85 protein-coding genes are annotated in these 86,128 nt (G+C 72.0%); 29 read left to right on the forward strand and 56 right to left on the reverse strand.

What is annotated here, in order from left to right; translation table 11 throughout:
* Together GE115_RS15955 and GE115_RS15960 are read right to left on the reverse strand one after the other, a co-directional pair.
* The coding region (locus GE115_RS15955; protein ID WP_153685766.1) for an acetyl-CoA carboxylase biotin carboxylase subunit at positions 1-1,637 on the reverse strand (1,637 nt) is incomplete at its 3' end.
* 5 nt (positions 1,638-1,642) lie between these two features.
* Positions 1,643-3,250, reverse strand: coding sequence for a carboxyl transferase domain-containing protein (locus tag GE115_RS15960; RefSeq protein WP_153685767.1), 1,608 nt, complete (start codon positions 3,248-3,250; stop codon positions 1,643-1,645).
* Positions 3,251-3,366: 116 nt separating this feature from the next.
* Between GE115_RS15960 and GE115_RS15965 the strand changes: the two genes are divergently transcribed.
* Both GE115_RS15965 and GE115_RS15970 read left to right on the forward strand, forming a co-directional pair.
* Complete coding sequence (locus tag GE115_RS15965; protein ID WP_153685768.1) at positions 3,367-3,975, forward strand: SACE_7040 family transcriptional regulator; 609 nt, start codon at positions 3,367-3,369, stop codon at positions 3,973-3,975.
* Entirely contained in the window at positions 3,972-4,337 is a 366-nt protein-coding gene (locus GE115_RS15970; protein WP_153685769.1) for a GNAT family N-acetyltransferase, read from the forward strand. The genes GE115_RS15965 and GE115_RS15970 overlap by 4 nt, the downstream gene beginning before the upstream one ends.
* A gap of 15 nt (positions 4,338-4,352) precedes the next feature.
* On the opposite strand, the gene GE115_RS15975 is transcribed toward GE115_RS15970, so the two are convergent.
* From GE115_RS15975 to pdhA, 4 genes are read right to left on the reverse strand one after another with little or no spacing between them, the layout of a single operon-like run.
* Complete coding sequence (locus GE115_RS15975; protein ID WP_153685770.1) at positions 4,353-4,643, reverse strand: 4a-hydroxytetrahydrobiopterin dehydratase; 291 nt, start codon at positions 4,641-4,643, stop codon at positions 4,353-4,355.
* Positions 4,644-4,665: 22 nt separating this feature from the next.
* Positions 4,666-6,111 (reverse strand): dihydrolipoamide acetyltransferase family protein, encoded by a 1,446-nt coding sequence (locus GE115_RS15980; RefSeq protein WP_153685771.1) that lies wholly within the window; start codon positions 6,109-6,111, stop codon positions 4,666-4,668.
* A 2-nt stretch (positions 6,112-6,113) separates the two neighbouring features.
* Positions 6,114-7,151: an alpha-ketoacid dehydrogenase subunit beta gene (locus tag GE115_RS15985; protein ID WP_153685772.1), complete on the reverse strand. Its 1,038-nt coding sequence runs from the start codon at positions 7,149-7,151 to the stop codon at positions 6,114-6,116.
* Entirely contained in the window at positions 7,148-8,263 is a 1,116-nt protein-coding gene (gene pdhA, locus GE115_RS15990) for a pyruvate dehydrogenase (acetyl-transferring) E1 component subunit alpha (protein WP_153685773.1), read from the reverse strand. Before pdhA ends, GE115_RS15985 begins: the two co-directional genes overlap by 4 nt.
* A gap of 165 nt (positions 8,264-8,428) precedes the next feature.
* On the opposite strand from pdhA, the gene GE115_RS15995 reads away from it, so the two are divergent.
* The 3 genes from GE115_RS15995 to GE115_RS16005 are packed head-to-tail and all read left to right on the forward strand — an operon-like array spanning position 8,429 to position 9,914.
* Complete coding sequence (locus GE115_RS15995; RefSeq protein WP_153685774.1) at positions 8,429-8,887, forward strand: Lrp/AsnC family transcriptional regulator; 459 nt, start codon at positions 8,429-8,431, stop codon at positions 8,885-8,887.
* Positions 8,888-8,940: 53 nt separating this feature from the next.
* Positions 8,941-9,705: an ArsR/SmtB family transcription factor gene (locus GE115_RS16000; RefSeq protein ID WP_153685775.1), complete on the forward strand. Its 765-nt coding sequence runs from the start codon at positions 8,941-8,943 to the stop codon at positions 9,703-9,705.
* Complete coding sequence (locus GE115_RS16005) at positions 9,702-9,914, forward strand: hypothetical protein (protein ID WP_153685776.1); 213 nt, start codon at positions 9,702-9,704, stop codon at positions 9,912-9,914. Before GE115_RS16000 ends, GE115_RS16005 begins: the two co-directional genes overlap by 4 nt.
* Positions 9,915-9,986: 72 nt before the next feature.
* Here GE115_RS16005 and GE115_RS16010 read toward each other — a convergent pair whose 3' ends face one another.
* Positions 9,987-12,269, reverse strand: a complete 2,283-nt coding sequence (locus GE115_RS16010; RefSeq protein ID WP_153685777.1) for a polyribonucleotide nucleotidyltransferase — start codon at positions 12,267-12,269, stop codon at positions 9,987-9,989.
* Positions 12,270-12,609: 340 nt separating this feature from the next.
* On the opposite strand from GE115_RS16010, the gene GE115_RS16015 reads away from it, so the two are divergent.
* Positions 12,610-12,828 (forward strand): DUF5302 domain-containing protein, encoded by a 219-nt coding sequence (locus GE115_RS16015; RefSeq protein WP_153685778.1) that lies wholly within the window; start codon positions 12,610-12,612, stop codon positions 12,826-12,828.
* A 92-nt stretch (positions 12,829-12,920) separates the two neighbouring features.
* Positions 12,921-13,124, forward strand: a complete 204-nt coding sequence (locus GE115_RS16020; protein WP_153685779.1) for a dodecin family protein — start codon at positions 12,921-12,923, stop codon at positions 13,122-13,124.
* 43 nt (positions 13,125-13,167) lie between these two features.
* Here the strand turns inward: GE115_RS16020 and GE115_RS19290 are convergent, their stop codons facing one another.
* Positions 13,168-15,282, reverse strand: coding sequence for a glycosyltransferase (locus GE115_RS19290; RefSeq protein WP_312855264.1), 2,115 nt, complete (start codon positions 15,280-15,282; stop codon positions 13,168-13,170).
* A 152-nt stretch (positions 15,283-15,434) separates the two neighbouring features.
* Between GE115_RS19290 and GE115_RS16030 the strand changes: the two genes are divergently transcribed.
* Entirely contained in the window at positions 15,435-16,064 is a 630-nt protein-coding gene (locus GE115_RS16030; RefSeq protein ID WP_312855265.1) for a DedA family protein, read from the forward strand.
* A gap of 31 nt (positions 16,065-16,095) precedes the next feature.
* Here the strand turns inward: GE115_RS16030 and GE115_RS16035 are convergent, their stop codons facing one another.
* The 3 genes from GE115_RS16035 to GE115_RS16045 form a co-directional block, all read right to left on the reverse strand.
* Positions 16,096-16,722 carry an FMN reductase gene (locus GE115_RS16035; protein ID WP_153685781.1) on the reverse strand — a complete coding sequence of 209 codons (627 nt, stop codon included), beginning with the start codon at positions 16,720-16,722 and terminating at the stop codon, positions 16,096-16,098.
* A 10-nt stretch (positions 16,723-16,732) separates the two neighbouring features.
* Positions 16,733-17,971 carry an LLM class flavin-dependent oxidoreductase gene (locus GE115_RS16040; RefSeq protein WP_153685782.1) on the reverse strand — a complete coding sequence of 413 codons (1,239 nt, stop codon included), beginning with the start codon at positions 17,969-17,971 and terminating at the stop codon, positions 16,733-16,735.
* Between the two features lie 168 nt (positions 17,972-18,139).
* Positions 18,140-19,753 carry a M28 family metallopeptidase gene (locus GE115_RS16045; RefSeq protein ID WP_153685783.1) on the reverse strand — a complete coding sequence of 538 codons (1,614 nt, stop codon included), beginning with the start codon at positions 19,751-19,753 and terminating at the stop codon, positions 18,140-18,142.
* 152 nt (positions 19,754-19,905) lie between these two features.
* On the opposite strand from GE115_RS16045, the gene GE115_RS16050 reads away from it, so the two are divergent.
* A complete protein-coding gene (locus GE115_RS16050; protein WP_153685784.1) occupies positions 19,906-20,718 on the forward strand; it encodes a glycosyltransferase family 2 protein in 813 nt (270 codons plus the stop codon).
* Positions 20,719-20,768: 50 nt separating this feature from the next.
* On the opposite strand, the gene GE115_RS16055 is transcribed toward GE115_RS16050, so the two are convergent.
* Positions 20,769-21,740, reverse strand: coding sequence for an alpha/beta fold hydrolase (locus GE115_RS16055; protein WP_153685785.1), 972 nt, complete (start codon positions 21,738-21,740; stop codon positions 20,769-20,771).
* A gap of 57 nt (positions 21,741-21,797) precedes the next feature.
* Between GE115_RS16055 and GE115_RS16060 the strand changes: the two genes are divergently transcribed.
* Entirely contained in the window at positions 21,798-22,199 is a 402-nt protein-coding gene (locus GE115_RS16060; protein ID WP_153685786.1) for a thioredoxin family protein, read from the forward strand.
* A gap of 3 nt (positions 22,200-22,202) precedes the next feature.
* On the opposite strand, the gene GE115_RS16065 is transcribed toward GE115_RS16060, so the two are convergent.
* Genes GE115_RS16065 through GE115_RS16075 form a run of 3 tightly spaced genes read right to left on the reverse strand, consistent with a single transcriptional unit; the run spans position 22,203 to position 24,680 of the window.
* The gene (locus GE115_RS16065; protein WP_153685787.1) at positions 22,203-22,808 is read right to left on the reverse strand and encodes a hypothetical protein; all 606 of its coding nucleotides are present in this window, start codon (positions 22,806-22,808) and stop codon (positions 22,203-22,205) included.
* Positions 22,809-22,817: 9 nt separating this feature from the next.
* Positions 22,818-23,714 carry an LLM class flavin-dependent oxidoreductase gene (locus tag GE115_RS16070; protein ID WP_153685788.1) on the reverse strand — a complete coding sequence of 299 codons (897 nt, stop codon included), beginning with the start codon at positions 23,712-23,714 and terminating at the stop codon, positions 22,818-22,820.
* A 9-nt stretch (positions 23,715-23,723) separates the two neighbouring features.
* The gene (locus GE115_RS16075; RefSeq protein WP_153685789.1) at positions 23,724-24,680 is read right to left on the reverse strand and encodes an EamA family transporter; all 957 of its coding nucleotides are present in this window, start codon (positions 24,678-24,680) and stop codon (positions 23,724-23,726) included.
* A 114-nt stretch (positions 24,681-24,794) separates the two neighbouring features.
* Here GE115_RS16075 and GE115_RS16080 point away from each other — a divergent pair, with 114 nt between their 5' ends.
* Positions 24,795-25,328: a CGNR zinc finger domain-containing protein gene (locus GE115_RS16080; RefSeq protein ID WP_376765727.1), complete on the forward strand. Its 534-nt coding sequence runs from the start codon at positions 24,795-24,797 to the stop codon at positions 25,326-25,328.
* Between the two features lie 39 nt (positions 25,329-25,367).
* Here the strand turns inward: GE115_RS16080 and GE115_RS16085 are convergent, their stop codons facing one another.
* The gene (locus GE115_RS16085; RefSeq protein WP_153685791.1) at positions 25,368-26,123 is read right to left on the reverse strand and encodes an HNH endonuclease family protein; all 756 of its coding nucleotides are present in this window, start codon (positions 26,121-26,123) and stop codon (positions 25,368-25,370) included.
* 46 nt (positions 26,124-26,169) lie between these two features.
* Positions 26,170-26,817 (reverse strand): uracil-DNA glycosylase family protein, encoded by a 648-nt coding sequence (locus GE115_RS16090; RefSeq protein WP_312855266.1) that lies wholly within the window; start codon positions 26,815-26,817, stop codon positions 26,170-26,172.
* A gap of 30 nt (positions 26,818-26,847) precedes the next feature.
* On the opposite strand from GE115_RS16090, the gene GE115_RS16095 reads away from it, so the two are divergent.
* Positions 26,848-29,847 (forward strand): DUF2207 domain-containing protein, encoded by a 3,000-nt coding sequence (locus tag GE115_RS16095; RefSeq protein ID WP_153685792.1) that lies wholly within the window; start codon positions 26,848-26,850, stop codon positions 29,845-29,847.
* Positions 29,848-30,135: 288 nt separating this feature from the next.
* On the opposite strand, the gene rpsO is transcribed toward GE115_RS16095, so the two are convergent.
* Complete coding sequence (gene rpsO / locus GE115_RS16100; RefSeq protein ID WP_153685793.1) at positions 30,136-30,405, reverse strand: 30S ribosomal protein S15; 270 nt, start codon at positions 30,403-30,405, stop codon at positions 30,136-30,138.
* 140 nt (positions 30,406-30,545) lie between these two features.
* Here rpsO and GE115_RS16105 point away from each other — a divergent pair, with 140 nt between their 5' ends.
* A complete protein-coding gene (locus tag GE115_RS16105) occupies positions 30,546-30,929 on the forward strand; it encodes a DUF488 domain-containing protein (protein ID WP_153685794.1) in 384 nt (127 codons plus the stop codon).
* 159 nt (positions 30,930-31,088) lie between these two features.
* On the opposite strand, the gene GE115_RS19295 is transcribed toward GE115_RS16105, so the two are convergent.
* Positions 31,089-31,574 carry a peptidoglycan-binding domain-containing protein gene (locus GE115_RS19295; RefSeq protein WP_216648851.1) on the reverse strand — a complete coding sequence of 162 codons (486 nt, stop codon included), beginning with the start codon at positions 31,572-31,574 and terminating at the stop codon, positions 31,089-31,091.
* A gap of 260 nt (positions 31,575-31,834) precedes the next feature.
* Between GE115_RS19295 and GE115_RS19155 the strand changes: the two genes are divergently transcribed.
* Both GE115_RS19155 and GE115_RS19160 read left to right on the forward strand, forming a co-directional pair.
* Positions 31,835-32,671 carry a DUF222 domain-containing protein gene (locus tag GE115_RS19155; protein WP_172979980.1) on the forward strand — a complete coding sequence of 279 codons (837 nt, stop codon included), beginning with the start codon at positions 31,835-31,837 and terminating at the stop codon, positions 32,669-32,671.
* A gap of 11 nt (positions 32,672-32,682) precedes the next feature.
* Positions 32,683-33,288 carry an HNH endonuclease signature motif containing protein gene (locus tag GE115_RS19160; RefSeq protein ID WP_281350892.1) on the forward strand — a complete coding sequence of 202 codons (606 nt, stop codon included), beginning with the start codon at positions 32,683-32,685 and terminating at the stop codon, positions 33,286-33,288.
* 91 nt (positions 33,289-33,379) lie between these two features.
* Here GE115_RS19160 and GE115_RS16125 read toward each other — a convergent pair whose 3' ends face one another.
* The 3 genes from GE115_RS16125 to GE115_RS16135 form a co-directional block, all read right to left on the reverse strand.
* The gene (locus GE115_RS16125) at positions 33,380-34,450 is read right to left on the reverse strand and encodes a CPBP family intramembrane glutamic endopeptidase (protein ID WP_246190847.1); all 1,071 of its coding nucleotides are present in this window, start codon (positions 34,448-34,450) and stop codon (positions 33,380-33,382) included.
* Between the two features lie 240 nt (positions 34,451-34,690).
* On the reverse strand, positions 34,691-35,533 hold the full coding sequence (locus tag GE115_RS16130; RefSeq protein ID WP_153685834.1) for a CPBP family glutamic-type intramembrane protease: 843 nt from the start codon (positions 35,531-35,533) through the stop codon (positions 34,691-34,693).
* 35 nt (positions 35,534-35,568) lie between these two features.
* On the reverse strand, positions 35,569-36,456 hold the full coding sequence (locus tag GE115_RS16135) for a Cof-type HAD-IIB family hydrolase (protein WP_376765729.1): 888 nt from the start codon (positions 36,454-36,456) through the stop codon (positions 35,569-35,571).
* A gap of 83 nt (positions 36,457-36,539) precedes the next feature.
* On the opposite strand from GE115_RS16135, the gene GE115_RS16140 reads away from it, so the two are divergent.
* Genes GE115_RS16140 through GE115_RS16150 form a run of 3 tightly spaced genes read left to right on the forward strand, consistent with a single transcriptional unit; the run spans position 36,540 to position 39,023 of the window.
* On the forward strand, positions 36,540-37,607 hold the full coding sequence (locus tag GE115_RS16140; RefSeq protein WP_153685836.1) for a M4 family metallopeptidase: 1,068 nt from the start codon (positions 36,540-36,542) through the stop codon (positions 37,605-37,607).
* 1 nt (position 37,608) lies between these two features.
* Complete coding sequence (locus GE115_RS16145) at positions 37,609-38,697, forward strand: hypothetical protein (protein ID WP_153685796.1); 1,089 nt, start codon at positions 37,609-37,611, stop codon at positions 38,695-38,697.
* 26 nt (positions 38,698-38,723) lie between these two features.
* On the forward strand, positions 38,724-39,023 hold the full coding sequence (locus tag GE115_RS16150; RefSeq protein ID WP_153685797.1) for a protealysin inhibitor emfourin: 300 nt from the start codon (positions 38,724-38,726) through the stop codon (positions 39,021-39,023).
* Here the strand turns inward: GE115_RS16150 and GE115_RS16155 are convergent.
* The 4 genes from GE115_RS16155 to GE115_RS16170 all read right to left on the reverse strand — a co-directional run bounded on the left by GE115_RS16155 (position 38,935) and on the right by GE115_RS16170 (position 43,093).
* Positions 38,935-39,663, reverse strand: a complete 729-nt coding sequence (locus GE115_RS16155; protein ID WP_153685798.1) for a lysoplasmalogenase — start codon at positions 39,661-39,663, stop codon at positions 38,935-38,937. The two genes, GE115_RS16150 and GE115_RS16155, sit on opposite strands and share 89 nt — an antisense overlap.
* A gap of 107 nt (positions 39,664-39,770) precedes the next feature.
* A complete protein-coding gene (locus GE115_RS16160; protein WP_153685799.1) occupies positions 39,771-40,142 on the reverse strand; it encodes an FKBP-type peptidyl-prolyl cis-trans isomerase in 372 nt (123 codons plus the stop codon).
* A gap of 235 nt (positions 40,143-40,377) precedes the next feature.
* On the reverse strand, positions 40,378-41,568 hold the full coding sequence (locus GE115_RS16165) for a PrsW family intramembrane metalloprotease (RefSeq protein ID WP_312855268.1): 1,191 nt from the start codon (positions 41,566-41,568) through the stop codon (positions 40,378-40,380).
* Between the two features lie 10 nt (positions 41,569-41,578).
* Positions 41,579-43,093, reverse strand: a complete 1,515-nt coding sequence (locus GE115_RS16170) for an FAD-binding oxidoreductase (RefSeq protein WP_153685801.1) — start codon at positions 43,091-43,093, stop codon at positions 41,579-41,581.
* Between the two features lie 74 nt (positions 43,094-43,167).
* Between GE115_RS16170 and GE115_RS16175 the strand changes: the two genes are divergently transcribed.
* Both GE115_RS16175 and GE115_RS16180 read left to right on the forward strand, forming a co-directional pair.
* Positions 43,168-44,778: an AlkA N-terminal domain-containing protein gene (locus tag GE115_RS16175; protein WP_153685802.1), complete on the forward strand. Its 1,611-nt coding sequence runs from the start codon at positions 43,168-43,170 to the stop codon at positions 44,776-44,778.
* 69 nt (positions 44,779-44,847) lie between these two features.
* Entirely contained in the window at positions 44,848-45,519 is a 672-nt protein-coding gene (locus GE115_RS16180) for a FadR/GntR family transcriptional regulator (protein WP_153685803.1), read from the forward strand.
* A 68-nt stretch (positions 45,520-45,587) separates the two neighbouring features.
* On the opposite strand, the gene GE115_RS16185 is transcribed toward GE115_RS16180, so the two are convergent.
* The 7 genes from GE115_RS16185 to GE115_RS16215 form a co-directional block, all read right to left on the reverse strand.
* A complete protein-coding gene (locus tag GE115_RS16185; protein WP_153685804.1) occupies positions 45,588-46,577 on the reverse strand; it encodes an ABC transporter substrate-binding protein in 990 nt (329 codons plus the stop codon).
* 143 nt (positions 46,578-46,720) lie between these two features.
* The gene (locus GE115_RS16190) at positions 46,721-47,764 is read right to left on the reverse strand and encodes an ABC transporter permease (RefSeq protein WP_153685805.1); all 1,044 of its coding nucleotides are present in this window, start codon (positions 47,762-47,764) and stop codon (positions 46,721-46,723) included.
* Positions 47,761-49,329 (reverse strand): sugar ABC transporter ATP-binding protein, encoded by a 1,569-nt coding sequence (locus GE115_RS16195; protein ID WP_153685806.1) that lies wholly within the window; start codon positions 49,327-49,329, stop codon positions 47,761-47,763. Before GE115_RS16195 ends, GE115_RS16190 begins: the two co-directional genes overlap by 4 nt.
* Entirely contained in the window at positions 49,326-49,790 is a 465-nt protein-coding gene (locus GE115_RS16200; protein WP_153685807.1) for an RbsD/FucU family protein, read from the reverse strand. The genes GE115_RS16195 and GE115_RS16200 overlap by 4 nt, the downstream gene beginning before the upstream one ends.
* A gap of 71 nt (positions 49,791-49,861) precedes the next feature.
* A complete protein-coding gene (locus GE115_RS16205; protein WP_216648852.1) occupies positions 49,862-50,740 on the reverse strand; it encodes an amidohydrolase family protein in 879 nt (292 codons plus the stop codon).
* Positions 50,737-51,684, reverse strand: a complete 948-nt coding sequence (locus GE115_RS16210) for an aldo/keto reductase (protein ID WP_153685808.1) — start codon at positions 51,682-51,684, stop codon at positions 50,737-50,739. The genes GE115_RS16205 and GE115_RS16210 overlap by 4 nt, the downstream gene beginning before the upstream one ends.
* Positions 51,681-52,982: an enolase C-terminal domain-like protein gene (locus GE115_RS16215; RefSeq protein ID WP_153685809.1), complete on the reverse strand. Its 1,302-nt coding sequence runs from the start codon at positions 52,980-52,982 to the stop codon at positions 51,681-51,683. Before GE115_RS16215 ends, GE115_RS16210 begins: the two co-directional genes overlap by 4 nt.
* 181 nt (positions 52,983-53,163) lie before the next feature.
* Here GE115_RS16215 and GE115_RS16220 point away from each other — a divergent pair, with 181 nt between their 5' ends.
* The 3 genes from GE115_RS16220 (at position 53,164) to GE115_RS16230 (ending at position 55,825) form a co-directional block, all read left to right on the forward strand.
* On the forward strand, positions 53,164-54,012 hold the full coding sequence (locus GE115_RS16220) for a fumarylacetoacetate hydrolase family protein (protein WP_153685810.1): 849 nt from the start codon (positions 53,164-53,166) through the stop codon (positions 54,010-54,012).
* A gap of 61 nt (positions 54,013-54,073) precedes the next feature.
* Positions 54,074-54,826 (forward strand): SDR family NAD(P)-dependent oxidoreductase, encoded by a 753-nt coding sequence (locus GE115_RS16225; RefSeq protein WP_153685811.1) that lies wholly within the window; start codon positions 54,074-54,076, stop codon positions 54,824-54,826.
* 123 nt (positions 54,827-54,949) lie between these two features.
* Positions 54,950-55,825, forward strand: a complete 876-nt coding sequence (locus GE115_RS16230) for a fumarylacetoacetate hydrolase family protein (RefSeq protein ID WP_312855269.1) — start codon at positions 54,950-54,952, stop codon at positions 55,823-55,825.
* Between the two features lie 10 nt (positions 55,826-55,835).
* On the opposite strand, the gene GE115_RS16235 is transcribed toward GE115_RS16230, so the two are convergent.
* From GE115_RS16235 to GE115_RS16270, 8 genes are all read right to left on the reverse strand, one after another.
* On the reverse strand, positions 55,836-57,299 hold the full coding sequence (locus GE115_RS16235) for an aspartate ammonia-lyase (protein WP_153685839.1): 1,464 nt from the start codon (positions 57,297-57,299) through the stop codon (positions 55,836-55,838).
* A gap of 248 nt (positions 57,300-57,547) precedes the next feature.
* Positions 57,548-57,901 (reverse strand): DUF4190 domain-containing protein, encoded by a 354-nt coding sequence (locus GE115_RS16240; protein ID WP_216648853.1) that lies wholly within the window; start codon positions 57,899-57,901, stop codon positions 57,548-57,550.
* Positions 57,902-57,991: 90 nt separating this feature from the next.
* A complete protein-coding gene (locus GE115_RS16245) occupies positions 57,992-59,485 on the reverse strand; it encodes an NCS2 family permease (protein ID WP_153685812.1) in 1,494 nt (497 codons plus the stop codon).
* Positions 59,486-59,674: 189 nt separating this feature from the next.
* On the reverse strand, positions 59,675-60,013 hold the full coding sequence (locus GE115_RS16250) for a peptidase (protein ID WP_312855270.1): 339 nt from the start codon (positions 60,011-60,013) through the stop codon (positions 59,675-59,677).
* Positions 60,010-61,188 (reverse strand): inorganic phosphate transporter, encoded by a 1,179-nt coding sequence (locus tag GE115_RS16255; protein WP_312855271.1) that lies wholly within the window; start codon positions 61,186-61,188, stop codon positions 60,010-60,012. The genes GE115_RS16250 and GE115_RS16255 overlap by 4 nt, the downstream gene beginning before the upstream one ends.
* A gap of 103 nt (positions 61,189-61,291) precedes the next feature.
* The gene (locus GE115_RS16260) at positions 61,292-61,789 is read right to left on the reverse strand and encodes an 8-oxo-dGTP diphosphatase (RefSeq protein WP_153685813.1); all 498 of its coding nucleotides are present in this window, start codon (positions 61,787-61,789) and stop codon (positions 61,292-61,294) included.
* Positions 61,790-61,815: 26 nt separating this feature from the next.
* Positions 61,816-62,847, reverse strand: coding sequence for a 6-phosphofructokinase (locus GE115_RS16265; protein ID WP_153685814.1), 1,032 nt, complete (start codon positions 62,845-62,847; stop codon positions 61,816-61,818).
* 107 nt (positions 62,848-62,954) lie between these two features.
* Positions 62,955-65,090, reverse strand: coding sequence for a DEAD/DEAH box helicase (locus GE115_RS16270; protein ID WP_153685815.1), 2,136 nt, complete (start codon positions 65,088-65,090; stop codon positions 62,955-62,957).
* Positions 65,091-65,324: 234 nt separating this feature from the next.
* On the opposite strand from GE115_RS16270, the gene GE115_RS16275 reads away from it, so the two are divergent.
* Together GE115_RS16275 and GE115_RS16280 are read left to right on the forward strand one after the other, a co-directional pair.
* On the forward strand, positions 65,325-65,540 hold the full coding sequence (locus GE115_RS16275; RefSeq protein WP_153685816.1) for a hypothetical protein: 216 nt from the start codon (positions 65,325-65,327) through the stop codon (positions 65,538-65,540).
* Between the two features lie 54 nt (positions 65,541-65,594).
* Positions 65,595-65,873: a metal-sensitive transcriptional regulator gene (locus tag GE115_RS16280; protein WP_312855272.1), complete on the forward strand. Its 279-nt coding sequence runs from the start codon at positions 65,595-65,597 to the stop codon at positions 65,871-65,873.
* 46 nt (positions 65,874-65,919) lie between these two features.
* On the opposite strand, the gene GE115_RS16285 is transcribed toward GE115_RS16280, so the two are convergent.
* The 6 genes from GE115_RS16285 to GE115_RS16310 all read right to left on the reverse strand — a co-directional run bounded on the left by GE115_RS16285 (position 65,920) and on the right by GE115_RS16310 (position 71,619).
* Complete coding sequence (locus GE115_RS16285) at positions 65,920-66,801, reverse strand: glycerophosphodiester phosphodiesterase (RefSeq protein WP_153685817.1); 882 nt, start codon at positions 66,799-66,801, stop codon at positions 65,920-65,922.
* 77 nt (positions 66,802-66,878) lie between these two features.
* Complete coding sequence (locus GE115_RS16290; RefSeq protein WP_312855273.1) at positions 66,879-67,148, reverse strand: hypothetical protein; 270 nt, start codon at positions 67,146-67,148, stop codon at positions 66,879-66,881.
* Positions 67,149-67,150: 2 nt separating this feature from the next.
* On the reverse strand, positions 67,151-68,011 hold the full coding sequence (locus tag GE115_RS16295) for an aldehyde dehydrogenase family protein (protein ID WP_312855274.1): 861 nt from the start codon (positions 68,009-68,011) through the stop codon (positions 67,151-67,153).
* Positions 68,008-69,543 carry an aldehyde dehydrogenase family protein gene (locus tag GE115_RS16300; protein WP_153685818.1) on the reverse strand — a complete coding sequence of 512 codons (1,536 nt, stop codon included), beginning with the start codon at positions 69,541-69,543 and terminating at the stop codon, positions 68,008-68,010. The genes GE115_RS16295 and GE115_RS16300 overlap by 4 nt, the downstream gene beginning before the upstream one ends.
* A gap of 79 nt (positions 69,544-69,622) precedes the next feature.
* Positions 69,623-70,630: a deoxyribose-phosphate aldolase gene (gene deoC, locus GE115_RS16305; RefSeq protein ID WP_153685819.1), complete on the reverse strand. Its 1,008-nt coding sequence runs from the start codon at positions 70,628-70,630 to the stop codon at positions 69,623-69,625.
* Between the two features lie 44 nt (positions 70,631-70,674).
* Positions 70,675-71,619 (reverse strand): sugar-binding transcriptional regulator, encoded by a 945-nt coding sequence (locus tag GE115_RS16310; RefSeq protein WP_153685820.1) that lies wholly within the window; start codon positions 71,617-71,619, stop codon positions 70,675-70,677.
* 116 nt (positions 71,620-71,735) lie between these two features.
* Here GE115_RS16310 and GE115_RS16315 point away from each other — a divergent pair, with 116 nt between their 5' ends.
* Positions 71,736-72,701, forward strand: coding sequence for an ROK family protein (locus GE115_RS16315; protein WP_153685821.1), 966 nt, complete (start codon positions 71,736-71,738; stop codon positions 72,699-72,701).
* Positions 72,702-72,710: 9 nt separating this feature from the next.
* Here the strand turns inward: GE115_RS16315 and GE115_RS16320 are convergent, their stop codons facing one another.
* The 5 genes from GE115_RS16320 to truB are packed head-to-tail and all read right to left on the reverse strand — an operon-like array spanning position 72,711 to position 76,612.
* A complete protein-coding gene (locus GE115_RS16320; RefSeq protein ID WP_153685822.1) occupies positions 72,711-73,940 on the reverse strand; it encodes an MFS transporter in 1,230 nt (409 codons plus the stop codon).
* Positions 73,937-74,866, reverse strand: coding sequence for a bifunctional riboflavin kinase/FAD synthetase (locus GE115_RS16325; RefSeq protein WP_172979976.1), 930 nt, complete (start codon positions 74,864-74,866; stop codon positions 73,937-73,939). Before GE115_RS16325 ends, GE115_RS16320 begins: the two co-directional genes overlap by 4 nt.
* Positions 74,863-75,315: a hypothetical protein gene (locus GE115_RS16330; protein WP_153685823.1), complete on the reverse strand. Its 453-nt coding sequence runs from the start codon at positions 75,313-75,315 to the stop codon at positions 74,863-74,865. The genes GE115_RS16325 and GE115_RS16330 overlap by 4 nt, the downstream gene beginning before the upstream one ends.
* Before the next feature lie 26 nt (positions 75,316-75,341).
* On the reverse strand, positions 75,342-75,710 hold the full coding sequence (locus tag GE115_RS16335) for a hypothetical protein (RefSeq protein ID WP_312855275.1): 369 nt from the start codon (positions 75,708-75,710) through the stop codon (positions 75,342-75,344).
* Positions 75,707-76,612 (reverse strand): tRNA pseudouridine(55) synthase TruB, encoded by a 906-nt coding sequence (truB, locus tag GE115_RS18615; protein ID WP_376765728.1) that lies wholly within the window; start codon positions 76,610-76,612, stop codon positions 75,707-75,709. Before truB ends, GE115_RS16335 begins: the two co-directional genes overlap by 4 nt.
* Positions 76,613-76,696: 84 nt before the next feature.
* On the opposite strand from truB, the gene GE115_RS18620 reads away from it, so the two are divergent.
* The gene (locus tag GE115_RS18620) at positions 76,697-77,689 is read left to right on the forward strand and encodes a ketopantoate reductase family protein (RefSeq protein ID WP_216648854.1); all 993 of its coding nucleotides are present in this window, start codon (positions 76,697-76,699) and stop codon (positions 77,687-77,689) included.
* Positions 77,690-77,754: 65 nt separating this feature from the next.
* Here the strand turns inward: GE115_RS18620 and GE115_RS18625 are convergent, their stop codons facing one another.
* Together GE115_RS18625 and GE115_RS16355 are read right to left on the reverse strand one after the other, a co-directional pair.
* The gene (locus GE115_RS18625) at positions 77,755-80,661 is read right to left on the reverse strand and encodes a hypothetical protein (protein ID WP_216648855.1); all 2,907 of its coding nucleotides are present in this window, start codon (positions 80,659-80,661) and stop codon (positions 77,755-77,757) included.
* A gap of 271 nt (positions 80,662-80,932) precedes the next feature.
* Complete coding sequence (locus GE115_RS16355; RefSeq protein ID WP_153685826.1) at positions 80,933-81,529, reverse strand: nucleoside/nucleotide kinase family protein; 597 nt, start codon at positions 81,527-81,529, stop codon at positions 80,933-80,935.
* A 48-nt stretch (positions 81,530-81,577) separates the two neighbouring features.
* On the opposite strand from GE115_RS16355, the gene GE115_RS16360 reads away from it, so the two are divergent.
* Together GE115_RS16360 and GE115_RS16365 are read left to right on the forward strand one after the other, a co-directional pair.
* Complete coding sequence (locus GE115_RS16360; RefSeq protein ID WP_153685827.1) at positions 81,578-82,465, forward strand: iron-sulfur binding domain-containing protein; 888 nt, start codon at positions 81,578-81,580, stop codon at positions 82,463-82,465.
* Between the two features lie 29 nt (positions 82,466-82,494).
* A complete protein-coding gene (locus tag GE115_RS16365) occupies positions 82,495-83,409 on the forward strand; it encodes a LysR family transcriptional regulator (protein WP_153685828.1) in 915 nt (304 codons plus the stop codon).
* Positions 83,410-83,498: 89 nt separating this feature from the next.
* On the opposite strand, the gene rbfA is transcribed toward GE115_RS16365, so the two are convergent.
* Entirely contained in the window at positions 83,499-84,008 is a 510-nt protein-coding gene (gene rbfA / locus GE115_RS16370) for a 30S ribosome-binding factor RbfA (protein ID WP_312855277.1), read from the reverse strand.
* Between the two features lie 72 nt (positions 84,009-84,080).
* The coding region (infB, locus tag GE115_RS16375; RefSeq protein WP_153685829.1) for a translation initiation factor IF-2 at positions 84,081-86,128 on the reverse strand (2,048 nt) is incomplete at its 5' end.

Below are 86,128 nucleotides of genomic sequence, written 5' to 3' on the forward strand. Positions count from 1 at the left end.
GGCGCGTCGGCGGCTGGTCGGTCGGCGCCGGCGCGCACCACCTCGACGGCGGATGCCTCGCCGCCGGCGCCTGCGACCGGCTCCAGCTCGACGCGTTCGGCGCGGCGACCGCCGATGCGCCAGCCGGTCTCTCGCTGCCAGGCGCGTGCATGGTCGCCCTGCGCCTGGTGGCCGGCACCCGACGACGCCCGCGCCTCGGCGAGCGCGGCCGCCGCCGCATCGAGCAGTTCGGGTGAGGCCGGCTCGGCCGCGGCCTCGGGCAGCGCGTCGATGAGGCCCGTGGTCAGCTCGCCCCGCCGCACGGCGGGGTCGGCGACGAGCCGTCGGAGGAACCCGAGGTTCGTCTCGACGCCGAGCGCCACCGTGCCGGCGAGCGCGGCGTCGAGGCGGTCGAGCGCCTCGGCGCGCGTGGGCGCCCACGCGATCACCTTGGCCAGCATCGGATCGTAGAAGGCGGTGACCGCCTGGCCCGTGCGCACGCCGGCGTCGACGCGCACGCCGTCGCCCGTGGGCTCGCGCCACGTCAGCAGGTCGCCCGTCGAGGGAAGGAAGCCGCGCTCGGGGCTCTCGGCGTACACGCGCGCCTCGACGGCGTGGCCGGTGAGCGTCACGTCGCGTTGCGCGAAGGGCAGCGGCGCCCCCGCGGCGATCCGGAGCTGCTGCTCGACGAGGTCGACCCCGGTGACCAGCTCGGTGACCGGATGCTCCACCTGGAGCCTGGTGTTCATCTCGATGAAGAAGAACTCGTCGGGCGAGGCATCCGAAACCAGGAACTCGACCGTGCCCGCGCCGAGGTAGGCGACGCTCTCGGCGGCGCGGCAGGCGGCCTCGCCGATGCGGGCGCGCGTCGCCTCGTCGATCAGCGGCGACGGCGCCTCCTCGATGACCTTCTGGTGCCGGCGCTGCAGCGAGCACTCGCGCTCGCCGAGATGCACGACCGAGCCGTGCGCGTCGGCGAGCACCTGCACCTCGATGTGGCGCGGTCGCTCGATGAACCGCTCCACGAGCAGCGTGTCGTCGCCGAACGCGGCACGCGCGATGCGTCGGGCCGCGGGGATCGCCTCGGCGAGCTCGGCCGCGTCGCGCGCGAGCTGCATGCCCTTGCCGCCGCCGCCGGCCGACGGCTTGACGAGCACCGGGAATCCGACGCGCGAGGCCGCCTCGACGAGTTCGGCATCGCCGAGCGGTGAGCCGTCGTCGCCGACGCCCGAGACGCCGGGCACCACGGGAACCCCGGATGCCTCGACGTGCGCCTTCGCGCGGATCTTGTCGCCCATCACCTCGAGCGCGCGTTCACCGGGGCCGACGAACACGAGGCCGGCCTCGGCGCACGCGCGGGCGAAGCCGGCGTGTTCGGAGAGGAACCCGTAGCCGGGGTGCACCGCCTGCGCGCCGGTCTCGTTCGCAGCGGCGACCAGGCGCGCCGGGTCGAGGTAGCTCTCGCTCGCCGGCGCCGGGCCCAGGCGCACGGCGGTGTCGGCGAGCGCGACGTGCGGGGCATCCGCGTCGGCATCGGAGTACACCGCGATCGCGTGGATGCCGAGCCGGCGCAGCGTGCGGATGACGCGCACGGCGATCTCGCCGCGGTTCGCGACGAGCACGCGATCGAAGGGTCGGGAGGCTGTGGTCTCTGGCATCGTCGTCACATCCGGAAGAGGCCGAAGCGGGGTTCGGGAAGCGGGGTGCGGCTCGCGAGTTCGAGCGCGAAGGCGAGCACGGTGCGGGTGTCGGCGGGGTCGATGATGCCGTCGTCCCACAGCCGGGCGGTGGAATGGTAAGGGCTGCCCTGGAGCTCGTACTGCTCGCGGATGGGCGCCCGGAACGCCTGTTCGTCATCGGCCGACCACTCCTCGCCGCGCACGGCGAGCTGGTCGCGACGCACCGTCGCCAGCACCGAGGCGGCCTGCTCGCCGCCCATGACCGAGATCCGGGCGTTGGGCCACATCCAGAGGAACCGCGGCGAGTACGCGCGGCCGCACATCGAGTAGTTGCCGGCACCGAACGAGCCGCCGATGACGACCGTGAACTTGGGCACACGAGTGGTGGCGACCGCGGTCACCATCTTCGCGCCGTGCTTGGCGATGCCGCCCGCCTCGGCGTCGCGGCCGACCATGAACCCGGAGATGTTCTGCAGGAACACGAGCGGGATGCCACGCTGGTCGCAGAGCTCGATGAAATGCGCGCCCTTCATGGCGGATTCGCTGAACAGCACGCCGTTGTTCGCGATGATGCCGACCGGATGGCCGTCGAGGTGCGCGAAGCCGGTGACGAGCGTGTCGCCGTACTCGGGCTTGAACTCGCTGAACTCGCTGCCGTCGACGAGCCGCGCGATGACCTCGCGCACGTCGTACGGCTGCTGCACGTCGACCGGGACGGCGGCCGTGAGGGTCGCGGGGTCGACGGCGGGCTCACGCGGCTCGCGCACCGTCCAGGCCCGCGGGGCCGGCGCCGGGAGCGTCGCGACCATGTCGCGGACGAGTTCGAGCGCGTGCTCGTCGTCTTCGGCGAGGTGATCGGCGACACCCGACACGCGCGCGTGCAGCTCGCCGCCGCCGAGCTCCTCGGGGGTGACGACCTCGCCGATCGCGGCCTTCACGAGCGGAGGCCCACCCAGGAAGATCGTGCCCTGGTCGCGCACGATCACGGTCTCGTCGCTCATCGCGGGCACGTACGCACCGCCCGCGGTGCAGGAGCCGAGCACGGCCGCCAGCTGCGGGATGCCCCGCGCCGAGAGGTTCGCCTGGTTGAAGAAGATCCGGCCGAAGTGCTCGCGGTCGGGGAAGACGTCGTCTTGGAGCGGCAGGAACGCGCCGCCCGAGTCGACCAGGTAGACGCACGGCAGCGCCTGCTCGCCCGCGACCTCCTGCGCCCGCAGGTGCTTCTTGACGGTCATCGGGTAGTAGGTGCCGCCCTTGGTCGTGGCGTCGTTGCAGACCACCATCACGGGTCGCCCGTGCACGAGCCCGATGCCCGTGATGAGGCCGGCGCCGGGCGAGTCGCCGCCGTACAGGCCGTCGGCCGCGAGCGGCGACAGCTCGAGGAACGGGCTGCCCTCGTCGAGCAGCCGGTCGACGCGATCGCGCGGCAACAGCTTGCCGCGGGCGACGTGCCGGTCGCGGGATGCCTCGGACCCGCCGAGTGCGGCCTCGGCGAGCTTGGATCGCAGCTGCGCCACGAGGGCCGCGTGATCGTCGCGGTTGCGCCGGGCCTCGGCGCTCGTGTCGTCGAGGCTGCTCGTGAGGATCGCCATGCCGCCTCTCCATCGTGGCGTCGGAGTCGGGAACGCCCGAACTCAGTGAGTGGTGATTAACCGAGTCTGATGTTAGCGTTCATTAACTGAAACGGCAAGGAAGCGGGAGGCGGAGCATGTCGGAAAAGACCAGCACCGTGCTCACCGACCGCGGCCGGGCCAAGGCCGACCGCCGCGAGGCCCTGCTCGCCGCCGCCGCGAGCCTGTTCGCCGAACGCGGCTACGCGGGCGTCACGCTCGAGGAACTCGGCAGCGCCGCCGGCGTGTCCGGGCCTGCGGTGTACCGGCACTTCCCCGGCAAGGGCGCCGTGCTCGCGGCCGTGCTCCTCGACGCCAGCGCGGGCCTGCTCGACGGCGGCCGCGCGACCGTCGACGCGGCATCCGATGCCGACCGGGCGCTGCGCGCCCTCATCCGATTCCACGTCGACTTCGCGATCGCGAACGCCGACGTCATCCGCGTGCAGGATCGCGACCTCGCGAGCCTGCCCGACGCCGACGCGCACGAGGTGCGTCGGCTCCAGCGCGAGTACGTCGAACTCTGGGTCGGCGTTCTCGGGCGACTGCGGCCTGACCGGGCCGACCCCGAGTTGCGGATCCGGGCCCACGCAGCCTTCGGACTCGTCAACTCCACCCCGCACAGCGCCCGTGACCACGGGCGGCGACCGGCGGACGAGGACGTCCGCCGAATCCTGGAGGACATGGCATGGGCGAGCCTCATGTCGTGACCCTGCGCGCGACCCGCGCGGGCGAACACGACGCACTGCTCCACATCCGACACCGCACCGGCAGCGACGCCGACACCGACCTGCGCACCATCCGGGTCGACGGCGAGATCATCGGTGCAGTCGCGCTGCGCCGCCGCGGCGGCCGCACCGACCTCGAGATCGGGCTCGCACCAGCCCACCGCGGTCGCGGCATCGAGGCGCGCGTGCTGCGCCTGCTCCTCGACACCTGCGCGCGACCCGTGCGCACGAGCGTCGCGCCGGGCGACGAGGCATCCCTCGCCGTCTTCATCGCACTCGGCTTCGCGGCCGTCGCCGAGGCAGCCGACGCTGCAGCCGATGAGGTCGTGCTCGAACTCGCCTGAGCACCGGCGTGCCGGTCAGACGGCCGCGAGCTCCTCGATGCGATGCGCGAGGCGCACGTCCCTCGCGGTGACCCCGCCGACGTCGTGCGAGCTCAGCTCGAAGGTGATGCGCCCGTACCCGAGCTTGACGTCGGGGTGGTGCTGCATGACCTCGGCGACCTCGGCGACGCGTTCGAGCAGGCGGACGGCGCCCAGGAAGTCACCCGTCTCGTAACTGCCCACCAGCCGGTCGCCATCCTGCCTGAACGCCGTCCCGACGAGCTCGGTGCTCGTCTCGTCCGCGTCGAGAATCCGCCTGTCGTCCATGGCCCCCGCCTTCCGACTCCCCTCAGCTCATCGTGAGGGCTCGCCCGGGTTCGCGCAAGATCGAGCCGATGTCGGCGAGGAACCGCGAGCCCTGTTCGCCGTCGACCAGGCGGTGGTCGAACGACAGGCTGAGCGTCATCACCTCGCGCAGCGCGACCTCGCCGCGGTACTCCCACGGGCGGCGGTTCACGGCGCCCATCGCGAGGATCGCCGCCTCGCCCGGGTTCAGGATCGGGGTGCCCGCGTCGACGCCGAACACGCCCACGTTCGTGATCGAGATGGTGCCGCCCGCGAGGTCGGCGGGCGCCGTGCGGCCGGACCTCGCCGTCGCGGTGAGCTCGGCGAGCGCGTCGGCGAGCTCGAGCAGCGTCATCCGGTCGGCGCCCTTCACATTGGGCACCACGAGCCCCCGCTCGGTGGCCGCGGCGATGCCGAGGTTCACGCCGTCGTACCGCACGATCTCCTGCGCCTCGTCGTCCCAGCGCGAGTTCACCTCGGGCGTGCGGCGCGCCGCGATGCAGAGGGCCTTCGCCACCACTGCGAGCGGCGTGACCCGGTGCGCCGACAGGGCGCGATCGTCGCGGATGCCCCGCAGCAGGTCCATCGTCGCGGTCACGTCGACCGTCAGGAACTCGGTGACGTGCGGCGCCGTGAAGGCGCTGCGCACCATCGCTGCCGCCGTGTGCTTGCGCACGCCCTTGATCGGGATCCGGGTCTCGCCCGGTGTGCTCGTGTCCCGTCCGCCTATCGCGCCGGTCGGCGCGGGTGCCGGGCGGCCGGCTGCGGATGCCTCGCCCGCGCCCTGCGCGGCGCGTTCGACGTCGGCGCGCGTGATGAGGCCGTCGTCGCCGGTGCCCTCGATCGCCTCGAGGTCGACGCCGAGGTCGCGCGCGAGCTTGCGCACGGGTGGCGTCGATCGCGGCCGCTCACGAGCCGGGGTGTCCGGCGCGGCGGGTTCGGCCGTCGCCGCATGCGTCTCCTGCGCCGGCACCTCGGGCACGAGGTCGTCGGCCGGCGCGCGACGCGGGCGGCGGCGGCGCGGCGCGCCATCGGCCACGGCGCCGTACCCCACGAGCGTGGGCTCGCGCGGGGCATCCGCGTCGGCGGTGGCATCCGCGTCGGCGGTGGCATCCGCACCGGCGGTGGCATCCGCACCGGCGGCAGCCTTCGGGGCGGAGGCATCAACCTGCGAAGCGGCATTCGACCCGCCCGGCGCGTCCGACGCCTCACCGGTGTCGCACGAGAACAGCGGCTCGCCGACGTTGACCGTCTCCCCCGGCTGCGCATGCAGCGCCGTGACGACGCCCGCATACGGCGACGGCAGTTCGACGACCGCCTTGGCGGTCTCGACGTCGGCGATGATCTGGTTCAGCTCGACGCGGTCGCCGACGGCGACGCGCCAGGCGACCACCTCGGACTCGGTGAGCCCCTCGCCCAGGTCGGGCAGCGCGAACTCGCGGATGCTCATGGTCACGCCTCCACACCGTCGCCGGTGGGGCGCACCGGATGCGCACTCAGCGAATTCGAGCGCCCGAGCGCACGGTCGACGCCGTCGAGGATCCGGTCGAGGTCGGGCAGGTGATGGCGCTCGAGCTTCGCGGGCGGGTACGGGATGTCGTGCCCGGTCACCCGCACGGGCGCCGACTCGAGGTACTCGAAGCAGGACTCGGTGACGCGCGCGACGATCTCGGCGCCGAGGCCGCCCTGCTCCCCCGCCTCGTGCACGACGACGAGTCGTCCGGTACGCCGCACCGACGCCTCGACCGTGGCGTGGTCGACCGGAGCCAGCGAGCGCAGGTCGATCACCTCGATCGAGACACCGTCCTCCTCCGCGGCGACCGCGGCGTCGAGAGCCGTCCGCACGAGGCCGCCGTAGGTCACGAGGGTCACGTCGCGTCCGGGAGCCGCGACCGTCGCGACGCCCATCGGGCGGGCATCGGCGAGGCTGGCATCGTCGGCCACGTCGGCCTTCACGTGGTAGCGGCGCTTGGGCTCGAAGAACAGCACCGGGTCGTCGCTCGCGATCGCCTGCTGGATCATCACGTACGCGTCGGCCGGGTTCGAGCACGCGACCACGCGCAGCCCCGCGGTGTGCGCGAAGTACGCCTCGGGCGACTCGGAGTGGTGCTCGGCCGCCCCGATGCCGCCGCCGAACGGCACGCGGATCGTGATCGGCATGCGCACCGTGCCTCGCGAGCGGTAGTGCAGCTTCGCGACCTGCGCCACGATCTGATCGAACGCCGGGTAGATGAAGCCGTCGAACTGGATCTCGACGACGGGGCGGAATCCCCGGTACGCCAGTCCGACCGCGGTGCCCAGGATGCCGGCCTCCGACAGGGGCGTGTCGACGACGCGGTGCGCGCCGAAGTCGGCCTTCAGTCCGTCGGTGACGCGGAATACGCCGCCGAGCGTGCCGATGTCCTCGCCCATGAGCACGACGCGATCGTCGGATTCGAGCGAGCGGCGCAGGCCTGCGTTGATCGCCTTGGCGAGCGTCAGGGCGGTCATCGCCCGGCCTCCTCTTCCCCGTACATCGCGAGGTAGCGGCCGTACCGGTCGCGCTGGCGCTCGAGATGGCTGTTCGGCTCGGCGTAGACGTGGTCGAACACGGTGAGGGGCTCGGGGTCGGGCAGCGTCGTGATCGCCGCGCGCAGGTCGGCCGCCGCCCGGTCTGCCGCGCTGCCGGCCTCGGTCTGGAGCGCTTCGACGTCGTGGCCGGCGGCCTCGAGCGCCGAGAGCACGCGCGCAAGCGGATCGCGCGACCGCCACGCTCCGAGCTCGTCATCGGTGCGGTAGCGGCTCGGGTCGTCGGCGGTCGTGTGCGGACCCATGCGGTAGGTGACGGCCTCGATCAGCGTCGGGCCGTCACCGCGCCGGGCCCGATCGAGCGCGAAGCGGGTCGCCGCCATGACGGCGAGCACGTCGTTGCCGTCGACGCGGACACCTGGCATGCCGAAGCCGTCGGCGCGGCGCGCGAGCGGCTGCTTCGACTGGAGCCCGACGGGCTCGGAGATGGCCCACTGGTTGTTCTGGCAGAAGAACACGACGGGGGCGTCGAAGCTCGCCGCGAAGACGAGCGCCTCGTTGACGTCGCCCTCGCTCGTGGCGCCGTCGCCGAAGTAGGCGATGGCCGCGGCATCCGAACCGTCCCAGGTCAGGCCCATGGCGTACCCGACGGCGTGCAGCGACTGGGCGCCGATGATGATCTGCGGCACCGCCAGGTGATGCTCGAACGGGTTCCACCCGCTCGCCTGGGTGCCCCGCCACACCGCGAGGAGTTCGGCGGGCTCGACGCCGCGCAGCCAGGCCAGCGCGTGCTCGCGGTAGCTCGTGAAGACGAAGTCGTCGTCGCGAAGCGCTCGCCCCGACCCGATCTGGGCCGCCTCCTGGCCGGCGAGCGGCGGCCACAGGCCCAGTTCGCCCTGACGCTGGAGCGCGGTCGCCTCGGTATCGATGCGGCGGATGACGGCCATGTCGCGGTAGAGGGCGGCGAGCTGATCGAGGTCGACGTCGGCGACCCACGGGTCGAACTCGGGGTCGGCCAGGCGTTCGCCGCGCTCGCCGATCAGCTGAAGCATCTGACGGGGCTTGGTCAGCACCGCCGGTTCGGGTGGGGTCATCGTCGATCCTCCGCATCGTGGGGCCACCTTGTGGGCTCGCCCGCACCCGGCTTCGTCACCGGATACCGCGAGCGTAGGTCGATCCAGCAGTGCGCTCAAGCATTGCGTGGACGATTGAGCATGTCGCCAAGTTTGCGACGGATGATCGATGCTAGATTGCGCGATATGGCCGCCTACGATGTCGTCGACCGCTCCCTCCTCGCCGCGCTCTCCGCCGACCCGCGCGCGACCGTGGTCGCGCTCGCCGAGCGCCTGCGACTCAGCCGCAACACCGTGCAGGCGCGGCTGGCTCGGCTCGAGGCATCCGGCGCCTTCCTCTCGTACGAGCGCAGTATCGACCCCGCCCCGCTCGGGTACCCGCTCGAGGCGTTCATCAGCGTGCACGTGCAGCAGAAGCTGCTGGGCGCGGCCGTCGACCGCATCGCGGCGATCCCCGAGGTGATCCAGGCGCACGGGCTCTCGGGAGCGGTCGACCTGCTCGTCCGGGTGGTCTGCCGCGACGCGCACGACCTGTTCCGCATCGACGGCGAGATCCTCGCGATCGATGGGGTCGAGCGCACCGAGACGTCGCTCGCGATGGGCGAGCTCATCCCCTACCGGTTGGGGCCGCTGCTCGAACGCTGACCAAATGCAAAGAAACTCTTGCAAAGCTTTCTTTGCAACGCTATCTTTGCATCATGACGCAAAGCGCAGATCCGGATGCCGCGGGCCACGACCCCGCAGCTCACGAACCTGCCGACCTCTCGGCCCAGCCGAGCAGCACCCGGCACCCCGGCATCGACCACGTCCTGCCGAGCGCGAGCCTGAAGTCGCTCGCGCACCCGCTGCGGGTCCGCATCTACGACGAGCTCTCGTCGTACGGTCCGCTCACCGCGAGCGGCCTCGCCGAGCGGCTCGGCGAGTCGAGCGGCGCCACGAGCTACCACCTGCGCCAGCTCGAGCGGGCCGGGCTCGTGCGTGAGGACACGACGCGGGGCAAGGGCCGCGAGCGCTGGTGGGAGCGCCCACCGGGTTCGGTCGCCCTCCCCGACCCTCGCGCGCTGCCGCCGGGCAGCGCCGAACGCCTGGCCACCGAGCTCGTCACCGACGAGTGGTACCGCTCGCGCGAGCAGAACTTCCGCGAGTTCGTCGCCGAGGGCGACCGGGTCTTCGGCTCCGAGTGGCTCGACATCGCGACGAGCGACACCATCAACCTGCGGCTCACGCCGGGCCAGTTGGCCGAGCTCGTCGCCGAGCTCGACGGTGTGTTCCTGAAGTTCATCGAGGCCTACAAGCGCACGCCGTCGCCCGGATCGCGCCCCGTGCAGATCCACCTCAACGCGTTCCCGCTGATGCGCGGCGAGGCGACGGAGGACGGCGAGGCCGCCGCGCCCACCGAAACCACCGAGCCCACCGAGACCGCCGAATCCGAAGCACCCACCCGTCCGAAGGAGGACCGATGACCACCGCCACCCTCTCCCCCACCGCCGGGCGCGTCGAGGGCTGGGCCATCCGCGCCGGCCTCAGCCTCGCGACCTGGGGGCTCGCGCGCGCCACCCGCCGCGCCGACCGCGACCGACAGGTCGCCCGGTTCGAGGCGCGCACCGCCGCGCAGTCCGCGCTGGCCGAGCGCGACGCCCTCCTGCGCAGCAGCATCCACCTGCTTTCCTGAGCGCCGCCCCAGACGACGGATGCCCCGCCCGGAACGAGTCCGGGCGGGGCATCCGCTTCGTGGCAGCCTGGGTCAGACCTCGGCGCCCTCGGCGGGGGCATCCGTGTGCTCGCCGGTCGCGGCGCGGCCGTCGGTGTCGGCCTCCTCCGCGACGACGGGAGCGAGCGAGAGCTTGCCGCGGTCGTCGATCTTCGTGATCTCGACGAGGATCTTCTGGCCGACGCCCAGCACGTCTTCGACGTTCTCGACGCGCTTGCCGCCGGCGAGCTTGCGCACCTCGGAGATGTGCAGCAGGCCGTCCTTGCCGGGCAGCAGCGAGACGAACGCGCCGAAGGTCGCGATCTTCACGACCGTGCCGAGGAACTGCTCGCCGACCTCGGGGTTGGTCGGGTTGGCGATCGCGTTCACCTGGGCACGGGCGGCCTCGGCCGAGGGGCCGTCGGTCGCGCCGATGTAGACGGTGCCGTCCTCTTCGATGGAGATGTCGGCGCCGGTCTCGTCCTGGATGGCGTTGATCGTCTTGCCCTTCGGGCCGATCAGCTCGCCGATCTTGTCGACCGGGATCTGGACCGAGATCACGCGGGGCGCGGTCGGGGCCATCTCGTCGGGGCCGTCGATCGCGGCGTTGAGCACCTGCAGGATCGTCGTGCGGGCGTCCTTCGCCTGCGTCAGCGCGCCGGCCAGCACCGAGGCGGGGATGCCGTCGAGCTTGGTGTCGAGCTGGATCGCGGTGACGAACTCGCTCGTGCCGGCGACCTTGAAGTCCATGTCGCCGAGCGCGTCTTCGGCACCGAGGATGTCGGTCAGCGCCGCGTAGCGGGTCTCACCGTCGACGGTATCGGAGATGAGGCCCATCGCGATGCCGGCGACGGGTGCGCGCAGCGGCACGCCCGCGTTCAGCAGCGACAGCGTGGACGCGCAGACCGAGCCCATCGAGGTCGAGCCGTTCGAGCCGAGCGCCTCGGACACCTGGCGGATCGCGTAGGGGAACTCCTCGCGCGTGGGCAGCACGGGCACGAGCGCCCGCTCGGCGAGCGCGCCGTGGCCGATCTCGCGGCGCTTGGGCGAACCGACACGACCCGTCTCACCCGTCGAGTACGGCGGGAAGTTGTAGTTGTGCATGTAGCGCTTCTTGGTGACCGGGCTCAGCGAGTCGATCTGCTGCTCGAGCTTCAGCATGTTCAGCGTGGTGACGCCCAGGATCTGGGTCTCGCCGCGCTGGAAGATGGCCGAGCCGTGCACGCGAGGCACGACCTGGACCTCGGCGTCGAGCGGGCGGATGTCGGCGAGGCCGCGGCCGTCGATGCGGACGCCCTCCTCGAGCACGCGCGAGCGCACGACGTGCTTGGTGACCGACTTGTACGCCGCCGAGACCTCGGCGTTGGCCGACTCGGGCAGCTCGCCACCTGCGACCTTCGCAGCGACGTGCTCCTTGACGCGGGCCTTCAGCGCGTCATCGGCGTCCTGGCGCTCGTGCTTGCCGGCGATCTGGTAGATGCCCTTCAGCTCCTCCAGCGCGTACGCCTCGACGACCTGCTTGGTGTCGGGGTGGTATGGCGGGAAGGTCGGGTAGTCGGCGGTCGGCTTGGCGGCGGTCTTCGCGACCTGCTCCTGCGCCTCGACGAGCTGCTTGATGAACGGCTTCGACGCCTCGATGCCCTGCGCGATGACGGTCTCGTCGGGCTTCACGGCGCCGGCCTGGATGAGGTTCCACGCGTGGTCGGTCGCCTCGGCCTCGATCATCATGATCGCGACGTCCTGCGAGCCGTCCTTCTCGGTCACGACACGGCCGGCGACGACCATGCTGAACACGGCCTCCTCGAGCTGCGAGTGCTTCGGGAACGCGACCCACTGGCCGTCGATGAGCGCGACGCGCACGCCGGCGACCGGACCCGAGAAGGGCAGGCCCGACAGCTGCGTCGAGAGCGACGCGGCGTTGATGGCGAGCACGTCGTAGAGCTCGTCGGGCTCGATGGCGAGCACGGTGACGACGACCTGGACCTCGTTGCGCAGGCCCTCGACGAACGAGGGGCGCAGCGGGCGGTCGATGAGCCGGCAGGTGAGGATCGCCTCGGTCGAGGGGCGGCCCTCGCGGCGGAAGAACGAGCCGGGGATGCGGCCCGCAGCGTACATGCGCTCTTCGACGTCGATGGTGAGCGGGAAGAAGTCGAAGTGCTCCTTCGGCTGCTTCGAGACGCTCGTCGCCGAGAGCAGCATGGTCTCTTCGTCGATGTAGGCGACGGCCGAGCCCTGCGCCTGCTGCGCGAGGCGGCCGGTCTCGAACCGGATGGTGCGGGTGCCGAATCGACCATTGTCGATGATCGTCTCGGCGAACGTGATCTCAGGACCTTCCAAGAGGTCTCTCTCCTTTGTTTTCCGTCGCCCCCCGAATGGGCACGACTCCTACGCAGGAGCAGGAACAGGCATTACGAATCGCAAGAGCTGCGTTCACGCTGGCCACCAGTAGAAGTCCACCAAGCCCATCGACTTGGTAATCCACCACAGGGGACCAGCTTCCTGCCGGCCTGCTCCAGTGATCGCCCGCACGAAACGCACGGGTGACCGATCACCATGCTAGCAGAGCACGCATTTTCGGCCCGTGAACAGCGGATGTCGCATCCCGTGCCGATCGTCGGCCGGCCCGAACCGCGGCCCGGTGGACCCGGGCTCGCGGCATCCCTGTCAGACTCGAGTCATGACGTCCGACGAATCGAACCCCAGCGGCGCCACCGGCCCCACCGAGAACACCGGTCCCTCCGACGAGACGAAGCGCAAGTTCCGCGAGGCCCTCGAGCGCAAGAAGCAGGTCACGAAGCAGCGCGAGGGCGAGGCGCACCTCGACGGCGGGTCCGGCGCGAAGGGCGCGCACGGTCCCGTCGATCACAAGCGCGAGTTCCGCCGCAAGAGCGGCTGAGCCTCGTCGCGGCAAGGTCAACCCCCTCGCGCACCGCGCCCGCACGGCGGATCATGGGCCTTCCGGAGAACCACCGTTCGAGGAGGAACACGATGTCATCCGTCGCGAGGGTCACCACCATCACCGTCCGGTCCGAGCAGAGCTTCGAGGACGCGGTCGCCGTCGGCATCGAGCGCGCCGCGCAGACGCTGCGGCACGTCAGCGGCGCCTGGGTGAAGGAGCAGAAGGTCGAAGTGACCGAGGGGAAGATCACGGCCTGGTCGGTCACCCTCGAGATCAGCTTCGTGCTCGAGTAGGCGTACCTCGGTCAGCGGTGCCGCGGTCCCGCGGCCCGACGCCTCACACGAACGGCCGCGGGCCGTCGCCCGCGACGACGGGCACGAGCGCGTCGTGCTTGGCCGCGAGGCCGTCTCCGGCGGTGCGTCCGCGCAGTCGGCGCACGGCCCAGGGCGCAGCATGGCGGGCGAGCCAGACGGCGGTCGGCACGCGCGTGGGCGCATCGGATGCCTCGTCCGGCGCGTGCAGGGCCACGTCGAGGGCGCCGAGCGCCGAGGCATCCGGAATGCCGAGCACCCGCGCCGCCGCGTAGGCGAGCGCGCGGTGACCGGCCGAGTTCAGGTGGACGCGGTCCTCCGCCCAGTGCGGCGGGCCGATGAGTTCGGCATCCGACGCGGCGTCGACCCAGAGCGCGCCGCACGCGGCGACCGCCCGCTCGAGCTCGGCGTCGAAGCGCTCGAAGCGCGCGCGCAGCCGGCCGAGGCCTCGCGACGGCGGCATGAAGGCCGACACGACGAGCACGTCGGCTCCGGTCGCGCGGGTCTCGGCGATCGCCTCGCCGAGCCGCGCCGCGAGGCCGACGGGGTCGGCGACCGCCTTGACGAGGTCGTTGCCGCCGACGAGGACGGTCACGAGGTCGGCACCGAGCGCCCTCGCGCGCGGGAGTTGCTCGTCGGCCACGTCGTGCACGCGACGGCTGCGCACGGCGAGGTTCGCGTAGCCGAGGCTCGAGGGGCCGGCCGGATCGGCGAGCGCCACGAGCAGGGCCAGGCGGTCGGCCCAGCCGCGGTGCACGCCCGGCGATCGTGAGTCGTCGCAGAGTCCCTCGGTGATCGAGTCGCCGACCGCGACGAGGCGCCGCCACGGCTGGCCGCGCCGGGCGAGCGGCGTCGGGGGCGCGGCGACGGGACGCGGCGAGGCTGGAGGCGGCGACGCCGGGCACGGCGCTGCAGGGCGCGGCGCTGCAGGGCGGTCGGATGCCTCGATCCCGGACTCCGAGCGCGATGCCGCTCGGCCGCGCGACGACGCCGGGGCCTCGACGCCGACCCGCCCGGCGATGGCATCCTCGTAGTGGCCGATGAGCTCGTCGCCGAGGCGGCGCCAGCTGCGGCCCTCGACCGAGGCGCGCGCGGCGAGCCCGAACGCGCGGCGCTTGGCCTCGTCGCCGGTGAGGTCCTGCACGCGCGCCCGGAGGTCGCCGAGGTCGCCCGGTCGGTAGAGCCAACCGGTGCGGCTGGACTGCACGAGGTCGAGCGGCCCGCCCCGGCCGACGGCGACCACGGGAACGCCGCTGGCGAGCGCCTCCTGCACGGTCTGGCAGAACGTCTCGTGCTCGCCGGGGTGCACGAACACGTCGAACCCGGCGACGGCCTCGGCGAGCGCGGTGCCCGAGAGGAATCCGGTGAAGACCGCGCCGGGCAGCCGGCGTTCGAGCGTCGCGCGTTCGGGACCGTCGCCGACGATGACGAGCCGCACGCCCGGCAGGCCCGCGAGGGCCGCGAGGTCGCCGACCTGCTTCTCGGGCGCGAGGCGGCCGACGTAGCCGACGACGACCTCGCCGGCCGGCGCGATCCGGCGCCGCCAGGCTGCGTCGCGGCGCCGCGGGTGGAAGAGGTCGGTGTCGACGCCGCGCGCCCACGGGCGCACGCGCTCGACGCCGAGCTCGTCGAGTCGTCGCCGGGCCGCCGCGCTCGGCGCGAGTGTCAGCGTCGCTCGATTGTGCAGGCGCACGAGGTGCCGCTCGAGGGCCGGGGCCGCGATCGGCACGCCGTACCGCTGGGCGTAGGCCGGGACATCCGTCTGGTACACGGCGACCGACGGCACGCCCGCCGCCCGCGCCGCCTGCACGCCCTGCCAGCCGAGCACGAACGGCGACGCCAGGTGCACGACGTCGGCGTCGAACTCGCGCAGCAGCACGGTCAGCCGGTGTGTGGAGGCGAAGGCCAGCCGCACGTCGGCGTAGCCGGGCAGCGGCACCGAGCGCAGGTAGCGGGCCGTCGCACCGCGCAGCGCGGGGTGGTCGACGGCTTCGGATGCCTCCGCGAGGCGGCCGGCGCGAGGGGCGATGACCAGCGCCTCGTCGCCCCGGGAATCGAGGTGCTCGATCACCCGGAGCAGGGAATTGGTGACCCCGTTCATGTGCGGCAGGAACGACTCCGCGAGCAGCGCGACCTTCACGACTCCCAGCGTGACGGCCCCGACCGCGGCGTGCGCGCCGCGCGCGGCCGGTGCGGCGAGTGTTCACCGAGCCTTCCGCGTCGGTTCGCGAAACGTCACCGGAGCCACGGATGCGTCGCCCGCCGTTCACACGCGACGACTACACCGAAAGGGTGGAGGAAGCCGTCACCGCGCTCGCGACGTCGCCCTGGCTCTGGCCCGTGTTGTTCGGGCTCGTGGTGGGCGATGCCTTCCTCGTGGTGCTGCCGAGCGAGACCGCCGTCGTCGCCCTGGGCGCCGTCTGGGCGTCGACGGGCGCGCCGCCGATCGTGCTCGTGATCGTCGTGGCCATGGCCGGCGCCGTGTGCGGCGACGGACTCTGCTATCTCATCGGCCGGCGGGTCGGGCTCGACCGCTGGCGCTGGCAGCGCGAGGGACGGGTCGGCGCGGCGATCGACCGGGCGCGCGCGACCGTCGAGCGCCGGACCGCGGTGCTCGTCTTCACCGCGAGGTACGTGCCGTTCGCCCGGATCGCGGTGAACCTCGCGGCCGGGGCTGCAGCCGTGCCGGTCGGACGCTACCTGCCGTTGTCGCTCGGAGCCGGCCTCGCCTGGGCCGTGTTCAACACCACGATCGGCGCCCTCGTCGGGCGCGCCTTCGGCGACCAGCCGCTGGCCGCGGTGCTCGTCTCGATCCCCGTCGCGATCGGGCTCGGGCTCGCGGTCGACCGCCTCATCGCGACCCTGGACGCGCGGCGTGAGGCGCGGGCGGCGCACGACGGAGTCGGCCCCGACGCGGACTGACCGCGCCGGGGCCGTGACTCCTGCTCTCCGCCTACTCCCCCGCGAGACCGCCCACGAGATGGCCCATGGGCCGGTCGAGCGCGAACGGGTCGTTCACGAGTTCCGACCGATCGGTGCGTTCGACGAGCTCGGCGAACTCCTTCGCGCCGCGGAAGATACGGTCGGGCAGCGACCGCACGCCGTCGCCCCCGCCGCCCCAGTCGCTCGTCGCCGCGAAGACGCCCGTGGTCACGGGGTTCGCGTGGAGGTACGTGAACACCGGGCGGATCGCGTAGTCGATCGCGAGCGAATGCCTGGGCGTGCCGCCGGTCGCCCCGATGAGCACGGGCAGGTCGGTGAGCGACTGCGGGTCGATCACGTCGAGGAAGCTCTTGAACAGCCCGGCGTAGCTCGTCGTGAAGATCGGCGTGACGGCGATCAGTCCGTCGGCCGTGGCCAGCTTGTCGAGCACCGCCTCGAGCTTGGGCGGCGCGAATCCCAGCAGCAGGTGGTTGGTGATGTCGTGGGCGAGGTCCCTGAGCTCGAAGGTCTCGACCTCGACCTCGACGCCGCGTTCGCGCAGCTGCGCGACGGAGTCGGCGGCCAGCCGGTCGGCGAGCTGGCGGGTCGAGCTCGGCGTCGAGAGCCCGGACGAGATGACGACGATGCGCTTGGTCATGGCATGGCTCCTAGCGGATCGAGGTGGAACGGGTCGCGGTCGACCGGGTCGCGGCGGGGCCGAACGCCGAACCTGACGAGGTCGGCGCCTCGACCGGCGTGTCCTGGTAGGGCGAGCCGACGGTGAGGTTGTCGCCCCGGTTCGGGTTCGGCGTCGCCTGGCGAGGCGCCGCGTCGCCGTACGCGGCGGCGACGAGCGACTCGTGCGTCGGGGCATCCGGCACGTCGGCCGGGCGGTTCTTCGCGAACTCGCGCCGCAGCACCGGCACGACCTCCTCGCCGAGCAGGTCGAGCTGCTCGAGCACGGTCTTCAGCGGGAGGCCCGCGTGGTCCATCAGGAACAGCTGGCGCTGGTAGTCGCCCACGTAGTCGCGGAAGCCGAGCGTCTTGTCGATGACCTCCTGCGGGCTGCCGACGGTCAGCGGCGTCTGCGACGTGAACTCCTCGAGGCTCGGGCCGTGGCCGTACACCGGCGCGTTGTCGAAGTACGGGCGGAAGTCGCGTACGGCGTCCTGGGAGTTCTTGCGCATGAACACCTGGCCGCCGAGGCCGACGATCGCCTGGTCGGCGCGGCCGTGGCCGTGGTGCTCGTACCGCTGGCGGTACAGCGCGATCATGCGCTGGGTGTGCGAGGCGGGCCAGAAGATGTGGTTCGCGAAGAAGCCGTCGCCGTGGCTCGCGGCCTGCTCGGCGATCTCGGGGCTGCGGATCGAGCCGTGCCAGACGAAGGGGGGCACGCCGTCGAGCGGGCGCGGCGTCGAGGTGAAGCCCTGCAGCGGCGTGCGGAAGCGCCCCTCCCAGTCGACGACGTCCTCGCGCCAGAGGCGGCGCAGCAGTTCGTAGTTCTCGAGCGTGAGCGGCAGGCCCTGGCGGATGTCCTTGCCAAACCAGGGGTACACCGGGCCCGTGTTGCCGCGACCGAGCATGAGGTCGATGCGACCGCCCGAGACGTGCTGGAGCATCGCGTAGTCCTCGGCGATCTTCACGGGGTCGTTGGTCGTGATGAGCGTGGTCGCGGTCGACAGCCGGAGGGTGGAGGTCTGCCCCGCGATGTACGCGAGGGTCGTGGTGGGCGACGAGGACCAGAACGGCGGGTTGTGGTGCTCGCCGAGCGCGAAGACGTCGAGGCCGACGGCTTCGGCGTGCTTGGCGATCGTGATCGTCGCCTGGATGCGCTCGGCCTCGGTCGGCGTGCGACCGGTCGTCGGGTCCTGGGTGATGTCGCTGACGGTGAAGATTCCGAACTGCATCTCGCCCTCCTGGGCTGCTCGACTCCCTGCGGGAGTTACTCCATGCGTTTGCATTCAAATCTACCGAACGGATGCCCCGTCCGAACTATTCCCGCACGGAAGAGGCGGGGGTGCCGAATCGGCACCCCCGCCCCCTCACCGGTCAGTGATCGGCGGAATCCCGCGTGATCAGTGGTCCTCGCCGTGCGAGTGGCCGTGGTCGGGCGAGAGCCCGCCGCCGCCCGGCAGGTTGACCGTGCCCTCGGGGCCCGCGGGCGCCGGCAGGGCGAGGCCGCCCGGAACCGGCACGCCCGCCACGCCGTTCACCGACTCCGTCGAGTAGGCGTAGGCGAGCACCGCCAGCGCGATCGCGTCGACGTTCACGTCGAACGCGTGCTCGTCGATGTTGTCGATGGTGTCGCACGCCTGGTGGTAGCACTGGTCGTACGACTCACCGGCGATGCCGCCCCAGATCGCCGCCTGCTCGGCGGTCTTCACGACCTCGGCGCCCGTGAACAGGCCGCCCGCGGGGATGCCGTTCAGGATGAACGCCTCGTAGTCGCTGCGACCGCTGAACTCGGCGTCATCGTACGGCTCACCGACGCTCGTGTAGTAGCTCTCGAAGAGGTCCTCGATCTGCACCGAACCCTCGGGCACCGTCACGGGTGCGGGCCAGCCCGACTCGTCGCCGTCGTACGCCATGAAGATGTAGTTCGGCGAGGCGACCATGTCGAAGTTGAGGTACAGCGCGATCCGGTCCCGTTCGGCCTGGCTGAGCTCCTCGACGTACGCCGCCGACCCGAGCAGGCCGTCCTCCTCGGCGCCCCACCAGGCGAGCCGGATGGTGTTCTGGGGCTTCAGCTTCTCGAGGTTCTGGGCGAGCTCGAGCAGTGCGGCCGAGCCGCTGCCGTTGTCGTTGATGCCCGGGCCCTCGGGCACCGAGTCGAGGTGCGCGCCCGCCATCACGACGTTGTCGTCGTTGACGCCGGTCTTCTCGGCGATGACGTTCTTCTGCGGACGCTGCTCGGGCGCCGGGACGAAGACGTTCGCCGTCGAGCCGGCCTGCGCGAGTGCGACGCCCTGCTGGAAGCTGGCGCCGACGACCGGGATATCGTGCGAGACGGGCGAGCCGTCGGTCCGCGACGACGCGTCGGCGACGACGAGGCCCTCACGATCCGGTGTGTTGCCCTGGTTGAAGATGATCACCGCCGTCGCCCCCGCCTGGCCGGCGAAGTACGCCTTGTCGCCGAAGTTGCACGTGCCTCGTTGCACGAGCGCGATCGACCCGGCGGGGAAGCCGGCGAAGTCGGCGGCCTCGCAGCCGCTGCTGCTCGCCCGATCGCCGACGAGGTTGATATCCACCGGGACCACGGCGCCCGTGACGTCGCCCGAGCCGCTGCCCGAGAAGGCGCCGGTCGGGTACTCCGCCGCGACGGGCGTGAGCTGGCTCAGCGTCGACGCGCCGATGAAGGTGTAGTCGAACTCGTCGATCGTGACGTCCCAGCCGGCGTCCTCGAGCACGCCGACGACGTAGTCGACGCTCGCCTCGTAGCCCGGCAGGCCCGCGGCGCGGTTGCCGTCGTTCTCGTCGGCGATCGCCTGGAACGCCTCGAGATGCTCCGTCGCGCCGTCGGCGTCGACGCACTCGAGGAGCTTCGCGACCGTGTTGTTGTTGCGGTTGTCGCACTTCGCCGCTGGAGCCGCGGCCGCGGCCCCCGCCGGCACGAGTGCGATGGTGAACGCCGCGGCGGTCGCGATGGCGAACGCTCGTGTGCGCTTCGAAAGCGGTGCAGATGGGTACATCGTCTTCCCTTCCGTTCGGATGCCTCCGTCGGCACCCGTTCGGGGGAGCATAAGCTGGGTGGTCCCACGCGCGGAAGGCCCGGGTCTGGAATCGCCGCCGCAGCGCACGAATCGTGCGTGGCCGGCCGCTCCGATGGCTAGACTCACCCGTGATGAGCAGGATCTCGGTCGTCATCCCGTGCCTGGACGACGCGGGCCACCTCGCCGGGTGCCTGGCGGCGCTCGCCGCCCAGACCCGCCCGGCCGACGAGGTGATCGTCGTCGACAACGGGTCGACGGATGACTCGGCCGAGGTCGCCCGCGCGGCCGGCGCCACCGTGGTGACGCAGCCGCTGCGCGGCATCTGGCCCGCCACGGCCGCCGGGTTCGACGCGGCGTCGGGCGACGTCCTCGCGCGACTCGACGCCGACTCGGTGCCGCCGGCCGACTGGCTGGAGCGGCTCGAACGACGGCTCGCGGCCTCCGACCGGCCGACCGTGGTCACGGGCCCGGGCGCCTTCTACGGAGGCAACCGTGCCACTCGGTGGATCGCCCGGAACCTCTACATCGGCGGCTACTTCTGGGCGGTCGGCATCCTGCTCGGGCACCCGCCGATCTTCGGTTCCAACTACGGGATGCGCGCCGACGCCTGGCGGGATCTCCGCGGCATCGTGCACCGCGACCGCGCCGACCTCCACGACGACCTCGACCTCGCGTGGTGGATGCGTCCGGGCATGACCGTGGTCTACGAGCGCTCGCTCGTCGTCGGCGTCTCCGCGCGCCCGTTCGAGAGTTGGGGGGCACTCGGCCGGCGCCTGCGCATGGCCTTCCACACGCTCGCCGTCGAGTGGCGCGCGTGGCCGCCGCTCGACCGGCTCGCCGATCGCCGCGTCGCACCGGATGCCACGCGCGATGTCGAAGCACGCACCGACGGCGCGGCCATGGCCCACGACGACGTCGACGGCGACGCACCGGCCGCCGCCTGACGCACCCGCCCGGCCCACGAGCCTGCGCCCGTGGCATCCCGAATCGACGCTCAGCCCGCGTCGAACGCCGCCAGCATGTCGCGCACGAGCTGGTGCGGGGCCGTCTCGCACGGGCTGTGACCCGTCGCATACACCGAGAAGCGCGCGCCGATCTCGCGGGCGGATCGCTGGTGCAGCTCGACCGGCCAGAGGTCGTGCGCACCCACGGCGACGAGCTTGGGGATCGTGGCGGCGGCGACCTCGGCGCGCAGGTCGGGCGTGCGCATCATGCACGCGATGAGGTCGTCGACGCTGTCGCGCCGGGTGAGCGCGAAGCGCTCCCGGACGAACGCCAGCCGGCCGGGCGGCACGCGGTTCAGGTTGTTGCGGATGCCCCACAGCATGAGGGCAGCGCCCTGGTGCGGCGTCGTGAACGCCGAGAGCGGCCCGATGCGCTTGATGCCGCGGAACGCCTGCCCCGGCTCGGGCGGGCTGCTCAGGAGGGTCAGGCTCGCGAACGCGTCGGGCCGCGCGACGAGGGCCTGCTGGGCGAGCGTGCCGGCGAAGCTGTAGCCGAGCACGTGCACGGGCTGCGTGCCCGAGTCGAGCACGGCGAGCAGGTCGGCGAGGAACAGGTCGGCGTCGTAGCGTTCGCGCGGCGGGTCGGTGCGCCACGGCCCCGCGAGGTGCGATTCGTACTGCCCCGCCAGGTCGTAGGACTCGACGCGGAACCCCGCAGCCGCGAGCAGCGGCAGCATGAGCACGAAGTCCTCCTTCGACCCGGTGGCGCCCGGGATGAGCAGCACTCGCCGCCCGTCGCGCGGGCCGAGCGCGATCCGCGCGAGCGGCCCGCTCGGCGCGTCGAACACATCGGGTTCGGCGCCCTCGGGCAGCGTGCGCCAGTCGAAGTCGGGGATGGCGCGGTCGAGCATCTCGGCGTCGGACTGCCAGCCCGGAGGAGGCGGCGCGAGCACCCCGGCCGGCGTCGATCGGAACGACCCGTCGGTCACCGGTCGCCCCGCCTCGTCGCCCGCGCTCTCCATGGATCTCACGATAGCGGCGTCCAGCGGATGTCCGGACTCGGCCCGTATCGTGGAGGGATGCCTACCGTCGACCTCACCCTGGAGACCTTCGAGCAGACCATCCTCGAGGGCGGCACCGTCTTCGTCGACTTCTGGGCCGGCTGGTGCGGCCCGTGCCTCGCCTTCGCGCCGCACTACCAGGCGGCGGCCGAGGCGAACCCCGACCTCACCTTCGCGAAGGTCGACACCGAGGCCCAGCAGCAGCTCGCCGCCGCGATGAACATCACGTCGATCCCGACGATCATGGCGTTCAAGGACGGCATCGGCGTGTTCGCGCAGGCCGGCGCCCTCCCCCGCCCGGTGCTCGACGACCTCGTCTCGCAGGTGCGCGCGCTCGACATGGACCAGGTGCGTGCCCAGCTTTCGAGCGAAGCCCCGGCGTCATCCGAGCCGGCGGCTTCCGAGTCGGCGACGGCCTGACGCTCAGCCCAGCGCGTCGACGCCGCTGAGGTCGAGCTCGACCCCGAACGGTCGCTCGGCACGCGTGATGAACGCGGGCACGCGCACGTACTCGCCGCGCTGACGTCGCTCGTCGAGGGCCGCCGCCCATCGGTCCTGCGCGTCCTGGCGCAGGAAGCCGGCGTGGCGCGGCCGGTCGCCGTCGGCGACCCCGCCGACGAGCTGCACGCCGACGCGGTAGCGCGGCGACATCCAGCGACTCGCGCGGGGCACGAGGACCGCCTCCTGGGTCACCCCGCCGCGCACGCGCGCGAGCTCGATCGAGGACTGGTGCCGATGCGCGTCGTCGACCGGCACGACGGCGCGCACGTCGCGGTCGGCGGACGGCGCGTCCACGATCGCGAGCCCGTCGAGGGTCGCGAGGTCTCCCCAGCGGTCGGGGTTGCCGGGCCGGCGGTCGCGCACGAAGCCGACCACGAGGTACGCGATCGCGGCGATGAGCAGCACGAGGAACGGCCACAGCACCCAGGCCGGGGCATCCGGCCGGATGAATCCCGTCGCGAGCAGCAGCACGAACACGACGAGGTACGGGAACGGCTCCCAGCGCAGGAGCGGCTTGAAGCGCGGCATCCGATCAGGCTACGCGGGCTCGCGCAGGGCGCCGAATCGCGACGCGACCTCCTCGAGCACCGACTCGTTTCCGGCGTAGATGCCCTCGGGGCGCGGCCAGTGCGCGACGACATCGGTGAAGCCGAGCTCGCGCGCGCGACCGACCGCATCCTCGAAGGCGCCCGCGCTCTCGAGGGAGTACCTCCCCTCGGCGTCGAGCGACAGCGTGCGGTCGAGCGACGCGGGGTCGCGGCCCTGGCGCTCGCAGGCCTCCTCGAACCGGCGTGACAGTTCGCCGACCTGCTTCCACCAGTCGCCGCGGTCCTCGAACGTCGAGCCCGTCGTGATCCAGCCGTCGGCGACGCGTGCGGCGAACGCCAGGCCGCGAGGCCCGAGCGCGGCGACGTGCAGCGGCATGCGAGGGTGGCGAGCCGGCTCGCCCACCATGCGCGCCTCGTCGGCCGTGTACCACGCGCCCTCGAACGAGATGCCGCCGGCACCTGCAGGCTCGAAGCGCAGCAGGACGTCGAGGGCCTCGGTGAACTCCACGAAGCGCTCGTGCCGCTGCCGCGGCGTGAGCTCGGGCTGGCCGAGCACGAAGGCGTCGAAGCCGGTGCCGCCGGAGCCGATGCCGAGCAGCATCCGGCCGCCGGCGATGTCGTCGACCGTCGCGAGCTCCTTCGCGAACGGCACCGGATGCCGGAAGTTGGGGCTCGCGACGAACGTGCCGAGGCCGATGCGCTCGGTCACCGTCGCCGCGGCGGTCAGGGTCGGTACCGTCGCGTGCCATCGCTCGCCCGCGAGGCCGCGCCACGCGAGGTGGTCGTACGTCCACGCGTGGTCGAACCCGAGCTCCTCGGCGCCGCGCCAGTAGCGGGCGGCCTCGGGCCAGTCGTGCTGCGGGAGGATGACGATGCCGAAGCGCATGGATCGAGCCTACGAGCGCGTGGGCACCAGGTCGATGTCGAGGGCGCGCGCGGCCGGATCGCCCGGACGCCGCTCGAGGCGGATCAGCACGATGCCCGCCAGGATCGCGATGCCGCCGAGCGCCTGGAACGGCGTGATCGCCTCGCCCAGCACGATCCACGCGACGATCGCGGCGAACACGACCTCGGACAGGCCGAGGAACGAGGCCAGCCGGGTGCCGAGCATGCGGATGGCGCTGATGCCCGACACGTACGCGAACGCCGTCGAGACCGCACCGACCGTGAGCAGGGGCGCCCACCACGGAGCCATCGTGCCGAAGAACGCGACCTCGCCGAATCGCGCCTCGAACGGCACGAGCCCCACGGCCAACGAGAGGCCGAGCACGAGGCATCCGATCACGAGGCCCGAAGCGGCGAGTGCGATCGGGGGGATGCCCGTGTCCTCGCGCTCGCCGATCACGTAGTAGACGGCCACGCCGATCATCGCGACCGCCGCGAGCGCGAGGCCGATCGGGTCGAAGCTGCCGCCAGCCGGTCCGATGACGAGCACGAGGCCCGCCATCGCGACGGCCGAGCCCGCGAGCACGACGGCCTGCGGCGTGCGCCGCGTGCGCACCCAGGCGAGCGCGACGAGCGCGACGGGCGCGAGGTACTCGATCAGTAGCGCGAGGCTCACCGGGATGCGCGCGATCGACATGTAGAAGGCGAGTTGCACGCCGGCGACGGCGATCACGGCGTAGACGAGGACCGTCCACTTGGCGCGCCAGAGCGGCCGCAGGTCGAACCTCAGGGCGATGAGGCCCGGGACGACCAGGAGCATCGCGCCGACGAGCACGCGGAAGAACACGGCGGCGCCGGGCGACCAGCCGGACTCGAGCAGCGGTTTCACGATCGCGCCGCCGGCGCCGAACGCGAGCCCCGAGCCGAGGCCCAGTGCGATGCCGAGGATGCCGCGTGAGGTGCGCATGCCGATACCGATCCGTCCGTTCGCGAGTCGGGCGCCGTCATGCCCGAAAGTCGTTATGCTCGTGACAGTAGCGACATCGACGTCAGGAGTCAATTGATTTTCACCGATGACACCGTGGACGCGCTCCAGTTCGTGGCGGCGCTGCTCGACACCGTGCCGCTCGCCTCCGAATCGGGCGCCGACGAGCTGAGCGAGCCCGCGCAGCTGAGCCGGCTGCTGGCCGCGTGGAAGTACTCCGGCCGACACGACGGCGACGCCCGCGAACTCGCCGAGGTCCGCGCCGCGCGCGACCGCCTCCGCGCGCTCTGGGCCCTCGATCGCGATGCCGCCGTCGACGAGGTGAACGCGATCCTCGCCCAGGCCCGCGCACTCCCCCGACTCGTCCGCCACGACGACGAGGACTGGCACATCCACGCGACCTCGCCCGAGGCACCGCTGGCCGAGCGCATCCTCGTGGAGGCCGCGATGGCCTTCGTCGACGTCATCCGCGCCGACGCCACCGAGCGCCTGCGCACCTGCGCCGCCGACGACTGCGAGGGCTCGTTCCTCGACCTGTCGAAGAACGCGTCGCGGCTCTACTGCAGCGCGCGGTGCGGCAACCGCGTCGCCGCACGCGCCCACCGCGCGCGCGCCGCCGACGCCGGCTGAGGCCGGCACCCCGGAGGCCCCGGCCGGCGCCGCCGGCTCTCATCCGGCGACCGGGCACCCCGCGGCCTCGACGGCCACGGCGTCGGCCGGCGCGATCGTGAGGTCGTACGTCGCGAGGATCGCGAGGAAGGCCGCGTGGTACGCGCACGTGTGGTCGGCCGTCGGAGACCACTCGGCCGGGCCGTGATCGGACTTCGCCTGGTTCGCGCGGCCGTCGACCGCGAGCAGGTTCGCCGGGTCGTTGGCGAACGCCCGGCGTTGGTCGGCGGTCCATTCGGATGCCCCGTGCCGCCACGCGTACGACAGGGCGACGACGTGGTCGATCTGCACGCGATCGCTGCGCTCGCCGCGCTCGAACCGGATGGTGGCGCCCGTGTACGGGTCGACGAGCACGCCGCGCGCGATCACGCAGTCGCTGCCGTTGCGATGCACCGCTTCGTCGAGATCCCTCGCGAGGACGTCGTTGCGCGTGTCGCAGCCGTTGCGATCGACGTCGGCCCACGCGTCGCCGAACGCGGCGCGGTCGTAGTCGTCACCGGATGCCCCGTCGGCGACGACCACGTCGGCCAGCGTCGCGTCGCCTGCGGCGGGACCGGGAACAGCACCTCCGGGACGAGCGTCGCCGAGGAGTCCCCCGAGGCCCGCCTGATCGAGGAAGTCATCGATCGCGGAATGAGCGTCAGCGGGCGCCGTGGGCGCCCCGAGGAGGATCCACGCCACGAGCAGCAGGGCGGGCACGGCGGTGCCGGTCGCGAGCGCGCGTCGGCGCGCGCACCGGGGCGCAGGTCGGGTCATCCGTTCAGCGTATGCGCAGCCGCCGACCAGCCCGCGTTCGGCGGGCTCACAACGTCCGCGGGTCGGCGCGCGGCGCCTCGACGGGCACCGTGTCGGCAGTCGGCGCCTCGGTGCCCAGCGCCTCGGCGACGCGTCGGCGGAGATCGGGCACCAACTCCTCCTCGAACCACGGATGCCGCTGGTGCCAGCCCACGTTCAACGGCGACGGATGCACCACCGGCACGACCTCGGGCGCGAACTCGCGCCAGGCCCGGACGGTCTCGGTGAGCGAGCCGCGCCAGCGATCGCCGAGATGGAACCGCTGCGCGTGCGCGCCGACGAGGATCGTCAGCCGCGGGCGGATGAGCCCGAGGATGCGCGGATGCCACGCCGCCGCGATGCCCCGCCGCGGCGGCAGGTCGCCCGAGGCGCCCTTGCCCGGATAGTAGAAGTCCATCGGCACGATCGCGAAGTCCGACGGGTCGTCGAACCGATCCCGCGGGACATCCAGCCACCGGAGCAGCCGGTCGCCGCTCGCGTCGTTGAAGGGGACGCCGCTCTCCTGCGCCCGGCGACCCGGCGCCTGGCTGAGGATCGCGACCTTGGATCCCGGCGATCCCACGACGAGTGGCCGCCAGCCCAGCGCGGTGAACGCGGCGTTCGCCGGGTCGGCGGCGATCTCGTCGCGGAGCACCTCGAAGACGTCGTCGGTCACGCCTCCATCCTCCCGCCTAGAATCGGGCGGGTGACCCGCCGCCCCCGACCCGACGATGGCAGCGCCTCGGCCGCACCCGACGACGCGGAACCCGCCGACACCGCACCCGACGTCCCGGCTCCCGATGACGCCATCGTCGACGATCGCCCCCGGCACACCCCGTTGTGGGCCCTGCTCTCGGGGTGGCTGCTCGGACTCGAGGCGTGGCTGCGCTCGCACGGCGGCCGGGGCCTGCGCCGCGGCATCCGCGTGTTCTGGGCGGCGGTCGCCGCAGCCGGCGCGTTCCTGCTCGTCGGGCCAGTGATCAACCCGCCGATGACGCTCGACGACATCACGTCGTCGGCGTCGAGCGCGACCGACGACTGGATCGCGCGCGAGTTCGCGGCCGACTACCGCATCGACCGCGACGACGACGGGCGCCTTCGCGCCGAGGTCGAGGAGCGCATCGACGCCCGCTTCCCCGACGGCGTCGAGGCGACGGGCATCGACCGGGTCCTCGCGACCGAGTACCAGGGGCACGCGCTCGACCCCTCGGCGATCAGCGCGACCCTCGACGGCGAGCCGGTCGAGGTGGCGATCCGTCGGGATGCGACGCAACTCACCGTGACGATCGACGGCGGCGAACCGCTCTCGGGCGACCACGAGTTCGAGGTCCGCTACCGGTTGCAGGACCTCGCCTACCCCACCGTCGACGACGCGACCGGCGACGAGGTCGACCTGCTCGAGTGGGACGTGTTCGGTCCGTCGTGGCCGCAGGCGTTCTCGGGCCTCGACGTCACCATCTCGATCCCCGACGAGCTCGACGACCGGCTCATCCGCGAGCCCCGCGGCAGCCTCGCGTGGACCCTCGTCGGCGGCGGCGAATGGCTCGAGCCCGAGCCCGACGGCCCGGCCGGCCGGGTGACGTACCGCATGACGAACGACCAGAACATCCCGCCGCACGCGCAGGCCTGGTTCACGATGAGCTTCGAGGCCGGCACGTTCGCGATGCCGCCGGTCTCGCCGCTGTTCGTGGTGCAGAGCTTCGGGCCGCTGCTGCCGCTCGCCCTGCTGGTCGTGGCGCTGCTGTTCGCGCTCGCCGCGCGCGCGGTCGCGTGGGCCGATGCGCGGGGACGGCCGTGGTTCGTCGCGCGGCACGACCCTCCGAATGTCACGCCCGGCATCGCCGCGCACGTGCTCGGCGCGCCGCGCGCGGTCGAACTCGGCGAGGCGCTCGATGCCATCCCGCAGCGGAGCCCGCGGGGCGGCATCGATCCGGCACCTCGGGTGCGCGCCGCGCGGGCCGCCCGGCGCACCGGCCGGTTCGGAGACCTCCCCCGCGCGCTCACGCGCTACTGGTTCGGCGCCGACCGGCGGCGGATCGTGGCCGACGGGCTCCGCCGAGTGCCGAACGGGTTCGTGCGCGACGCGTTCCTCGCCGCCCCGCCGGCGCTCGTGTTCGTGCAGTGGGGTCTCGTCCGGCAGCTCTCGCACCAGGCGACCCTCGCGGTCGTGTGGTGGCCGGTGGCGTTCGTCGTCGCCTCGACCGTGATCGCCGCGATCATCATGTGGATCGCCTGGTCGTCGCGCCCGCTCACGCGCCGGGGCGCCCTGCTCAAGCAGCACCTGCGCGGCATCGAGGCCTTCGCGGAGCGCACGCAGCTACTCGATCGGGGACCGTCGAGCGACCTCGCGCTCCCCTATGCCGTGCTCGGCGCCGAACCCGGATCCGCCGGCCGCCGGGTGGCGGCGATGCTCGATGCCGAGATCGGCGACACCACGTCGCGACGCGGATGGCGCACCCCCGGCTACCTGACCTGGCCCCGCCTGCTCGTGATCGGGGCATCCCTGCTCCTGCTGCCGGCCATGATCGCGATGATCGTGCTGGTTCCGCACCCGTACGAGCGTGGCATCAGGTCGGCCGCCTACGACCAGGAGCTGCCGGGAACGCTGTACACGACCGTCGAGTCCGCCGAGATCGTGGGCGAGCTCACGCGGTCCGCCGACGGGCGAGCGGTCGTGGCGGTCACCGAGCGATACGAGGTCGCCTTCGACGACTCGAGCGGACGCGTGCCGCAGTTCGCGCAGCAGTGGCGCGACCGCGTCGAGGGTCAGCCCCTCGACCTCCACCTCGATGCGGTGCGCATCGACGGCGACGAGGTGCCCTTCGTGACGGAGCAGGTGCGCGACACGCTGCTCGTGCACACGATGCTGCGGGAGGTGCTCGCAGGCAGCCACGACGTGGTCGTCGAGTACACGCTGCGCTCGGCGGCCGTGGGCGCCACGGGTGACGAGGGCGGCTACGGCCGAGGACCGACCGTCGACCGCGTGCGCTGGGCCGCGCTCATGGAGGGTTGGGACCTGGCGTCGTCGTGGCGCGACCTCGACACCATGGAGTTCGCGCCGACCCGGGTCGAGTTCCGGGTCGCCGACGACCTGTACGACCTCGCGACCGAGAGCGGATGGCTCACGCGCGACACCGACGCGGCCGATGAGGTGCGCGACTGGCCCGAGACGGTCGTGCCGTTCGGCGACGTCGACGAGGCGGTCGCCGATCCGGCGCAGCACGGCGTCGAGGAGACGACGGATGACTCGGGCGGCGAACTCGTCGCCGCGGTCGAGTTCGAGGACACCGAGTACGGCACGCCGCTCGCCCTCTCGGTCGACGACCTCGGCGTGCGACTGGACTTCCCCGCGGGCACGTTCACGGGACCTGACACGGAGGCTCGGCGCGCGTGGCAGGCGATCGCCGCCCTGCCGTTCGCCGCGACGCTCGGCCTCGAAGTGCTCGCGATCCTCGTCGCCGGCGCAGGCATCCTCGCGGGCCTGCGGCGGGCGCCGATCGCGTTCCGGCCCGGGGTGTTCCGCGACCTGCTCGTATGGTTCGCGCCGGCCGCCCTGCTGACGGCGATCGTCGGCTTCGTGTGGTTGACCGGCGACATGGTCGCGGACCATCCCGTGCTGCCCGCGCTCGGCCTGCCGCTCGTCGTCGCGCTCGCCGCCGTCGTCGCATCACTCGTGCTCACTCGGCGCAAGCGCGCGCCTGTCTGATCCGGTCCTGCGGAACTGAACGGGCCCATGCGGCCCTGGCCTGAACGCGAAGCGGAGGAGATCCGGTGCGACACGCCGGCTAGCGCCGGCGCGCCGCACCGGATCTCCTCCGTCCTGCACACGGCTTCCGGGGGCGGTGGACGCCGGGAGCGAGGCATCCGGCTCGTTGACGCGCCTCGCCGGCATGACGAAGGCCCCCGCGCCGCCGGAGCGGTGCGAGGGCCTTCGCAAGAAGTTCGCGGTGTCTTCGAGAGCCGCGTCACCGCACGAATGCGGCGCAGACGACGCTCAGCGGCGAAGCCCGAGACGCTCGATGAGCGAGCGGTAGCGGTTGATGTCGACGTCGGCGAGGTAGCCGAGCAGACGACGACGCTGACCGACGAGGAGCAGCAGGCCACGACGCGAGTGGTGGTCGTGCTTGTGCGCCTTGAGGTGCTCGGTGAGGTCCTTGATCCGCTTGGTGAGGATCGCGATCTGGACCTCGGGGGATCCAGTGTCACCGGGGTGCGTCGCGTACTCTTCGATGATCGCCTTCTTGGTGTCTGCATCCAGAGCCATAGATGGGATCCCCTTCCTTCTCGTTGCGCGCTGCCCGGGGCCTGATGCCTGGGCTCTCTTCATGCGCGGCCGATTCACGGCAACCTCACGAGTCTAGCAGAGCATTGCCGCGGGTCGGCGACCGGGCCAGACTGGACGGCATGGGGTTCGCCGCGAAGCGCGTCTACGACCCGGCCGCGGCGACCGACGGCTACCGCGTACTCGTCGATCGGCTGTGGCCGCGGGGACTCTCGAAGGAGCGCGCCGCGGTCGACGAGTGGGCGAAGGATGTCGCCCCCTCCCCCGAACTGCGCACCGAATGGCACCACGCCGCCGACCGCGAGGGCACGTTCGACGGCTTCGCGGCCCGCTATCGCGCCGAGCTCGACGAAGGCGGCGCCGCCGAGGCGGCCGAGGCGCTCCTCGCGCTCGCGGGCGAGCACGACCGCATCACACTGCTGTACGGCGCCCGCGACGAACGGATGAATCACGCGACCGTGCTGCTCGACTGGCTCGCGGCGCACGGGGCATCCGTGGATCGGTGATCGGAGCGGTTCGCGAAGGCCATCGACGACGACCGGCGTGTGGAACTCGAGGCGCGCATCTCCTCGCGGGGAGGTACAAGCACGCGGGATGGGCGTGGGCACCGGACGGGGCCCCGATCGGTGATCGAGGCCCCGTTCGGCGGCTCGCGCCGACGGTGATCAGTACTTGGAGATCACCTTGATGCCCGCGGGGCCCACGGGCACGTCGACGTAGCATCCGGCGTCGTACGCGGCGTTCCACGCGGCCTTCTGCTTCGCGTGCGCGGTCGACAGGTTGAACGATCGAGTGCCCGCGTAGCGGCACAGCTGGTACCAGGTCTTGGGGCCGACCACACCGTCGGCGGAGAGGCTGAGGTAGCGCTGGAAGCGGACCACGTTCGTCTTGGTGTTGGCGCCGAAGCTGTTGTCGACGGCGAGCTGGTAGCCGCCGTAGACGCTGCCGCGCGAGTAGGCGATGCCGTTGAGCATCGTCTGGATCTTGCCGATGCAGGTGGCGTAGCCGCCCGAACCGTACACGTGCGCCGTGCACCCCTTGCCGGTCGAACCGGTGTTGGCGCTGGCCGCGGTCGCGGGAACGATGGCGAGCGCCCCGGCGATGGCGAGTGCGATCGCGCCTCCGGCGATCCTGCTCTTGATGGTCTTCACGTCGAACTGCTCCGTTCGGGTCGTCGGGCGCCGGATCGGTGCCCTCACGGGTGGCGTGCGCGATGTGCGCGGCGCGATCGTATCGAGCGGCCGAAGCCCGGTGGAATGGGGAGGAGTACCCGTGTGCGCCGGCGGTCGAGGAGGTCTGGCGGCGGGCGGGTCGACCCACTCGCTCCGCGGGTCGAGGAGCGCCGAAGGAGCGCATCGAGACTCCTCCGCCGGGCCCGTGGAATGTCGGTGGCACCCGGTTGAATGAACACATGTCAGCCACCCTGCTCGCCCCGCCCGAGGCGGCGCTCGAGTGGGAGCTGATGTCGATCGCGGCCTTCGACGGCATGATCCGGCAGATCCAGGCCGACCAGTACCGGCGCGTCCAGCGCGCCCGTGAACTCGCCGCCGAGGTCGAGCGGGTGACCGAGTCGAGCACGTCGCGCGAGCGCGACATGGCGACGCGGTCGTTCGTCGCCGAACTCGCGACGACGCTCGGGCAGCATGAGGTCGCGGCCGCGCGCCTCGTCGCCGAAGCCGAACGCCTCACCGGCCCGCGCGCCGCAACGCTCGACGCCCTGGGCGCCGGCGACCTCGGGCTCACCCAGGTGCGCTCGGTGCTCGAGCTCACGCGCGACCTTCCGGCCGACGTCGCCGATCAGGTCGAAGCGGTCGCCGTCGCGGCCGCGGCGGCGGCCGTCGCCGACGGCACCGCGTCGACGAACGCCGACCTGCGACGGCGGATGCGCCGGGCGCGTGAGCGGATGCATCCCGAACCGCTTGCCGACCGGCGCGCTCGCGCGGCTGAAGACCGGCGCGTGTGCGTCGATGCGGCACCCGACGGCATGGCCTGGCTGAGCGTGTTCCTCGAAGCCGAGCGCGCGGTGGCGATCGAGCACCGACTCGAACTGCTCGCCGGGCGAGCGCCGGCCGGCGACGGCGACGTGGGCGACGACGACGGCCACGGCGACGGCGACACGCGCATCCGAACGCAGCGCGCCGCCGATCTCGCCGCCGACCTGCTGCTCGCCGGCACCCTCTCCGATGACGAGCGCACCCGTGCCGACATCGCGACGCCACCGGCACCGTGCAGCCTCGGCTCAACGTGACCGTTCCGGCGATGACGCTGCTCGGCCTCTCCGACGAACCCGCAGAGCTCGACGGGTACGGCCCGATCGACGCCGACACCGCTCGTCGCCTCGCCGCACACGCGCCGTCGATGCGGCGCATCCTCGTGCACCCCGAGACCGGCGCCGTGCTCAGCTACGGCCGCGAGCACTACCGGGCTCCGGCCGACCTCGATGGCTTCGTCCGCGTCCGTGATGGGCAGTGCCGGTTCCCGGGTTGTTCACGCCGCGCCGAGCGGGCCGACCTCGACCACACCACCGCGTGGGAGCACGGCGGTCGCACCGACGCCGCGAATCTCGCGGCGCTCTGCCGACATCATCACCGACTCAAACATGAGAGCGGGTGGCGAGTCGAGCACGAGGCAGGCGGAGTCATGCGGTGGACCTCACCGGCCGGGCACGTGCTGCGAACCCTCCCCGAACGGCCGTTCGTGCCGGTCGGGGCGGGTGAGGGCATGGCAAGGCCTGCACGCTCCGATGGGCCACCGCCGGGCCTGCCTGCGGAACCGATGTCGCCCGACCCGCGAACGTCATGCGAGCGAATCGACTCGGAAACGGTCGGCCCTGGCGAGCGCTACGGCGTCCTCGCACCGTTCTGAGCATCCAGCACGGTCGCCCGTCGGATGCGGCAGCACGTCCGCGGCGCACCGCACGCCGGCGCTGCACGCGACTCACCGCGCCGCGCGCCGCCTACCCCTCCCGCGACTCCGCGAGCGTCAGCCCCGGCGCCGGCTGCTTGCGCAGCTGACCCGTCACGACGATCGCGACGACGCAGAGGGTGAGCAGGATCCAGCCCGGCCAGCCGAGGAACGTGCCCCACGGGGTGACCGGCAGTTCCGACTCGTCGATGAAGAAGAGGAACTGCGCGGTGGCCGTGTTGACCGCACCGTGCGCGATGACCGCAGGCCAGACCGACGCCGAGCGCAGCCGCATCCAGCCGATGACGAATCCGCCGAGCACGCAGAACACCACCATGCACGCCACGCCGACGAGGTCGGTGAGCCCGTAGTTGTAGCCGAGCAGGATGATCGGCGAGTGCCAGAGACCCCAGATCACACCGGTCAGCACGAGCGCGGGAACGGTGCCGAGCGGGCGCAGCGCGGGCAGCAGCCAGCCGCGCCAGCCGAGCTCTTCACCGAACGCGGCGAAGCTCGAGAAAAGGGTCGCGAACGGCAGGCTCAGGATGCCGATCAGCATGAACGTCTGCGCGTCGAGGGTTCCGGTCGGATCGACCTGCTCCACGTACGCCGCGGCACCGCTGAGGCCCGCGAAGTCGAGCCGGATGAGGCCCATCGCCTGCCCGAGCAGCATCGCCGCGAACGGCAGCACCGTGAACACGACGAACGCCAGAGCGATGAACAGCCACGTGCGCCCGGAGGGCCGGAACGGCACCAACCCGAGCAGGCGCCCCACCCGCGGCGGACGGCGGACGAAGAAGACCACGACGAGCGTCGCCAGCGTGGGCGTGAACATCAGGGCGAACGCGATGACGCCGAAGGCCGGGTGAGCGAGCCCCTCGCCCGAGAGCCACAGCGGCAGGCACACGAGCCAACCCGCGCCGAAGGAGATCACGGTGAACACGGCGACCGCGACCCACGGCACACGGTCGGGGAAGACCGGCCCGCGGTCGGTGTTCTTCGCGCGCTGTGCGGCGGCCTTCTGCGCGCGGCGCTCGGCCGGCGTCGTCGCGGGCGCGGCCCAGGCGGGCGCGTTGACATGCGCCGTGGCGGCGACCGGCGCGGGCATCGGTTCGTTCGTCATACGCTCATCGAACCAGCCCTACCGACCGGGCGCCTCCACCGGGCGACGGATCTTACGTTCCGCCGCGCGGCGGAACGCAACCTGACGGAACGCCACGCGACGGAACGCCGAGCGACGGCACGCCGCGCAACGGCACGCCGCGCAACGGCACGCCGCGCGACGGAACCGCACGCCACGGTCGCGCCGCACAACGCCACTCGACCGAACGCCACGCCCCGAACCCCACGGCGAGGCATCCGCTCACGGCGCGAGCAGGAAGATCGGCGGCCACCCGGTGTGCGCGTAGACGATCACGGCGAAGACGACCGCGTCGAACAGCAGGTGCACGACGAGCACGTACGTCAGCGACTTCGTGAGTGAGAACGTCCACCCCTGGATGAGGGCGAACGGGATCGTCAGCAGGGGTCCCCACGACTGGTAGCCGAGCTCCCACAGGAATGACACGAACACGATCGCCTGCAGCAGGTTCGCCTGCCACACCGGGAAGTGGCGCTTCAGCAGCACGAACACGGTGCAGACGAAGAACAGTTCGTCCCACGTGCCGACCGCGTTGACGCCGACGAACAGGCGCGCGATCTCGTCGGGCTCGGTCACCGTCGGCCAGTTCTGGTAGACGCCCGAGGTGATGAAGTAGAACGGCAGGATGAGCCATCCGGCGAAGGTCACGAAGATCAGGTAGAGCCACTGCGTGCGGTTCCAGCGCTGCCCGGTGCGCCACGGGAAGCGAATGACGCGCTCGCGGTACACCCATCGCGAGATGACGTAGGGCACGAGCACGGCGAGCCCGAGCACGACCGTGAACCGCACCATCGACGGGTAGCTGATATCGGCCTCGAGCGACATCGTCGAGATGATCGCCTGGCCGATCGCGACGAGCGCGAGGTCGGGCAGCAGGCGGCTCGTACGGCCCGAACGATCGCACAGCCACGCGGCGACGAGGCCCGCGACGAGCAGGCCGTAGCCCACGAGCGGCAGCATGAACCCGAACAGGGCCACGGCGGCGCCGCACACGAGCACGGCTGGGATCAGGCCGATCGGGTGCGTGCGCACGTCGGGTACGGCGACCGGGAGTGGCGTCGTCATCGGCGGTCGGTCGTCATCGGCGTCAGTCATCGCGCTCAGTGGTCGGCGCCGACGAGGCCGCGCTCGGAGGCCTCGACCCACCGGCTCAGGAAGCGGGCGCCCGCCTCGTCGTGGATGACGTCGTCGACGTACAGCACGTCGTAGCCGGTCTCGGGCACGCCGTCGGCCGGCCGCACGTCGACATGCCGCACCGCCTCCCCCTGTTCGTGCAGCCAGTCGGCCATGCGGTAGTCGCCGCGCGAGTCGCCCATCGTGCGCCAGTGGCGCGGTCGGATGCCACGCTCGCCGAGCAGCGCGACCGCGCGCTGCGCGCCGAGGTCCTTGCCCAGCTGCACCGACTCCACGTCGGTCGAGATGATCGTCGGATCGATGCGCCACTGCACGGCGCCCGAGGCATCCACTCGCTCGACGCCCTCGCGAACCGTGCCGAATCCGCGGGCGGCGAGCGCCTCGGCGGCGACGCGATCGAAGTCGGGCTGCGCCGCGAGATACCGGTCGGATGCCACGTCGACGCGCTGCTCGACCGAGACCATGGCCCGTTTCGTCTCGTCGAAGAACATGAGGTCGGCGAAGCGCCGCGCGACGAGCTCGCGCATCTCGGCCGCGAAATCGGCGGGCATCGCGAGGGCCTCGTCGACCTGCACCTCGCCGAGCCCGCGCTCGTCGATCGCCGCCCAGACCGCGCCCTTCTCGCAGACCGCCCACACGGGCGCGCCCGGCTCGAGGCCGGCCGCGAGCATCGGCGGCACGACCTGCTCGGCGATGAAGGCGTCGGAACGGCCCGTGTTGAACACGACCGGATTGCCGGCGTTCGCGAGTGCGGTGAGGTCGCGCGCGATCGTGGCGATCGCGAGGCTGCGCGTCACGGGACTCGCGAGCGGCCCGTCGACGTCGAGCAGCAGGCCGAGGAGCGGGGATTCGATCACCCGGACAGCCTATTCGCGACATCCGACGACACGGCTCGCCACGTGTCGGCGGAAGGTGCGAGCATCGACGCATGACCCGGATGCGACATGCGATCGTCCCGCCCTACCTGCTCGCGCGCATCGCCGCCGTCGCCGACGAGCGCTACCCGATCGCCGCGGACGCGGCGCGGCGCTCGCTCGTGCGCGACGCGCCCGTGCGCGAGTGGCGCCTGCGCGGCGAGCTGCCGCCGTTCGCGCACGATCGCCTGCCGTCGGTGCTGCCCGACGCCCCGTCGAGTCCCGACCGGCGCATCTCCGACGCGCAGGGCTCCGAGACCCTGCCCGGCCGGCTCGTGCGCCGCGAGGGCCAACCCGCGACGGGCGACGACGCCGTCGACGAGGCGTATGACGGGCTCGGCGACACCCACCGCATGTTCGACCGCGTCTTCGGCCGCGACTCGATCGACGGCACCGGCATGCCGCTCGAGGCGACCGTGCACTACGGCGACCGCTACGACAACGCGTTCTGGGACGGCGAGCGCATGGTCTTCGGCGACGGCGACGGCGAGATCTTCAGCGGCTTCACGAACTCGATCAGCGTGATCGGGCACGAACTCGCGCACGGCGTCACCGAGCGCACCGCGAACCTGCGCTACCAGGGCCAGTCGGGCGCGCTCAACGAGCACGTGTCCGACGTGTTCGGCGCCCTGGTCGAGCAGTACACGCTGGGTCAGGATGCGGGGGCGGCGACCTGGTTGATCGGCGAGGGCATCTTCACCGACGCGGTGGAGGGCCGCGCGCTGCGCTCGATGCTCGAGCCCGGCACCGCGTACGACGACGACGTGCTGGGGCGCGATCCCCAGCCCGCGCACTACGACGACTACATCCAGACCCGTGAAGACAACGGCGGCGTGCACCTGAACTCCGGCATCCCGAACCGCGCGTTCGCGCTCGCGGCGACGGCGCTCGGCGGGTTCGCGTGGGAGCACATGGGCCGCATCTGGTACGCCACGCTGACCTCCGGCCGGCTCGCCGTCGACACGGGGTTCCACCGGTTCGCGGGCGAGACCGTGCGCGCGGCGTCCGAGCGCTTCGGCGCCGACTCGCGCGAGACCCGGGCCGTGCGCGAGGCGTGGGCGGCCGTCGGCGTCGCTCCCGAAGAGGTCTAGCGTGCCCGAAGTCGCCCCCTCGCTGGCCGACCCACGCCCGGTCCGAATCCCCACGCACGCCGAATACGTCGACAACCGGCGCGACGCGCGCGAATTCGGGCACGACTTCGCCCTCCTGCCCACCCTTGGCGCGGCGGCCGTCGTCGCCGTCGCGGCCGCAACCGCCGTCGTCATCGCCGTGCTCGCCCTGGAAGACGCGGTGCGTTCGAGCACCACGACCGACGACTGGTCGAGCTTGGCGGGCCCGCTGCTCGGCATCGGCACCTTCGTCGGCGTACTCGTGCTCGCGTACCGCGTCATCGTCGGCCGCATGCTCGACCGCGAATTGCGGGCCCAACGATGGGCGGAGGCGCACGGATTCGCCTACGAGACCGGTGGCGAGCTGCACCTGCCGGGGCTCATCTTCGGCATCGGCGACGACCCGCACGTGGTCGAGCGCGTGCGATCGCTCGACGGCGCCAGGTCGGTCGAAGCGGGCACCTACCGGTACACGACCGGCAGCCGCAAGAGCCGCACCATCCATGAGTGGACCTATGTGGCCGTGCGCCTGGAGGCCCCGCTCCCGCACCTCGTGCTCGACGCGAGAGCGAACGACCTCGGTGGCTCGAACCTGCCGGCCAGCCTCTCGCGGCACCAGCGGCTGAGCCTCGAGGGCGACTTCGATCGCTGGTTCCAGCTCTACGCGCCGTCGGGCTACGAGACCGACGCGCTCTACGTGTTCACCCCCGACCTGATGGCCCTGCTGATCGACCAGGCGGGCGCCGACGACGTCGAGCTCGTCGACGACTGGATGATCGGCTACCGCAAGGGGCCCGCCGACCTCGCGTCGCCCGAGTTCTGGGAACGGTTGCGCCGGCTCGGCGTGACCGTCGCCGATGGGGTCGCGAAGCGCGCGGCACGGTACCGCGACGACCGGGTCACCGGAAACCTGCGACCGGCCGAAGCGATCCTGGCGGGCGTCGCCGCGCCTCCCGCACGTGTCGCGACGCCCGGCCGGCGGCTGCGTCGACGCGTCTCCTGGCGGACCTGGGTCGTGCCCGTGATCGCCGCCGTGTGGATCGCGATCATCGCCGGACGCGTGTTCGGCTGACGACGGCACGGGAGTACGATCGCCGCATGGACGTCTCAGTCTCGAGGTCGGGCGGCATCGGCGGCCTCCGGCTCGTGTGGGAGGTCGACCTCGATCGCGAGCCCGACCGGGAGTCATGGGAGGTGCTCCTCCACGACATCCCATGGGACGAGGTGCCGCCCGCACCGCCCGAGCCCGACCGCTTCATCTACCGCATCCGCTGCGAGCCGCACGAGGCGACGCTCGCCGAGCGGCAGGTCACGGGGCCGTGGCGGGAGCTGGTCGATCGGGTGCGGGCGCGCTCGGAGCCGCGGCGCGCAGCATCAGGACCACGCCGAGCGCGATGAGGCCCTGCGCCGCGAGGTAGGTGCCCATGACCGCGAGGTCGTGCGCGGCGAACTCGTACCCGGGCAGGAAGCGGCCGAGCGCGAGCACCGAGTCGGAGACGACGAACAGTGCCCCGCCGGCCGCCACGAGGCGGCCGCGGGTCGAGGCGACCGCGGCCATCGCTCCGAGCACCAGGCCGTAGACGGCGACGGGTGCGAACAGCGCCCCGAGATGCGGGCCGAGCAGCAGCAGGAACCCGACATACCAGGCGGTGTACGCCGCCAGCACCGGAAGCCGGGGTCGCCGGCGAGCCGCCGCAGCATCGGACGGCCTGCCGAGCCGCACGAAGAGCACGAGGTACAGCACATGGGCCACGAGGAATCCGAGGAGCCCCGCGACGAACCACATCGGGCCGGGGAACGTCAGCAGCACGTCGCCCGCCCACGACGCGGCGATCGCCGCGACGAGCAGCGCACCGGATGCTCCGGGCCGGGGTCGGAGGGCGAGCAGCACGGCCAGCGCGAGCAGAGGCATCAGCAGCGCCTTGGTCGCCGTGATCGACCACGACGGGCCGGTGACGAGGAGCAGGAGGTGCACCGCGGAGAGGACGAGGTAGGGCAGGAAGAGCGGCAGGAGGGAGCGGAGCGGACGGGCGGTCACGTCTTCGTGGCCTTTCGGGAGAAGTTCGGGGGCGGGCCGGAACGGGGCGGGTGCGACGAGGGGCCGCCGGTCGCCCGGCGGCCCCTCGAGGGTTCAGGTGATCGGGATCAGCTGACGCCGAGCAGGTCGATCACGAAGATCAGCGTCTGGCCCGAGAGTCGGTGTCCGCCGCCTGCTGGGCCGTAGGCCTTCTGCGGCGGCACGGTGAGCTTGCGGCGCCCGCCGACCTTCATGCCGGGAATGCCCTCCTGCCAGCCGGCGATGAGCGCCTGCAGCGGGAAGTTGATGGACTGGCCGCGGCTCCACGAGGAGTCGAACTCCTCGCCCGAGTCGTATTCGACGCCGAGGTAGTGCACGTCGACCGTCGCGCCGGGCGTCGCCTCGGCGCCGTCGCCCACGACGAGATCCTCGATGACGAGGTCGGCGGGAGCGGGCCCCTCGGGAGCGTCGATCTCTGGCTTCTTGCTGGTGTCGGTCATGCGTTCCATCCAATCGGATGCCCCGCCGCCTGTCCATCCGAGGGACCCTCGACGACGGCGACGCCGGCCTGGCACGAGGGTGCTGGCGGACGGATGTCCACTCTTGCCTTGCGCCGACCGCCCGCGCGTTGCACGCTGGAATCCGCAGAACCCGCCGCCCCGCGAACTGTCGGCAGTGCCACAGTCCGGGCGGCGGGTTTTCACGTGCCGGGCCGGGCGTGCGCGGTCGGCGCCATCAGGCGTGCACGCTCGGCGCCATCAGGCTCGCGCGGTCGGCGGCGATGCGCGCGAGCAGCGCCCGCTCGTCGTGCGCGCGCCGCACGTCGGCACGCCCCGTCGCGATCATCTGGCGGTCGAACGCGAGGTGCGTGGCATCCGCGATGAGTCGGCGCATCGTCGCCGTGCGCGCGGGCCGGAGGCCCTTGGCCCAGCGCATCGCGCCGCGCCGGCCGGCGTGCGTGGCCAGCATGTCGACCTCGGCCGGCGCGAACCAGCCGGCGGCCGCGTACTCGGCGAGCCGCGCGCGCGTGATCGCCACCTCCCGACGGCGAAGCAGCACGGTCGCGACGACGGCCGCCGCGAAGATCGGCACCTGCACCGTGAGGTAGAGCCCGACCGCATCGGGCGAGAACGCGAGCGAGCCGTTCCAGAGGGCGTGCAGGGCCGTCGCGGCCGCGAGGCCGAGCAGGAACCATCCGATGACCCGGGCGCCGCCGCCCCGCCGCGCCGCGATGCCGAGCGCAAGTCCCGTGCACGCCGTGAAGAGCACGTGCGCGAACGGGGAGAAGATCGCCCGCACGACGAAGGTCGCGCCGAGCCCGGCCGCGCCGTCCTCGACGAGCGCGGACCCGAAGTAGAGGATGTTCTCGGTGAACGCGAACCCGGCGGCGATCGTGGCCGCGTAGACGAGGCCGTCGACCGGCCCGTCGAAGTGCGAGCGCGAGAACAGGTAGAGCGCCAGCACGCCGACGCCCTTCGCCGCCTCCTCGACGATGGGCGCCTGCACGACGGCCTGCAGGGCGCTGTCGGGGGCTGCGCCGATCGCCGCGGCCGCCGCGAGCTGCACGCCGAGGTCGACGACGAGCGCGATCGCGACCGACACCGCCGCGCCCCAGAGGAACGCGAACCAGAGCGCCCAGCGCGGCTCGGGCTCCCAGCGGTCGACCCAGCGGATGGCGAGCAGCACGGCGGCCAACGGGATGAGCGCCAGCGCCGCGCCGACGGCGACCGTCGACGCGCCCATCGCGACGACGAGGTAGGCGATGACGAGCAGGCCCACGCCGCCCGCGAGCACGATGCCGATGATGGCGAAGACGAGCCCTCCCGTGCGAGGGCGGGGCGGCACGGCCGCCCACGGCGACGTCGAGGCGACCGGATGCGGGTTGGGTCGGGGGTACGGGTTCGGGCCGGGCTGCGTGTGGATCACGTGCGCGACCCTATCGATCCCGACCGACCGCAGGCGAGTGCGCGGGCTCGTCGGGCTCGAACATGACCGCGGGATTCAGGATGCCCGCGGGATCGAACACCGCCTTGATCGACCGCTGCAGCTCCCACTGGTCGTCGCCGAGTTCGTCGCGCAGCCAGCGCCGCTTCAGCACGCCGACCCCGTGCTCGCCCGTGAGCGTGCCCCCGAGGGCGACCGCTGCGCGGAAGAGCTCGTCGGCGGCCGACCAGACGTGCAGCGGCACATCGGGCTCGCCGGGCGCGGGCTCGTCGAACACGAAGTTGGGATGGAGGTTGCCGTCGCCGGCGTGCGCGAGCGTCGGGATCTCGAGGCAGTGCTTCGCGCCGATCCGCTCGATGGCGCGGAACATCTCGGGCAGCCGGGAGCGCGGCACCGCGACATCCTCGATGAGCACGCGGCCCCGTGCGGCGAGGGCCGGATGCATCGACCGGCGGATCTCGAGCAGGCGCTCGCCCGTCGCGGCATCCGTGGATGTCGTCACCCGGCCGCCCGCGTCGGCGAGGATCGCGGCGATCGCGGCCGCCTCCTCGGCCGCGCCGGTGCCGTCGGCCTGCGCGAGCAGGAACGCCTCCCCCGCCTCCAGGCGATCGAGCGGGGTGCCCGCGAGCCGGTCGGCGACGGCCGAGCCGTCGACGGTGCCGCCGTCGTGCGAGCCGCCGTCGCGCGCGCCGCCGTCGAGCGCACCGCTCGCCAGGTATTCGACCACGCGAGCGAGGCCGGCCGCGTCGATCAGTTCGAGGACCGCCGGGCGCAGGCGCGCGGCGGTCACCCGGGCGGATGCCACGGCCGCGGCCGTGACGTCGGGGAACACGGCGGCGACCGTCACGGGCTCCCCCGCGGGCATCGGTCGGAGCCGCACGGTCGCCTCGACGATGACCCCGAGCGTGCCCTCGCTGCCGGTCAGCAGCGCGGTGAGGTCGTACCCCGTGACACCCTTCACGGTGCGGTGGCCGGTGCGCAGCAGGCGTCCGTCGGCGAGCACGACGGCGAGCCCCAGCACCGCCTCGCGCGTCACGCCGTACTTCGCGCAGAGCAGGCCCCCGGCATTGGTGGCGATGTTGCCGCCGATCGAGGAGATCGCCCGGCTCGCGGGGTCGGGCGCGAACCAGAGGCCGAGCGGTGCGAGGGCCGCGTTCAGGTCGCCGTTGATGACGCCCGCCTCGACGACCGCCAGCTCGTTCGCCTCGTCGATCTCGAGGACGCGGCGCATGCCCGACACGTCGAGCACGATCGCGCCCTCGCTCGCCACGCCGCCGCCGGCGAGTCCGGTGCCCGCGCCGCGCGGCACGACCGGGGTGCCCGACGCGCTCGCGAGCCGGAGCGTCGACTGGACGTCGGCGACCGAGGTCGCCCGGACGATCGCGAGCGGCGTCGCCGGGCTGACGAGACCCGAGCGGTCCTCGCGAGCGGCGCGGAGATCCGATGCTTCGGTGGAGACGGCGTCGCCGAGCTCATCGATGAGTCGGGCGAGGATCGGGTTCGGCATGCCGTCATCCTAGGCGTCCGGGTCATGTCCGATTCCCGCTGGTCGAGGTCGGTGGGGCGTGCGAGGCTGGAGACATGCCATCCACCGCCCCTGCGGCTCCCCGCGCGGAACGAGCGCCAGCCGACGTCGCCTTCGCCGAGCGCTACCGCGCGATGCAGGCCCGCGACGCCCGGTTCGACGGCCAGTTCATCACGGGCGTGCACTCGACCGGCATCTACTGCCGGCCCAGCTGCCCGGCCGTCGCCCCCAAGCCCTCGAACGTGACGTTCTACCTGACCGCGGCCGCCGCGCACGAGGCCGGCCTCCGCGCCTGCAAGCGGTGCCTGCCCGACGCGGTGCCCGGCTCGCCCGAATGGGACCTGCGCGACGACCTCGCGGCACGGGCGATGCGCCTGATCGCCGACGGCGTGGTCGAGCGCGAGGGCGTGCCCGGACTCGCCGCGCGCCTCGGGTACACGCCCCGGCACCTGACCCGCGTGCTCTCCGCGGAGCTCGGCGCGGGCCCGCTCGCCCTCGCCCGCGCGCACCGGGCGCAGGTCGCGCGCACCCTGCTCGTCTCGACCGACCTGCCCGTCGCCGACATCGCGTTCGCATCGGGCTTCGGCAGCATCCGCCAGTTCAACGACACCATCCGCGCCGTGTACGAGCGCAGCCCCCTCGAACTGCGGGCGACCGCCCGCGGGCGGGGACCGCTCACGGCGACCACCGGCACGGCCGCTGCCACGGGCACGGTCGCTGCCACGGGCACGGTCGCGATCAGGGAGTCCGCCGCGACCACGGCCACGGCGTCCTCGCCGGCCACGGCGCCGCCGACTCCCGGCGTGGTCCGACTCCGCCTGCCGGCACGGCCGCCCTTCGATGCGGCCGGCGTGTTCGCCTGGCTCGCGGCCCGCGCGCTCGAGGGCGTCGAGGTCGCCGAGCCGTCGCGATACGAGCGCGTGCTGCGCCTGCCCGGCGGTCCCGCCCACGTCGCGATCGCGGCCGGTGACGACGGGGCGTCCGTCGACGTGGAGGCCGCCCTCGCGACGCTGGCCGACCTGCCGCCCCTCGTCGCGCGCGTGCGACGGCTCTTCGACCTCGACGCCGACGCCGTCGCCATCGATTCGGCGCTGAGCGCCGATCCGGCGCTCGCGCCGTCGGTCGCCGCGACGCCCGGCCTGCGGCTGCCGGGCGCCCTCGCACCGCACGAACTCCTCTTCCGCGCGCTCATCGGCCAGCAGATCTCGGTGGCCGCCGCGCGCACCGCGCTCACGCGGCTCGCGGCCCAGCTCGGGGAGCCCGTCGAGTTCGGCGGGCGCACCTGGACGCTGTTCCCGACGACGGCGGCCATCGCCGCCGAGGGCGGCGGACTCCTGCGCGGCCCGGCCGCCCGCATCCGGACCATCGTCGACGTCGCGCACCGACTCGAGTCCGGCGACCTGGTCGTCGCGCCCGAGCGTGGTCGCGACGAGCTCACCGCCGACCTCCTCGCCGTCCCCGGCATCGGGCCGTGGAGCGCCGGATATCTCGCCATGCGGGTCTGCCGCGCACCCGACGTGCTGCTGACGAGCGACCTCGCACTGCGCAACGGCGCCGCCCGGCTCGGCCTGCCCTCCGAGGCGCGCGCGCTCGCCGAGGCCGGCCGGCGCTGGGCGCCCTGGCGCAGTTACGCCTCCATGCATCTGTGGAAGGCCGCGGCGTCCTAGCGGCTGGCGTCCTAGCAGCTTGGGCCTCAGAGATCCGATGTCTGGGGCATTCCGCGCTAGCATGCGTGCATGGCGGTCACGGACGAGGCGATCCTGAAGATCAAGGAGATGATCATCGCGGGCGAACTCGCCCCCGGCGATCGGCTCCCACCCGAGAAGGAGCTGAGCGAACGGCTCGGCCTCTCCCGGTCGTCGCTGCGCGAGGCGGTGAAGGCGCTCGAGGTCATCCGCGTGCTCGACGTCCGCCGCGGCGACGGCACCTACGTCACGAGCCTCGAGCCGCGCCTCCTGCTCGAGGCGATGAGCTTCGTCGTCGACCTGCACGACGACCAGTCGGTACTCGAGATCTTCGCGGTCCGGCGCATCCTCGAGCCCGCCGCGTCGTCGCTGGCGGCGCAGAACGCCGACGAGCAGGCACTCGAACGCCTCCGCGAGACCATCGACGGCGTCGACCACGCGGCCGACGTCGAGAGCCTCGTGGAGCACGACCTCGAGTTCCACCGCGGCATCGCCGACGCCGCCGGCAACACGTACCTCGCGAGCCTCATCGACTCGCTCTCGAGCCACACCGTGCGCGCCCGCATCTGGCGCGGCATCACCCAGCAGGACGCCGTCGGGCGAACGCTCGCCGAGCACCACGCCATCCTCGACGCGATCGAATCGGGCGACGCCGACCTCGCACAGGCGCTCACCGTCGTGCACGTCAGCGGCGTCGAGCAGTGGCTGCGGAGCGCGCTGTAGGCACGCGCTGAGCACGCCGACGGGGCGCCGGCACCGCCGACGCCCCGCCTCGAATCAGCCCCGACGAGTCACTCGTAGAGGACGGCCTGGATCTCCTCGTCGTCGATGTTGGTCGCGTCGTACCAGAAGAAGCCGGTGTCGATCGTCTCGGGCAGGTCCTCGCCCTCGATCGCCTCGACGGCCGCCTTCACGGTCTCGTAGCCGATGCCGACGGGGTTCTGCGTGATCGCGCCGATCATGAGGCCGTCCCGGATGGCGTCCATCTGCGCCTTGCCCGAGTCGAAGCCGACGACCGTGAGGCTCGCGGGGTCGATGCCGAGCTCCTTGACGGCCTGCACGACGCCGATCGCCGAGCCCTCGTTGGAGCCGTAGATGCCCTTCAGGTCGGGGTTCGCGGCGATGATGGCCTTCGCGAGGTCGGCCGACTTGGCCTGGTCGCCGCCACCGTACTGGATGTCGACGATCTCGATATTCGGCTCGTTCTCCTCCAGGTAGTCGACGAAGCCGTCGCGGCGCTCCTGGCCCGTGACCGAGGTCTGGTCGTGCACGACGAGGGCGACCTTGCCCTCGTGCCCGATCGCCTCGGCCATCCGCTTGGCGGCCTCGGCCGCGGCGGCCAGGTTGTCGGTCGCGGCCGTCGTGAGCGGGATGTCGCTGTCGACGCCCGAGTCGAACGCGATGACCGGGATGTTCGAGTCCTTCGCCTGCTGCAGCAGCGGCCCCGCGGCCTGACTGTCGAGCGCGGCGAAGCCGATCGCGGCCGGGCTCTTGTCGAGCGCGGTCTGCAGCATCTGGATCTGCTGGTCGACGTCGGCCTCGGTGTCGGGGCCCTCGAAGGTGATCTCGACGTCGAACTCCTCGGCGGCCTGCTCGGCGCCGGCCTTCACGGCCTGCCAGAACTGGTGCTGGAATCCCTTCGAGACGAGGGCGATGTACGGCCGGTCGCCGCTGCCGCCGTCGCCGCCGGCGTTGCCGCCGCCGTCGGTCGCGCAGCCGGCGAGCATCAGCGCGGCGGCCGCGAGGCCCGCCACGACGCCGATGGAACGCTTCTTGATCATGTGTCACTCCCTTGTGTCTGTGTGGTGCAGGTGGTGCAGGTGGTGCAGGTGGTGCGGGTGGTGCGGGTCGTACGGCTGGTGCAGGTGGTGCAGGTGCGGGTCGCTCAGGTGCGGTCGGATGCCTCGTACGTCGCGGCTGCCCGTCAGCTGCGCCGCCGGCGCAGCATGTCGAGGTAGACGGCGACGAGGATCACGATGCCGACGGCCACGGACTGCCACTCCTGCGGTACCGAGATGATGCGCAGGCCGTTGGTCAGCACGGCCATGATGAGGGCGCCGATGACGGTGCCGACGATCGAGCCCTTGCCGCCCTGGAGCGAGGTGCCGCCGATGACGACCGCGGCGATCGCCTCGAGCTCGAGTCCCATGCCGCCGGTCGGCTGCGCCGACGAGAGCCGCGAGGCCGACAGCACGCCGGCGAGGCCCACGAAGAGGCCCGCGAGGGTGTAGATCACGATCTTCCACCGGCGCACGTTCACGCCCGAAAGGGCCGTGGCGGCCTCGTTCGAGCCGATCGAGAACGCGTAGCGGCCGACGATCGTCTTCGACAGCAGCAGGGCCGCGACGACGATCATCACGATGAAGATCGCGACCCCGAGCGGGAATCGGATGCCCGGGATGATCGAGAGGTTCATGATCTGCTGGAACTCGGGCGTCTCGTTGAAGTAGATGGGCTTGGTGCCCGAGATCACGAGCGAGAGGCCCGCGGCGATGAGCATCATGCCGAGCGTCGCGATGAACGGCGGGATGCCGAGCACCGAGACGTTCACCCCGTTGATGAGGCCGATCACGCCGCCGAAGAGGATCGTCGCGGCGACGCCCGCCCACAGCGGCCAGCCCCAGTAGGTCAGGAAGACGCCTGCCATGACCCCGCACAGCACCATGCCGGTGCCGATGGAGAGGTCGATGCCTCCCGTGATGATCACGAACGTGGTGCCGAGCGCGAGGATGCCGGTCACTGTCGCGGCGGTGAGGATCGACACGAGGTTGTTCGGGGTGAAGAAGTGCGAGCTCGCGAGCGAGAAGTACACGACGATCACGATGAGGCTGGCCGCGGCGAGCAGTTGCTGCAGCGAGCCTCGGAGCCGCGCGAAGCGGGGCTTGCCCTCGTCGATGGCACGGTAGGCGCTGGTCGACGGGGACTTCTGGTTCTCGGCCTGCGCGGGGCCGGCGGTCGTCGGGTTCATCGTGCGATCGTTCCTTCGGCGGTGAAGCGGGTGGCGTAATCCATGACGACCTCCTGGGTCGCGTCGGCGTTGTCGAGGGTGGCGGTGAGGCGCCCTTCGGCCATCACGGCGATGCGGTCGGCGAGGCGGAGCACCTCGGGCAGCTCGGAGCTGATCATCACGATGGCCTTGCCCTGCGCGGCGAGTTCGCGCAGGAGGGTGTAGATCTCCTCCTTCGCGCCCACGTCGATGCCGCGCGTCGGCTCGTCGAAGATCAGCACGTCGCAGTCCTTCGCGAGCCACTTGGCGATGACGACCTTCTGCTGGTTGCCGCCCGAGAGGTTGCGCACGAGTTGCGCCGTCGAGGGCGTCTTGATGCGGAGCTTGTCGACGTACTCGCGGCCGGCCTGCTCGATGCGGCGGTCCTTCACCCACCCGAGCGCGCCGAGGTAGTCCTTCAGCGACGCGAGCACGATGTTCTCGCGGACGCTGCGCTCGAGCAGCACGCCCAGTTGCTTGCGGTCCTCGGAGAGGTAGCCGATGCCCAGGGCGGCCGCGTCGGCCGGGCTGCCGATCGAGACCTCGCGTCCGTGCAGCTCGATGACGCCCGCCTGCCGGCGGTCGGCGCCGACGACGGCGCGGGCGACCTCGGTGCGGCCGGCGCCCATGAGCCCGGCGAACCCGAGGATCTCGCCGGCGCGCACCTCGAAGTCGACGTCGCGCAGCAGGTGCTTGGTGCTGAGGCCCCGCACCGCCAGGACGACGGGCGCGTCGCCCGCGATCGGGGCGGGCCGGCTCTCGCCGGAGATCTCGCGGCCGACCATGAGCGAGATGATCTCGCGCTGGCTGGTCGCTGCGGTCTCGAGCGTGTCGATGTAGCGGCCGTCGCGCAGCACCGTGATCCGGTCGGAGATGCGCGAGAGCTCCTCCATGCGGTGGGAGATGTAGATCACGCCCGTCTCGGGCGAGCGGAAGCGGCGGATCAGGTCGAACAGCACGTCGACCTCGGCATCGTTGAGCGCCGCCGTCGGCTCGTCCATGATGAGCACCCTCGCGTCGAACGAGAGCGCCTTGGCGATCTCGACCATCTGCTGCCTCGCGACGGTGAGCCGCTCGACGGGTTCGGCCGGATCGAGCGCGAGCCCGAGGCGGTCGAAGAGGTCTCGAGCGCGGCGGTTCAGCGCCTTGTCGTCGACGAAGAGCCCGGCCCCGCGGTGCTCGCGGCCGATGAAGATGTTCTGCGCGACCGTGAGGTCGGGCATGAGGTTGAACTCCTGGTGGATGATGCTGATGCCCTGCTCCTGCGCGTGCCGCGGACCGTCGATCACGAGGTCGCGGCCGTTCATGCGGAACGTGCCCGAGTCGGGCGTGTGGATGCCCGCGAGCAGCTTCATCAGCGTGGACTTGCCCGCGCCGTTCTCGCCCACCAGGGCGTGCACCTCGCCGTGGCGGAGGTCGAGCCGGACTCCGTCGAGCGCCTGTACGCCGGGGAACCCCTTGCTGACGCCCTCCAGTTCGAGCAGGGGTGCGGATGCCACGGGTGCAGGCGTCTCGGGCAGGGATGCCTCGGCCGTCGCGTCGCTCATCGTGCCGCCTCCCAGGAGTCGGGGGCGTGGATGACGCCCTTGCGGATGATCAGGTTGGCGTAGACGCGGGTCTCGCCGGTCCGCACGACGAGTCCGGCCCCCTCGGCCCTGGCGTAGAACGCGAAGCGCTCGAGCTCGCCGACGCGGTGCTCCGGCGCGTCGGCCGCATCGACGAGTTCGTGTTGCACGGGCAGGCGTTCGCCGCCCTCGCCGGCCATGAGCAGCGCCGACTCGGCCTCGTACTCATCGAGCGGGATGACCGTGCGGATGGCCCGGACCACGGCCGGCGCCTCGAGGCCCGGCAGCTCGACGAGGCTCGCGCCGGTCGAGGGTCCGCCGGTGGCGGCGACCCGGTGGGCCGGGAAGTTCGCGTCGACGACGGCGATCTCGTCGCCGTGCCCGAGCCGATCGAGCGCGGCGAGCAGGTCGCCGGCGAGAATCGGGTGGATACCGCTGAGCAACGCGTGCCTCTCTTCCTTGAGATTCGGCTTGAGTGTACTACACATCGGATGTTTGATCGCGAGAATCCTCGCTACGGAGATTCTCCACCCACATCAGGCTCGAGAGGTCGGATATCTGCGTCCAAGTAGACCCGCTCGGCGGTGCCGTGCAGCACCGCCTCGCGCTCCGTCGGGGCCAGTTCGTCGATGAGCGTTCGCATGACCGCCCAGGTGGCCGTATAGCCGCCGTGCGGCAGCGACATCGGCCAATCGCCGCCGTACATGAGCCGGTCGGGGCCGAACGCCTCGAGCGCCAGGTCGAGCAGCGGCCGCAGGGTCGCCGCGTCGAACGGCACGCCGGGCAGGTGCAGTCCCGAGAACTTCGCGACCGCGTTGGGCCGTTCGGCCACCGCCCGGAACTGCGCGACCCACGCCGGGTAGGCCTCCGAGCCGACCGGCGGCTTCCCGAGATGGTCGAGCACCACGGTGAGCCCGGGCACCGCCTCGGCGAGCCGCGTCGTCGCGGCGAGGTGGCGCGGCCAGGCATCGGGGACGTCGAACGCGAGGCCGGCCCGCGCCACGGCACGGAGCGACGCGCGGACCGCGGGAAGGTCGAGGAAGTCGTCGCGAGGGTCGTCGTGCACGAGATGCCGGATGCCCCGGAGCGCGCGCTCCCCCGCCAACACGTCGAGGGCCTCGTTCGCGGCGCGCTCGTCGTCGAGCGGCGCCCAGCCGACGACACCGGCGACCCAGGAATGCGTCGAGGCGACCTCGAGCAGGTACCGCGTGTCGTCGAGCGTGTCGTCGGCCTGCACGAGGATCGCGGCGTCGACGCCGGCGGCGGCCAGCTCGGCGCCGGCCTCGTCGGGCAGGACGTCGCGATCGAGCACGCCGAGTTCGGGCGTGATCCACGGGTACGCGCTTCGCGACCGGTCCCACACGTGCACGTGCGCATCGACGACGCGCGTCACGGGATCAGGCCCCGTTCGGCGAGGGCGTCCCAGAGCCCCTCGGAGATCGGCGTCGCGAGTCGTTCGAGGTTCTCGCGCACCGATGCCGCTCGCGAGGTGCCGACGGCGACCGCACGCACGGCGGGATGCCGCAACGGGAAGGCGAGGGCCGCCACCGGGAGCGGCACCCCGTGTTCGCGGCACGCCTCGGCGAGCGCGCGGGCGCGATCGAGCACCTCGGCCGGGACGCGCCCGTAGTCGTACGTGGCATCCGCCGGCGGCTCGTCGTGCGCGAGCAGGCCCGAGTTGTAGGGCGCCGCGGCGACCACGCGGACGTCGTTCGCCTCGCAGAGCGGCAGCAGGTCGACGGCGGCGGGCTGCTCGAGCAGGGTGTACCGCCCGGCGATCATCACGAGGTCGAGGTCTCCCTCGCGCACGGCGCGCGCCGCGGCATCCGCGTCGTTGGTGCCGATGCCGATCGAACCGACGAGTCCCTCGTCGCGGAGCTGCGCCAGCGCGGGCAGTCCCTCTGCGATGCCGCGGTCGAGATCGTACACGTCGGGGTCGTGCAGGTAGAGGATGTCCACGCGGTCGAGCCCGAGTCGCTCGAGCGAGTCCTCGAGGCTGCGCCGGATGCCGGCCTCACTCGGGTCGAAGCGGCGCACGAGGTCGTTCGGCACGGCGTAGGCGTGGTCGAGGTCGTCGCCCCCGGCGAAGTCGGGATTCGGCTCGAGCACCCGGCCGACCTTCGTCGACAGCACGAACTCGTCGCGCGGCTTGTCACGCAGGAACTCGCCGAGCCGGCGCTCGGACAGGCCGAGCCCGTAGTGCGGCGCGGTGTCGAACGAGCGGATGCCGCCCTCCCACGCGGCCTCGAGCGCCTCGCGGGCGGCCTCGTCGGACACCTCGCGATAGAGGTTGCCGATCGGCGCCGCGCCGAAGACGAGTGGCCCGAGCGCCCTCATGCCGGCTGCTCCGCGGGCGCGCCGCGCCAGGCGTACGCCTCGATCGACTCGGGCAGCATCTCGGTGCCGGCGCCCGGCGCCGTCGGCGCGAGGTAGCGGCCGCGCTCGACGACGACGGGCGACACGAAGTGCTCGTGGAGGTGGTCGACGTACTCGATCATGCGTCCCTCCATCGTGCCGGAGATCGCGACGTAGTCGAACATCGACAGGTGCTGGACGGCCTCGCAGAGGCCCACGCCGCCGGCGTGCGGGCACACCGGCACGCCGAACTTCGCGGCCAGCAGCAGGTTCGCGATGTTCTCGTTCACGCCGCCGACCCGGGTCGCGTCGATCTGCATGACGTCCATGCCGCCGGCCTGCAGCAACTGCTTGAACACGACGCGGTTCTGCACGTGTTCGCCGGTCGCGACGCGAACGGGGGCGACACCGCGCGCGATCGCGGCGTGGCCCAGGATGTCGTCGGGGCTCGTCGGCTCCTCGATCCACGCGAGGTCGAACTCGGCGAGGGCGGTGACCCAGTCGACCGCGTCCGAGACATCCCATCGCTGGTTCGCATCGATCGCGATCGGGAAGTCGGGGCCGACGGCGGCGCGCGCGATGCGCAGGCGCCGCCGGTCGTCGTCGAGGTCGGAGCCGACCTTGAGCTTGATCTGCGGGAAGCCGTCGGCGACGGCCTCGCGGCAGAGCCGGTCGAGCTTCTCGTCGGAGTAGCCGAGCCAGCCCGGGCTCGTCGTGTACGCCGGGTATCCGACCTCCTCGAGCCGTGCGAGCCGATCGGCGCGGCCCGGCTCCGCGGCGCGGAGGATCCCGAGCGCCTCCTCGGGAGTGAGGGCGTCGCTGAGGTAGCGGAAGTCCACCAGCGAGACGAGCTCCTCGGGGCTGAGCGACGCGAGGTGACGCCACAGGGGCTGGCCCGCGCGCTTCGCGCGGAGGTCCCACAGCGCGTTGACCGCGGCGCCGATCGCCATGTGCATGACGCCCTTCTCGGGGCCGAGCCACCGCAGCTGGGAGTCGTGCATCATGAGCCGCGACGCGGCGCCCATGTCGCCCAGCAGCTCCTCGACGTCGCGACCGACGAGGTGGCCGCGCAACGTCTCGAGCGCGGCGACCTGGACGTCGTTGCCGCGCCCGATCGTGAAGACGAACGCGTGCCCTTCGTGCCCGTCCGCGGCATCCGTTCGGATCGTGAGGTAGGCCGCCGAGTAGTCGGGGTCGGGGTTCATCGCATCCGACCCGTCGAGGGCGAGGGAGGTGGGGAAGCGGATGTCCCCGGTGTCAACGCTGACGATCGTGCTCATGGCGTCCTTTCGTGCGAGCCGAGCCTAGACATCGGATGTCTCGTCTGTCAAGGATCGCGATATGTGCAAGAATCGCCGTGTGGCGGCAGCGTTCCGCCGTATCGCTCGGATGTTCCGGGCACCGACCCGCGTCGACCCCTCGCCGTGGGGCGGAACCCGTTCAGCGTCGAAAGGACTGCAGATGAGACTCGCCCGCCTCGGACCCGTCGGAGCCGAGCTCCCGGTACTCGTCGACGGCGATCGGTTCCTCGACCTGCGCGCGCTCACGGGCGACGTCGACGGGGCGTTCCTCGCCGGCGACGGCCCCGACCGCGTGCGCGCCGCGCACGGGGCGGGCACGCTGCCCGAGCTCGCCGGCGCCGCCGACCTCCGCGTGGGCGCCCCGATCGCACGCCCCTCAGCCGTCTACTGCATCGGCATGAACTACGCCGCCCACGCCGCCGAGTCGGGCTCGGCGCCGCCCGAGCGCCTCGTCATGTTCATGAAGTCCCCCAACACCGTGATCGGCCCGTACGACGACGTCGAGATCCCGCCCGGAAGCACCAAGACCGACTGGGAGGTCGAGCTCGGCATCGTCATCGGCCGGCGCGCGAACCGCCTCGCCTCGCCCGCCGAGGCGCGCGCGCACATCGCGGGCTTCGTCGTCGCCAACGACCTCTCGGAGCGCGAGTGGCAGATCGAGCTCTCGGGCGGCCAGTGGTCCAAGGGCAAGTCGGCACCCGGCTTCTGCCCCACGGGTCCATGGCTCGTGACCCCCGACGAGGTCCACGCCGACGATGTGCGGCTCACCAGCTTCGTGAACGGCGAACCCCGCCAGAACTCGCGCACGAGCGACCTGATCTTCGGCATCGACGAGATCGTGTACCAGCTGAGCGGGTACCTCGCCCTCGAGCCCGGCGACCTGATCCTGACCGGCACCCCGGAGGGCGTCGCACTGTCGGGGCGCTTCCCCTACCTCGGCGACGGGGACGTCGTCGAACTCGAGATCGACGGACTCGGGCGTCAGCGCCAGGTGTTCCGGGCATCCTGAGCCGTCGGCAGGCCGGAAGCCGACCAGACCAGACCTCAGACCAGAAACGGAGCAGCACCACATGGGAACCGACTTCACCGGCCTCGTCGCCGTCGTCACCGGCGGCGCGTCCGGACTCGGCGCCGCGATCGCCGAACGCCTGCGGCGGGACGGCGCGCGCGTGGCCGTCTTCGACGTCCGCCCCGAGGGCGCCCACGCCGACCTCGCGGTCGCCGTCGACGTCACCGACGATGCGAGCGTGCGAGCGGGCATCGAGCGCGTCGCCGAGGAACTCGGCGGCATCGACATCCTGGTCAACAACGCCGGCATCGGCGCGCAGGGCGACGTGGCCGCGAACCCCGACACCGAGTGGGCGCGGGTCTTCGACGTGAACGTGGTCGGCGTCGCCCGGGTCAGCCGGGCCGCGCTGCCGCACCTGCGCCGCTCGAGCGCGGCCGCCATCGTCAACACCTCCTCGATCGCGGCCACCGCGGGCCTGCCCCAGCGCGCCCTCTACAGCGCGAGCAAGGGTGCGGTGCTGTCGCTCACCCTCGCGATGGCGGCCGACCACCTGGCCGAGGGCATCCGCGTGAACGCCGTGAACCCCGGCACGGCCGACACGCCGTGGGTCGGGCGCCTGCTCGACCAGGCAGACGACCCGGCCGCCGAGCGCGCGGCGCTCGAGGCCAGGCAGCCGCACGGCCGACTGGTCTCGGCGGCCGAGGTGGCCGACGCGGTCGCCTACCTCGCGAGCCCGGCCGCCGGTTCGACGACCGGCGTCGCGTTGGCCGTCGACGGCGGCATGCAGGGCCTGCGTCTGCGGCCGCGCGGCTGAGGGGTCGGCAGGAGCGAGGGGCGCCGCGGTGGGCGGTCGTTTGTCTCCCTCGTGGCGTGATCTGCACAATTCGCTGTACATGGCGGCAGGTTCCGACCCGCCGGCGCCCGATAGCCTGAAACGGTGAAATTCGCGCACCTCAGAGCTGAAGGCCGTTCCGTCCCGAGGCTCGCGGTGGTGCTGGGCGAGTCCGCGCTCTTCCTCGACGAGGTCATGGCCGAGGCACCCCGCGACCTGCAGGAACTCATCGAACGCGGTGACGCCGGCCTCGAAGCGGTGCTCGAGGTCGTCGACGCGAGCGTGTCGGCCGGCGCCGAGGTCACGCCCGTCGCCGCCCTCCGCCACTCCTCGGCCGTGCTGCGCCCGCCGCACGTGCTCGCGATCGGCGCGAACTACGCCGCCCACGCGAGCGAGCTGAAGCTGCGCTCGGAGTCGGCGATGACCGTCTTCGGACTCTGGCCCAACTCGCTGACCGGCCACGGGCAGACGACGACGTGGCCCGAGGACATCTCGACCCAGGTCGACTACGAGGCCGAGCTCGGAGTGATCATCGGCCGGCCCGCACGCGGCGTGCACCAGCGCGACGCCCTCGACCACGTCTGGGGCTACACCGTCGTCAACGACATCACCGCCCGCGACATCCAGTTCAGCGAAGCGCAGTGGTCGCGGTGCAAGTCGTTCGACGGCTTCACGCCGACCGGTCCCGTCGTCGTCACGGCCGACGAGATCGCCGACCCGCAAGATCTCTGGCTGACGACCAACCTGGACGGCACGGTCCTCCAGGACGCCTCGACGAACGAGATGGTGCGCGGCGTCGCCGAGATCATCTCCTACCTCTCACGCTCGGCGACGATCCCGCCCGGCACGCTCATCTCCACCGGCAGCCCCGGAGGCGCCGGCTACTCGCGCAACCCGCAGGTCTTCCTCCGCGACGGCGCGACCGTCACCGTGACGATCGCCGGCATCGGCTCGCTCACGACGCACTGCCAGGTGATCTGACCGGGCGAGCTCACTCGTGCGGCTCGGCCTGCAGGTCGGCGATCGGAATGGCCTGCGTGATCGGCCGCACGCCCGAGAGCCGCTCGGGCACCAGCTGCCGCTCGACGTCGGCACGCGTCATCAGCCCGGCTTCGACCACGAGGTCGGCGACCGGCCGCCCGGTCGCGAGCGCGGCCTTGGCGAGCTTCGCGGCGTCGGCGTAGCCGATGAACGGGATGAGCGCGGTGATCACGCCGACGCTCGAGCCGACCATGAGGTCGAGCCGCTCGGTGTTCGCCGTGATGCCGTCGACGCAGTTGACGCGCAGGGTCCAGCAGGCCTGGCGCATCCACAGGATCGACTGCATGAGCGAGTGCGCGATCACCGGCTCGAAGGCGTTCAGCTGGAGCTGGCCGCTCTCGGCGGCCATCGTCACCGTGAGGTCGGCCCCCGCGACCGCGTACGCGACCTGGCTGACCGCCTCGGGGATGACCGGGTTCACCTTGCCCGGCATGATCGAGGAGCCCGCCTGCTTGGGCGGCAGGTTGATCTCGCCGAAGCCCGCCTGCGGACCCGATGAGAGCAGCCGCAGGTCGTTGCAGATCTTCGAGAGCTTGATCGCGCTGCGCTTGAGGGCGCTCGAGAACGTCATGAACACGCCCGTATCGCTCGTCGCCTCGATCAGGTCGGGCGCGGCTTCGAGCCGCTGCCCCGTGATCTCGCTGAGATGGCGGATCGCGGATGCCGCGTAGCCCGGGTCGGCGGTGATGCCCGTGCCGATCGCCGTCGCGCCGAGGTTCACCTCGGAGAGGAGCTTGATCGTCTCGCGCAGGCGCGCGAGGTCTTCGCCGAGGGTGGTCGCGAACCCGTGGAACTCCTGGCCGAGCGTCATCGGCACCGCGTCTTGGAGCTGCGTGCGGCCGACCTTCAGGACCCCGTGGAACTCGCGACCCTTGCGCGCGAACGAGATGCGCAGGAGGTCGAGCTCGGCGAGCATGGTCGTCAGCGACGCCGTCATCGCGAGCTTCAGCGCGGTCGGGTACGTGTCGTTGGTCGACTGGCTGCGGTTCACGTCGTCGATCGGATGCAGCACGTCGTAGCGCGCCTTGGCATACCCGGCGATCTCGAGCGCGAGGTTCGTGATGACCTCGTTGGCGTTCATGTTCGTGGACGTGCCCGCGCCGCCCTGAATGACGCCGACCACGAACTGGTCGTGCAGTTCGCCGTCGATGATGCGCTGGCAGGCCTCGTCGATCCACGCCTGCTTCTTCGCGTCGAGGACGCCGACCTCGCGGTTGGCGCGTGCCGCGGCCTGCTTCACCTGCGCGAGCGCGACGACGAGTTCGGGGTAGACGGAGATGGGCCGCTTCGAGATCGGGAAGTTCTCGAGCGCCCGCATGGTGTGCACGCCCCAGTAGGCGTCGGCGGGTACCTCGACGCTGCCCAGCGAATCCGTTTCGGTGCGAGTCGCCACGTCGGGCCTCGGCTCGTGCATGCTCGCCTCCAGGCGTCGCTCGAACTGGGTGTGGGCGGTCTGGATCGACACGGTTGGCTCCATTGCCTCGGGCCGCACGGGATGGTGCGCGGCGGATCGGTGCACGGGCGCGGGGATCGCCCCGCCCGCACCTCCGAGCCTACTCGCCCGCACGAGCGACGGCCCGCCCGCTCCGAGCGAATCGGAGCGGGCGGGCCGTCAGGTCGCCGTCGGGTCGGTCGGGCCTCGGCCCGGCCGCCCGTCGCGACTCAGAGGAAGGCGAAGGGCAGGAACGCCAGGCCGAAGACGACCGTGGCCAGGACGGCGATCACCGCGCCCGCGAGCATGAGCGAGTTGAGCACGATGCCCCAGATCGCCATCGTCCGCGAGGCGGGTTCGCGACGCAGGGCCATGATGCCGAGCACGAGGCCGCCGACGGGCACGAAGACCGTGAAGCCGGCGAGGATCGAGACGAGCCCGAGCACGAGGCTCGCGATGCTGAAGCCGTTGGTCTCCGAGGGACGCACCGCCCCAGCAGGCCCGTTCGGCTGGGCGCCCGGCCCGGTGAACGGCGCCGGCTCGGTGAACGGTGCCGGCGTCGAGGTGTCGGTTGCGGTGGTCATGATCCGGTACTCCCTTTCGTGGATGATGCTTCCACGCTACGAGCGCACCATCGCCGGCGACATGGGGGTATCCCCCCGTCTCATCGCGGGTCAGCCCGCGAAGAGCTGCTCCACCGGCCCCCGGGCGAAGTAGAGCAGGAACCCGGCCGCGACGACCCACAGCAGCGGGCTGATCTGCTTGGCCTTGCCCGACAGCGACCGCACGACGACCCACGCGATGAAGCCCGCGCCGATGCCGTTCGCGATGGAGTAGGTCAGCGGCATGACCGTCACCGCGAGGAACACCGGCAGCAGCACCGAGAAGTCGGAGAAGTCGATGTGCCGGATCTGCGCCATCATGAGGGCGCCGACGATGACCAGCGCAGCCGCGGCGACCTCGGTCGGCACGATCGACACGAGCGGGGTGAAGAACATGGCGACGAGGAAGAGCGCGCCCGTGACCAGGTTGGCGAGGCCCGTTCGCGCGCCCTCGCCGATGCCCGCGCCCGACTCGATGAAGACGGTGTTCGAGGAGGCCGAGCTGAATCCGCCCGCGACCGCGCCGAAGCCCTCGACCACGAGCGCCGACTTGATGCGCGGGAAGTCGCCCTTCTCGTCGGCGAGTCCGGCCTCCTTCGAAAGGCCCGTCATGGTGCCCATCGCGTCGAAGAAGTTCGTGAAGACCAGCGTGAAGACCAGCATGAGTGCGGCCAGGACGCCGATGCGCTCGAACGAGCCGAACGAGATCTGGCCGACGAGCGAGAGGTCGGGGAGGCTGACCCACTGCGCGGGGAGCTCGGGCACCGAGAGTCCCCAGCCGCCCGGGTTGACCTCGTCGCCCGAGATCTTCGGGCCGAGGTTCCAGATCGCCTCCACGATGACCGCGAGCACGGTGCCCGAGACGAGGCCGATCAGGATGCCGCCCTTCACCTTGCGCGCGACGAGCACGCCCGTGAGCAGGAGCGTGAACACGAAGATCAGGGTGGGTACGGTGCCCACCGAGCCGTCGACGCCGAGGCCGACGGGCGGCGACGAGGCGCCGGTCGCGGTCACGAAGCCGGCGTCGACGAACCCGATGAACGCGATGAACAGGCCGATGCCGACCGTGATGGCGAGCTTGAGCTGGATGGGAACGGCGTCGAAGATCATCCGCCGTAGGCCGGTGGCCGCGAGCAGCACGATGATGAGGCCGTTGATGACGACGAGACCCATGGCCTCGGGCCAGGTGACCTGGCCGACGACCGAGACGGCGAGGAACGAGTTGATGCCGAGCCCGGCCGCGAAGCCGAAGGGCAGTCGGGCGACGAGGCCGAAGAGGATCGTCATGACGCCCGCGGTCAGCGCCGTCACGGCAGTCAACTGGAGGAAGCCGAGCTGGTCGCCGTCGACGTCGACGCCCGACGACAGGATGATCGGGTTGAGGATCACGATGTAGGCCATCGTGACGAAGGTCACGAGGCCGCCGCGCACCTCGGCGCCCACGGATGAACCGCGGGCCGTGATCTCGAAGAACCGGTCGACGCGGGCGCGGAACCCGCCGCCCTCCGGCGGGGTCGGGTCGGTCGCGGTCGATGCGGGGCTGGAGGTCGGGGTGGCGTCGGTCATGCTCGGTCGGCTCCTTGTTCCGAGGGCGGACGGGTCGGCGGTGCTGCGGTGCGGAGGTGGTGCGCTGCGCTGCGGTGCGGTGCGGTGCGGTGCTGCGGTGCGGTGCTGCGATGCGGTTCAACGGTAGCGGGGCGGCGGCGGCGTGCGGGGCGGGATTCGCGTGGACGCTGCCGGCGACGGTGGTGCGTGTCAGCCGAGCGCGTGCAGCGCCGGGACGATGAGGTAGATGCCCACGAGCACCGCCGCGCCGGAGACCGCGAAGCACGCGCAGGCGCCGACGAAGGCGACGCGCTTCTGCCCCTCGGTCAGTGGGCTCTTCTTCGCGGCCTTCGCCGCGCGCTTGGCCGCGGCCTTGGCCTCGGCGGGCGAGATGACGGTGATCGCGTCGGTGAACTCCGCCGGCGTCACCACGGGGGTGCGCCCCGAGACCGTCAGCAGGCGGATGCCCACGGAGTAGGCGCTCACGACGATGCAGGAGCCGGCGAGCGCCGCGAACAGCACGACGACGAATGCGAGCCAGTCGATCACGCCTTGACCTTCTTCTTCGGCTTGGGGTTCCGCTTGATCTTCACGGCCCGGCCCGACGCGGCGACCTCGCTCACGACGTTGCCGGCCGAGACCTCGTTGCGCCGCGACGCGAGGAAGATGCCGACGATCACGACGACGCCGACGACGGCGTCGATGATCACGCCGATCACGCCGAGGTGCGCGACGAGCGCCGCGAGCGCCCCGACCGCGCCCGCGGCCGGCAGCGTGAGCAGCCAGCCGATGCCGATCCGGCCGGCCGTGCGCCACCGCACCTTCGAGCCGCGCCGGCCGAGGCCCGAGCCGATGACCGATCCCGACGCGACCTGCGTGGTCGAGAGGGCGAAGCCGAGGTGGCTCGAGGCGAGGATCGTGGCCGCCGTCGAGGTCTCGGCCGCGAAGCCCTGGGCGGGCTTCACGTCGGTCAGGCCGGTGCCGAGCGTCTTGATGATGCGCCAGCCGCCCATGTAGGTGCCGAGCGCGATCGCGACGGCGCAGACCACGACGACCCAGAACTCGGGACCGCTGCCCGCGGGCTGCAACCCGACCGAGATCAGCGTGAGCGTGATGACGCCCATGGTCTTCTGCGCGTCGTTCGTGCCGTGCGCGAGCGCGACCAGCGAACTCGAGAAGATCTGCGCGTGCCGGAACCCGTCGCGGCCGTCGGGCTTGCCGTCGTAGCGGCGCGTGATCGCGTAGGCGAGTTTGGTGGCCGTGTAGGCGACGAGGCCCGCGGTCAGCGGGGCGAGGATCGCGGGCAGCACGACCTTCGACAACACGACGCTGAAGTCGATCGCCTGCAGCCCGAATCCGACGAGGGCCGCTCCGATCAGGCCGCCGAAGAGCGCGTGACTGGACGAGGACGGCAGGCCGAAGAGCCAGGTGACCATGTTCCACACGATCGCGCCGATGAGGCCCGCGAAGATCAACTCGGGCGTGATCAGCACGCCGTCGTCGCCCTCCTTGATGATGCCGCCGGAGATCGTCTTCGCGACCTCGGTCGACAGGAACGCGCCGACGAGGTTCAGCACCGCGGCGAGCGCCACCGCGACCTTCGGGCGCAGCGCGCCGGTGGCGATCGGCGTCGCCATCGCGTTCGCGGTGTCGTGGAAACCGTTCGTGAAGTCGAAGAAGAGCGCCAGTGCGATGACCAGCACGACGATGAGGGTGAGATCCACCGGCGTCTTTCTCTGGGTTGAGTTCACCGGATGTTCATGCGGTGAGTGTTGCGGAATCGCTGCGGCCCGTAGCCTCGTCGATCTTACGTGAGGTCAGGCGCGGTCATCCACCACGGGATTCGCCCACCACCGTCGCGAGGTCGGCGCCGAATGCGAACGTGCGCGAGACGGAGCCGCCGGCGAGGACGCCGGGCAGCCAGCGTCTCGCGTCGTCCCACATCTGGTCGAGCGGCACCTCGTCGACCGGATGCCACTCGGGATCGAGTTCGTCGCTCGGCACCGGTTCGCCGCGCCAGGTCCGGCACACGAAGACCGACGACTGCTGCGTCCAGGCCTCCCGGTGCGGGAACAGGTACGTGATCACGCCACGCGCCTCGAGATCGGATGCCTCGATCTCGAGGCCCGACTCCTCCCGGACCTCGCGAACGACGGCCTCGACCGCGGACTCCCCGGGTTCGAGCTTCCCGCCGGGGGCGACGAAGTAGCCTGCGCCGAGGCCGTGCTTCTTGCGGCCGAGCAGCACCTCGACGCGTCCGTCGCGCTCGCGAAGCAGGTAGCAGACGCAGACCTGCGGCAGGGCGGGCGGCGTGGGAAGCGGCATCCGATCGACCGGCGATTCGACGGGGTTCAGCCGAACAGGATCTTCGCCTCGTCGTACCGTGACTGCGGCACGCGGTTCAGGCTGTGCACGGCGTCGGCGATCGCGACGGTCTGGATGTCGGTGCCGCGCAGCGTGACCATCGAGCCCCACGCGCGCTCGTACACCGCGTCGACGACGGCCATGCCGAGCCGCGTCGCGAGCACCCGGTCGTATGCGGTGGGCTCGCCACCGCGCTGGATGTGCCCCAACACGGTCGCGCGCGACTCGATGCCCGTGCGCGCCTCGATCATGGGCGCCAGCACATCGGCGATGCCGCCGAGGCGGGGGCGGTTGAAGGCGTCGAGGCCCTTGTGCGAGTGCGCCTCGTCCATGTCGGGCAGCGTGAAGCCCTCGGCGACGACGACGAGCGGCGCGCGGCCCCGCGAACGCACCGACTCGACCCACTCGCAGATCTGCTCGATCGACTGCGGCTGCTCGGGGATCAGGATCGCGTGGGCGCCGCCGGCCATGCCCGAGTGCAGGGCGATCCACCCGACGTGGCGGCCCATGACCTCGAGCACCATGCAGCGGCCGTGCGAGTCGGCGGTCGTGCGGAGCCGGTCGATGGCCTCGGTCGCGATCTGCACCGCGGTGTCGAAGCCGAAGGAGTAGTCGGTGGCCGCGAGGTCGTTGTCGATCGTCTTCGGCACGCCGACGACGTTGATGCCGCCCTCGTCGTGGAGCCGGCGGGCCGCCGTGAGCGTGCCCTCGCCGCCGATCGCGACGATCGCGTCGATGCCCTCGGCGTCGAGCATGCGCTGGATGTTCTCGGGCCCGCCGCCCTCGCCCTCGAACGGGTTGGTGCGGCTCGAGCCGAGGATCGTGCCACCGGTCTTCGCGAGGCCGCGCACGTCGTGGCGCGTGATCGGCACGATGTCGCGCTCGACGACGCCCCGCCAGCCGTTGCGGAACCCGACGAATTCGGTGTCGTGCGTGATGACGCCGTTCAGCACGGCGCCGCGGATGACGGCGTTGAGGCCGGGGCAGTCGCCGCCGCTCGTGAGAATGCCGATCTTCATGCCTGGTGTAGCTCCTCGGGTGTGGGGACACGATCGCCTGGGCCGCATCCTCGAGGCCGGACGAGCGGCAGTCTAGCTGGACTCGGTCGGCCGGCGCGTCGTGCGGGCTACAGCGCTCCGTCGAGCGCCGACCGCAGCAGGTGCACCAGCGCATCGAGCTGCACGGAGTCGGCGGAGCCCGGTTCGACGTCGCTGCCGTCGAGCGCGCGAGCCGCGAGCCCCTGTTTCGCGTCGATGAGCTCGGCGATGCGCGCGTCGATGGTGTGGGCCGCGATGATGCGCCATGCCGTGACCGGCTCGTCCTGACCGATGCGGTGCACGCGGTCGATCGCCTGGGTCTGCTCGGCGCTCGTCCAGCTCAGCTCGGCGAGCACGACGTTCGACGCCGCCTGGAGGTTCACGCCGACGCCCGCGGCGGTGAGCGAGCAGACGGCGACGTGCACGTCGGGGTCGGTGTTGAACGCGTCGATCGCGGCCTGGCGCGCGAGGGCGGTCTGGTCGCCGCGCAGCGACACGGACTTCAGCTCGCGCGACGCGAACGCCGCCTCCGCCTGGTCCATGACGTCGATGTGCTTGGCGAAGAAGACGACCTTGCCGGCCGAGCGCGCGAGCTGCGCGGCGTAGTCGGCCGCGAGGCCGGCCTTCGCCTGGCCGATGCGGCGCACCATGGTGAAGACGTTCTCGCCCGACTTCGCGGACTTGGACTCCTCGAGCTCGGCGTGCGCGACCGCGCGGATGTACTGCTCGCGCAGGTCCTCGTCGAGGTCGCCCACGCGAAGGCCGCGCGCTTCGACGAGTGCGCGGAATCGGCTGGAGAGCCGGGCGCCGAGCTCGCGCTCCGCCGCCCGAACGGAGCGGCCGAGGTCGTCGTCGAGCTCGACCGGCAGGTCGGCGATGCGCTTGGCGGGCAGGTCGGCCGCGACGTCGACCTTGCGGCGGCGCACGATGCCGAGGTCGATGACCGTCTGGCGAGCCTCGGCGTAGAAGCCGTGGTCGGCAGGCGTGAGCCCGGTCTCCTCGAGCCGGGCGAGCAGCTCGGGCGACGGCCTGTCGCCGTCGATCCAGCCGAGGAACTGCCAGATCGCCCGGAAGTCGTCGACGTCGTTGATCAGCGGCGTGCCGGTGAGGGCGAGCAGCAGGGGGTCTCCGCCGGGCGCGTTTCGACGGATGCGATCGGCGAGCGCGAGCACGTTGCGCGAGCGCTGCGACGAGAGGTTCTTGATGAAGTGCGCCTCGTCGACCACCATGCCGCGGAAGCCCATCGTCGACAGCCACGACATGTGGCGGTCGAGCACGTCGTAATTGACGACCACGACATCGGCGAACGCGTCGAGCGTGTCGCCGTCGCCGTGGATCACGGTCGCGCGGCGGTGCGGGGTCCAGCGCTCGACCTCGCGCGCCCAGTTCATCTTGACGACGTTGGGCACCACCGCGAGCAGCGGGTAGGCACCGGCGACGGATGCCGCGAGCACCGACTGGGCGGTCTTGCCGAGGCCCGGCTCGTCGGCGAGCAGGAACGTGCGGTGGCCGAGTCGTGCCGCCTCGATGAAGCGGGCCTGGTGCTTCATCAGCTCGAGCCCGCGCGGGGCGAGCCGGTCGACCGCGGGCGCCTCGGGCAGCTCCATGCTCGCCGCGCGCCCGCCTGCGCCCTGCTCGAACGACTTGAACAGGGGGCCGAGCAGCTCCCAGTTCGCGAGTCGGCGCACGGGGACCACCGGCGCCTGCACCTTCGAGAAGTCGGGCGGGAGGAAGGGATTGGCGAGCTGGAACGAACGAACCGAGGCCGGCACGACCTGGTTCTCGGCCAACGGCGCGACGGGCTCGGGGTCGCGTGTGATGATCAGCTCGTCGGGGCTGAGCTCGGCACCCGACTCGATGAGCCAGTCGCGACGGAACCGCTGCGCGACCTGGCCCACGGATGCATCGGGCTCGAGCAGTGCGATCAGGCTGGTGTCGCGCGCGGCGGTCTTGGCGAGGATCTGCGCGATGCCGTCGAGGCGCTTCAACAGTTCGGCGCGGGCGGCGTCGCCGATCTCGGTGTCGGCCTTCACGCGGGCGCGCTCCTCGCGCATCAGCAGCGCGATCACCTGGAACTTGGTGCGGTTCGTCGGGCCCAGCTTGTTCTTCTGGGCCTTCTGCTCGACCTCGCGCACCTTGCGGGCGAGGATCGGGATGATGGGCGCATCGTCGTCACGCGAGCGCGAACGCTGCCTCGATCGCGTCTGGGCCTGCGTCTGAGCCAAAGGGGGTCCTCCCGGTCGTGGGGGTCATCCGTACGCGCCTGACCCTCGATGCCGAAGCGATTCGGGATCGAGCCCGCTCCCCCGACTCGTCGTGCGACGAGCCGTGCGGTGCGCGAACCCGGGCTGCCGGATCCAGCTAGCCGAGCAGGACGCGGGCGGAGCCCGCGCCGTCGGGCCGTGATCGGATTCGTCGGCGCCCGACCATTCTAGCCGGAAGCGGCCTACGATGGTCGCATGGACGGACTCGCGGGGGCGGGCGCAGGCGTCTCGCCCGATGATCACGACTTCACGGTCGCCCAGGACACCGAGTTCGACGAGGTCGAACCGGCTCCGAACGACGACGAACGGCCACTCGACGACGACCTCGACGACGAGGTCGACGGCCTCGACGCCGAACGCCGGGTCGACCTCGGCGACGATCCGGGCACGGCGGCCGCGGACGCCGACTGAACCGTGCATCGAGTACCCTCCCGGGGTACAGCTTCGACGGGGTATCCTGAGGGAGTGATCGAGGACATCAAGAAGCGCGCCCTGCACCGCACGAAGATCATCGAGGGCCAGCTGCGCGGCATCGAGAAGATGATCGAGAACGAGGACTACTGCGTCGACATCATCACGCTGTCGCTCGCCGTGCAGAAATCGCTCGCCTCGCTCAACAAGCTCCTCGTCGAGAACCACCTGCGCACCCACGTCAGCCACCAGTACGAGGCCGGCGGCGAGGAGCGCGACGCGGCGGTGGCCGAGCTCGTGCGGATCTTCGAGTTGTCGAACAACCGCAGCTGAGGGCCTCCGCTCGCGCTCGACTGCCGGGCGTTCACGTGCCGCGCGATCAGGTGCCGGGCGCGGTCACCGCGAGCCAGGCGTCGAGTTCGCTCGGCTCATCGGTGATGATGCCGTCGACGCCGAGGGCGCTCACCGCGGCCCAGTCGTCGTCGGAGTTGAGGGTGTAGCAGAGCACCGCGATGCCCGCGGCGTGCGCGAGCTCCACGGCTCCGGGCGCCTTGCGCACCGAGGCGGCCGTCGTGCCGAAGCCGATGACGCCGAGCTGTTCGGCGAGCCACCGCGGATCGGCGGGCAGTTCGCGAGTGAGCATGATGCGCGGCGTGCTCGGCGAGGTGGCGCGGACCGCGAGCAGGGTCTCGACGCTGAAGCTCTGCAGCACGATGCGGCCCCGCAGGTTGTGCCGCTCGACGAGGCCGATCACCGTTCGAACCTCGGCCGCGCTCCAGTCGGCCTTGAGCTCGACGAGCGCACGCGCCCCGTCGCGTTCGGCGAGTGCAGCCAGGAACTCGTCGAACGTCGGCACGCGCATGCCCTCGAACTCCTCGCCGTACCAGGCCCCGACATCGAGAGCCCGCACCTCCTCGAGGTCGAGATCCTCGATGCGGGCGTCGACGCCGGCGATGCGCTCGAGCGTCACGTCGTGGAACAGCACGGGCACGCCGTCGCGGGTGAGCCTGACGTCGGTCTCGACGTAGGCCAACTCGTCCATCGCGAGTTCGAGCGAGGCCATGGTGTTCTCGGGGGCGTCGGCGCGATCGCCGCGATGGCCGATCGTCGCGGCGGGTTCACCGGGTGCGCGCACCGCGCCGAACACGTCGCGCGCGATGAGCTTCGGAGGCACCTGGGCCGCGATGAGCCCGCTCGCGAGCGCGGCGGCCAGGATGACGAGCAGGGAGCGTCGGATGACCGCGCGGGGGGCGTGGATCACGGGTTCGGGCCTTTCCACCGCCGTGCGCCATTGCACGGAAGGTGACCGTCACGCTAGCACAGCCCGTTACCGTTTCGTTACCTACTTTCGGGGGGTACCGCAGCGGTCGATCCCCGCTCCGTGCCGCGCCGGTAGTTGCCGCTCGCCCGCGCGAGCAGATGCTGCGCGTGCTCGTCGTCGGCGGCCTGCAATGCCGCGATGAGCCGTGCGGCATCCCGGCCGCCGACGGTCATCACCGGCCGGCCGCCGCGCGACACGATGACCCCGCCCTGCTTCGTCACCCGGTAGTCGAACGGATCGGCGGCCAGCCGGCCCCGCTCGTCGGACGCGCCGTTGCGGCCGGCCACCGCTACCGCAGGCTCTTCGTGTGCCAGACCGTCTTGGTCTCGGTGAAGGCCGCGATGCGATCGAGGGCGGGCGCTGCGGCATCCGGCCCCCGCTCGGGCCGCAGCACGCGCTTGAGCGTGTCGGCGGCCGCGATCTCGAGATCGACCCAGTCGAGGTCCCCCGCGCCGACGAGGTCGAGCGCGTTGACGTCGGCGTGCGCAGCGAGCCACGGCGCGATCTCGGCCGGCGAACCGGTCAGCACGTTCACGACGCCCTTGGGCACGTCGCTGGTCGCGAGCACCTCGGCGAGGCTGATCGCCGACAGCGGGTGGTGCTCGCTCGCGACCACGACGACCGCGTTGCCGGCGACGAGCGCCGGGGCGACCGTCGACACGAGCCCGAGCAGCGAGGTGTCCTGGGGTGCGACGATCGCGACGACGCCGGTCGGCTCGGGCACCGAGATGTTGAAGTACGGCCCCGCGACGGGGTTGGCACCGCCCGCGACCTGCGCGAACTTGTCGGCCCACCCGGCGTACCAGACCCAGCGGTCGATCGCCTCGTCGACCTGTGCGGATGCCACGGCGCGCGTCGCGCCCTCGGCCTCCTCGATCTCGGCGATGAACTGCGCGCGGCGCCCCTCCAGGAGCTCCGCGATCCGGTAGAGCACCTGGCCGCGGTTGTACGCCGTGGCGGCCGCCCACCCGCCCACCGCGCCGCGCGCGGCGACGACGGCGTCGCGCGCGTCCTTGCGGGAGGCCTTGGCGGCGTTCGCGAGGAAGGCGCCGTCGGCTCCGCGCACCTCGTAGGTGCGACCCGACTCGCTGCGCGGGAAAGCGCCGCCGATGAACAGCTTGTACGTCTTGGGCACGGCGAGGCGGCTCACTTCGCGGCTCCCTTCTTCGCGGGGCGGGCTCGTCGGGCGGACTCGACCCGGGGGGTGGCATCCGTGGTCTCGATACGGCGCTGCGCGCCGCCGACCGAGGCAGGGGCCAGGTAGGCGCCGAGGCCGTGCCGACCGCCCTCGCGACCGTAGCCCGACTCCTTGTAGCCGCCGAACGGCGAGGCGGGGTCGAACCGGTTGAAGGTGTTCGCCCACACGACGCCCGCGCGCAGCTGGTCGGCGACCGCGAGGATGCGGCTGCCCTTGTCGGTCCAGATGCCGGCCGACAGCCCGTACGGCGTGTTGTTGGCCTTCGCGATCGCCTCCTGCGGCGTGCGGAAGGTCAGCACCGAGAGCACCGGGCCGAAGATCTCCTCGCGCGCGATGCGATGGCTGGTCTGCACGCCGGTGAAGATCGTCGGCGCGTACCAGAAGCCGTTCTCGGGGATCTCGCACGGCGCGGTCCAGCGCTCGGCGCCCTCGTCGACGCCCACGTCGGAGAGCTCGCGGATGCGGTCGAGCTGCTCACGCGAGTTGATCGCGCCGATGTCGGTGTTCTTGTCGAGCGGATCGCCGAGGCGGAGCGTCGAGAGCCGCTGCTTCAGCCGGTCGACGACCTCGTCGTGGATCGACTCCTGGACGAGGAGGCGCGAACCGGCGCAGCACACGTGGCCCTGGTTGAAGAAGATGCCGTTGACGATGCCCTCGACGGCCTGGTCGATCGGCGCATCGTCGAAGACGATGTTCGCGGCCTTGCCGCCGAGCTCGAGCGTGAGCTTCTTCGACGTGCCGGCGACGGTCTTGGCGATCTGCCGGCCGACGGCGGTCGACCCGGTGAAGGCCACCTTGTCGACACCCTCGTGACCGACGAGCGCGGCACCCGTGTCGCCCGCACCCGTGATGATGTTGACGACCCCGGGCGGGAGGTCGGCCTGCTGCACGATCTCGGCGAACAGCAACGCCGTCAGCGACGTGGTCTCGGCCGGCTTCAGCACAACGGTGTTGCCGGCGGCGAGGGCCGGGGCGATCTTCCACGCGAGCATGAGCAGCGGGAAGTTCCAGGGGATCACCTGCGCGGCGACGCCGAGCGCGCGGGGGTTCGCCCCGAGGCCGGCGTGGTCGAGCTTGTCGGCCCATCCGGCGTAGTAGAAGAACCAGGCGGCGACGAGCGGCACGTCGACATCGCGCGACTCCTTGATCGGCTTGCCGTTGTCGAGGGACTCGGCGACCGCCAGCTCACGCGCCCGCTCCTGCACGAGGCGCGCGATGCGGAACAGGTACTTGCCGCGGTCGCGGCCCGACATCCGCGACCAGGTGCGCTCGTAGGCCCGTCGCGCGGCGGCGACCGCGTCGTCGACGTCATCGGCGTTCGCGTTCGCGATGGTGGCGATGCGCTCCTCGCTCGCGGGCGAGATGGTCTGGAAGGGTGTGCCGCGTCCCGCGCGGAACGCGCCGTCGATGAACAGCCCGTAGTCGTCGCGCAGCGACAGGATCGACCGCGACTCGGGGGCTGGTGCGTACTCGAGGAAGCTCATGGAAGGAACCTTCCGGTTCGATGATCTGCGGATGTGGGTGGTTCGGTGATCGAGTGGGCCCGCCAGGGCCGTATCGAGATCAATCGATCGTCACGTAGTCGGCGCCGGAGTAGTGCCCGCTCGCGGCCTTCTGGCGCTGCAGCAGCACGTCGTTCAGCAGGCTCGACGCGCCGAATCGGAACAGGTGCGGCTGCAGCCACTCCTCGCCCACCGTCTCGGCGACGGTGACGAGGTACTTGATCGCGTCTTTCGAGGTGCGGATGCCGCCGGCCGGTTTCACCCCGATGCGCTGGCCGGTCAGCCGGTGCCAGTCGCGCACGACCTCGAGCATCAGCAGGGTGACGGGCAGCGTCGCGGCGGGCTGCACCTTGCCGGTCGACGTCTTGATGAAGTCGCCCCCCGCGAGGATGGACAGCCACGACGCACGGCGCACGTTGTCGTAGGTGACGAGTTCGCCGGTCTCGAGGATGACCTTGAGGCTCGCGCTGGTGCCGTCGGCGCGACGGCACGCCTCTTTGACGGCGGCGATCTGATCGAAGACCAGGCCGTAGCGGCCCGCGAGGAACGCGCCGCGATCGATCACCATGTCGATCTCGTCGGCACCCGCGGCGACCGCCTCGGCGGTGTCGGCGAGCTTGATCTCGAGCGACGAGCGCCCGCTCGGGAACGCGGTCGCGACCGCGGCGACCGCGACGGCGCCGTCGTCGGGGTCGCCGTGCGCCGCGCCGAGCGCGTCGACGGCGACCGGGACCAGGTCGCCGTACACGCAGACCGCGGCCACGCGGGGCGTGCCCGGTACGCCGGGGTCGGGGTTCAGCGCCTTGCCGACGAGCGAGCGGACCTTGCCCGGCGTGTCGGCGCCCTCGAGCGTCGTGAGGTCGATGAGCGAGATGATGCGGTCGAGCGCCCAGGCCTTCGACGTGGTCTTGATCGAGCGCGTGCCGAGGCCTGCGGCCCGCTGCTCGAGCCCGACCGCGTCGACCCCGGGGATGCCGTGGAGGTAGCGGCGCAGGGTCGCGTCGTCGGGTTCGCCGCCCAGCACCGCGAGCGCACGCTCGCGAGCGGTGACGAGAGAGGTGCCTGCCATGGTCGAGACCTGCCGATCGGTTGTGGTGGTGCGGGAGGACGGCGTCAGCCGTCGAGGAGGTGGAGTGCGGTCGCCTCATCGGTCACGAGGACGGTGCACAGTCGGCTGCGGACGACCGCATCGGCGACCGGATGCTTCGCCGGCCCCGAGATGACCGCGATGGACAGCGGCGCCGCGCGCAGTTCGTCGAGCGTCAGGCCGACCGTGCGCGCATCGAGCGCGGGATCGACGATGTTGCCGTCGGAGTCGATATAGCGACCGACGACGTCGCCGACGGCCCCCTTCTCGACGAGGAGATCGACCTCGGATGCCGCGAGGTACCCGCTCTCGACATGGACGGAGGTGTGGTCGGCGGCGCCCGCGCTGAACAGGTACGCGTCGGCCGAACGGGCCAGGTCGATGACTCCGGCGACGACGCGGTCGGACTCGATGGCCTGCTTGGTCGCGAGGCGCTCGAGGATCGCCGGGCTCGGCAGCAGCGTCGCGCTGCCGCCGCCCTTCTGCGCGATGCCGACGGCCGTGGCCGCCGCGGTGCCCGGGCGCCGGTTGAGGCTCACGCCGCCGTTGATCTGCACGACGTTCACGCCCGTGGCCCAGCCGTTGCGCAGGTGCTGCGAGAGGTCGAACAGCGTGCGGCCCCAGCTGACGCCGAGCGTGCGCGGCACGGGGCGAAGGGCCGTCAGGTAGTCGGCCGCCGCCTGCGCGGTGCGGGCCTGCAGCTCTTCCGCGGTGGTGACCCCGGCGGAGGACACGACGATGGCATCGGCCAGCCCGCGCTCGTCGCGCAGGCGCCGCTCGATCGGCAGGCGTCGCGCGCGCGGGTGCAGGATCTCGATGCGGATGAACCCGCGCTGCTTCGCCTGCGCGAGCAGCCGCCCGACCTTCCACCGCGTGAGCCGCAGCGCCTGGCCGATCTCGTCCTGCGTCTTGTTCTCCTCGTAGTAGAGCTCAGCCGCCCGGATCGAGAGCAGTTCGTCGACCTCGTCCATACCCCTCCTTCCGACCCTCCCAGCGTAGGCAGGTCCACGGCGCACGGCAACACTCGCGGGTATTCGTGCTCATATGAGCAACGAGATGGCGGATGCCGCGGCCTATGCTGATGGCCATGCCACGCCCTCTCGCACTCGCCGTCGACTTCGGCGGCACCAAGGTCGAAGCCGCCCTCGTCGACGCGGACGGCGCGCTCGTTCCCGGCAGCCGCCACCGCCGGCCCACTGGAGCCACTGCGACCTCCGAGGCCCTCGAGCAGTCGGTCGCCCAGGTGGTGCGGCTCGCCCACGCGGGCGCGCCCGCCGACGCCGAGGTCATCGGCGTCGGCATCGGCTGCGCCGGCCCCATCGACCTGCTCGCCGGCACCGTGTCGCCCCTGAACGTGCCCGCCTGGCGGGGGCATCCGCTCGTCGGCGACATCGAGGCGATAGTGCCCGGCGTCCCGGTCGCGATGCAGATCGACGGCCTGTGCATCGCCCTCGCCGAGGCGTGGGTCGGCGCGGGGCGCGGCGCGTCGAACCTCCTCGGCATGATCGTCTCGACCGGCGTCGGCGGCGGGCTCGTGCTCGACGGGCGCCCGGCGCACAGCCCGACGGGCAACGGCGGTCACGTCGGCCATGTCGAGGTCGGCGGATTCGACGATGCCTGCGCCTGCGGCGGACGCGGTTGCCTCGAGGCCGTCGCCTCGGGCCCCAGGACCGTCGCGTGGGCGAGGACCCAGGGCTTCACGGGCGAGACGGGCGAAGACCTCGCCCTCGCCCACGCCGCGGGCGATCCCGTCGCGCTGGCGGCGGTCGAACGCGCCGGCACCGCCATCGGCCGTGCGATCGCCTCGTCGACCAACCTGCTCGACCTCGACGTCGTGGCGATCGGCGGCGGGTTCTCGCGGGTCTCCCCCGCCCTGTTCAACCACGCGCGAGCGGCGCTCGGCGAGCGCACCGCGTTCGACTTCGTCCGCCGCGTGCGGATCGTGCCCTCGGGCCTGTCCGACGAAGGGCCGCTCATCGGCGCGGCCGCGCTCGTGCACCGGCCGCCGCTCGGCGGCGCGGCGCCCGAGACCGGAGGGTCCGGCGCCGGGTAGGGGCGTCGATCACCCCTTCGAACGCACCCGGTCGTCCTCGAGGTATCCGGGCCGCGCCACGATGAAGCCCGCGATGCCGGCGGGCACGGCGGTCGCGGCGAGCACGATCAGCGGCCAGATCCATCCGTCGGTCGCGTCATGGAGCAGCCCGATCGCCAGCGGCGCCAGCGCCGCGAAGAGGTAGCCGGCGGACTGCACGACGCCGCTCAGCGCGATCGAGCCCTCGTGCGTGCGGGTGCGGAGGTTGATCAGCACCAGTGCGAGCGGGAACAGCAACGGGCCGGTGCCGATGAGCGCGACCCACAGCCACGTCGCGGTCGCCGGCGCGAGCAGGAGGCCGCCGTACCCGAGCAGGAACGCCGCGACCGCGATGACCACGAGCAGGCGCACCTTGCCGTACCGTGCGGCGAGGATCGGCACGAGCAGGGCCGCCGGCAGCCCCATCGCCGCGAACAGCGAGAGCAGGGCGCCCGCCTCCGCCGGCGACGAGCCCGCGATGTCGGCCAGGATCGTCGGGAGCCAGGCGAACATCACATAGGCGTTGACCGACGACACCCCGAACACCGCCGCGAGCGCCCAGGCGAGCGGCGACCGCAGGGTGCGGCGCACCTGGCCGGGCGGCGCCTCCTCGGGCACCACGACACGCGTCGACGAGCGCGGGTGCACGAGCAGTGCGACCCATGGCACGATCGCGACCACCACGAACAGCGCCCACTCCCCCAGCGACACCCGCCAGCCGGCCGCGTCGGCGACGGGCACCGCGACCAGCGGCGGCACGAACGTGCTCACCGAGACGATGGTCACGTACGCCGTCGTGACGAGCCCGACGCGATCGGGGAAGTAGCGCTTCACGAGCGGCGGCAACAGCACGTTGCCGATGCCGACCGCCGCGAAGACCACCGCGCTCGCCGCCACCAGCCAGGCCGCGTCCGGCGCGAACCCCCGGGCGGCGAGCCCGGCCGCGAGCCCCACCAGCGCGCCGACCAGCGTCTTCTCGAGGCCGAACCGCTTCGCGAAGACGGGGGTGAAGATGCCGAACACCGCGAAGCACAGCGGCGGCAGCATGCCGAGCAGGCCGATCAGTGCCGGCGGCAGCGGGATGTCGGCGTCGACCTGGGCGATGATCGGCGAGAGGGATGCCACGCCGGTTCGCAGGTTGGCGGCGACGAGCAGGATGCCGAGCAGTGCGAGCGTGCGACCCGCCCAGAGGCTCCGGGGCGAGCCGTGCGGGTGCGTCAAGCCAGCAGCTTCCGAGCGACCTCGACGTCGTCGTGCATCCGCTCGATGAGCGCCTCGATGCTCTCGAACGCGACCATCCCGCGGATGCGGTCGACGAACTCGACGTCGACGAGGTGGTCGTAGAGGTCGAGGTCGCGATCGAGCACGTACGCCTCGACCTGTTTGCGCGGCACGCCTTCGAAGGTGGGGTTGTTGCCGACGGAGATCGCAGCAGGATAGGTCGTGCCCGCGTCGGTCAGCCAGCCGGCGTACACGCCGTCGGCGGGAATGAGTCCCTCCGACTCGGGCGACAGGTTCGCCGTCGGGAAGCCGAGCTCGCGACCGCGGGCGGCCCCGTGCACGACGATGCCCGAGACCGTCGGCGTGTGCCCCAGCAGTCGGGCCGCCTGTCGCACCTCGCCGTCGGCGAGGAGTTCGCGCACCCAGGTCGAGGAGACCCGGCGTTCACCGTCGGGCTTCACGTCGTCGACGACCTCGACGGTGAACCCGAACCGTTCGCCCAGCTCGACCAGCAGCGGCACGTCGCCGGCGCCCCGCGCCCCGTAGCGGAAGTCGGAGCCGACGAGCACGACCCGGGCCTGCAATGCGTCGACCAGCACGCGCTCGACGAACTCCTCGGGCGGCAGCGAGGCGAGCGAGCGGTCGAACGGGAGCAGCACCGTCGCGTCGATGCCCGTGGTCGCGAGCAGCCCGAGCTTCTGCCGCACGCTCACGAGCGCGTCGGGGCACTTGTCGGGCGCCAGCAGCGCCAGCGGGTTGCGGTCGAACGTCACCACCACAGCCCGCAGCGCGTCGCGCTCGGCGATCTCGCGGACGCGCGCGACGATCGTGCGGTGGCCCTGGTGCACGCCGTCGAACTTGCCGATCGTCACGACCGACGGGCCGTAGCCCGCCGGTACCCCGTCGATGCCCTTGAAGGTCCTCACCGTGTCGCAGCCTCCGGCCGGTGCTTCGAGAGCCACCACATGCCGAGCACCGGCAGGACGAGCGGGATGAACAGGTAACCGCGGCCGTACCACGACCACACCGTGTCGTGCGGGAACCAGTCGGGGCGCACGATGCTGAGCGTGCCGATCACGAGCACGCCGACGAACTCGAACACGATCGTCGACCAGGCCACGCGGTACCACACCCGCCCGGGTGCGATCAGGGCGATCGTGGCGACGACGTAGACCACGGCGGCGAGCGCCGAGAGCGAGTACGCGATCGGCGCCTCGTCGAACTTCTCGACGATCTGCACCAGCGACCGGCCGACCGCGGCGAGGGCCAGCACCCCGTACACGACGATGAGCACGCGACCGACGCCGCGCACCCGACGTACGGGGGGCGAAGCGGGAGCGGGCGTGGTCGGGGGTGCGGGATGTGCGGAAGTCATGACGTTCGATTCTCTCACCGTGCGACCTACGCCTGCTGCACGGTCCAGATCTGGAACATGCGGTAGAGCATGACCGCGACCGCCAGCGCCGCGACGCCGAGCACGACCGTCGACCAGCGGTTGCGTTCGAGCAGCGCCCAGAACGCCGCCGCGGGCGGCAGCAGGGCCGCCGAGACGAGGTAGACCCAGAACTCGAGCACACTGCCCGTCGGTTCGTTGCCGACGGCGGGCGCCACGAGCGCGGTGACCACCTGCGCGATCAGCAGCAGTTCGACCAGCGCGAGCGCGCCGATCGTGAGATCGCTCGGCAGTCGCCCCGCGAGGCCGAGCACGAGGCAGAGGAGCCCCGCAGCGACGGAGACGCCGACCTGCACCCAGGTGAACCACTCGATCACGAGGCATCCTCCTGCGGGAACCCGGTGACGACCTTCAATTGGCCCGCCCGGCGCTCGACGATCGCGACGAGCCGGCCGTCAGGCGCGATCGCCGCGATGGGCTGCTCGCGCGCCGTGCCCTCGGGTGCCGGGATCCGCTTGCCGTGGCCGAGGTCGATCGCATCCTGTTCGGCGAGCTCGATCGCCGGCATCGCACGCCGCGCGGCGTCGGCCGCCGAGGTGAGCGCGGCCGCGACATCCAGGTCGTCCAGCGACGGGGCATCCGTCACCTCGAACGCGCCGATGCGCGTGCGTCGCAGCGCGGTCAGGTGCCCGCCGATGCCGAGGCCGTCGCCGAGGTCGCGCGCGAGTGCGCGCACGTAGGTGCCCGACGAGCAGGCGACGCGCACGTCGAGGTCGATCGCGGCGCCGGCGCTCGTATCGCGCCGTCGATCGAGCAGGTCGAATGCCGTGATCGTCACGTGGCGCGCGGCGAGCTCGACCTGCTCGCCCTCGCGCACCCGCTGGTACGCGCGCTTGCCGTCGACCTTGATCGCGCTCACGGCGCTCGGCACCTGGTCGATCCCGCCCGTGAGACGGGCCATGCCGTCGGCGATCGCGGCATCCGTGATCGCGTCGACGGCGTCGGCGGATGCCGCGGCGAACGCCTCCCCCTCAGCGTCGTCGGTCGACGTGCCCCAGCCGAGGCGGATCGTCGCGAGGTACTCCTTGTCGAGTCCGACGAGGTGGTGCAGCAGGCGGGTCGCGTGGTTGACGCCGATCAGCAGGAGACCGGTGGCCATCGGATCGAGCGTGCCGGCGTGGCCCACCTTGCGGGTGCCGGCGAGGCGGCGGACCCGCGCGACGACGTCGTGACTGGTCATCCCCTGCGGCTTGTCGACGAGGAGGATGCCGCTGTTCACGCCGTACAGGCTAACAGCCGGGCACCGGCTGGGCGGGCGACGGCCGGAGCCGCCGGGCGGTGGGCGGCGCCGTACGCTGGAGCGATGCGGATCGGGATCCTCGGCGCGGGTGCGCTCGGCGGCACGTTCGCGGCGCTGCTCGCGCGCGCCGGCCACGACGTCGAGGTCACGGCGCGCGGCGCCGGCCTCGAGGCGATCCGTGCGTCGGGACTGCGCCTCACGGGCGGGTACGGCGACGTGCACGTGCGCGTGGCCGCCGGCGAGCGGCTGACGCGCCGCCCCGACCTCGCGCTCGTCTGCACGAAGGCCCAGGATGCCTCGGCCGCGATCTCCGCCGATCGCGGGCACCTCGACGGCGCGACGATCGTCGTCGTGCAGAACGGTCTCGACGGCGTCGACACCGCGGCGCGGCTGCTTCCCGCATCGAGCTGCTTCGGCCTGCTCTCGCTCATCGCCGCCAACTACACCGAGCCCGGCGTCGTGCGCATCACCGCGACCGCGGCGAGCCATCTCGGGCGCGGCGCCGGCCCGGCAGACGACGAAGCACGGCGGATCGCCGCGGTGCTCTCCGAGGCGGTGCCGGTGACCGCGATCGACGATTTCCTCGGCGCCCAGTGGACGAAACTCGTCGTGAACATGGTCAACGCCGTGCCAGCCATCGTGGGCCGCGCGCTCGGCGAGGTCGTCGCCGACCGGGGACTCCTCGCGGTCATGACGGCCTCCATGCGCGAGTGCGTGCGCGCCGGCATCGCGCACGACGTGCGGTTCGCGCCGCTCAACGGGCTCGACGACGCCGGCCTGCGCCGGTTCGCGCGGATGCCCCTCTCCCTCGGTTCACGGCTCCCCCGGTCGCTCGTTCGGCGCATGGGCTGGGAGCACAACCTCGGCTCCACCCAGCAGAGCATCCGCCGCGGGCAGGAGACCGAGATCGACTTCCTGAACGGTGCGGTCGTGCGCGAGGCATCCGCCGCCGGACTCGAGGCGCCCGTCAATCGCGCGCTCGTCGACCTCGTCCACGAGGTGGAGCGGGTGGGGTTCCTGCCCGACGAGCGGGTACGGGCGATTCCGACGCACTGAGTGCTGGCACGCCGAAGGGGGCCCGGCGAACCGGGCCCCCTTCGGGTGCTGTGTCAGGCCTTCGCTCAGGCCTTCTTCTTGCGGCGGATTGCTGCGATCACCAGGAACGCGGCACCGGCGAGCACGATGATGCCCGCGACGATCGCGATGGTGCCGCCGGCGAAGCCGGTGCTCGCGAGGCCGGCTCCCTGGCCCGCCGCCGCCGGGGTGCTGCCGTCGTCGCCCTCGCCGCCGCCCGGACCGGTGAGGCAGTTCGGGGTCGCCGGCGGGTAGGCCAGCGTCAGGGGCAGGTCGGGGTTGACCGCGAGCACGGCGCTCGAGACGTTGCGGGTCCAGGCGAAGTTGTCGTCGGTCTCGACCCACGTGCCGTCGGCCGTCTGCTCCCAGCCGGGCCAGCCGGTGGGGTTGCCCTCACCGTCGACCGAGGCACCCGGCCAGAGGGCCTGACCCGACAGCGTGCCGTCTTCGTCGAGCTCGCCGAGTTCGATGACGTGGCTGTTCGTGCCATCGCTGAGCGTGAGCGTCACGAGCCGGCTCGTGGCCTGGCCGTCGGGATCGGTCAGCACGACGTCGTAGAAGATCCACGGCACGTCGGCCTCGCACACGCCCGTCGCGAGCGAGCCGGTGAGGCTCGGTGCGATGCAGGGGGTCGCGGTGAACGTGAAGTCGAACGCCTTCGTCGTCGTGCCGTCGGCGAACGTGTAGCCCGCCTCCGTGGTGGCGATCGCGGTCGCGGCGCCGGTCTTCGCGTCGCCGTCGATGGTCCACGTCACGTGCGCGGTCGGCTCGGGCAGCACGATCGCGTCGAGGTCGACGCCGCAGAGGTCGGTCGGCTTCGGCTCCGCCGGGATCGCGATGCAGGGGGTATTGAGGTAGTCGAACGTCCACTCGGTCTGCTGACCCTTGTCGAACGCGTAGCCCTGCTCGGCGACCGCCGTCACGACGACTCGGCCCTCGGCCTGCGAGCCCTTCTTCTCGAAGGTGTAGTGCGCGTCCTCGTCGACCTCGGGGATCTCCAGCACGCCGTTGTCGGGACCGCAGGTGTCGGAACCGGTCGGCGCTTCACCGAACGTGATCACCTTGGGCGGGCACGGCTGGTCATCGACCGTGAAGGGCTCGAACGTGTGCGACGTGGCACCGCCCGGGAAGACGAAGCCGTCCTTCGCGAACGCCGTCACCGTGATCGAACCCGGCGCGTCCACACGCTGCCAACGCACCGACGTCGTCTCCACCAGCGGAGCGAGCACCTCGTTGTCGGGGCCGCACGTGTCGGAGAACGCCGGCTTCACCGGCACCGCGACCTGCTTCGGCGGACACGGCTCGTCGTCGATCGCGAAGGGCGGGAATGCGTGCGACGTGGCACCGCCCGGGAAGACGAAGCCGTCCTTCGCGACCGCCGTCACCGTGATCGAACCCGGCGCGTCCACACGCTCCCAACGCACCGACGTCGTCTCCACCAGCGGAGCGAGCACCTCGTTGTCGGGGCCGCACGTGTCGGAGAACGCCGGCTTCACCGGCACCTCGACCTGCTTCGGCGGACACGGCTCGTCGTCGATCGCGAAGGGCGGGAATGCGTATGACGTGGCACCGCCCGGGAAGACGAACCCATCCTTTGCGAACGCCGTCACCGTGATCGAGTCCGGCGCGTCCACGCGCTGCCAGCGCACTGAAGCGGTGTCCACCAACGGAGCGAGCACGTCGTTGTCGGGGCCGCACGTGTCGGAGAACGCCGGCTTCACCGGCACCGCGACCTCCTTCGGCGGACACGGCTCGTCGTCGACCGCGAAGGGCGGGAACGCGTATGACGTGGCACCGCCCGGGAAGACGAAGCCGTCCTTTGCGAACGCCGTCACCGTGATCGAGTCCGGCGCGTCCACGCGCTCCCAGCGCACTGAATCGGTGTCCACCAACGGAGCGAGCACCTCGTTGTCGGGGCCGCACGTGTCGGAGAACGCGGGCTTCGCCGGCACCGGCACGACGTCGTCACCGCACTCGATCTGGCCCTGCCAGTGGTAGTTCGTGCCGGCGACCTGCACCCATTCGACCGTCCACGCGTGGGGGTCGGGCCAGTCGGCGTGGTCGGCGAAGGTGAAGACCTTCGTGCCCGAGTAGGTCGAGCCGTCGGCATTGCGGAAGTTCAATGTGACGGGCGTGCCGTCGGCGGTGATGCGAACGTTGACGTCGACCGCCTGGCCTGCCGGCAGGTTCCCCGGGTAGTCCACGGTCAGCGCTTCACAGGTCGGCGCAGCGTACTCCCAGTCGTGCCCGGACTCGTCGACGTACCGCACCGAGTAGTGCGAGATGTCCTTGCCGCTCGTGTGGGAGATGGTGACGCTCTTGACCGGGGGGTTGTAGGTCGTCGTTTCGGGACCATTTCCCTGGTTCGCGGAGCCGGCCTTCACGCAGACCTCGGCGATGAGCTTGCCGTCGGGTGCGGTGACCACGATGCTCTTATGGTCTCCAGTCACGTCGACCTTCAGATCGAGTTTCTTGCAGACATTGTCTCCGCCGCCATTGCCGCCGCCGCAAAGATCCTTGGGCACGGTGAACTTGCCCGTGTTCTCCTGGGTCTGCCCGTTCGTCCACTTGGCACCGAGCTTGAGCTTGTACTCGGTGCCCACCTTCGCGCCGGGCTGCTCACCGGTCGCGCTGGACGTGCCCGCGATCTTCGTTCCCTTGGCGATCACACCCTCGTTCGAGGACGAGGTGATCTCCTCCTCGATGCCCTCGGAGTTCGTCACCGTCCACGTGATGGTCGCGGTCTTGCCGTCTGCGGCGCACACCGCCGACGCGGTGATGGTGTTGTGGTGCGCCGAGGCCGGCGCGGCCGCGCCGACGACCGAGAGGCCGGCGCCGAGGAGGACCGCGACGAGGGTCGCGGCGATGCGTCGAAGGGAATGCCGTTCGCGAAGCGGCGTGCGCTCCGGTCGGGCACCGGCGCGGCGTGCGAGCCGCGCGCTGAGGTTGCTCATGCGGTGTCTTCTCCTGGGGCCGGCGGCGCATCGAACCTCGATGGGAGGACACGGGCCCGGGCGCGCAGTCGCGCGCTCGGCTGCCGGCGCTCGCTGTGCGCGCGGCGGAACGGGTCTTCGGGTGGGGCTTGATCGGGGGTTCGGGCGCCATTGGGGATGGCAGTTGAACTCAGTATGGCGAAGATCGACGCTCCGGCGAGGGCTTCTTCGTGGGATTGTGGGAAAAGTCCCCCTTTTTGGGGACCGTCCACAATCGTGCGCAGGCTCGCGATCAGCGGCGCCTGCCGAATCGCGGATGCTCCGGATCCGCGAGGTCGACCACGACATCGGCGACGGCGCGCGGATCCCGCGCCGCGTAGGCGATCGCGTCGGCGGGGTCGAGCGGGTCCCCGTCGATCGCGACCGTGGAGTCCCACAGCTCGGCGAGCCGGTCGCGCAGCACGAACCGGCCGTCGACGACGAGGATCGCGTCCTCCGGCCCCGTGCGCCACTTCGGCTCGACCCAGGCGTCGCGTGCCGGGTCGAACACGCGCGTGACGAACGCGGCGGAACCGCCCAGGCGGAACGGCTCGACCAGCACGCGTCGGAGTGCCGACTCGTCGAATCCGTACCGGTAGTACCGGTCGGCGGTGTCGGCGCCGAACGCCGCCTGCGCCTCGCGCGACCGGTGGAAGTCCTCCATGCGCGCGCGGAACACCGCGTGCTCGCGCTCGGCGAGCACGTCGCGCAGGTCGTCGGCGAACGCCGACTTGCCGCTGCGAAGCGGGCCGTCGATCGCCACGATCATGCGGCCCCGACCGGCACGCGCGAGCACCTCGTCCGCGATCCCGCGGAGGAAGGTCACCCGCGGCGTCGTCACCAGTCGCATGCTCCGAGCGTAGCGGCGAGGCATCCTTCGCGCGCCTACGCTGGAGGGATGCCCCGCCCGCGCGACGACGACTTCGCCACCCGGGTGGTGGCGTGGTTCGCCGGCGCGGCGCGGCCCCTGCCGTGGCGCGCGGCCGATCTCTCGCCGTGGGCGGTGCTCGTGAGCGAGTTCATGCTGCAGCAGACGCAGGCGGCGCGCGTGGTGCCCTTCTGGGAGCGGTGGATGGCACGGTGGCCGACTCCCGCCGCCCTCGCGAGCGAGCCGGCGGCCGAGGCGCTGCGCGCCTGGGACCGCCTCGGCTACCCGCGCCGCGCCCTGTGGCTGCACGCGGCGGCGACCGAGCTCGTCGAGCGCCACGGCGGCGAGGTGCCGCGCGGGCTCGACGCGCTGCTCGCGCTGAAGGGCGTCGGCCCGTACACCGCGAGGGCCGTCGCGGCGTTCGCGTTCGGCGACCGGCATCCGGTGGTCGACACGAACACGCGGCGCGTCATCGCCCGTGCGATCGACGGCGTCGCGGTGGCCGCGCCGCCGTCCGCGGCGCGCGACCTGCCGGCGATGGAGCGGCTGCTGCCCGCCGACCGCGAGGCGGCGCACGCGTTCAACGCGGGTGCCATGGAACTCGGTGCGACGGTCTGCACAGCGCGGACGCCACGCTGCGACGAGTGCCCCGTCGCCGCGCTGTGCGCGTGGCGGGCGGCGGGCTACCCACCGCACGAGGGCCCGAGGCGCCGAACGCAGGCGCGGTTCGAGGGCTCGGATCGCCAGTTGCGCGGGCGCGTCATGCGCGAGCTGCGAGCCGCTCACACGCCCGTGCCGCGCGGCGAGCTCGCCGCGCTCGAGCCCGACGAGACGCGACTCGACCGCGTGCTCGCGTCGCTCGTGGCCGACGGCCTCGCGGTTGGCGCCGTCGACGGATACGCGCTTCCGCACAACTGACCCGGCCTGGCTGGGACGGATGTGCGATCATGCAGAGCGTGATCACGGCACCGCGGCCGACGCCGAGCCCCGACGACCTGCTCGTCCTCCTCGCGGTCGCGCGCGCCGGCCGGTACACCGCCGCTGCATCGGAGCTCGGACTGAATCACACGACGGTCGCCCGGCGCATCGAGTCGCTCGAGGCCGCGCTCGGCGGCCGCGTGCTCGCGCGCGGCGCGTCGGGCTGGGTGCTCACCGCGTTGGGCGAGCACGCACTCGCGGCGGCCGAGGGCATCGAGCGCGCCATGCGAACGCTCGACCCGTCGTCCGCGACCCTCTCGGGCACGGTTCGGCTCTCGGCCACCGACGGCTTCAGCGGGTTCATCGCCGCGCCGGCGCTGGTCGCCGTGCGGCGGGCGCATCCCGATGTCACGCTCGAGATCGTCGCAGCGACCCGACGGGCCGCGCAGCAGCGCGTGGGCGTCGACCTCGAGGTGGTCGTCGGCCGGCCGCACGTGCACCGCGCCGAGGCGACGCACCTCGCCGACTACGTGCTCGGCACCTATGCGAGCCGCGACTACCTCGAACGCCACGGCGCCCCGGCGTCACCGGCCGAGCTCGCGGAGCATCCGCTCGTGTACTTCATCGAGTCGATGCTGCAGGTCGACGCGCTCGACGACGCCCGCGGCGCCATCCCCGACATGCTCGACTCGGTCTCCAGCACGAACGTGTACGTGCACGTCGACGCCACGCGCGCGGGCGCCGGCATCGGCCTGCTGCCCGCGTTCCTGGCCGACCGGCACGATGACCTCGTCCGGCTGTTCCCCTCGCAGGTCGAGGCTCGTCTCCCCTACTGGCTCGTGAGCCGGCCCGAGGCGCTCCGCCAGCCCGTCGTGCTCGCCTTCATCGCCGCGATGCGCCAGCGCATCGACGACGTGCGACCGGCGCTGCTCGGCCGCCGCTGAGCCGGGATGCACCGACGCGAACGCGAACGAGGGATGCCCCGGGCGGGGCATCCCTCGTCAATCGTCGCGACGATCGCGACGGAGGTCGGTCAGCGCGAGCCGCCGGCCTCCGCGTCGTCGGCGAGGTCGGATGCCTCGTCGTCGATCTCGTCCCACTCGTCGTCTTCGCCCTCGTCGAGCTCACGCGGCTTGACGTACGGGTCGGCGTCCCCGGCGTACTCGGCCGTGGTCGCGAGGGTCGCGGTCTCGGCGTCACGCGTGCGCGCCTCGCGCAGCAGCGACTCGATGTGCTCGGCGTTCTCGGGGATCGCATCGAGGATGAACTCGAGCGTCGGCGTGAGCCGGGCCGTGATGTTGCGCCCGACCTCGCTGCGCAGCATCCCGGTCGCCGCCTTCAGGGCGGCCGCCGAATCATTGCGCTCCTCCTCGGTGCCGTACACCGTGTAGAAGATCGACGCGTGCTGCAGGTCGCCGGTCACGCGCACGTCGGTGATCGTCACGAACCCGAGTCGCGGGTCGCGAAGGCCCTTGTCGAGCCGGCGGGCGACGATCTCCTTGATGCGATCGGCCAGCTTCCTGGCCCGTTGCGGATCAGCCACTGGGTCTCCTTTCGGGGAGCGGTTGCCTCGAGACCGGGCCGGGACGGCAAGCGCCGCCCCGGCCCGCACGACCTACGCGCGAGGCTTCTCGCGCATCTCGATCGTCTCGATCTCGTCACCGACCTGGATGTCGTTGTACTTGCCGAGGCCGATGCCCGCCTCGAAGTCCGTGCGGACCTCGGTGACGTCGTCCTTGAACCGGCGCAGCGACTCGATGGCCAGGTTGTCGCCGACCACGACGCCGTCGCGGATGACGCGGGCCTTGGCGTTGCGCGTGATCGTTCCCGACCGCACGATGACACCGGCGATGTTGCCGAACTTCGAGGAGCGGAACACCTCGCGGATCTCGGCCACACCCGACTGCACCTCTTCGAACTCGGGCTTGAGCATGCCCTTGAGCGAGTTCTCGATGTCGTCGATCGCGTTGTAGATGACGTTGTAGAAGCGCACGTCGACGCCCTCACGGGCGGCGCGCTCGCGGGCCTTGACGTCGGGGCGGACGTTGAACCCGATGACGATCGCGTTGTCGATCGTCGCCAGGTCGATGTCGCTCTCGGTCACAGCACCCACACCGCGGTGGAGGATGCGCAACTGCACCGAGTCGTCGACCTCGATCTTCATGAGCGACTCCTCGAGCGCCTCCACGGCACCCGACACGTCGCCCTTGATGATGAGGTTGAGCGCCTCGACCTTGCCCTCTTCCAGCGCACGCGTGAAGTCCTCGAGCGAGATCCGCTTGCGGGCCTTGGCCAGCTGCGCGTTGCGCTGCGCGGCCTCGCGCTTCTCGGCGATCTGGCGGGCGGTGCGGTCGTCCTCGGTCACGAGGAACGTGTCGCCGGCGCGCGGGACCGTCGAGAGCCCCTGCACCTGCACCGGACGCGACGGCGTCGCCTCGAGCACGGCGTCGCCGTTCTCGTCGGCCATCGCACGCACGCGGCCGTAGGCGGTGCCCGCGACGATCGCGTCGCCGACGCGCAGCGTGCCCGACTGGATGAGCACGGTCGCCACGGCGCCGCGGCCCTTGTCGAGCTTCGCCTCGATCGCGACGCCGCGCGCGTCCTTGTTCGGGTTCGCGCGGAGGTCGAGACCGGCGTCGGCGGTCAGCAGGACCGCGTCGAGCAGCTCCTGGATGCCGATGCCCTCACGAGCCGAGACGTCGACGAACATGACGTCGCCGCCGTACTCCTCGGCCACGAGTCCGAACTCGGTGAGCTGCTGGCGCACCTTGGCCGGGTTGGCGTCGGGCTTGTCGATCTTGTTCACCGCGACCACGATCGGCACGTTCGCCGACTGGGCGTGGTTCAGCGCCTCGATCGTCTGCGGCATGATGCCGTCGTCGGCCGCGACCACGAGGATCGCGATGTCGGTCACCTGCGCACCGCGGGCACGCATGGCGGTGAACGCCTCGTGACCCGGGGTGTCGATGAAGGTGATCGCGCGGTCGATGCCCTCGTGCTCGGTGTGCACCTGGTACGCACCGATGTGCTGCGTGATGCCGCCGGCCTCGCCCGCGATGACGTTGGCGTTGCGGATGGCGTCGAGCAGTCGGGTCTTACCGTGATCGACGTGACCCATGACGGTGACGACCGGCGGACGGGCCGCCAGGTCTTCGTCGGTCTCGTCCTCGAGCTCCTGGTCGAGGTCGATGTCGAAGCCCTCGAGCAGCTCGCGGTCTTCGTCCTCGGGCGAGACGACCTGGATCTTGTAGCCGAGCTCGGCGCCGAGCACCTCGAAGGTGGCCTCGTCGAGCGACTCGGTCGCGGTCGCCATCTCACCGAGGTGGAAGAGCACCGTGACCAGCGAACCGGGGTTCGCGTCGATCTTGTCGGCGAAGTCCGAGATGGATGCACCCCGGCGGAGCCGGATGACGGTGTTGCCGTCGCCGCGGGGAACGCTCACGCCGCCCAGCGACGGAGCCTCCCGCATCTCGAATTCCTGCCGCTTCGTGCGCTTCGACTTGCGGGCCTTCGACTTGCCGCCGCCACGACCGAACGCGCCGGCCGTGCCGCCGCCGGGGCCGCGACCACGGCCGCCGCCACCGCCCGCGGGACGGGGACCGGTGAAGCCGCCGGCGCCGCCGGGACGGAAGCCGCCGCCGGCACCTGCACCGGCGCCGCCCG

Origin of the sequence: Agromyces agglutinans, assembly GCF_009647605.1 — a bacterium.
GTDB lineage: Bacteria > Actinomycetota > Actinomycetes > Actinomycetales > Microbacteriaceae > Agromyces > Agromyces agglutinans.

Bases quoted from the DNA above. Each gene is read 5' to 3' on its own strand.
- GE115_RS16235 (WP_153685839.1), bottom strand. From the start codon at position 57,299: ATGCACGAGCCGAGGCCCGACGTGGCGACTCGCACCGAAACGGATTCG.
- GE115_RS16020 (WP_153685779.1), top strand. From the start codon at position 12,921: ATGTCATCCGTCGCGAGGGTCACCACCATCACCGTCCGGTCCGAGCAG.
- GE115_RS16275 (WP_153685816.1), top strand. From the start codon at position 65,325: ATGGACGGACTCGCGGGGGCGGGCGCAGGCGTCTCGCCCGATGATCAC.
- GE115_RS16175 (WP_153685802.1), top strand. From the start codon at position 43,168: ATGCCATCCACCGCCCCTGCGGCTCCCCGCGCGGAACGAGCGCCAGCC.
- GE115_RS15980 (WP_153685771.1), bottom strand. From the start codon at position 6,111: ATGAGCATCCGCGAGTTCGCGCTGCCCGACCTGGGCGAGGGGCTCACC.
- GE115_RS16015 (WP_153685778.1), top strand. From the start codon at position 12,610: ATGACGTCCGACGAATCGAACCCCAGCGGCGCCACCGGCCCCACCGAG.
- GE115_RS16300 (WP_153685818.1), bottom strand. From the start codon at position 69,543: ATGAGCTTCCTCGAGTACGCACCAGCCCCCGAGTCGCGGTCGATCCTG.
- GE115_RS16170 (WP_153685801.1), bottom strand. From the start codon at position 43,093: ATGCCGAACCCGATCCTCGCCCGACTCATCGATGAGCTCGGCGACGCC.
- GE115_RS16310 (WP_153685820.1), bottom strand. From the start codon at position 71,619: ATGGACGAGGTCGACGAACTGCTCTCGATCCGGGCGGCTGAGCTCTAC.
- GE115_RS19155 (WP_172979980.1), top strand. From the start codon at position 31,835: ATGTCAGCCACCCTGCTCGCCCCGCCCGAGGCGGCGCTCGAGTGGGAG.
- GE115_RS16365 (WP_153685828.1), top strand. From the start codon at position 82,495: ATGCAGAGCGTGATCACGGCACCGCGGCCGACGCCGAGCCCCGACGAC.
- GE115_RS16245 (WP_153685812.1), bottom strand. From the start codon at position 59,485: ATGACCGACGCCACCCCGACCTCCAGCCCCGCATCGACCGCGACCGAC.
- GE115_RS16195 (WP_153685806.1), bottom strand. From the start codon at position 49,329: ATGAGCGACGCGACGGCCGAGGCATCCCTGCCCGAGACGCCTGCACCC.
- GE115_RS15960 (WP_153685767.1), bottom strand. From the start codon at position 3,250: ATGGCGATCCTCACGAGCAGCCTCGACGACACGAGCGCCGAGGCCCGG.
- GE115_RS16085 (WP_153685791.1), bottom strand. From the start codon at position 26,123: ATGACCCGACCTGCGCCCCGGTGCGCGCGCCGACGCGCGCTCGCGACC.
- deoC (WP_153685819.1), bottom strand. From the start codon at position 70,630: ATGGCAGGCACCTCTCTCGTCACCGCTCGCGAGCGTGCGCTCGCGGTG.
- GE115_RS15985 (WP_153685772.1), bottom strand. From the start codon at position 7,151: ATGACCGCCCTGACGCTCGCCAAGGCGATCAACGCAGGCCTGCGCCGC.
- GE115_RS18620 (WP_216648854.1), top strand. From the start codon at position 76,697: ATGCGGATCGGGATCCTCGGCGCGGGTGCGCTCGGCGGCACGTTCGCG.
- GE115_RS16190 (WP_153685805.1), bottom strand. From the start codon at position 47,764: ATGAACCCGACGACCGCCGGCCCCGCGCAGGCCGAGAACCAGAAGTCC.
- GE115_RS16180 (WP_153685803.1), top strand. From the start codon at position 44,848: ATGGCGGTCACGGACGAGGCGATCCTGAAGATCAAGGAGATGATCATC.
- GE115_RS16130 (WP_153685834.1), bottom strand. From the start codon at position 35,533: ATGACGACGCCACTCCCGGTCGCCGTACCCGACGTGCGCACGCACCCG.
- GE115_RS19160 (WP_281350892.1), top strand. From the start codon at position 32,683: ATGACGCTGCTCGGCCTCTCCGACGAACCCGCAGAGCTCGACGGGTAC.
- GE115_RS16105 (WP_153685794.1), top strand. From the start codon at position 30,546: ATGGGGTTCGCCGCGAAGCGCGTCTACGACCCGGCCGCGGCGACCGAC.
- GE115_RS16220 (WP_153685810.1), top strand. From the start codon at position 53,164: ATGAGACTCGCCCGCCTCGGACCCGTCGGAGCCGAGCTCCCGGTACTC.
- GE115_RS16265 (WP_153685814.1), bottom strand. From the start codon at position 62,847: ATGAAGATCGGCATTCTCACGAGCGGCGGCGACTGCCCCGGCCTCAAC.
- GE115_RS16185 (WP_153685804.1), bottom strand. From the start codon at position 46,577: ATGATCAAGAAGCGTTCCATCGGCGTCGTGGCGGGCCTCGCGGCCGCC.
- GE115_RS16315 (WP_153685821.1), top strand. From the start codon at position 71,736: ATGCCACGCCCTCTCGCACTCGCCGTCGACTTCGGCGGCACCAAGGTC.
- GE115_RS16075 (WP_153685789.1), bottom strand. From the start codon at position 24,680: ATGCGCACCTCACGCGGCATCCTCGGCATCGCACTGGGCCTCGGCTCG.
- GE115_RS16050 (WP_153685784.1), top strand. From the start codon at position 19,906: ATGAGCAGGATCTCGGTCGTCATCCCGTGCCTGGACGACGCGGGCCAC.
- GE115_RS16060 (WP_153685786.1), top strand. From the start codon at position 21,798: ATGCCTACCGTCGACCTCACCCTGGAGACCTTCGAGCAGACCATCCTC.
- GE115_RS16330 (WP_153685823.1), bottom strand. From the start codon at position 75,315: ATGACTTCCGCACATCCCGCACCCCCGACCACGCCCGCTCCCGCTTCG.
- GE115_RS16065 (WP_153685787.1), bottom strand. From the start codon at position 22,808: ATGCCGCGCTTCAAGCCGCTCCTGCGCTGGGAGCCGTTCCCGTACCTC.
- GE115_RS15975 (WP_153685770.1), bottom strand. From the start codon at position 4,643: ATGGACGACAGGCGGATTCTCGACGCGGACGAGACGAGCACCGAGCTC.
- GE115_RS16260 (WP_153685813.1), bottom strand. From the start codon at position 61,789: ATGCCGCTTCCCACGCCGCCCGCCCTGCCGCAGGTCTGCGTCTGCTAC.
- GE115_RS16035 (WP_153685781.1), bottom strand. From the start codon at position 16,722: ATGACCAAGCGCATCGTCGTCATCTCGTCCGGGCTCTCGACGCCGAGC.
- GE115_RS16045 (WP_153685783.1), bottom strand. From the start codon at position 19,753: ATGTACCCATCTGCACCGCTTTCGAAGCGCACACGAGCGTTCGCCATC.
- GE115_RS16055 (WP_153685785.1), bottom strand. From the start codon at position 21,740: ATGGAGAGCGCGGGCGACGAGGCGGGGCGACCGGTGACCGACGGGTCG.
- GE115_RS16140 (WP_153685836.1), top strand. From the start codon at position 36,540: ATGCGACATGCGATCGTCCCGCCCTACCTGCTCGCGCGCATCGCCGCC.
- GE115_RS16040 (WP_153685782.1), bottom strand. From the start codon at position 17,971: ATGCAGTTCGGAATCTTCACCGTCAGCGACATCACCCAGGACCCGACG.
- GE115_RS16150 (WP_153685797.1), top strand. From the start codon at position 38,724: ATGGACGTCTCAGTCTCGAGGTCGGGCGGCATCGGCGGCCTCCGGCTC.
- GE115_RS18625 (WP_216648855.1), bottom strand. From the start codon at position 80,661: ATGAGCAACCTCAGCGCGCGGCTCGCACGCCGCGCCGGTGCCCGACCG.
- rpsO (WP_153685793.1), bottom strand. From the start codon at position 30,405: ATGGCTCTGGATGCAGACACCAAGAAGGCGATCATCGAAGAGTACGCG.
- GE115_RS16355 (WP_153685826.1), bottom strand. From the start codon at position 81,529: ATGCGACTGGTGACGACGCCGCGGGTGACCTTCCTCCGCGGGATCGCG.
- GE115_RS16000 (WP_153685775.1), top strand. From the start codon at position 8,941: ATGACGCAAAGCGCAGATCCGGATGCCGCGGGCCACGACCCCGCAGCT.
- GE115_RS16125 (WP_246190847.1), bottom strand. From the start codon at position 34,450: ATGACGAACGAACCGATGCCCGCGCCGGTCGCCGCCACGGCGCATGTC.
- GE115_RS16225 (WP_153685811.1), top strand. From the start codon at position 54,074: ATGGGAACCGACTTCACCGGCCTCGTCGCCGTCGTCACCGGCGGCGCG.
- GE115_RS15965 (WP_153685768.1), top strand. From the start codon at position 3,367: ATGTCGGAAAAGACCAGCACCGTGCTCACCGACCGCGGCCGGGCCAAG.
- GE115_RS16070 (WP_153685788.1), bottom strand. From the start codon at position 23,714: ATGCGCTTCGGCATCGTCATCCTCCCGCAGCACGACTGGCCCGAGGCC.
- pdhA (WP_153685773.1), bottom strand. From the start codon at position 8,263: ATGACCCCACCCGAACCGGCGGTGCTGACCAAGCCCCGTCAGATGCTT.
- GE115_RS15995 (WP_153685774.1), top strand. From the start codon at position 8,429: ATGGCCGCCTACGATGTCGTCGACCGCTCCCTCCTCGCCGCGCTCTCC.
- GE115_RS16240 (WP_216648853.1), bottom strand. From the start codon at position 57,901: ATGACCACCGCAACCGACACCTCGACGCCGGCACCGTTCACCGAGCCG.
- GE115_RS16215 (WP_153685809.1), bottom strand. From the start codon at position 52,982: ATGAGCACGATCGTCAGCGTTGACACCGGGGACATCCGCTTCCCCACC.
- GE115_RS16210 (WP_153685808.1), bottom strand. From the start codon at position 51,684: ATGAGGGCGCTCGGGCCACTCGTCTTCGGCGCGGCGCCGATCGGCAAC.
- GE115_RS16005 (WP_153685776.1), top strand. From the start codon at position 9,702: ATGACCACCGCCACCCTCTCCCCCACCGCCGGGCGCGTCGAGGGCTGG.
- GE115_RS16160 (WP_153685799.1), bottom strand. From the start codon at position 40,142: ATGACCGACACCAGCAAGAAGCCAGAGATCGACGCTCCCGAGGGGCCC.
- GE115_RS16360 (WP_153685827.1), top strand. From the start codon at position 81,578: ATGCCCCGCCCGCGCGACGACGACTTCGCCACCCGGGTGGTGGCGTGG.